Consider the following 114586-nt stretch of genomic DNA (forward strand, 5'->3'; position numbering starts at 1 on the left):
GCTGTAGATGCCGGTAAGCTGGTCGCCGCCGGAGGCTTCGAAACCGATGAAGTACGAGACAAGTATCGCGACTACGAGGACCAGGGCTGAGGGGGCGGTGCTCGTGAGGCCCGTGGAGAATCCTGACAGGAAGTTGGTGGCGGCGCCGGTCTTGCTCGACTCGGCGATCTCCCTGACCGGCGAGTACGCGTAGGAGGTGTAGTAGTTTGCCACATTCTCGATGGCGACGACCACTATGACTCCCACTCCTGCACTGGCGAACAGATAGGTACCGAGCGTGGAGTTCTGGAAGAGGGCCTGACCCAGGAAGTAGTCAAGCAGTATCGCGACGGCCGCCGCTATCAGAAGAGTGACGTTGAGGGCCCGGAGAGGGTTTGACTTGATAGACTTTCTGACGTAGAAGCTCGCCACGATGGCGCCTATGATGCCCGAAGAACCTAGGACGAGGGGGTAGAGGAGGAGAGAAGCGGAGCCACCCTTTGACAAGAGCAAGGCGCCCAGGATCATGACGGCTATGGCAGTAACGACGTAGGATTCGTAGACATCCGCGCCCATGCCCGCGCAATCGCCGACGTTGTCCCCCACGTTGTCCGCGATGACGGCCGGGTTTCGAGGGTCGTCCTCAGGGATCCCGGCCTCGACCTTGCCTACGAGGTCTGCTCCGACGTCTGCCGCCTTGGTGTAGATTCCGCCCGAGACTCTCATGAACATAGCGATGAGCGACGCTCCGAAGCCAAGACCTGCGAGGGTTGCAGGCTGCGTAACGATCGTGGAAGAGAAGAGGACATAGTATGCCGAGAGTCCTAGGAGGTCAAGGCCCACGACCGTCATCCCCATCACTCCTCCGCCCTTGAAAGACAGGGCCAGTGCGCTTCCGAGGCCCTGCTTTGCCGCTTCGGCGGTCCTTGAGCTGGTCCTTACTGTGACCGCCATCCCGACGTATCCAGCGATTGCTGAGAGGACGGCGCCCAGGGCGAACCCGGCGGCGGTCGCTCCGCCAGTGCGGGCGGGGAGGTCGATCAGACCGAAGATCAGTACGACTATGACCACAGCTATGGGCGCGATCACTTTGTACTCCCTTCCGAGGAAGGCGGCGGCACCCTGCCTGACCGCCTCTGCGATCTCGGTCATCTTGGCTGAACCCTTTGGTTGCCTTCTCAGGTACGCCCAGAGGATTCCGGCATAGAGTAGCGCGATGAATGAGACGCCTAAGGCGATGATTGCGTAGTCCAGCGCCAAACTCTGAAGGCGCCTCGGATTTCGGCTTATAAGCGATTCTGGGAGCTGGCCGGCTTTCTCTTGGCCGACCTTGTCTGGAGGTATGAGACGATCAAGGGCAGCACAAGGGTGGCTTCTGCGTACAGCGTCGCCTGGGCGGCCTTCACTTTCACCTTGCCCCACGAGACGGCCTCTCGGACCTGGGCTCCGCTCAGGGACCCGTCGTACTCCATCGCCGTGGTGACATAACAGGCATAGTCCAGGCCCCCTCTGAAGAGGTTCCACCAGATCAGGTGGTGCTTGGATATCCCCCCACCAATCACCAAGGCGCCCGTCTTCTTCGCTTCTGAGGTGATGTCTGACAGGCGGCGCTCGTCGCCCATGAGGTCCACCGCGAAGTCGCGGTGTCTCTCCGCGAAGAGCCACAGCTGGGAGCCGACTGCCCCGTCCGTGATGCCTGGCACGAATACAGGGACCTCTCTTTTCTGAGCCCAGTAGAGAAGAGAGTGCGCAGAGCCGAGCTCATGGCCGATTTCTTTGCACAAGGACTCTGTAGTAGTGGAGTGCGTCCCGTCCTTGTAGAGGCGGGAGAGGACGGGTCGCAGGAACTTCTCTATCGCGGGGCCGTAGGAGTCTAGAGGGATGAGGACATTGCCGAGCCTGTGGAACCCCTCCCTGCGGAGGCGTGCGTCGTCCAAGTCGAAGCTCCCATGATAGTAGGACCCAAGGGTCCGAGCGATGTCATGGTCTAGGGTACCGCACGTCGTAATTATCGCGTCGACGAACCCCCCTTTGACAAGGTCGATCAACAACCCCCGAGCCCCCGTGGCCACTATGTCAGCGGGAAAGGAGAGGAACCTTGTGCAACCGGTCGTCTGCATCGAATCCAGAGTCGACGCTATCTTCTCGAGATTAGGGGCCATGAAGCCGCCCATCTTGCCCATCGCTCGGACGAGGGACAACACTTCATCGGACGGGCGAGCGTGCAGGTCTTGGACCTTGGCGAGGCCCGACGTGTTCAATCGAGGGCGCAACGACCGTACTTCTGATATAACTCTTGGGAACTTCACGTTCCGAGACGGGACTCCCTCCCCACTACATGGCAGTCACGTCGGTCCGCCGTTGATAGCGGTCCCGGGTATTCGCGTGTCGCTGCTTGCAGATAATCACGAGTACCCCCTTGGCCCGCATGCAGGATTTCGACTTCGACTCCAAGTGCGTGGACTGTTCGAGGACCTTGGTGGACGCAGGAGACGAGCTTGTCTGTCCGGAGTGCGGAATAGTAACAGAGAAGGCCGTCATTGAAGTGAAGGCGACTCGACCAACGATGGGGTCGGCCCTCGCAAAGCAGGCGCTTGGGAGCTACTTGGGGCCTCTCGAGCCGCGCAGACGGGACCTTCGTTCAAAGGGAGTCTCCGGCGAGAGTTCGAAGGTCACCTATCTCAAGACGATCTCCGACCATCTCGACAGGGAAGACTCGGCTGTCTACTTCTGCGCCAAACTGGCCGAGAGGGTAAGCGAAAAGTTGTCACTGCCGGAGGTCGTGTTGGCTCAGTCGGTCTCTGTGATGAGAAAAGTCATCAATGCTAGGCAGTCGTCGACTGGGGCGCCCCTGGCTGCGGTCTCCGCGTACGCGCTGATTGCGGCTTGCAGGATCGAGGGGGTCACGTCGGTGAGCGTGAGGGAGATCGTGGATGTCTATCGGAGCTTGGGGCGCAAGGTAAAGGCATCATCGATAATCAAGCTCTCGATTGATTCGCCCGTAAGGCTGGCCCCGCGCAGACCCGAGCACTACCTTTCGAGAGTGATAGCAAAGCTCTCTCTGGACCCGAAGCTCTGCAGAGCGCTCGATGCCAAGGGCGTCAGCATAACAGGGTATCAGAATCAGCTCCGGAGCGAAGCGCTCGCCATCATCACTTCGGTGGACGAAGCCCTCATCGCCGGGCACAACCCGTGCGCGCTAGCTGCGACAGCGGTCTACGCGGCCGAAGTGGCGCTAGCGCAGAAGCAAGGGCGACAGAGGATGCTCACCCAGAGAGACTTGGCTGCAGTCGGCGATACGGCGGAGTACACGGTGCGCGAGCAGTATCGAGAGATCTTCAGCCAGGGACCGTTGAAGTCGAAGAGACCAGAACCGTACCCCGCTCCGAGGCTTCGAAGCTGAAAGGACCCGTCGGGCCCGGAACCGATTGTTGAGAGACGGAGGTCAGGTAGGAAACTAAACAGGGTTGCTGCGATAGCATCCTGAAGTGGAACGAGTACTCGAAGCCGATGGCCAAAGCCTGACTCCGGAGCACGTCAGTCTCTGGGGCCGAGGCTCGGCCAACCTCTTTGAGAGTGCAGTCAGTGACTTCGACGCCTGAGAGAAAGAGACGCATTGAGCTCACTGCTGAGAGGCAGAAGCGAATCAAGCTGGAGACCCTGACAGGAATCGAGGCGAAGTGTCGCTCCTCGTTCAGGAGATGGACTCCGACGGAGGGATAACTCCCCATGGACTTTGTGACGATTTCGATGCCGAGGTCCCCTGCGCGAGAACCATTGAACGGGCTGAGAATCCTGTCTTGGTCCTGATGAGCCCCCTCCGGGGCGACCGTGAAGTTCTCGGACACTGCAACGGCCCCCAGGGATCCCGTCGAATTCAAGCCCTTCACGGCTGCGCCTATCTGGTCCGGGGCCTCCGTACAGTCGAAACTTGAGCCTGAAAGCTTCGCTTCTAGCTCACCGAGGGCACCGAGAGCGACTCCACCCTCGAGGATCCGATTATCGTCGTGGAGCTTGCTGGCCGCGTCAGCCGCAAACGTTAGGCGTTCTCGCTCCTGCGCGGCTGCCAACATGGCGACATTCGCAACTGCGAGGGAAGAGAAGACGAACAGAGCGGTCAGCGTCGCCGCTAGGCCTTGTCTGGATCCCATCCCCTGACCTCGAGTAACTCGTGTCCGAGCTGCAACTCGACCTCCGCGAACGGCGTCCCCGGGCGTGGCGAGGGTCCGCACGTGGATGTGGCGGAGCTGACCGTCACTGCAAGCGAAGGGCTTGATAGCGCTGCCTGGACTGAGCAGAGGCCGACGAGGGCGTCTTCACTCAGCTGGAAGAGCCCTGCATCGGATATCCTGGCTGTGAGGGCGTCTCTAGCTTTCGATACCTGGAGCTCATGGGAAGAGGACCTGTCCCAAGGCGTGGGGCTCGTGGCAAGGATGAAGAGGAACGATGAAGTGGCGATCACCGCAGCTACGCCAAGGTCGAGGAATTTCACGGGGGGACCGCACCCGAAAGAACGACCGCTGAGGCCAGTAGACCCAACGGAAGGACCATCCCTATCATAAGACCGATGTCCAGGAAGCTCTCGAATTCAACCAGGCGCGATCACCACGTACCCGGCAACCAACTGCGCAACGTATGGGACCCCTGGATAGATCACAGCGTCCCTTGCAGGGACTCCCAGTTGTTCTGAAGGGCCTTGGTGCGTCGCCTCATAGAAGATCGTAGAGCCAGAGATGACGATGGCCCCAGGATCTCCGGGGGAACCATACCAAAGGTGTGCGACTACGCCTGGCGTCAGAGAACGAAGGAGGGCGCTGACGCCTTCCAGGTGTCTGACTTCGACCCCGAAGTCGCTTCCCCTCCGAACGCCATCCAGAACTGGCGTCATGACGAACAAGAGGGCCATCGCGGCCATGAAGTATGCCCCCCAGGAGGTGATAGAGGAGACCGATGTTGCGGGCAATCTACCCCACCCCGAGTTCCAGGGAAGGCGGGTTCGACACGAATCGATACGTCTTGGTCCCACCTCCCAACAGTAGGGAGAAGTTGCAGTCAGCCGGCACAGCAGACGAGAAGCTCCCAGACGCCGAGGAAAATGAGAGGTTTCCTTCCAGGCACTGTAGAGTCCCTGTAGGAAAGTAGAGGGAGGAGGTAGTAGAACCGTTGACCAGCGCCTCATCGGCGCTCGTCACCAGCGCCGCGAAAGATGCCCTGGCCTGGAGGGAAACTAGGTACTCTTGGTAGGTAGAGTACACCACAGCCGACCCCCCGACTAGGAGCATCGACGCCGTAATTACCAACGCGTACTCGACGATCTCGGCCATCTGCATCCGAGGCGCTTTCGAAATTTAACGCCCAAGGTTGGCAGTTTTATTGTGGTCAGTCCTCAACAAGCGATTCTGGTGCTAGGCAGGTTCGAAAGGCTCCTCCTGGCGATGGCGGCCAAGCCAAGGCGGTCTGCCGAGCCCCCACCGCTTCTCATAGAGCTTCTTGAACCGAGGGGGGCAGATGGCCCCGCCTACGAGGCCTATCCCTTTGCATACTTCGTGCAGTCCTCGAGGGGCCGACCAATGTACAGCATCGCCCACTCGATAAGCGACCAAGAAGTGGCGGCTCTGCGCGGGGTGGTCTCAAGGACATCAGAAGGACTGGACCCCGCTGACGTGATACCACTGACCTTCGTGCGGCTGATAGGAGTGCTCAGCCAGGCGGCGGCTACGAGTCTTGGCGGGTTCATGTCTGGTGGACACACGAAGGCGCTAGCCGAGCTGTGCGCGTACGAAGCGGTGGGCCTCTCGAGGATTCTTGCGTTGGCCAAGGACGAACACGTGACAGAGTTCTACACGGACTCGGACGCATCCCCGTTGTATCTGGACCACTCCGTCTCAGGACGACTGGAGACCTCCATCTCCCTGACGGAGAGGGAGAGGGCGGCGCTTCAGACGCATTCAGACACGTTCAGCGGCTACTCGCTCGACTTCCGGAATCCGTCAATAAAGAACGACTTCGACGTGAGCGGGGCAAAGCTCAGGGTCTCGATCGACCTCGAGCCCATCTCTGTCAACAGGTTCGCCCTTGACGTGAGAAGATTGAACCTGACTTCGATGTCCCTCGATCGCCTCGTGGAAATGGGCGCTATAGGCGCCGACTCTGCGGCAATTCTAGTCGCCTGGCTCGAAGCGGGAGGCAACGTCACAATCATCGGGGAGACCGGCACAGGGAAGACGACGCTCCTCAACGCCCTGGATGAGATGGTGAACCCCCGGCTCAGGAGGGTGTACATCGAAGACGCAGTAGAGACTCGGGACCTCCTGGCGCTCGGGTACCACCAGCTGAAGCTCAAGGTCGACCCTTTCGACAGATCGGGCGCGAGGGAGAGGACGAAGGAGCTAGAAATCGTGAAAGTGCTACACCGGTCCCCGGACATAGTCGTCCTGAGCGAGATACAGTCGGAGGAACATAGCAGGGCCTTCTTTCACTCCTTATCCGCGGGAGCGAGAGGGATGCAGACTTTTCATGCCACGACGGTCGAACAGGCCCTCAGGCGCTGGACAACCGCTCATCATGTCTCGCAGGAGAGCCTGTTGGACCTTGGGCTCCTGGTCCAGATGTCTAGGCCCGACAGATTGGGGTCGCGGAGAATGGTCCACCGCATCTGTCAGTTGGTCCAACAACAAGGGACGTTGAGGGTCAGGGACGCTTTCGTCCGGGACCGGGAGGGCTCCCTTAGAAAGATCTCCGAAGTGTCGGTTCCGGACCTCGGAATCGAATCTGCATGGAGCCGGTTTCAGGACCGGGCGCGGGAGGTAGAGCGGTCCCTCGTCCCAGCCAGGCCACTCGCCCAATGACCCAGTCAGCACTCGAACAATTCGGGTTGGACCGTGTAAGACTTGGAGTGATCGCGTCAGCGGCCTCCGCATCGGCCTCGATAGGGTTCTGGGCTCTTTCACGCCTTCCGCTTGGGGAGACGGCCTACGGCGCAGCCCTTGCCGTGGGGGCGACCGTCTTCTACATCGTGGTGACGACGCCAAGGCGCCTCCTCGAGGTCCAGGCTCTATCGCAAGCGAGGGAGGCGGTGCTTCTTACAGCATCGACAGCCTCCCTTCTCCAAGCGACTGGGTCACGCTCCAGGACGATTCTCACCGTTCACCCCCGCGACCAAGGGGTGCAATCTGCAGTCCGACATGCAGGAAGAGACATACTCCTGGGGAGGAGCCCGGTCGAGTCTGTGCGCGGCCCGGCTGCGATGTTAGCCTCCTACTCCGCGGCGAACGCACTGAGGTCCGTAGCAGAGCACTCCCTGGTCGGCACCCCTGAGGGAGGTGAAGAGGTTCAAGGATTAGAGAACATGGGCGCCCTGTCGCAGGAGACGAAGTTCCCAATACTCATGGCTGCCTGCTTCTTTACGCCGATCCTTCTGTTGCTTTTCGCACTCTTCTCTGGGGAGTGGAGCCCGCTGATTGTCAGCGCCCTAGTGGCAACAGAGGTCGTGACATTGGACCTTGCGTTGCATCTGTGCTCCACAGGGTTGCGGCGAGCCTGATGGACCCGGACCTTGAGCTGGTCAGGTCGCTCAGGAAGGTCCTGGAGATGGCCGCTTCAGGGAGGGGGATAGGGGCGTCGGTCGTAGCAGAGCTCGGCCGATCACGGAGAGGGGAGGCTGCGGCGAGGGAAGTCCTGTTGGGGCACCCATACCAGGGCGCTCTTTGGGGCGTCCTTGGGGGCGGGCATGAGGTCTCGACGATGTTGTCGCTGATCTCTACTGCCGAGGTGTCGAGCGTGCCGCTTGTAGCAGAGAGCGCGAAGGGGCTCGCCGCAACGGTGGAGAGGTGGCTCAAGGCCAAGGAGAACGCAAGACTCGAGTCCAGGGTGATGGTGTTCAGGAGCGCCATCGCGTCGGGGGTCATCGGGGCAGTGACTGCCATGATCGCCAGCCTTGGACCGGTTGTGAGCTCGCTTGACCTTCACGGACAGGCGTCTCGGCCCGACCCCGCATCGATACTCTTGGGTGCGTTCGCGCTGGCGACCATCGGTTCCGCGTTCCTCGGGGCGTTTGTTTCAGGTAAGAAGTTCATCGTCAGCGTGTGCATTACGACGGTCACGTTCGCTTCTGTAGCCCTCCTCGCGGCGCCGATTTCGACTGTGGCTCCAACAATTCCTTGGGCAGTTAAATAGGAATCAAGGCTCTTCCGTCAATGACCGGCCTACGGGGCCTCCAAAAGAGGCGCAGAGGGGCACAGCTGATCGAAGAGGCGCTCCTGCTCTCGGTGGCACTGGTGGCCCTCTCTCTCCTGGTTGGAGGGATCGAGTCGATTCTCAAGCAAGCTTCTGACTTCACAGCCAGCGTCTGGAACACCATCTCTAGTTCGCTGGGCAGCATCTTCGGTTCGGCGTTCCACTGGTGAGGCCTCTGCTTGGAAGAAGGCATGTCGCGTCGGAGCTGGCATGGGCAATAAGGCCAAGCGACAGCATAAGGATCGACGGAATCAACATCCTGGGCGGTGCGTTCGTTGCAGTGGGCCAAGGGTCGAGAATCCGGCTTAGTGCCTTCGTGAGGGTGAGGGTCCCAGAGCCTGCGGAGGACCCGAAGCTCGACTACAATTCGGCCATCAGGTCCACGGTGCAACAACAGAGAATGAGGGGCCTCTTCGAAGGCCTACATCGTGCTGGCGTCCCGTTCGTCTACAACCTGATGATGACGAAGGGGGAACAGGGGCGTGATGGCGCGCCGGTCTTAGAGTTCGACCTAGTGGTAGGGACTTGGCTTGATGGAAAGTCGAACGACTCCAAGCAGCTTCTGAGCTCGATCGAACAGAGCTCAAACATTCTGTGTGCGACGCTTGCGGTCGCCATGCCTAACTCCCAGATCGAGCGTCTGCAGAGGGCTGAGTTGGTCGGTTATGTGAGGCGTCTTCTTCTCCCCGGCACCAGGGACTTGCCGCAGTTGGGCAACACCGGGACAGGGAGCGAACTCTGCTCATTTGAAGCGCCGGGCCCCTCCATTGGCACCACCGACGCCTCGCCTTCCTTCTACGTTCCCAACCTTACCGAGTCCGGAAGGGACGGGCTCCTGTTGGGGTCGGTCAGATCGGGCGGAGCCAGGCTCCACGAGTTCAGACTCCAACTCGATGACCTAAAACGCCACACGTCGATACTCGGGATGACTGGCAGCGGGAAGTCGACCACTGCAAGCACGATCGTCAGGCAGGCAGCCCAGGCGGGCCTCCCCGTGATGGTCCTAGACTGGCACAGCGAGTACTCCCAGTCGGTTGCCGGCGTGCGCGGTAGGGTCGTCTCTCCGGGGACTGACTCGTTCTCATTGAACCCTCTGGAGCCCGGACCCCACACCGATCCGGTGGAGCACATGGCCATGGTCTCCGACATCTTTTCGGACATCTACCACTTCACCCACCCACAGGCGTACATGTTCCGCAACGCGCTCCAGAGAAGGCTGAGCGAGAGAGATGGTGAGGAGGTGCCGACGCTCTCTTCCCTCGTGCGGACGATAGAAGCCTATCCGCTGAGGTCAGCGTACGACAATGAGACCAAGGTGGCGCTCCTCCGGAGGCTCGCTCCCCTGACCCAGGGGCAGGCGGGGAGGGCCCTGGGCGGCCCTGGGATGGTGACCATAGGAGAACTAATGAGAGAGCCGGTCGTGATCGAACTGGCCCAGCTACGGGACATTCAGACGCGTGCAGTTTTCTGCGACATCGTACTCAAGATGATCTATGAGGAGCGAGTCAAAGGAAGGGACTCGCAGCAGCATCTCACTGTGGTCGAGGAGGCGAGGAACGTCGCGCCTGCAAGGAGGGCCGAGGATCCACCCAGCGTGGGCGAGAGAATGATTTCGGAGCTGAGAAAGTTCGGCGAGGACATGCTGTTTGTAGCGCAGTTCCCAACGCAGGTCGCGTCCGAGCTCATCAAGAACTCGGGCACCAAGATAGTCCACCGGGTAGACTGGCCCGACGACATATCACTGGTCGGAGACTCGATGGGCCTGGACAAGCACCAGAGGGCGCATCTTGCGAAGCTTGAGGTCGGCGAGGCTGTCGTGAGCGTTTCGAGGATCCCAAGTTCGATGCTGGTCCAGGTAAGACTTGAGCCGACATCTGGTCAGCTGAGAAGGGAGCGCAATTTCCTTGAAGAGGCGTAGGAAAGCGTCCAGTCAATGAGAGGGCCCGGCCTTGCGCGGTGAGGCTCTTCGAAGTAACGCAGAAGGGACGAAGGCTCTGACTCGGTGGTGTCCAGCTCAAGGGTCGTAGCCTTTCCAAATGCCCGCAACGAGTCGGCTGAGATGAGCCCGATCAGCTCCGCTTCGACGTTAGCTCTGACCTTCGCGGCAGGGTAGCCGCGGGCACTCAGCCTCTCTTTCAGAACTGTGGGATCGCACCTCAGGACCACCACGCTCTTGGCCACTGCCTTTGGCAAGACCTGCGGGAGCAGGTGCCCGTAAAGAACTGATGGCTCGGTCCAGGTAGCCAGCTTGACTCTGAGGGCCTTGGTGTCCACGCGCGAGTCTCGGTCAATGAGACCATGCTTCCTGGCGACCTCTTCAATCGAAACGCATCGCACTCCCAGCCTCCTCGAGACCAGAGCCGACATCGTCTTCTTCCCAGTGCCTGGCGTACCAGTGATCCCTGTTACTACGCCTTGGCGGGGCGGCACCTGTGATCAGAGCTTTGTGGCTGGTGCCTGCTTCTTCAATTTCGTCTGGAAGTGGGCCCTGAACTTGGCTAGCTTGGGCGCTATGACCACCTGGCAATAGGGCTTGCTCGAGTTCCTGCGGAAGTAGTCCTTGTGATAGTCCTCTGCGGGATAGAACGCCTCGAGCTGGACGACCTGGGTGACGATCGGGCTCCTGTAGACCTTCTCGTCCTTGAGCTCCTTGATTATCGCCTCGGCTTCCGCCTTCTGCCCCGGGCTCGAATAGAAGATGACCGACCGGTACTGGGCCCCCTCGTCCGCCCCCTGTCTGTTGAGGGTTGTGGGGTCGTGAGTGGAGAAGAAGACCTCCAGCAGCTCCCTGTAGCTGACTGCTGACGGGTCGAAGGTCACCTGGGCGACCTCAGCGTGTCCGGTAGTTTCCGTGCAAACCTGCTCATAGGTCGGGTTGGGGACCGAGCCGCCGGAGTAGCCGGGCTCGACCTTTGACACTCCTTCGAGCTCCGAGAAGACGGCTTCCGAGCACCAGAAGCAGCCGCTTCCGAAGGTCGCGACCTCAGATCCTGACACAGTTCGGCGCCGAAGGCGCCGGAATTAAAACTTGCAGGTGGCTCTTCCGGCTACGCGCAGAGCCTTGCCGTTCAAGTCAATGACAGACGCTCTCATGCCCGGCCAGGCAGGGGCCCTGAAGGGGAGTTCGGCCATGATCCCCTGATCAGCGGCAGCGACCCTTGCGGAGATCATCTTCCCGGGCAGTTGAACGTGCAGTTCTCGCCCTTCCACTTGCTGCCTGTAGAACGGCGCCGGCTCGAAGAAGAATGAGGGCGACGAACTGAGGGGTGTGGAGGAGTCGTCCAGCCAGTGGGCCCTCTCCAGCTCCTTGGGCTCCATTCCTTTCAGCGAGAGCCCGACCCGCACGCCCCTTCCGGCAGAGTCGAAGTCCTGGTCGCTGACCTGGATGCTCCTTACGTCGAGCTTCGCCCCTTCCGGCCCGGGGATCGGTCTGAGCTGGTCGTGGACTTTGACCTTGCCTGAGAGTACGAATCCTAGGGCGACAGTGCCGACGCCCTTCACCGCGAAGGCCCTGTCGATGAAGACAAGCGTGCCTCGGCTGCTTGTCTCCCTTGCGCCCACGCTTGAAAGGTCGATCGCTCCTGAGGCGGAGTCGTGCTCTAGGATCGGGTAGCTTCCCACAGCGGTTCCCCTCAGGCTGGACTTTGCAACCTCGGGGTCAGAGGAATGGTCGAGGACGACTAGAGACCCCGGCAGCCCGAAAGCCCCGAGGAGCACGGCCAACTCCCCGTCCGGGGGTGTCAGCTTGTCTCTCGGATAGAGGTAGAGCGCGTAGTCCACGATGGAAGCAATGCTGGCATATCCCTGGAGCTTTTCGGGGAAGTCGGACGAGTCCAGGAAGGAGATCTTCCGTCCAGCCTCCGACCTGACGAAGACTGAAAGGCCCTCGGCCTCGCTCTTCTTTGCTACTCCCGCGAGGAACCTCCCCTTCGCCTCTGAATCCGCGCAGAAGACGCCGACGGTGATGTCGTCCATCGGGACCTACTTTCTCTTGAGGTAGGTGTCGAACCATCGGATGTAGTGCCGCAGCCGCGAGACCCTGTGCTTGGGCTTCCCCACTCTGGAGAGGTCGTGGCTCTCGCCAGGGAATAGGACTAGCTCAGCTGTCTTTCCGTGTCTCTTGAGGGCCGTGAAGAATTCAAGCCCTTCGACCATCCAGCATCGGTAGTCCTCCATCGAGTGGACGAGGAGCACGGGGGTCTCCACGTTCGGGACGTAGCGAAGCGGTGAGTCATTGAGGAGCTTCTCCTCGGCGCTCCACGGGTCTCCTCCGACCTGGTCCTGTGTGAAGTAGGGCCCTATGTCGGAGGTCCCCCAGAAGCTGAACCAGTTTGCTATGCTCCTGTCTGCGACCGCGGCCTTGAACCGCTTCGTGTGCCCCACGGCCCAGTTCGCCATGAACCCTCCGTACGAGCCTCCTGCAATCGCCACCCTCCGGCCGTCTATCTTAGGATACTTCTTCAACACGTAGTCAAGGCCCTCCATGAGATCGTCGAAGTCGCGGGTCCCATACCTGCCCCTGATGTCCGCGAATTCCTCAGAGTACCCGTCGCTGCCCCTGGGGTTGAGGTAGACCACTGCATAACCAGCGCCTGCAAAGGCCTGGAACTCGTGCATGTACGAGTAGCCGAAGGCGGTCTTTGGCCCACCATGGACGTAAAGGACAGCGCCCATGGTCTTCTTGGACTTTGGCAGGAGCACCCAGCCCTCGATCTCGACTCCGTCGCTAGCTTTGAAGGAGACCTTGCTGGCGTGCCTGACCTCGACCTCCTTGTAGACCGCCGAGTTCAGGGACGTCAGAGCCTTCTCTTTGGCACCGAGTAAGTAGAGCTCTTCCAAGTGCTCGGCGTCCATAGAGACGAATGCGACCTTGTCGCCGGAAACGTCGAAACCCTCCACGCTCCGTTCTCCTCCTATGACCAGCTCGGGCTCTCCTCCAGGTTTGACCCTGTAGAGATGGGCTGAGCCTCCGTCCGCCTGGACATAGTAGATCCCTGTTTTCGTCCATACGAGGTTCGCAGGCCCATGCGACTTGGCCCGGGCGTCGGAGTTGAGGCCGTTCCCCTTGTTTCGGTCCGTGTCCTCGGCCTTGGACGTCTTCCTCGTGCGGGGGTCGGTCACCCAGACCCTGCTGTGGGACGCGAAGCCGGAAGGGAGGTCGCTCCCTGAAAACGCTATGCGGTCGCCCTCCGGGCTCCACTCCAGAGAGTCGATTGCCATCGTGCCCTTTGTCAGCTTCTTCCTCCGCTTTGTCTTGAGGTCCAGGACGAAGATGTCGGCGATGTAGGGCTTGACGTCATCCGAGGAGACGGCGAGGGCTGCCCGGCCGCCGGCGGAGGAGAGAGCGAAGGCGCTGATGTCGTAGGAACCCGAGGTGAGCTGCTCCGGGTCCCCGCCTTGCGACTTCACTCGGAACAGGTGCTTTCTGCGGTTGTAGGTGAAGCCGAGTCCGTTGAACCAGAAGGTGAGGCGGTTGATGACCTTGACGTCGTCTTTGGGCTTCTTGGTCACGAAGGAAAGGAAGTAGACCCACTTCGAGTCGTGAGACCATGTAGGGGCATCGATGCCCTCTTCGGACCTCCGCAGGAGTCGGGCCTCCCCCCCGGTCGATGAGATGACGTAGAGGGCGTTTCCCTTGTCATCCTTCTTCAGACCTCGCCTGGATGTGAAGAGGATTGACCTTCCGTCAGGGGACCACTTAGGGTCGGAGTCCTTTTTCCCGGTCGTGAAGGGCTGGGCGCCGCCCTTCTTCGTGTCCGCGATGTAGACGTCGGAGTCATAGGCGTCATCTTCCAGGTTGGCCCTGCGGGCCGAGAAAGCGACCTTCTTCCCGTCCGGCGAGATGCTCGGCTCGGAGAGCAGGGAGTAGAGCTTGAAGTCCGAGGGCTCGACGGCTCGCGGCACGCGGCGGCGCCGAGGACGCCAATCTTATGTCTTCCGCGCCTGCAACGGATAAATCCGGAGTCAGGCCGGGCGGCCTGATTTGGCAGACGGGGTTGTTGTCGTAGCCTCTTTCCTTCTCGCCTTCAAGGCCATCCTGATCGAAGGCACCGAGGTCGCCATCCTCGCGGTTGCGACCGTCAAGCAGCTGGGACGGGAGAACGTGCTCCTCGGGGTGCTCATGGGGGCGGGAGGGTCCGTCCTCGTCTTCCTGGGAGTCAGGGAGCTGTTCGTCCTATTGGGAGGAGCCCTGCCTTCTGGAGAGGCCTTGGTGAGCGTTGCGGCCGGCGCGGTGATACTGTACTTCTCATACAGGTTCCTCCGCGGGTTCAAGAAATACTACTTCGGGAAGAAGTCGTTCCAAGACAAGATGGCCAAGGTCGAGGAGGAGGTCGTGGAGAAAGACTTCGTGCGGTATGGGGCGGACAGACCCTCTGTGCTGCCATTCTCGTTCACAAATTCACTGCCTGTCTTCGCGATCACCCTTACTGAAGGATTCGAGGCGAGCCTGGTCCTGGGGGCAGCGGGGACCTTCGACTTCCTGTGGACAATAATCGGAGCGGCGGTGAGCATCGTGCTGATCGTGCTGCTGTCATTGGCGTTCTATCAGTCGCTGCTTCGATTTCCGAGGTCGGTGCTCGACCTCGTTGCTGGGAGCGTACTCTTGACCTTCGGTTCATACTTCGTTGTTTCAGGCGTCCTAGAACTGATCCTGAGCCCCTAGGTCGCTCGACGCTCTGGATTTGCCTGGGAACGGCTTTTAAGCGAAGAGAACCCCGCGAGACGAGGTTTGAGGCGGTCCGCGCCGTCGCGCCGCAAGTGGCTCTCGCCGAGCGTGGGTGCGCTCCTGGGGCTGCTCGGACTGCTTGTTTTCGGCGGTCTCCCCGCGTCGCACGCCTCCGTCACTCTGCCTCAGCAGACGACCCTCTTTGTCGGTGCCCCGCAGTCGGCCGTAGCCTACGACTCGACTCTTGGGAGCATTGACGTGGCATCATACTCATCGCCGTCGTCGGCAGGTACCCTGTCTTTCGTAAACGACACCGCGGGCACAGTCGCGGCTACAGCCTCAGTGGGAAAGGCCCCCTCCGCAGTTGCCGCCGACCCTTCGAACGGCCTGGTCTACGTCGCCAACTCCGGGTCCAACTCGGTTACTGTCCTGAACGGAACAACCCACTCCTGGTTGCGCACCGTGTTGGTGGGGACCGGGCCGGCTGCCCTGGCGGTCGACACCTCGAATGGATACGTCTTCGTCGCGAATTTTGGAGCCAACAGCGTCACGGTACTCAACGACACTTCAAACATGGTCAAGCACGTCACGAACGTAGGGACGAGGCCGGCGGGCGCAGACTTTGACCCTCTCAAGGGAGTCGTCTACGTAGCAAACTCAGGGTCCAACACCGTTTCCGTGATAAGCGACGTCACATTCTTGGTAGTGACGACAGTCGCAGTGGGGTCCCAGCCGGTCGCAGTGCTGGCCGACAACTCCAACGGTCTCGTCTATGTAGCCAACTCCGCCTCCAATACGGTCTCCGTGATCAACGATTCCACCAATTCTGTCGTGAAGACCATACCAGTCGGAACAGGACCCAGCGCCTTAGCCCTCGACCAAGGGAACGGGCTTGTCTACGTAACAGGCGGAACTGACAACTCAGTCACCCTGATTGACGACTCCAGCAATACGGTCGTCTCGAGCTCCGCCGCGGGCCCGAACCCATCAGGGGTTGCCTTTGACTCGTCGACAAACACGGCCTTCGTGGCGGACAGAGGCTCGACGAGCATGAAGCTCTTATTCGGCACGCGAGCCCCATCGGTCTCCGTACTCCCTGCCGTGATAGACTCGGGCCAGAACTCCACACTTTCGATTTCAGGTTCTCCCGCCGGGGGGACTCCCGCGTACTCATGTCAGTGGCTGGACTCGACCGATGGTCTGCACTTCTTCCAGTTCACTTCTTCTGACTGCTCGAGCTCGACGGACACGGGGGCCCTTTCTACCACCACCTACTTTGTCCTTCAGATCAATGACAGCGCCAGCTCTGAGCAGACGGTCTACTCCACTATAGTCCATGTGACGGTGAATCCGACCTTATCTGGGGCTGTTTCTCCAGGCTCACCTTCAATCGACTCGGGCCAGGCTCTGACTCTCTCCGCGCTCCCGTCGCACGGGACCTCTCCCTACTCCTTCCAGTGGTATTCGGGGACAGGCTGTAGCAATGGAAACGCTCTGGGCGGCCAGACCTCGTCTACCCATCCGACGGGAGCGCTGACCTCGCCCACGTCCTACTCTGTGAGAATAAACGACAGCACCACAGGGACGCCTGTCGGCAGCGTCTGCGCCTCCGACTCGGTGGCCGTAAACCCAGCCCTCAACGGGTCCGTCTCTGCCAGCGCGAGTCCCGGAGTAATCGACTCGGGGCAGGGAGCCTGGCTGAACTCGACCTCATCCGCGTCCGGCGGGACCACCCCCTACTCGTGCCAGTGGATGGCGAAGCAGCCGGGCGACATATCGTTCGCACCATTCGGGGCGCCGTACACTTCAGGTTGCGGAAGTGGTTCACTGGTCAGTTCCGCGTCCGGTCCCCTCTTCACAGTCGGGGCATGGCACTTCAAGCTCAGGCTGTCAGACGCGTCCTTCGTGGTCTCTTTCCTCGAGTCAAGTCAACTGGACGTCGCAGTCAACCCTGCCCTCAACGGCGCGGCAGTCATGGCTGACTCTGCCCACTCGAGCGCACCTAACCCTGCACACCTGTCCCGCTCCTCTCCGATCTCCGGTGGTACGGGCCCGTACTCGTGTCAGTGGCTCCAGAGGCAGCCGGGGGCCGGTTCATTCAGCAGCATGGGGGGCCCGTTTACACTGGGCTGTAACACTTCGTCGGCCCCCACGACCACTACAGGGAACCTCACCATGGTGGGCATGTGGCAATTTGCGATGTCTGTATCCGACTCCACAGGGGCCTCCGCGACATCATCGCCTGCAAGCGTTTCGGTGGACAGCCTTGTTGTGACCTGCTCCCCCTCCAACGTTGTGGTCGGGTCTAAGACGGCGTGCAAGGCCACGCTAGCCGGGATCGCGCCCAAGGGAGTAGTAACTTGGTCCAGCGACGGTCCAGGCTCCTTTTCGAGCACGACGTGCAAGGTCGGCGCGAGTGGCTGCGCGGTGAAGTACAAGTCAACGGGCGGGGGGTCTCCGGTCGCCATCACGGCGAGCTACTCCGGCGACGCGGCGAATGCTGCGGTCAGCGCATCTTTCTCGCAGCTAGTCACTCCTCATCCGACGAAGACTTCGGTAGCGTGTGCGCCCTCAGGAGCAGAGGCAGCCTCCTCTACGGTCATTACATGCACTGCTAAGGTGAAAGGATACTCCCCCGTTGGCACTGTCAACTGGTCGCAGACGGGTCTCGGTTCGGTCGACTTCGCGGACTCGTCCTGTTCCCTCTCTGGACAGCAGTGTTCCGTGACCATGACGGGCGGGAATGCGAGCAAGGTGCGCGTGGCTGCGGGCTATGCTGGGGACTCCAACAACGCTGTAAGTTCTGGAGCCTCCAAGGTCACGATAAAGCGCGCCGCTACGGGAGTAGTGGTCACATGCGCACAGCCTTCAATTGCGTCGGGAGCCTCGACACTCTGCACCGCGAGCATCTCAGGGAACTACCTATGGAAGACGGGGATGGTGAAGTGGTCCCTGGGGCCCAGCACGGGGAAGCTGGTCTTCCTGACGAAGTCGTGCACGCTCGTTTCGGGCGCTTGCTCAATCAACGTGACCGGGTCGGCCGTGGGCACCGCGACGATTAAGGCGCTCTACGTTGGCGACCTGAACGACCTCCCCAGTTTCGGGACTGTCAAGATAGACGTTTCTTGAGTGCCCCGGGCGAGATTTGAACTCGCGTCGCTACCTCGAGAGGGTAACATGCTTGACCGGGCTACACCACCGGGGCTACACCGAGCCGCCAAGTGCTTGCGGAAATAAGCTTTGGTCGAAAATCAGGAACTCTGCTTTAGCACCGACTTTGCGGCCAGCTTGATGTCTGATGGCTTTACCGTCTTCCTGCCTGCATGTGCTGCCAGCTCGACCGCCGCCTTTGAGATCTGCAGTCCCAGGGCCTCCAACTCAGTCCTAAGCTCCATGGCTGCGTCGTCCCCCACCCTGTCTGCGCCAGCCTTCTTTATCACCCTGTAGACGGCCGCTAGGCCGAACTCGGAGCCTGACATGTGTCTTTATCGGAAAGCAGGGGTGTTTTAAAAACCTTTGGCCAGTTAAGCGAGGTTTGCTCGCCCTTTTTCGACTGGAAGCGCTCAGACCTGCCCCTTATCGGGAAACAAGAGCCATTCACCTATCGGGCACCCCCTGCGTTCATCTTTGGGTCGGAAGCACGAAGAGTGGCCTGAAATACCACCTGAACGAAGGCTCAGCGTGCGATTCATCGATTCGCACGTCCACCTTTCCGACTATCCTTCCCCCGAGAGCGTGGTCGCCGCCTCCAGGAGAGCCGGGGTATCCCTCACTGCCTGCGGTATCAATGAGCCTACCTCCGCCCGGACCCTTGAGCTAGCAGCCTCGACCCCTGACTTGGTCAAGGCCTTTGTCGGGGTACATCCATCCGACGCTCCTTCCGCCGGAGGCCTGGACTGGTATGAGGGCCTCCTTCGGAGGGCGACCGGGGCAGGAGAGATAGGCCTGGACCCGAAGTATTCCCCGGTGGGAGCCGGGAGCGCCCAGCTGGCGGCGTTCGAGCGCCAGCTAGCCATCGCCGAGGACCTGGGGAAGCCGGTTCAGGTCCACTCGCGCGGGGCCGAAGCTGAGTGTCTTGGAGTCCTGTCTAAGTACGGGCTCAAGAGGGTCCTCATGCACTGGTTCGAGCGAGAGGACTTGGTGAGTACCCTGGTTGAAAGGAGGTACTTCGTGTCGATCGGGCCTGCCATCCTGTACTCGAAGAAGCTTCGAAGAGTTGCGGGGGCCCTTGAGAGAGAGCTTGTCCTGACCGAGTCTGACGGCCCGGTTGCGTTCAGGGCCCTGGAAGGGCCCGGGGGCCCCCAAATGATTCCGAGCGTGGTCTTTGCCCTCTCGGAGGTCTGGGGGTCGGGCTTCGAGGAGGCAGCCCGACAGGTGGAGTCTAACACCAACAATTTCCTGTTTCCCAAGAAAGCTTAACCGCAAGAGGGATTGGGGAGGGCTAAGTTTGGACAGGACCAGGAAGTATGCTGAGCAGATCATGCTGAGGCACCCTGAGGCCTTTGGGCCAGACTACGACAAGAACAAGAAGTCCCTTGAGGACCTTGCCCTGATCCCCTCGAAGCAACTTAGGAACCACATTGCGGGATACATCGCGAAGTCCCTGAAGGTAGAGCCGGACGAAGAAGAAGGAGACGAGGGCGAAGAGACGGCAGGGTAGCCCATGCCCCTGAAGGTCGGGGGGTTCAGGCTCGAGCTCCTTCCGCTAGAGTCGCTGCATCCTCACGAAGAGATCATCCAGAGACATGCCGACGCACTTGCGGTAGAGATGCGGAAGGAAGGGGTCCAGAGAGACCCGATGCTGATAGACACTAAGAGCAAGGTAGTCCTCGACGGTATGCACCGCCTTGCGGCACTGCCCATGATCGGGGCGAAGATGGCCGTCTGCTGCCTAGTCGACTACAGCTCGGAGTCAGTCAACCTCAGCAGGTGGGCCAGGGTGTACGGGGCCTCGGACGACGCTTCCCTCACCGAAGCTGCAGGGGTCCTGGGGGCGACCCGGGAGTGCAGCGCGAGCGAGGCCTTCGAGGCCGTCGAGTCCAAGACTGCGGCCCTCGCGGTGGTCCTGGGTTCCCGCGGGATCGTCTCTGGGAGACGGACGAATCTTCAGGACTCTTTCTCGAAGGTGAGGGCCCTTGACCAAGTGGCAGAGTCGCGAGGATGGGGCAGGGGGTTCGTCCCCGAGGAGGAGGCGATGGGCGACGAAGAGGGAGGAGCGATGTTCGTCCTCCTCCAGAGACTCGACAAGAAGAACGTCCTGGACGCAGGCAGAGCCGGAGCGCTCTTCCCATGCAAGACCTCTCTTCACTCCGTAGACCCCAGGCCGGTGGCGATCAGATTCCCGATCTCTCGCCTTGGACAAGGCAAGGCCAAGCTCGACGCAAAGGCACTGGGGAAGGGCAGGGTGGTCGGAGGCGGGACGGAGTACATGGGCCGAAGGTATAAGGAACGGCTTCTGTTCCTCGACGGCTCTTGATAAGGGTCAGGTGCCTCGGACACATCGCGACCAGCGTGGGAAGAAGAGAGGTCGTGATTTCGGAGGACAACCTGGGCGCGGAGGATCTGGTTGAGCGGGTCCGGGGCCTGTCGAAGGAGGAAGAGCCGGGGTTCACGAAGTACAACACACTGGTCATGGTCTCCGACGGAGAGGCGTTCGTGCCCGCGTCCTCCACCGTGGTAGTGGTCTCGGGAGCGGAGGTCGTCATGATCCCAGTCTCCCATGGCGGTTAGATTGCGGACCCCTCGGGTCAGCGCTTTCAGGATTGATGCCCCCACCACCCCGGAAAAGGCGAAGGAGCACTTCCCCTCTGGGGACTCTGCGGTCATTCTACAGGCTTTGAGCCTGGCGAGCGCGCAGAACCTTGGATTCGTCAGGATGATCGCGGCCCAGACTGTCAAGGCTCGGGCGCGGGGCATACTCCTTGCCAGGAAGCCCGAGGTCGACCTTCTCCTGAGGTTCGCGGGCACCACTCAGATCAAAGAGGCAATCCGGGTGGCAGGTGCCGCGACGGGGAAGCCGTTCCTTCTTGTCGTGATTGGTCAGGCGGGGGCCCTGAAGGGAGCCGGCAGCATAGGAAAGGAGCTTCCGAATCGGCCCTTGACGAAGGAGGAGCTTCTGCGAGTGGAACGCGCTGCGCTGCTCAACGCCCAGAGGAGCTAGGCAGCCCTCTTCAGTCTCTGGATGCTGACGATTTCTGCGGGCGAGAGTACGGAGATCCCTGCGTACTCGCCGAAGACCTGGAGGAAGACCACCTTATCGGGTGAGTCCAGGCTGACCTTCCTGTCCACAGTGTCGGCGATGGCGTCGATGAGCTCCCTGTCAGAGTACGGGGAGTCCCGCGCTTCGATTGTAATCCTGAACGAGTCCGAAGGCCCAATCTGATGGGCGAGGTCCTTGACCGCGGAGACTATCTCCTCTAGCCTCGTGTCCACCACTCGGTCCACCGGGATCACCCGCGTGATGAACCTTACCTTGAAGGGCTCCTGCCTGACGAAGTCGATGATGAAGGAAAGGAGGGCCTTCGGATTCTCTACCCCGACTTCGATGACCCCGTCGTAGGCAGAGCGCTCAATCGTTAGCTTCCGCGCTCCGGAGAGGAGCGCCACCTCCTTGAACTCGGCTGAGGCCTTCGCTTCGAGCCCTTTCGCGGAGGTCACGACCAGGTTCACGGCTGCTTCAACTCGTCCGAGACCCCGACCCGCCCCTGCCTTAAAACCACTATTTCGTCGCCCGACGCCTTGACCACTGTAGATTCCAACCCGAGCAGCCGCCCTCCGTCCAGGACCAAGTCGATGCTGTCCCCGAGCTGAGCGAGGACGTCTTCCGCACTCCGCGCGGAAGGCTGGCCCGAGAGATTGGCGCTCGTCCCAGTCAGGTAGCCCCCGCAAGCGGTGAGGAGCCCTCCTAGGGTCTCGCCTTTCGGGACCCTGACTCCGAGCCACCCCGTTCCTTGATGGAGGAGAGGGGGCAGTGGCGCCCTGACTGGAGCGATTATGGTGAGTTCCCCCGGCCAGTGCTTGGAAGCGAGCTTGGCTCCGGCGCCCCTCAGCGATACAAGCTTCAAGGCCTCGGCCAAACCTGCGCAGAGGACCGGGATCGGCTTTTCGTCCCTTTGCTTGGCCTCGAAGAGGGAGCCAACTGCAGCCCTGTCGAATGGGTCGCAGCCCAGGCCATAGACAGTGTCGGTCGGAAAGGCGAACAGGCCGCCTCGCTTGAAGACACCTACCGCAGTGGGAAAGCAAGACACCTCGAAAGGAAGGACCTGGGTGTTCAAGGATGCCTCCACTCACCGAGACGTTTAATAGGATAATTGAAATCGCGCTGGCCGTCAAAATGTCCGAAGAGGACCAGGAACTCGACGAGGACTCGGACGACGACTCGGACGAGGACGGCTGGGAAGAGGACTCGGACGACGACGGGTTCTAGGAAGTCGGAAACCAAATCCTCCACGTCCTCAGACCAGACTTTAAGAAACTCCCACTAGCCACTACGCCCGAATGCGCAGGACTCTGATCCTTAACTTCAAGAACTATGCCGAGATACAAGGCGAAGGGTCTGTCCGCCTGGCTGCCGCGGCCCTCAGGGTGGCGCGAAAAGTGGAAGTTGAAGTGATCGTGGCTCCTCCCATACCCCTGCTCGGTCTGGTCGTGGGCCGTGTGAGGGGCGCGACCGTCTACAGCCAGTCAGCGGACGGCATCTCTGGGGACAAGACGACCGGCTCGATACTCCCAGAGTCGATCAGGGCCGCCGGCGCGAAGGGGGCGATACTCAATCACAGCGAGTCCAGGATGTCCTATCGAGCCCTCCAAGGACTGGTGCCTAGGATGAAAGCCTCAGGAATAGGCTCCTGCGTATGCTCAAAGACCCCTGCTGAGGCTCAAAGGGTTTCGTACCTCGGCCCAAAGTTCGTGGCGGTGGAGCCGCCTGAGCTCATAGGGACGGGAGTCTCAGTCTCCAGGGCGAGGCCGGGGTTGATCAAAGAAACGGTGGAAAGGCTCAGGAGCTCCGGGTACAGGGGGAGGATTCTCTGCGGGGCGGGGATAGTGAGCGGCGAAGACGTGGCCAGGGCTGTCAACCTCGGAACGGACGGGATCCTTGTCGCGAGCAGCGTGGTCAAGGCGAAGGACTGGGCTTCGAAACTCGAGGAATTGTCGGAGCCACTTTCGCGCTGAACTCGAAACGTGTAAATAGAGTCCAAAAAAGCGCGAAATCTATGAGCGAGGCGAGGCCGAACCCGTTCTCAAACGCCCTCGAACAGCTAAGGATCGCTGCCGAGTACCTGAAGCTTGACGAAGGAATTCACGAGATGCTGATGCACCCAAAGCGCGAGCTAACCGTCTCGATTCCCACAAGGATGGACAACGGGAAGACCCACGTCTTCACCGGCTACAGGGTCCAATACAGCGACGCCAGAGGGCCGTCGAAGGGAGGCATACGGTACCACCCGAACGTTTCGCTCGACGAAGTTAAGGCCCTTGCGTGCTGGATGACATGGAAGTGCAGCATCGCCGACATACCATTCGGGGGAGCAAAAGGCGGGGTCATCTGCGACCCGAAGAAGATGTCACTGCAAGAACTCGAGAGAATGACGAGGAGATACACATTCGCCATCGCTGACTTCATCGGACCCTACAGGGACGTCCCTGCACCCGACGTCTACACGAACGCCCAGGTGATGGCGTGGATAGTCGACACTTACAGCACTTTGAAGGGCTACATGGTCCCTGAGGTAGTGACGGGGAAGCCGATCGCTCTCGGCGGGTCGCTAGGCAGAGACACCGCCACCGGCAGAGGAGCGGTCTTCTGCACGGTCGAGGCCGCGAGAGTGAAGGGGATGGACCTCAAGAAGTCGACCTTCGCCGTGGAAGGCTTTGGGAACGCGGGCGCGAACTACGCAGAGATACTGCAAGGATACGGCTCGAAGATGGTCGCGGCGAGCGACTCCAAGGGCGGAGTCATGAGCAAGGGAGGGATCGATGCTACCAAGCTTGTCGCCCACAAGGCAATTACCGGGTCGGTCATCGGGATGCCAGGGACTCAACCCGTCACAGACGACGAGCTCCTTCAGCTGGAGGTGGACATCGTGTGCCCGGCAGCACTGGAGAATGCAATCACCGTCGATATCGCGAAGGGGATGAAGGCCAAGTTAGTAGTCGAGTGCGCGAACGGGCCGACGACCCCAGCAGCGGACAAGGTCGTCGACTCAAACAAGGTCTTCCTCGTGCCCGATATCCTTGCAAACTCTGGCGGGGTGATTGTCAGCTACCTTGAATGGGTGCAGAACCTTGACAGGATCAGCTGGCCAGAGTCTGAGGTAAACTCAAAGCTCGAGTCGAAGATCACAGGGGCATTCAGGGAGGTCTATCAGACCTCGCTGAAGCACTCGACTTCTATGAGGACCGCCGCCCTCATGGTGGGGGTTGGACGGGTCGCAGACGCCATCAAGACCCTCGGCATCTTCCCCTAGCCACCTACTCAGCGGCGACCGCCCGCTCCAGCTCGCGGACGAGGTCCGAGTTCCCAATGTAGAAGGGCGAAGTCTCTTCAAGCTCTCTAGGCTCGATGTCCAGGATGTCCCCTCTGCCGTCGCTTGCGTAGCCGCCAGCCTGCTTGTTGATGAACGCCATCGGGGCCGTCTCGTAGTGAAGCCTGAGCTTGCCCATGGGCTTCGTTGCGAGTTGGGGATACGAAAAGATGCCACCGCGCGCCAGCACCTGGTTGTAGTCGCCTACGAAGGTCCCGCAGTACCTGTTCCTCATGCCCCGAGAGGGAAGCGAGTCGACGAAGATCTTCACGGGGGCTATCCAATCGCTCCGGAGCCCTCCGAACCCGTAGACCTCCGGCTTATGAGGCAGCTTCAGGTCGAGCGCGTGCAGCTGAAAGGTGAACTTGGGCCCATCGCGGACGGCCACGAACCTGTGAACCCCTTTGCCGAAGCTCAGAGTGATAGTGAGCATACCGCCATAGGTAACGTAAAGCGCCCCCACGAGGCTCCGCCCAGACGAAGGGAGGCGCCTGTCATAGAAGCCGAAAATGCTCCCGAGGGGGTTGTTCGTCTCGACGTTGGAGCTGCCGTCGAGCGGGTCCATAGCTACGCTGACCTTGCCCTTCCCGCTCATGGGCTGGGCCATCTCTTCCGACGCGACCTCCGCAGCCTGCCCTGTGGTAAGGAGCGCGTCCGTGAACAGGTCGTTCGAGAAGACGTCTATCGCCTTCTGGGTGTCCCCGGACGGGTTGACCCCAGCCAGGAGGCCTGACTTGAACGGGATGTTCCCCCATACATCGACGCACGTCGTCGATATCGAGGTGGTCAGCGAGGCCAGGTCCTCGGGCGCGTTGAGCCTCAGGAACTCTTCGAGGTTCATCTCATCTCGCCAGGGGGAGGAGGGAATTTAGGGGTGCTGGTGGAGATGTCCTCGCAAAGGCTGTTAAGCTCCGAACGAGGGGGTAAAAGTATGAAGCAAGACAGGATGAAGCCCTTCCTCGAGGGGGGGCACAGCATGTTGCTGGCATACGACCAGGGGCTCGAGCACGGTCCAACTGCGGACTTTGACGACCGGAACGTCGACCCGGCAATAATCATGGAGACGGCCGCGAAGGGGGGTTTCAATGGTGTCGTCTTCCAGAAGGGGGTGGCAGAGAGGTTCTACGATGGCAGGGTCCCGCTGATCGTGAAGCTCAACGGGAAAACCAGCCTGCCCGGCGGGGAGCCGATCTCACGGCAGGTCTGCTCGGTCGAGTACGCCGCTTCGCTCGGGGCCAAGGGGGTAGGTTACACGATCTATCTCGGAAGCGCCCACGAGCCGGAAATGTTCGCTGAGTTCGGGAGGATCCAGGAGGACGCGCACCGCAGGGGCATCGCCGCGATCGCGTGGGTTTATCCGAGGGGGGCAGCTGTGAAGAACGACACTTCCAAAGGGATCGTGGCATATGCGGCCCGGGCGGGGCTCGAGCTTGGGGCAGACGCTGTCAAGATCAAGTACACAGGAGACCCCGAGACATTCTCATGGGCTGTCAAGTCCGCCGGAGGGACCAAGGTCTTCATGAGCGGGGGGCCCAAGGCGCCTACCGAAGAAGAATTCCTCTCTCAGGTCCGGGGGATAATGAAGGCTGGAGCGACTGGCCTCGCAGTCGGGAGGAACGTCTGGCAGAGCAACGAACCGCTAGAGACAGCCCGGAAGATAAGAGAAATCATCTTCTCCGCCTAAGCAGGCAGGAACCTTCAGGGGCGGCTAGGTCCGGGCCTGGACGAGCATCACGTCGAAGAAGGAGCCTACAGACTCTGGCGTCACCAGTTTCATTCCGTACTCCTGGGCCAAAGTCGCTGCTAACGGGGTATTCTTGCCGCTGGACACTATGTTCGTCTCCAGACCCGTGTCATACTTCTTGACGTAAGTACTCAAGACATCGACGTCGCGAGCACCCTCGTAGAAGTCAAACGCGAAGCTGTGGACCCCGTCTGAAACCACGACGGCGAACCTGTGGTCAACGCCGGAGCGACCTTGTACTATTGCTCCCTTCACCACGGCAAGGCCAGCCTTTGTCGCGGCTACCTCGAGAGCGACCTTCTCGAGTTCCATACGGGTTGAATGGGCTTCCCGGGGTAAATATGCATTGCTACCAAAAGAGTTCACCTCCTGCTGTAGTATCATGTATCGGGGAGGCCTCGGGCGGGGAAATGATACGAGTCAGAATGAGTAGGCGTCCTCGCCATGTTCAGCCTGGTCTAGACCGGCTTCCTCTTCTCTCTCACTCACCCTGAGGGGGGTGAAGAGTCCTATCACCCTCAAGAGGAGAAAGGAGCCTATGAATGCGAATCCAGAGACCACAAGGATAGCGAATGCTTCCAGTCCCAGCTGGGCGAGGTTGCCGAAGAGCGCGCCGTTGGGACCTGAGGGATTGACCACGCTGGAGGCGAATATTCCCGTGGCCAGCACTCCCCACATGCTCCCAGCGCCATGGCAGGCGAAGACGTCCAGGGAGTCGTCGAAGATCATCCTGCTGGCCCTCCAATTTGCGACGAGGTTGGAGAGCAACCCTACAACTAGTCCGATTAGGATGGCAGGGGACGAGCCGACATAACCCGCGGCCGGCGTTATCGCCACCAGGCCAGCTACAGCTCCGACCGAGATACCGACGGCAGAGGGCTTCCCCTTCCTGTACCAGTCGAGGAGCATCCAACTCACCGCCCCCGCGGCGGCGGCTAGGTTGGTGTTGACGACAGCCTGGACCGCGACCTCGTTCGCAGCGAGGGCACTCCCCCCGTTAAAGCCGAACCATCCGAACCAGAGTATCGCGGCACCGAGTATGACGTATGGGATGTTGCCCGGGCGTACCTCGTCTGACTTCGTGACACCCTTCCTCCTCCCCACCACGATAGCCGCTGCGAGCGCGGAGACGCCGGCCGAGATGTGGACCACCAGCCCTCCCGCGAAGTCAACGACTCCCATGGTCCTGAGCCACCCTCCGTCGCCCCAGACCCAGTGAGCGACCGGGGCGTAGATGAGAGTCGCCCAAAGAACGGTGAAGAGCAGCAAGGCCTTGAACCTGATGCGCTCCACGAAAGCGCCTATGATCAGCGCAGGTGTTATAGCCGCGAACTTGAGCTGGAAGGCAAAGTAGAGGAGTTCGGGGATCGAGTTCGAGTAGGACGGATTGGGGGCCGCTCCGACGTTGCCGAGGCCGACCTTCGAGAGGTCGCCTATCAAGCCGCCGACAGATGGCGCGAAGGCGAGGCTGTACCCCCAGAGGGCCCACACGAGGCTGACCACGGCGAAGATCATCATCGTCTGGACGATGGTCGATACGAGGTTCTTCCGGCGCACGAGACCCCCGTAGAAGAACCCGAGGGCAGGGGTCATTATCATGACCAGCGCAGTCGCCGTCAGAACCCAGGCTATGTCGGCAGCTTCGAGCGCCAGAGGTGTGTCAGTTCGGGCCGCCGGCGGGGGAGATATTTAGAGTGATAGCCACGTCTCCTGGCAGGCTCGACGGTTCAGCTTTGATAGCCCGGTTACGATACTGAGCCCCTGGTTCGATTGTCGCGCTGAAGCCACCCGGGGTCTGTTGCCTTCGAGCAAGACTAGCCAATTACGGCCGTACCCCTGTAGGTTCCGATGTTTTTCGTCCCCGCTGAACGAGGCGAGTATCTTGACTCCCCCAGACACGGTCCCCGTCACCGTCACGGAGCAGCTCCCTGGTGACACAGTGCGAGCTCGCGCTGAAAGTTAGAGTTCAAGAACCACAGGGTCACTCTGTAGGATTCGTTCCATCACCACCCACATCCAATAGTCATGGACTACCGGAACCTCTCCTTCATCATTTGCGTGAAAGCCCGCTTGTCGTAACGGTACTCTCTGTCGGAGTCCAGCTCACGGTAGAGCTCTCCGGCTGTGGCCCTCCTGAAGAGCACCTTCGAGATCCAAAGGGATTCATCCTTAGTCTTCTTAAGTGGCGTCTTCATGAGATAGAAGGGGTAATCGGACGCTTCGGGCAGCACCCCGACGAATGGGAGGAAGAGAGTGACGATCCTGCAACCGGCCCTCACCTTTCTCTCAAGATTCGCGATGTCCTCTTCAATCTCGCCGAGCCCGGAGTACACGATTGTTGCGTCATTCAGGTCGGACTCCATGAAGTCTTCATTCCTGATTTCGATCCGATCGGCAAGGCCGAGTTCCTGGACTCGCTTCGCAGCTTTCGCAGCCCGACCCCTGTGCATCTCTATTCCCACTGCCCTCTTCACACCGAACTCGGCGACGGCAAGATCGCAGAGCTGGCCCTTCCCGCATCCCAGGTCATAGAAGACGTCTTTGGAGGATGCGCGTGCGAGTTGAAGTATCTTCCGGATGTGCCTGTTGCTCTGGTAGTCTTCTGGACCCAGGCGGTTCAATTTCTCCCCGATAGCGGAGCCAAGGGGGCCATCAGATAAACGAAGGCGTTGTCAGTCCTATATTGATGACGAAGGTTTGCTGTAATACCCCCGATACCTCATTGCGGTAAGGCCCCGATAGGACTGGATCCGTCAAAACGCTTGATCAAAGTACCGTGACTACGGCTCAGGCGAACTGACGGGAACTCGATCATAGTTTGCTTCAGATAGCCCGGCTACGCTTTCACATGTTAATGCTAATCTGTCGCAGCCCCGGTGATCGGAGCCATACCCCAAACGCCCGTTCCAGAAGCGATGGTGTTTAATTACGTCAAACGAGTAATGGCAGTCGATGGCCCAGACGCAGGTCGAAAGGGAACTAAAGTTGATTCGGCAGAGGCTGGAGTCGATTGAGGAGGCTCTGGCAGAGGATATGACCGAAGATGACAAGCGGGCATTGGTAGACGCCCTGAAGGAACACAAGTCAGGGAAGACGGTGCCTTTCAGCGGCAAGAAGCGTTGAAGGTCTTCCTGTCACACCGGGTCCAGAAGTTCCTCGATAGTGCGTCCGCGGACCTTAAGGAGAGGCTGCAGTCTAAGATTGCAGAGCTGTTGACGAGTCCTTATCCGACTGGGTGCAAAAGGCTGAAGGGAGCCCCCAATGCCTACAGGCTAAGGGTAGGCGATTATCGGATTCTCTATTCAATTGTAGAACATGACGAGATAATTGTCTTCAAGATCGGCGCGAGAGAATCGGTCTACGAATAGGACCTCGTGCTTGAACTAATTAGTCACCAAGTGAGGCGGCAGGCCCCAAGCCAGTCGACGCGAACTAGCATATACGAAAGCATGTATAGATATCACAGCCTCCAATTTTGGGCAATGAATTGGCTTGGGATTGGCCTCTTCTCCGGATTGTCAATTGTTCTTACGAATGTATTCGTTCTTGCCCTCGCAGGACTACTTTCGGGCTTCTACTCTTCATCCTACCTCTTTCTCCTTTGTTCCGTGTACGTCGTTGTTCTGGGGTTGTTAGTGGCTCTTGGGTTTCGGTATAGCCCCTGACATCGAAGAATTAACAGCCTGAATCGTGCTCTCTTTGTCAATCAGGGTCTGATTCGAGGACATTTCAAGAGTAGCCCGGCTAGGATTCGAACCTAGGTCGAAGGCTCCAGAGGCCCCCATCCTTGACCACTAGACGACCGGGCTTCAGATGAACGACTCTCTGCTTGCCGATTAAAAGTATTCGAAGGCCTAGGTCCGCTCTGCCATCTGGACTGGCTCTGCCGAGGCAAGCCCGGACACCGTCGCGTCAAGCGACGCTAGGGCCGCCTCCAAGACATCAGGTTGCAAGTTCCCAAAGTGACCTATCCGGATCATCTTGTCTTTCGCTTCGTAGATTCCTCGGGCGAGGACAACCCCGTGGTCAGACTCCATCGTTTTCTGAATGGGCCCGGCCATGCCGTCCTTGACCCAGATCGAAGTTACCGTGTCGGACCTGTAGCCCTCGTCGGCGACGAATCCGAAGCCGTGCGCTGAAACGAACTCTCTCGCAAGTTCTCCCAGCTTCCGATGCCTGGCCCACCTAGCGTCCAGTCCCTCGCTCATCACCTCGGAGAGAGCCTGGCGCAGGCCCTGGAGGACCTGTGTGGCGGGAGTAGCCAGGTACATCCTCGGGTCTTCCATCACTGGCTTCCACCTCAGCAGGCTCATGTAGTACGACTCGATCGGGCTCTCTCGCCTCTCCATCGCCTGGATGGCCCGGTCAGAGGCAGCGAGAAGTACGGCCCCTGGGGCCGCTGCAAGTGCCTTCTGTGAGGCTGTGAAGACGATGTCCGCTCCCAGCTTGTCAAACTCGAGAGGTAGTCCGCCGATGCTGCAGACGCAGTCGACGACCGAGAGAACCCCAGCTGCGTTGCACTCTGCGACCAGCTCTTTGATCGGATTGGCCACCGAAGTCGAAGTGTCCACATGGGTCATGAAGACAGCAGAGTAGTTCGAGCCCTTCAGCTTCTTCCTGAGGTCGTCCGGGTCCGCGTGGCCGCCCTCGGGATAGTCTATGGACTCCGCCACGGCGCCATGGATCTGGTTGAGCATCAGCATCCGCTTCCCGAAGTATCCTGAGCTGAGGGTGAGGGTCCTGTCGCCCCTCGAAACCAGGCTCGTGACGGAAGACTCCATCCCGATGGTGCCGGAGCCTGTAAACACGAACTGGACTCCCTTTTCATTTCTGAAAACCTGCCTTGAGAGACCAATTATTTCCTTGAAAGTGGCATAAAACTCCGCGCCTACGTGAGGAAGCTGCGGGCCTGACATTGCCTTTCTTACTACCTCCGATACGTTGGTTGGTCCCGGAATCAGAAGGAGCTTCTCAGGCAATGAGACCGTGTGCCGGACCACCATTCCGATGGATAAAAACGCTACTTACAGGTGGTCAAAGATGTCCGAGAGGCTCTCGATGTGGATTATCTTCGGGTCGTCCACCCTCGTGGAATGAGCGAGCATGAACCCGATCCTCGCAGAGCGGAGGAATGCCAGGTCGTAGACCGTATCTCCGACAGCGATCGTGTCGCTTGCCCGGATCCCGACCCGGTCCAGCATCCGCTTGTAGGCGACGTCCTTTCGTGTCGGATCGACTCGGCCGACCCCCTCCGGCAGGATCTTCCCTTGGGAATCGAACCTCAAGCCGTTGGCAATGACGTGGTCGATCTTCAGGTCGGAAGCCACCTTCTCCGCGAGTATGTCGATGCCAGAGGTCACCAGTGCCGTCTCGATTCCGCGCTTCCTGAGCCTACTGATTGTGGAGGGGGCGTCCTTTCTGACCTCGTACCCGTTGAGGATCGTCTCGATCTCGCTCCTCGTGACGCCCTTGGGCCAAGAAGAGATGTCCCTGCGCATGAACTCCTGGTAGTCGATCTTCCCCTCGGTGTACAGCTTTAGGGAAGCCGCCCCTTTGCTCTCTGTCCCGAACTTCCTGTGAATCGCGACCCAGCTGCTCTCATGCTCCAGGAGGGTCCCGTCCATGTCAAATGAGGCCAGCCGTATGCCCGCCGTCATATCTTCTGCCTGATTGGCAGGCCCATCAGGTCCATGGACTTTGCCAGCACCTTGCTCGCCGAGTCGACGAGGGCGAGGCGCGCGTTCCTCAGCACCGCATCCTCTTCCTTGTTGACCTGGACGCTCTCGTAGAATTCGTTGAAGGCGACCGCGAGCTCGTGGCCGTACTTCGCGACCTCCCTCGGAGAACGATACTCTCCGGCGGAGGCGACTGCCCTGTCGAGCATGGAGAGTTTCTTCGCCAGGGCCTTCTCCTGGGGGAGGACGAGCTTGGCAGCGGATGCTTGGTCGATTCCTGGTGACCCTGCGGTCTTGCCTAGGATCCGCCTCGCCCTGGCGTAAGTGTAGAGAAGGTAGGGCCCCGTGTCGCCCTGGAACCTCAGCGACTCCTCGAGGTCGAAGACTATCATCTTGTCAGGGTCCTGTTTCAAGAGCTCGTACCTCAGGGCCGAGACAGCGACGGCCTCCGCGACGTCGTCGACCCACTCCTTCGTCTCCGAGAGGTTCCTCCTCCTCGTCTCGGCTTGAGCCTTCTCTTTGAGAGCTGACAGCACGGCATCCGCGTTTACGAAGAGCCCCTTCCTGCCCGACATGTGGGCGAACTCGCCCACGACCTCGAACCCGAGCCGAAGGGCGGTCCGCTTCGAGATGGCGACCACCTCGTAGGACCTGTGCAGGTACCTCTTTGACGCCCCCTTGCTGAGCGACTCGAGGACCTTGGAGACAATCCGCTGGAGGTAGCTCTGGCGGGTGTCGATCACTGATATCGCAAGGTCCGCCCCGCCAAACTTCTTCTTGGCGGTGCCCTTGTCAAGTGTGGTCGTGTAGAGGTTCGGGCCCTCGGGCTGGGGCGTCGGGTACTCTCCGTATCCGAACGGATCCCCAATCAGTCCGATCTTCCATGCGGCGTAGGGGATGTCCTTCGCCACGTACACCACAGTTCCGTCGGAACGCACGACTACTTTCTGTTCCCCCGACTCGGGGTCGGGAATGACCCAGCACCCCTTGTTATCGCCCTCGGTTTCCAGCCTCACGAGGCCTGACTCTTTCATCTTGGAGAAGATGTCATCCCACATCCCTGAGTGGACTATGTGTGACTCCCAGTTGAGCAGGTCGTAGCGGGCGCCCATCCTCCAACAAGTCTGGAGCTGGGCGGCGAGGATCCTTGCCACGATCGACCTTGCGTACTCTGCGATCGGGCCGGTTCCCTTCTCGACCTCCTTGAGGACGAGCGACTGCTTCTCCTTGAGGGAGGGGTCCTTCGCGTACTCTTGGTTTACCTTGACGTAAACCTCGTCGCCGCAATAGCTGTCGTACTTCGAGCCCTCAGGAGGTTCGTCCGAGTATCCCAGGAACTTGAAGCCGACGACCACATCCGCCACCTGGGCCCCGGAGTCGTCGATGTAGTTCAAGGCCTGGACGTCGTTTCCGAGGTACCTCAGGACCCTGACCAGAGAGTCTCCGAGCACGAGGTTCCGCGCGTGCCCGATGTGGAGGGCCTTGTTTGGGTTCACGTTGGTGTGCTCGACTGCAATCGTCTGGCCGACGCCGGCCCTCTCCCCCATCTCTCCGGAGGTGATCGCTTTGATCGAGTCCGCTATGAAAGGCCCATAGTTTATGCTAAAATTGACGTAGCCTCCTCGGTGAGGGGTGACCGAACCGATGTATTTCGTTCCTGAGAGCCTGTTCATGACCTTCGATGCCAGCTCGATGGCCACTTCGCCCGGTTTCCTCGAGGCGCCCCTAGCGATCCTGATGGGCAGCGCGCAGGCGAGGTCGCCGTACTCTGGAGACGGGGGGACGACCAGGTCTATCTGGTCTTGGTGCCCGTAGGATTCCGAGGCCTCGGAAAGGACCCTCCTGACTTCATCCTCGAATTCAAGGAACTTCAAGCTGTCCGAGTCTCACGAGCGACCCGATAAAAGGTATCGCGGCCCCAACGCTTCTTAACGACTTAATCTTGGGCACCTCTGGGCCCGTAGCCTAGCACGGATCAGGGCGTCAGCCTCCGAAGCTGAAGACCGAGGGTTCGAATCCCTCCGGGCCCGCCATCAGACTCGCATCGCGACGCCGCACGGAAATTCTTGATTGCGTCATGGATATTAACGTCGAGCAATTTTCAATTTCAACCAACGATGAAATTCCTCTTTGTCACCAACGAGAGTCTCTCCGCCGACCTCGCCTGGCAGCTCAAGAAAGAGGGACACGAGGTAAAGATGTACTGCCACAGCCAGGGAGAGAAGGACGTAGGGGTCGGATTCTTCGAGAAGATCGACGATTGGGAACCGTTCAAGGACTGGGCGGACGTGATCGTCTTCGACGACGTCGGTTTCGGACCCAAGGCGGAGGCGCTGAGAAGTGAAGGAAAGTTGGTCTTCGGTGGCTCAGTCTACACAGACAAGCTGGAGTTCGACAGGGAGTTCGGACAGTCCGAGCTCAACGCGGCGGGGGTCGACGTCCTCCCGAGCTGGAACTTCACCTCTTTCGATGAGGCGATAATCTTCGTGAAGGCGAACCCGGACAGGTATGTGCTCAAGCCGAGCGGGAAGGCCCAGAGCGAGAAAGAGTTGCTCTTCATAGGCCAGGACGTAGACGGGAAGGACGTCCTGCAGATCCTCGAACACTACAAGGCGAACTGGTCAAAGAAGATCAAGGAGTTCCAGATTCAGAAGTTCGCTGAGGGCGTGGAAGTCGCTGTGGGGGCTTTCTTCAACGGCAAGGACTTCATAATGCCGATTTGTGTAAACTTCGAGCACAAGAGACTCTTCCCCCACGAGCTGGGCCCAAGTACTGGCGAGATGGGGACGACGGTCTTCTACACGAAGGACAGCCCCGTTTTCGAAAGAACCCTGCTCAAGATGAAGGAGAAGCTGGCCGAGAGCCACTATGTGGGGTACATCGACATCAACTGCATCGCCAACGCCAAGGGGACCTGGCCTCTGGAGTGGACGTCGAGGTTCGGGTACCCGACGATTAGCATCCAGATGGAGGGGATCACAAGCGACTGGGGCACCCTCGTCCACGACCTCGCTGAAGGGAAGGAGGCCGTCTTGAAGGCGAAGAAAGGGTATCAGGTCGGAGTGGTCGTCACCATTCCTCCCTGGCCCTTCGAAGACGAAAAGGCGTTCAAGAAGTATTCCGAGGGGGCGACCATACTCTTCAGGCGCCAGAGCCTCGACGGCATCCACATCGGAGAGGTTAAGCTTGAGGAGGGAGACTGGCACATCGCAGGGCAGTCGGGCTACGCGCTCGTAGTGACCGGGTCGGGGGCTACGATGGCTGATGCGATAGAGAAGGCCTACGCGAACGTGAAGAACGTGATGATTCCCAACATGTTCTACAGGACTGACATCGGCCACAAGTGGACCCACGACAGCGACATGCTGTTGAGCTGGGGCTATCTCTAGCCCGGGCTCAAGTCAGTCCCCGCGGCCTCTCACGTCTTTCGGAGGCCATGCGAGGAAGGTGGAAGGTTTTTCTGGCGACCTCTGGGCGTCGGCGACATGGAAGGGGCGTACAAGTCGTTCCGCCTGCCCGAGTCGACCCTACACTACCCGGCTTCAAGGGAGTTCAGGACAGAGCACGTCAAGATTGAACTAGACGTGGACTTCAAGGGAAAGAAGATCTCCGGCTCCTGCTCTTTGACAGTCTCGCCGATCGCGGAAGAGCTGCGGACAGTCAAGCTCGACGCCCGCTCGATGACGATAACCGGGGTGACCCTCGGAGACAGCGACCTGAAATTCGAGCACAACGGCGAGGTCCTCGCGGTCCACCTTCCAAGTCCAGTGACAAGTCGTACGACCATCAAGGTGGACTACTGGGCCATTCCTTCCGAGGGAGTCTACTTCACTGGGCCAGACGTGGAACACCCGGAGAAGGAAGTCCAGGCTTGGACGCACAACGAGTCCGAATTTGCGAGGTACTGGTTCCCCTGCTTCGACCATCCTAACGAAAGGTCGAGCAGCGAGATCGTAGTGAGGGTCCCGAGAGGATTCAGGGTCGTCTCCAACGGGCGCCTCGTCTCGATGACTGAGGACGGGGAGAGTTCGACTTTCCACTGGTTGGAGGAGACGCCTCACCCGACCTACCTCACCTCTTTCGTGGCCGGGAGGCTCGGGGAGATTACGGACGAGGTGGATGGGATAAAGCTCGGGTACTACTTCCCAGAGTCGAAAAGGGCCGACGCCCTCAGGTACTTCGGCGAGACGCCTGCGATGATGGAGGCCTTCAAGGCCTTGACCGGCATGAAGTACCCGTACCCCAAGTACTCCCAGACCGTCGTTGAGGACTTCATCTACGGAGGGATGGAGAACTTCAACGCCACCACGCTCGCGATGAACTACTTCCCCGAAGCCGACTCGGAGGAAGACTTCTCGACCTCCTATGGGGCGCCCCAGACAAACGCGGTCAACCTGGTGGCGCACGAGCTCGCCCACCAGTGGTTCGGGGACTACGTAACTTGCGTCGACTGGTCGCACGCATGGCTCAACGAGGGCTTCGCGACATACTTCCAGGGCCTCTATCTTGAGAAGACAAGAGGGGTGGATGCCTTCAGATGGGACCTCTGGGCGAGGGCCGAGGAGTACTTCGAAGAGGACGAGAAAAGATACAGGAGGCCCATAGTTGACAGAGAGTATGTCTATCATGACGACGTCTTCGACCACACCACCTACCAGAAAGGCGAGTGGATGCTGCACGAGCTCAGGTACCTGATAGGCGACAGGGCTTTCTTCGCAGGCATTACCGAGCATCTGAGAAGTAACGCACTGGGCAACGTCGACACGCACGACTTGAGGAAGGCCATGGAGAAGACCAGCGGGGTATCCCTCGAGGAATTCTTTGAGCAGGCCTTCTTCAGCCCGGGCTTTCCCGAGCTGGAGGTAGCCTACGACTGGGACGAAGGCTCAAAGGTTGCGACCGTTACTATGAAGCAGGTCCAGAAGTTGGAGATGGGGACCCCCCGCTTCAAGCTTCCACTCGAGGTAGTCTTCTACGTCGGCGGGAAGAGGGCGAGCACCAGGGTCTGGCTCAGAACCGAGGAACAGTCATTCTCTTTCGGCTTGGCTTCGCGGCCGAACATCGTCGAGGTGGACCCGCAACGATGGATACTGAAGAAGGTCGCATTCAAGAAGGGCATCGACCTGTTGGTTGCTCAGCTCAGAGGGAGCGAGGACGCCTCGAGCAGGGAGGACGCGGCGGGGTCTATAGGAGCGGTGAAGGCTGACTCAGCGATTCCCGCCCTTATCGAGGCTGCCACGAAGGAACAGTTCTGGGCTGTAAGGAGCGCCTCGATTAGAGCCCTCGGCGTGATCGGCTCCGAGTCGGCCCTGGTGGCCCTTCTCGGTCTTGGCCTTCCGCAGCACCGCAGGGTCAGGCGGGCGGTAGCGGAGGCCCTCGGCCACTTCACGGCAGACAAGGCCAAGGAGACCTTGTCAGGACTTCTGAAGGGCGACCCGAGCCCGTACGTGAGGTGCGAAGCTGCTCTCTCGCTATCCAAGGTATGGAAGGATGGTGCCCTGCCGATCCTCAAGGAGGCGATGAAGGTTCACACGACCAACCTAGTCCTCTCCGAGGCGTGCCTGCACGCAATCGGAGGGGTCGAAGGAAGAGAAGCTTCAGAGACGATCTTGGAGAACCTGAGGTACGGGAAGCCGACGAGGGCAAGAATCGGGGCACTGAAGGGGATCAAGAGTAGAGGTGTGGCTCTCCAGGAGGAGGTCAAAGTGCTGAAGGAGGTACTTCTCCGCGACAAGGAGTTCCGGGTCAGGCAGTATCTGTCGAGCGAAGTGATGCCCGCGCTGGCGGACCGAAGGTTCCTAGGGGCGCTGAAAGAGTCTTCCGAAGGAGACAAAGACCCGAGGATCCGCAGGACCTCGCTTGAGGCCTACTATCAGATCTTGAACTAGGCCTGGCCAGACGGGCCTACTCTTCGAGCTTCTTCCTCAGCGACTCGCCGTGGGTCGCGGTCACCCTCGACTGCTTGGACGATAGTAGCCTCTTCATCTTGGGGCCCATCGAATCGAACACAGCCGCGAGGTTGTAGCCGGTCTCCGAGAAGGCACGCCTGTCTCGAGGCGTGAAGACCTCGACTGAGACCTCGTATCGCGCGTGGGTCTTGGAGGCCTTCTTCGTCTTCACTACGGCCCGGACTTCCTCGATGAATGGGAAGACCTTGTAGAGCTCGGAGGAGAGCCGCTCGAATTTGACCTTCGCCTCTGCGGCCTCTATCGGCTCTTCTGGAAGGCCCACGATATAGAAGGGCGGCGTCGAAGAGCGTGGCATATGAAAACAACCCGGGTGTGAAGGGTCCCGGCTTTATGGATTCTGCCGGATGCTGGGCGGTCAGACCTCCAGGACCCCAAGAATCTCAGGGAGGCTGGAGACGACCATGGGAGCCCCTGCTGACCTCAGGGCAACCTCGGTGTACGACCCGGTCGCGACAGAGACGATGCGCAGGCCTGCTTCTCGAGCCGCGGTGACGTCCTGCACGCTGTCTCCGACATAACACGCGGAGAGAGGAGTGGAGGCAAGGCCCGCGACCGCCCTGAGCAGCCCCTCCGGGTGAGGCTTCATTTGGAAAACGTCGTCTCTCGTGAGCACGAGTTCGAATTTCGAGACCAGGCCGTTCCTCTCAAGGATTCTCCTAGCTGCTTTCTTCCCGCTGTTGGTGACGATGCCCAGCCTCACTCCCTTGGCCGAGAGCGCGTCCAGGGTCTCGTGCGTACCTGGGAAGACGGTCGCGCTGCTTGCGTTCCCCTCTTCGACAGCGTCGAGAATGGAATAGAGTTCCGGCCTAAGGGAAGAGTATGACTCCCCCGACTGGCTCTTGGCCGCGTCCAGTATCTTCTGGATGGGGGTTTCGGGGCCAAGCCCGGTCACGTCGTAGCTGCGGTCTTCTAGGGCGCGGACCATGGCCGTCCTCGCTCCGAAGACGTCGAACTTGTACCGGACGAGGGTGCCGTCTACGTCAAAGATCACCGCGGCCAGCATCGTTCTAGATCTTCTTCTTTGAGAAGAGGAGGAGGATGGCCAAGCCAGCGAGCCCTATGGCTATGGCCAGGATGGCGAATGCTGAGATGAGGTCGGAGCCGGCCTGAAGGACCAACGACGGCAGGAACAACGCGAATTCTTGGTCCACATTTGTATTTATCCGTTGTTGAGAGACCGCGAAGGCCGGACCCGTTAAAGGATTAAGTAACTTGGAAGGTTCCTAGGGCCAGATGGGTCCCCGCCTCACTTGCTTCGGGGGGGTCGGCGAGATTGGGGGCAACAAGTTCCTGCTTGAAGATTCTGGGTCCAAGGTACTGCTCGACTTTGGGACAGGGTTCGTCGAGGGAGCCGACTACTTTGATTCGTTCATCGCCCCCAGAGGGGTGAATGGGGCGGGGGACCTCTTCGAGTTCGGGCTCCTGCCGCAGATCGAAGGCCTCTACTCCGAGGAATCGCTTCAGAACACAAAGATGCGATACACCGACCCCGAAGTCGACGGAGTCGTCCTCAGCCACTACCACAGCGACCACATGGGGCGGATTTCGTACATCGACCCCAAGATCCCAGTCTACTGCGGGGAGACGACAGCTCTCATCCATGATGCCTACAGCGAGGCCTCCGGGTCGCCGCTCGACGGGCGGGAGCTCAGGAAATTCAGGACGGGAGACAGTTTCAAGGTCGGCGCGTTCGAGTTCGTCCCCGTCCACGTGGACCATTCGATACCGGGGGCCTACGGATTTGTGATACACCACAGCGAGGGGACTATGGCCTACACGGGGGACTTCAGGTTTCATGGACCTGCGGGCAGGATGACTCAGGACTTCCTCGACGCGGCGCAGCAAGCCAAGCCGGACGTCCTTCTCACCGAAGGGACCAGGGTCAGAGAGGGAGACGGAAAGTCGGACTCGAGCGAGGAGGAAGTCCTCCAGGAAGCTACATCAATTGTGGCCGGGACTCAGAACCTAGCTTTCTCCACCTTCAGGGGGAACGATGTCGACAGGATCAACACATTTGACGCAGCGGCGAAGAAGACGGGGAGGACCCTTGTAGTCTCCATGAAGACTGCGGTCCTCCTTGAGAAGCTGGCTGCCGACAAGAAGCTCAAGGTCCCGAGGGTTGGCGATGAGGTTCGGGTCTACGTGAAGAGGAAGAGGTCGGGGACCTTCGAAGACTCCGACTATCGGCCCTGGGAACGCAGGTTCCTCGACCATGGCATCACGGCGACAGAAGTGAGCGAGAAGCAGGGGAGCGTCTTCCTCCACCTAGAGGCCTGGAACTTCCCGGAGCTCGTGGACATCAAGCCCAGGCCGGGCGGGGTCTACATCCATGCCGCCACGGAGGCGTTCAACGAGGAGGGAGAGCGCGAGGAAGGGGTGATACGCAACTGGATAGACCACCTGGGGTTCGACTACCGGCAGCTTCACGCGTCTGGGCATGCGCCGATGCGAGGGGTGGAGGACGCGGTGGCGAAGGTGGGGGCGAAGGTCGTGATACCCATCCACACTGAGCGACCTGACCTGTTTGCCACATTCAAGGGGAAGGAAGCCTGGACGTTGAGGCCCCCGGCAAAGGGGGTCCCGCTCTCTCTGTCAGACCGGTGACAGCTTATTATGAGCTGGACTCGGCGGTGAGGCCGTTGCAGAGGCTGAAACTGGAGCCAGGAAACTGGGACCTAGACGACGCCCTTCCAGGAGCCGAGTCCGGAGGCTTCGAGCGGACTGTCGCCGGGCTGAGGGCAAAGGCCGGTACGTTCGAGGGGATGAGGAAGAACCTCGCGAACTTCGGTCCGGGCGAGGTAGCGGATGCCTTGAAGCTCTATGAGAGCATGTACGAGGACGTCGCAAGGCTCGGGTCACATGCCTACATGCGCTATTCGACGGACACGGGCGACCAGAAGGCGAAGGCTGCCCTGGACACCGCAGAAGAAATCAAGGCGGAGGTGGACAACAGGGCCATCTTCTTCAGACTCTGGTGGACGGGCCTGAAGGGTCAAGACGTTGCGAAGCTCCTTCCGTCGGACCCAGACTACCGGCACTTCCTCGGGCTTTGGCGCGACCTGAAGCCGTTCACCCTCGATGAGAAAGTGGAGCAGGCGGTCAATCTGAAGAACGTGACTGGCTTCGCGGGATGGACCCATCACTACGACAAGGTCGTCTCCGGGTTCACCTTCACCGTGAAGGTGAAGGGAAGGGCGCTCAAGGACGCGTCCGGAAAGCCAAGGCAGATGGTCGTCGACGAGGTAACGCGCCTCTTCACCTCTGCTGACGCCCCGACGAGGGAGGCCGCGTACCAGGCCCTGCTTGGCAGGTATGCGAAGGAGGGCGAAATCCTCGGTGAAGTCTACAGGACGATCGTGAGGGACTGGGGAAACGAGAACATCAAAATGAGGAAGTACGCCTCGCCGATCTCAGCCCGGAACCTAGAGAACGACGTGAGCGACGAGGCGGTCGCCACCCTCCTGAAGTCCTGCAGGGCCAACGCCCCAGTCTTCCAGGAGTTCTTCAGGCTGAAGGGAAAGATGCTTGGACTGCCTAAGATGTCGAGGTATCACATCTACGCGCCGCTGGCGAAGAAGGAGAGGAAATTCGAGTACGCGACTGCCGTGCAGATGGTCTCGGACGCCTACAAGGAGTTCGACCCAAGAATCGCCGGCTTGATGATCAAGGTGTTCGAGAGGGGCCACGTGGACGCCAGCCCAAGGAAGGGGAAGACCAACGGCGCCTACTGCGCGAGCATAACGCCGGACGTGGTTCCGTACATGTTCCTCAACTACTCGGGGGCCACGAGAGACGTCTACACCATCGCCCACGAGTCTGGCCATGCGGTCCACAGCCAGCTGGCCTCCTCGCACTCGGTGCTCACGTTCCAGCCGCCGCTGGTCCTAGCCGAGACGGCCTCGGTTTTTGGAGAGATGATCCTGTTCGACAAGTACATGCGCGAGGAGAAGGACCCGGAGCTCAGGAGGGCCGTGCTGCTGGAGAAGATCTCTTCGATGTACGCGACCATTGGGAGGCAGGCTTACTTCGTGGTCTTCGAGAACGAGGCGCACTCGAAGGTGGTAGAAGGCGCAACAGTCTCCGACCTCTGTGGAGTCTACTCAAGGATCCTGGCCGAGCAGTTCGGCGCCGCAGTCGCTGTCCCCGACGAGTTCAAGTGGGAATGGACGTACATCCCTCACATCTTCCGCACTCCCTTCTACTGCTATGCCTATGCTTTCGGGAACCTGCTCAGCCTTGCGCTCTATGACTCCTACACAAAGGAAGGGAAGGAGTTCGTCCCGAAGTACAGGAAGATCCTAGCCTACGGAGGCTCGGCGAGCCCGGCGAAGATCCTGGACGAGGTCGGGGTGGACGTAGCTTCCGCGGCTTTCTGGCAGGGCGGCTTCGACGTCATCAAGAGGATGACCTCCGAGCTGCGCAAGCTGTAGACGAAGGAGGGGGCCCCAGAGACGAACCGAAGACAGGCGGTCGTGTTCTACGGAGGCCTCGGTTTTCTCATCCTGATTGTGATTGTCTTCTACTACTTCCTCTCCTCGGGTGGGACGTACGTGACGATAGGCGAGCTCTTCCTGGTCTGGGTCTTCGCGTATCTTGTGCTGTCGCTCCTGGGGCCGCGCCTCAGACGCTGGTCTAGAGAGGGGGGCGCCGCAAGACAAGGGAGCGTTGAGCCGCCAAAGGCACAAATAACGAGTGACAGGCCGGAGTGACCATGAAGCGCGAAGAGGCCAAGGACCTCGCCGAGGCCGCGGTCTCGAAGGCAAGGGCTTCCGGCGCTTCTTACGCTGAGGCGAGAGTTCAGAGCACGAGGGCGCGGCAGTACGTCCTCAAGAACGGCGAAGCCCAGCCCTCGTTCTTCGGCGAAGGGTACGGCATCGGGATCAGGGTCATCGCAAGGGGAGCCCTGGGGTTCGGGGCCACGAACGACATGAAGCGTGAGGCGGTCTCTGACATCGCGGCGAGGGCGGTCAGGCTTGCGAAGGCTTCGTCGTCGCTTTTGGCAAAGCCGATTTCATTCGACGATTCGAAGGCTTCCAGGCGCAAGTGGGCGGCGCCAGAGAGCAAGAAGGTCGAGAACGCAGACGCGGGATGGCTCAGGAAGGTGCTGGTAGAGATCGAGAAGCGGATAGCTGATGGGAGGGCTGGGGTAAAGATACCGGGAAGGCTTCTGTTCCTTGCTGCAGAGCTCGAAGAGAAGTACTTCATCAACAGCGACGGGGCCCAGGTCGAGGCGAGGCTCCCGAGGGTAGGCTTCTTCGGCTCCCTGACGGCGATGGAGGGAGGCTCGGCGGTCCAGAGGTTCATCCAGCAGGGAGAGACCGGAGGCCTGGAGGTCGTTGACAGGGTCAATCTGGTGGAGAAGATCGAGGAGGAGGCCAGGACCCTCGGGCGCGTCCTCAAGACCGCGGGCAAGCCTCCTACGGACACCCTGGACGTGGTGCTAAGTCCGGAGCTCTCGGGCATCGCGGCCCACGAGTCCGTCGGGCATCCTCAGGAGGCAGACAGGGTCCTCGGGAGGGAGGGCGCTCAGGCCGGAGAGTCGTACCTCAAAGCCGACAGCCTGGGGAGGAAGATCGGCAGCACGGAAGCCAACATAAGCGACGACCCGACTCTGCTTCACTCCAACGGGTACACCCCAGTCGACGAGGAAGGAGTCCAGGCGAAGAAGAGGAGGCTGATCAAGGACGGCATAATCAACGAGTTCCTCCAGAACAGGAACACCGCGACCCAGTTCGGGCTGAGGAGCAACGGGGCGTCCAGGTCGGTGTCCTTCGACAGGGAGCCCATCATCAGGATGTCAAACACCTTCGTGGAGCCCGGCGACTATTCGACGGAGGAACTGATCAAGGAGGTGAAGCACGGAGTATTCTTCAAGACCTTCACGGAGTGGAACATCGACGACAAGAGGCTCAACCAGAGGTACGTTGCCCTCGAGGCCTATCTGATCGAGAAGGGTGAGACGAAGGGTCTCGTGAAGGCGCCGGTACTTGAGATAACGACGCCCCGGCTCTGGGGAAGCGTCAAAGCCAGGAGCAAGCACATGGAGTTCGAGGCCGCGGTCTGCGGGAAGGGCGACCCGTCCCAGGGGGCCCCGGTCTGGACGGGCGGTCCCGAGACCCTCCTGCAGGGGATAAAGCTGGGAGCAAGGTGAGAAGGTAGTTGGACCTTCAGGGCCTCAACGAAGAGGCGGTCTCGACGGCTGGGAAGCTGGGCGCGGACGACGCGGTCTCGCTGGGAGTAAGGAGCGCCGACAGGATGATCAGGTTCGCCAACAGCAGCGTCACGGTAGTCAACCAGGTCGAGGAAGCCGAACTGACGGTGTACCTCGCGAAGAACAAGCGCAGGGCGATCGCTTCCACGTCGAACCTCGACTCGTCGAGCGTGAAGAAGTTCGTCCGGGACCTGTTCGGTTCCCTCAAGGGGCTCCCCGTGTCGGAGTACGTCCCCCTGCCCGAGAAGGCGACCAAGTTCTCCGCGAGCAGGGTCAGCTATGACAAGAGGCTGGTCGACATGGGCGAGGCTCTTCCGGGCCTTGCGAAGAGCGCGATCGAGGCTTCGCACGAGGCCGGCGGCAAGAGGTCTGCAGGCGTCATCGACGCGGGTGTGGTGACCTACTCGATCCTCACATCGGCAGGGGCCAGGGGGACCGACTCGAGGACCGCCATCACTCTGAACATCCGCTCCTTCGCCCAGAAGGACGCCAGCGGGCACGGGCTCTCCTGCTCTTCGTCGCTGGCAGGCTTCCAGCCGGCCGAGGCCGGGAGGAGGGCGGGCCACGACGCGAAGAAGATGGTCGAGTCGTCCGAGCCTGAGGCGGGAACCTACGAAGTGCTCCTCAGCCCCACCGTCGCCTCGAACATCGTAGAGACGGTCGCAGGTGCCGCATCGGCCTTCGCAGTGGATGCTGGGACCTCCTACCTCGCCGAGAAGCTGGGTAAGAAGGTCGCTTCACGGGCGTTCAGCCTGACCGACCATGGGATCACTCAGGGAGGCCTCGGCGGGCGAGTCTTTGACGACGAAGGAAGCCCAACCGGTACGACCAAGGTGATCGAGAGAGGGACACTGAAAGGTTACTTCCACAACCTCACCACCGCGAAGAAGTGGAAGACGAAGACGACGGGGAGCGCGGGCCTTGTGACGCCGCACCCATGGAACATCGAGGTCGGCCAGGGGGACTCCAACTACGACGAGATGCTCAAGGAGATGAAGAGGGGGATAATTCTGACGAGCAACTGGTACACCAGGTTCAAGAATTATCGGACGGGCGAGTTCTCGACGGTTCCCAGGGACGGCGCATACTTGGTGGAGAACGGGAAGGTCGTGAAGTCGCTGAAGGGGATGCGCGCCGGGGGGGACCTGCTTCGTTTCTTCTCCTCGGTCAGGCTGCTTTCAAAGTCCAGGGAGTGGATCGAGTGGTGGGAGGTGGACACGCCCACGCTGTGTCCGTGGATGCTGGTCGACGGCGTCAAGGTCACAAGGGCCTACGAATAGGGCCTGGCTCACCAAAGCCTCAAAAGCCGCTGGGCGCGGAGCGGCCAACGTGTGGCCCAACATCCGGAAGCAGTTCGCAAGACAGGTCGTCAGGCCCGACGTAGTAAGGAAGATGATAGAGTGCGGGATGAGGGTCACTGAGGAGCTGAAGATCTACGTGGGCGACGTCGAGCTGGACTACTCCTCGGTCGCGAGAGCGGTGGGAGTCGACAGGAGGGTCGTCAAGCAGACGGTGGACCAGATCTGCAAGAACAGGTACCTTTACTCAATCTTCTCAAGGACGAGGCCCCTCGGCACCAGCCTGGTCGACCTCGTGTCTCAGCTGGGATACACGGCGCTGGTGGTCGAGGCTGACCCCAGGTCTCCGGGCGTGATGGCCGGGGTGGCAGCGATCCTCGCCAGGCATGGGATGGTCGTCAGGCAGGCCCTTGCTGATGACCCGGACATGGTCCAGGACGCCAAGATGACGCTGGTCGTCGAGGGCCAGCTTTCGGGGGAGACCATCGAAGAGGTCAGCTCCTTGAAGGCGGTAAAGAGCATCAAGATCCTGAAGTAGAATGGCGCGAGCCCACGACGTCGCGGTCATGCACGACTTCTATGTCGACAGGCTCGTGTTCACGTCCGACCTTGGAGACCTTACGGGAGCCATCGGCGCAAAGTCCAGGGAGGGGGGCGGAGGGATACATGGGGTCAAGCAGGCGGAGGTCAGGGGCGGGAACGCCGTCAACCTCGCACATGCGCTCGCACGCCTGGGACTGAAGACTCTGCTGATCACCCACTGCGATCCGCCCCACGTGGGCATGCTCGAGGCTGCATTCGAGGGCCTCGACGCCGAGTTGAGGATCAAGGACGGTGAGCCGGGCCTGACGGTGGCGCTGGAGGGGAGGACGAACGTGATGCTCTCCGACCCCGGCCTCGCGGGCGAGTTCGGGCCCGAGATCCTTGGGCCGGAAGACTGGAAGGGCTTGAAGTCGGCGAAGGTGGTCTGCTCCGTCAACTGGGCCGCGAACAGCAAGGGGACCCAGCTCCTCAGAGGGCTGAGAAAGAGGCTGGGGCCCGATGCGCGGATCTTTGTCGACCCAGCGGACTTCCGGGACAGGGGTGGAGACGTTCGCGAGCTCTTCGATTCTATCAGGCGCGGGGGGACGGCAGACTGGGTGAGCATGAACGAGCAGGAGGCAGTCTTTGCTGCAGGGACACTGGGTATTGGGAGTGCTTCGCGGAGGGAGCTCTGCAGCGGCCTCGCGAGGTGGTTGGGCGTGTCGTTCGACCTGCACTGCGAGGATGCCTCCTACACAAGCAGCGGGAGCAAGGTCTTCGAGGCGAAGACTCCCCGAGCGAACCCTCTTCGCCTCACCGGCGCGGGCGATGTCTGGGACGCAGGCACGATCTTCTGCAGGCTAAGAGATGAAGCGGACGAGGCGAGACTGAGGTTCGCCAACAGGGCGGCGCGGCTGTACCTGGCATCGAAGGAGGGCCTTCCTCCGACCGAGTCCGAGGTGAGGAAGGCTCGGTGACTACTTCTCGAGCATGCGCGAGAAGGTCCAGGACACCGTGCTCAGGATCTCGCTGAGCCTGGCCTTGTCCCTATAGTTCTCGACGGTAAGGCGTCCCACGAGTCCGTTCTTCTCCTCCACGTCGAAGCGCAGCTCGAGGCCCTTCGAGAGCTTCCCCGCCCTGACGAGCTCCTCGTCCTTCGTCTTCATTCCCTGCAGGATCTTGGTGACGAGGAATGACTTGAACGGCGGGGTGGCCGCCTTCAGGCCGACGCCGCCGACCGGCTCTACAGAGACGCTGTCGGGAGTCACCGCAGCAGTCGCGATGACCTCTCCGCCCTTGTCGCGCTTGATCTCTCGGACTTCAGGTGCCTCCCTCGGCTCTGCCATCATCTCGATGGCAGGGCGGAAAGTGGATGCCCTCAGTGTAGCGTCGACATACCCAAGCGTCTCCCTGAGCCTCCCGATCTCCTCCTCGTGCTCTGCTATCCTCTCCTCGAGCCAGAGCTTCAGTTCGGCGGCTTTCTTCAGTTCCACGTCCCCGGAAGCCATGGTTGCGCGGTCCTGAGCTGCGCACTAAAAAGATTAGCAGCGAGAGGGCCCATGATGGGAGGCGTGGGTGAAAGTGTTAAGACTCCAGGGCGGGCCGCCCGTGTCCCTTGCTGAGGCCGAAGCGTAGGACTGCGCTCGTCGCGGCCGCCTCATCTTTCGCGGCGGTCTACGCGGTACTCGGCCTTGTCCCGCTCTCCAAGCTGGTAGTAGGCGCCGGGTTCCTGTCGGCGAGCAAGGTCGTGGCCCCGATTGGAGGGATGGTCTTCGGGCCGGCCGTCGGAGGGCTCGCGGCCGTCGTCGGCGACTTCATCGACGTCGCGCTGGGGAGGATTGTCCTCGACGCGTTCGGGATTCCCATACTGGCCGCGGACGTGGCCATTGCCCTTACCGCTGGGCTTGCGTTCTCAGGAAGGAGGGTCGCCGCGGTGGTTGTGCCCGTCGCGGCCCTTGCCGTCTACGTCCTCGACCCCGTCTCGGTGCTGCTTGTCGCTGGGTTCCCGTTCGTTTGGTTCCACTCAGTCGGCTTCGTGCTGCTGGGCTTCGCCCTCCTCCTCGAGAAGAGGGGTGCGCTGTCGAGGCTGAGCCCGTTCTTCATAGGCGCGGTCGCGTTGTCTTCGGAGCTCTGCGGGCAACTTGTCGGCACTCTGGTCGGCCAGACCCTACAGGTTCAGGTCTACTCTCTGTTGAGCCCTGATGCCTGGGCTGCGAGGACTTCGATCGTCTTCTGGCTCTATCCTCCCGAGAGGTCGGTCTTCGCCGCCTTGTCGCTGCTGGTGGCGTACCCCGTGTTGAAGGCCCTGTCCAGGAAGGCCCCGGCGGATCCTAGAGTTTCCTGATGATCGCCCTGGCCATCTCTCTGGTGCCCGATTTGCCGCCGAGGTCGTAGGTGAGATGGGTCCCCTCCTTCATCACCGCATGGGTCGCGCCAAAGATGGCCTTCGCTGCCCTCTTCTCTCCGAGGTAGTCCAGCATCCACGCGCCCGAGAGGATCGTGGCCGTAGGATTCACCTTGTCCTTGCCTGCGTACTTGGGAGTGCTGCCGTGCGCGGGCTCGAACATGGCGTAGCCGTCACCGAAGTTCCCAGAGTAGACGACGCCGATGCTCCCGACGAGCCCCGAGGCCTCTTCTGACATGATGTCCATGAACAGGTTGGTCCCGACGATGACGGACCGATTGAACCTCTGGGGATTCTTCACCAGCTGCTGAGCGAAGTTGTCGATGAAGAGGTCCTCGAGCTCGACCCCTTTGTGGGCCTTGGCTACGCCCCTGACGGAGTCAAGGAACATGGTGTCGGTGACCTTCAGGATGTTGGCTTTCGAGATGGCAAAGACCTTCTTCCACCCCCTCCTGTCAGCCTCCTCGAATGCGAACTTGGCGACCTTCGTGGACTTGTCTTTCGTGATCAGCCTGATGGCAATCGAGACGTCGTCCGAGAGCTTGTGCTCTATCCCGGCATACAGGCCTTCGGTCGCCTCCCTGACAAGCACGAAGTCTACGTCGCCGAGGGGCCCTTTCTGTCCGGGGAAGGTCTTGACCGGTCTGACGTTCGCATAGAGATTGAAACGCTGGCGGATGCTGACAGCGACGCTCCGAGGCGTGCCTGGAATCGGGAGAGTCGTGGTCGGGCCCTTGAGGCAGCAGTCAGCCGACTCGAGGACCTTCCATGAGGCGTCTGGGACGAAGGTCGGGCCCTTGCTCTTTTCCCACCATTCAGACCCGGCTTCGCAGGTAAGAAATTCCGCGGATGTCCCCGCAGCTTTCAGGACTTCAAGGGTCGCTCCGACCAGCTCGGGGCCGGTCCCGTCCCCCTTGATCACTGCGACCTTCTTCAAGCGGAGGCCGCGGGGCTCAGGACGGGCTTAAACGCTTCGATGGAGCTAGCCTTCAATCTTGAAATCGTGATGCCTCCGCACAGCCGCCTCCCGCACTATGACCGAGTCGACCCGTGCGCGCGGGGGCCCCCTCCTCGCCCACTCCACCAGAAGAGCCACGTCGTATGGTTCCCCCTCCAGGTGCGCCTGTACGGAACCGTCGGCCAGGTTCTTGACCCATCCCCTCACCCCGTGCTGGGAGGCGAGGCGGGCCATCGAGGCCCTGAAGAGGACGCCGTGCACAAGGCCGTCGATGATCAGCATCTTTGCCACCTTCATCCAGGCCACCGGCCGGGACGAGGCGCGTGTTTCAAGCTGACGGGGGGCCGGGCCACGTGGAGGCGTAGGTCAACCGATAAATATGGAGAGCGGGCTCGAAGGGGCATGTCCGAAGTCAAGGTGGAAGCGACTGCCATCGAGGCTGAGATGTCTAAGATCATCGACCCGGAGCTCGGAAGGCCCATCACGGATCTGAAACTCATCGACAAGGTGCAGGTGGACGGCGGGCACGTGGACCTCGAGTTTCACCTGACAGCCCAATACTGTCCTCCCGTCTTCGCCTTGAAGATCGCCAGCGACATAAAGAAAGGGCTCCTCGCAGTGAATGGTGTGAAGGACGCGAAGGTCACCCTCAGGGGGCACTACCTCGCCGATGCGGTCAACAAGCAGGTCAACAAGCCTGCTCCAGTCCCACAGTAGCCCCTGAAGATCAGTCAAAGCATATAGAGAACTCGGACTTCTATAGAGTGTGAACGCCCGCAAGGTGCTGGAGATGGGGGGAGGGACGTATCTCGTCTCGATTCCAAAGGCGTGGGCGAAGAAGAACGGGATCACGAAGGGCGCCACGGTCTCGGTGGAAGAGCTCTCGGGCAGGAAGCTGCTCCTGAGACCCATCGAAGATGTCCAGGAGAAGCCAAAGGAGGTCGTGATCGAGTACCCCGGAGAAGACCTCGCCCAGGTGAGGAACGACCTCACTGGAGCATACCTGTTGGGTTACGACGTGATAAGGATCCAGGGGCGGAACGTGATCTCGAGAGAAGACAGGGCGGGGATCAAAGCCACGATGGGGAGGCTCGTGGGATTGGAGATCATGGACGAGGACTCGAAGAGGATGACCGTTCAGTTCCTCCTGGAGTCCTCGGCGATCGTGCCCGAGAGGATCGTGAGGAGGATGTCGGGCCTCCTCGAGGGGATGCTCAGGGACACGCTGGAGGGCCTCGCAAAGGGGGACAGGAAGCTACTGGCGATCGTCGGAGAGAGGGACGACGAGGTCGACAGATTGTACTTCCTCCTGGTGAGGGCGACGAGGGACGCGATAATCAGACCGGGGGTAGCAGAGAGCTACGGCCTGACGCCCGTCGACGTGCTTGACTACAGGGTGGTCGCCAGCTTCCTCGAGAGCGTGGGCGACGCGGTTACGGAGCTCTCCAAGAGGCTCAACGCGTCCCCCACTTCGAAGCAGGCCTCCAGGGCATATGGTTCGTGCGTCTCTCGATTGATTGAGATGAACGAGCTGGCCACCAAGGCTTTCATCTCGAGGCGCGCCGGGAGGCTCGGATCGCCGAACCTGAAGGTTCAGAGCCTTGCTGGAGAAGTGAACGCGCTGATAGCGGAGGCCTCCTCAAGGCAGGGCGGAGAAGGGAGCGGAGTCGCGGAGATCCTGGGCTCGCTGGACAGGGTCAGCAAACTTCTGGTGGACGTCTCCGACCTGGCAGTTATCACACACGCCACAGCGCAGTAGGTTCGGTGCCCGATGAAGAAGGCGATTCCTGCCAGCAACGCTTAATTATAGAAATCGTTCGGCTGCAATATGCCGAGATATCTCTTCGTGACTGGAGGGGTGATGTCAGGCCTCGGCAAGGGCATTACAACCTCCTCGGTTGCGAAGCTTCTCCAGCTCTCTGGCTTGAAGGTAAGTTGCCTCAAGATCGACCCCTACTTGAACTTCGATGCCGGTACGATGAACCCGTACACCCACGGGGAGGTCTTCGTGACGGACGATGGAGGCGAGACCGACATGGACCTCGGCAACTACGAGCGCTTCCTGAACGTCAACATGACAAGGTCCAACAACATCACGACAGGCCAGATCTACAAGAAGGTGATCGACGAAGAGAGGAAGGGCCGGTTCCTCGGGAAGTCTGTGCAGATCATCCCGCACATAACTGATGAAATTAAGCGCAGGATTCGCGAGCTGGCCGCTGCAGAGAGGGTCGACATCCTAGTCGTCGAGTGCGGGGGCACCGTGGGCGACATTGAGAGCCTGCCCTTCCTGGAGGCTTTCAGGCAGATGAGGATGGAGGAGGGCTGGGGACGCACTCTGTTCATGCACGTCAGCCTCGCCCCAGAGCTCTCGGTCGTAGGGGAGATGAAGACCAAGCCGACCCAGCACAGCGTTCAGGAGATGAGGAGGATTGGCATCCAGCCGGACGTCGCCGTGATTCGCGGCACCAGGCCCCTGCCCAAGGAGGCCAAAGAGAAGATCTCCCTCTTCACCAGCGTCCCGCTCGGGAGCGTGATATCAGACCCCGACGTGGCCTCGATCTACGAGGTTCCCAGGCTACTCGCGAAGGAGGGCATACTGAAGCCCGTCCTGAAGCAGCTGGGCACGAAGTCGAGGCCTAAGATGTCGAAGTGGAACGGCGTCGCCAGGAGGTTCGTCGGAAAGAGGAGGGAAGTAGACATAGCCCTCATCGGGAAGTACGCCAGCCTCTCCGACAGCTACGTGAGCGTCAACCAGGCTCTCGCCCACGCGGCGGCCGCGAAGGGGGTCAGGGCGAAGATTTCGTGGATCGAGTCGGAAGAGCTCGAGTCAGACCCGTCAAAACTGAAGCTCGTCGAAGCTCAGGACGGGATCGTCCTTCCTCAAGGTTTCGGGAGCCGGGGGATCGAAGGAAAGATTGCCGCCGCCAACCACGCAAGAGTGAAACAGATACCGTTCCTTGGGCTCTGCTTCGGGTTTCAGCTGGCGACGGTCGCTTTCGCAAGGAACGTCCTCGGATTCGAGGACGCCAACACGACTGAGGTGGCGCCGGAGACGAGGCATCCTGTGATTGACCTCCTCCCCGAACAGAAGAATGTCTCGGACCTCGGAGGAACGATGAGGCTGGGCGGGCACGATGTCTTCCTGGAAAGGCCAAGCCGGGCCTATGAGATCTATCGGAGCGCGAAGATCCGTGAGAGGCACAGGCACAGGTTCGAAGTCAATCAGAAGTACCTGAAGGCGATGGGCGAAAGGGGCCTGAAGTACTCGGCGTTCAGCGACGGCGGGAAACGGGCCGAGATCCTCGAGCTCGAAGGCCATCCGTTCTACATGGGGACGCAGTTCCATCCGGAGTACGTCAGCAGGCCCGAGCGCCCGGAGCCGATCTACTTGGCCTTCTTGGAGGCGTGCGCATCGGCCCCTCGTCGAAAGAGATCCTCGTAGGCATCAGAGACCCTGACCGCCAGCGTCGCTACCTCTCTCGCGCTCCTTCCGAAGAGGTAGGTGCTGGGCTCAATCCCCTCGCCGCCGCGGTCTACCACTGCCCAGAAGTCCGTCGCAGGGGCCTTGAGCCTCCGCTCGAGCGCAGCGGTGGCTGGGTCCCCTTCACCCCTCACGGACCGGCTCGAGACCTCGATGCTCTGCACGCGGGTTGTCGAGAGCGCACTCTTCATCTCGTTGTCGTAGAGCAGGTTGATGCAGGCTCTGAACTCCGGCCGCCTTCTCCTGGCAGTGAGCAAGAACTTCGACAAGTGGCTCGACGCACCTGCGGCGGGCGGAAGCACGCTCATGGCCCGGCCCTTGACGCGGACGATCCGCCCGGGGACAGCCACCACATCGTCTGGCGAGTCCGAGTCGAAGGCCAGGGAGGCCAGGTTCGCAGAGACCTGCGGGACTACCAGCGGGAAGGTGGCCGATGATTCGAGAATGCGGACGGCAGCCGAGACCTCAGCTACGCCGAGGGACCTCTTCTTCTCTACAGCCCCGTAAAGCTCGATGCAGACCTCGCAGTCGGCGAGGCCCGGATGGTCTGCCCTGTGCGGTCCGCACACGGACCCTGCCCCTAACAGTCCGGTCCAGATCGAGGTGAGGGCCTCGACGCCCTGTACCGGGCCGGCCAGGACCCCTTCCGAGATCCGTCCCACGTTCTCGTCAGCCTCCTTTCGGGACACCGAGAAACGCTCGAGGGTCGCGTAAGGCTTCTCTCCTTTTGATGAGAGGTAGTTGCTCACGGATGCCTGGGTGACACCGAGCAGGCTGGATATCCTGCTCTGCGACAGTCCCATGGACCGCAGGCGTCTCGCCACGAGAATCCTCATTGCGGGAAGATAAGACTCGACCATTAGTTCGTCCGGGGGCTGCAATCCTATAATCGACTTATTCACCAGTTTATAAGGGTGGTCGGACAGGCGAGCAGAGTGGGTTCAGGCCAGGATCCCCCCGGCGGAAAGAGGCACCCCGGCCCCGCAGTAGCCCTCTCTGTGGTAACAGTCTTCTCGTCTCTCATCGCGCTGGCGACCTTCCTTTCGATCAAACTGCCCGAGCCGCTCGGAGAGATTACCTGGGCCCCGCCGATCTATCTAGCCCTGGCCGTCCTCGCAGGGGCCAGGCCCGGATTCGCCGCGACAGCGATAGGGTCATTCGTCGGCGAGTCGCTGAACATCACCTACCTAGGGTGGCCCGCCATCTATGCGCCGGGCATCGTGTGGGCAAGAGCCCCGGAGGCGCTCATCGTAGCCTGGGCGAGCAAGAGGGGCACCAAGACCCTTGTAGCTGCGATGGTCGGAGCGACGGTCTTTGAGACGCTGGCCTTCTTCCTCCCCGATTGGGCCTTCTACACCTACGGCCTCTTCGGGTACGGATCGCCGACGGACGTGACTTCAGGTTTCTACGCTGCGAGCATAGACTTTCTGACCCTCCTCGACTTGGCATTCATTCCGGTCGCCCTGATCCTCGTCAAGGCAGCCGGGCCAGCCTTCAAGAGGCTCGGGTTCGACTAGGTCTCCGTCGTTGCGCCCAATGGGCAAGGCCGGGGTCTCGTTCATGAGAGACGCGATCTTCCCCAACCTGGGCTCGAGAAGCCCCCGCGTACTTGTGGGGCCGGGGAGAGGGCTCGACAACGCCGTCGTGGCCCTGAGGGGAAGGGACGTGATGATAGCGACCGTGGACCCCATTTCGATGGTCCCTTCGCTCGGGCCCGAACTCTCGGCGTGGCTCAGCGTCCACCTGATTGCCTCTGACTACTTCGCCTCTGGGACGAGCCCGACCTTCGCCACTTTCAGCTACAACTTTCCGCGCGCGATGGCGGGATCGGAGAGGGGCGGCTATCTGCGCGCGGTCGGCCGAGAGTGCGGCAAGCTCGGAGTTTCGATAATAGGCGGGCACACGGGCAGTTATCCAGGGGCTGCGTTCACCGTCGTGGGCGCAGGCTCGATGCTGGGCTTCGCCAGGCGAGGGGGGTTCGTCACACCTGCGATGGCAAGGGCAGGGGATGCGGTCCTGATGACAAAGCATGCGGCAATCGAGGGTGCCGCCACGCTCGCGCTCTCCTTCCCGGAGAGGGCCAGAGAACGAGTGGGCAAAGGCCTGGCCGTAAAGGCGGAGAGGATGATACGACTCTGTTCGACGGTCAGGGACTCCGTCGTGGCCGCTAGGGAGGGGCTCGGGGAGGGGGCTGTCACTTCGATGCACGACGCGACCGAGGGCGGGGTGATCGGGGGCCTGGAGGAGATGGCGGCTGCATCAAAGAAGGCGTTCGTGGTAGAAGAAGAGGCCATACCAGTATCGCCGGCCGCGAAGGCGGTGTGCGCCGAGTTCGGCCTCGACCCGTTGAGGACCCTCGGGGAAGGGGCGCTGCTCATCACTTGCTCGCCGGATAGCGTTGGTGGCCTCAAGGCAAGGATGGCCAGGGCCCGAATCGCGGTGGCGGAGTTGGGGGCCGTGAGGGCCGGGCGGGGGCTACTTCTCAGGCGGAAGGGAGGAGGCGAGAGCCTGGAGGGCCCGGTGGACGACCGCTATTGGGAGGCCTACGCTAGAGCCTCAAAGGGCCGCAACTAACGAGATTCTTTCAAATAACAACGCCTGAGGGGACCCACAGTAAGTTTGTCGTCGATTGAGCGCGCGGCCAGGATCCTGAAGACCGTCAAGGACGAAGAGTGGAGGACCCTTGCGGCCCTCGAGAGGATCGCCACGAGCTATGGCTCCGCCGACCGCGGGCGCCTGTCACGCTCGGCGAGGCTCCCCCAGGAGAGAGTCAGCTTCGCGGTGCAGGAGCTGGTGAAGAAGGGGCTCGCCCAACGGCGCGGGGAGGGGTTCGCACTGAGACAGGAGGGGGTCGAGGTGATGGCCCTGAGGGACTATGTGAAGAAGGACCTGATCTTCGCACTGGGGCCGGCAATCGCCAAGGGAAAGGAGTCTGACGTCTACGAAGCAGTGACCGAGGAGGGGACGAGATATGCGCTCAAGTTCTACAAGATAGGTCGGACCAGCTTCAAGCAGGTCAGGAGGAGGCGACAGCAGGAAGGCGGGGAGATCAAGAACTGGGTGACCGCCAACTATGAGGCGGCCAGGAAGGAGTACGAGGCCCTCAAAGACCTGGGCGGGCTGTCGCCTTCGTTCCCTGAGGTCATTTCCTACAGCAGGAGCACAGTCCTCTCGGAGCAGCTCACGGGGGTGAGGCTGTCGCAGCGCCCGGACCTGGTAGATGCCCGGTCCTCGGAGGCCTCTGTATTCGAGGCGATGAGGAAGGCCTACTTGGTCGCGGAGCTGATCAACGCGGACCTCAGCGAGTACAACATACTCACGGACGGGGAGAGGGTTTGGCTCATCGACTGGCCCCAGGCGGTCAGGGCGAACCATCCCAACGCCTCCGAGTATCTCAAGCACGACGTCGAAGCAGTAGCCACGTTCTTCAGGAGGGCGTTCGACGTGGAGATGGAACCCGCGAAGGCGCTGGCATACGTCCGGGGCGAAGCTTCTGCCCTAGAATAGCGGGATCTTCTTCTGAAGGATCATCTTCGTGACCTTCCGGATGTCCCTCAGGGACTCGTCCAGGATCGACAGGATGTCCGAGCGGACGGCCCCCATCCTTGTCCCCTTCTCCAGGACGACGGCGGCGCTCGCGATCAGGGGCTGGTCGATCGGCTTCCCGATCCTGCTGAGGACCCTTACGTAGGCCTCCCTGATTCCCCCGACCTCGTCGACGATCTCTCTTGCCGAGAGGATTGCGAGTGCGTTTAGGATCTTTCCGGTGTGGTTCACTGGGTTCTTCCCTGCCGTTGCCTCCATGGAGTACTGGCGCATCGGGGAGATGAGCCCATTGACCCTGTTGCCGCGCCCGGTGTTCCCGTCGTCGCCCTGCTCCGCCGAGGTCCCTGTGACCGTGAGATAGTAGTCGCCCCGCTTCAGGTCGTCGGCCGCGTTGAGCTTGTACCTTACGTCGAGGTCCACGCCTTCGGCCAGCTTGTCGATCTCCTTCCCCACGTCGCCGAGGACGCTGACGTAGTGGCTCGCGTTGGGGATCAGGGGAGAGACCATCGCGGCGGCTACGGTGAGCTCGAGCCTCTTCCCCTTCCTCATCCCCATGACCTTGACGTCCTCGCCGACCTCCGGGTACTTCTTCTTGAACGCCGCAGAGTTGAGCCTGTTCTCTATTCCAAGGACGAGGCCCTCGGTGGGGGTAAGGGGTGCGAATCCCACGCCGATGGAGGTGTCGTTGGAGACGGGCATCACCCCCTTCCTCATGAAGACGGAGACGAGGTCGGGCGAGCCCTGCTTGATCTTGGTGTCGATGACTACGTGCCTGTCGGGGTCGAGGAACCGCATGGTCTCCTTGACGAAGGAGCGGATCGACTCTCTTGCTATCTCCTCCACTGGGATGAGGACGTTCTTACCTTTGAATGGGACTGTCTCGGTCGCCCTTCCCGCGACCATCAGGTAGATCGGGGTGCTCACCCTTCCGCCCCCGAACTTGGCAAGGGACTTTCCGCCGACCAGGATACCCTTGTCGACGTTGTGGTGGAGTATCGAGCCGAATTCGCCGAGGTAGTGAGAACTCAGACCCAGCGAGACGGCTTCGCAGGCGCCGTCGATTAAGCTGTCCGGGTGTCCCTTCCCCTTTCTCTCTACTATCTCTACTTCGAAGTCTCTGACGCTGTGGCCCTTGATTTCCTCAGCGTGGAGGGACCTTTGCGCCAAAGGTAGGCCTCCCTAGAGTCTGTCCTCTATCCTGATGTAGAGGACGTTGTTGCCCCTTATGACGACCTTCCCATAAGTTGCGATTTTCGCCCCGTTCTCCGTCTCCTCTGCGTCGACGAGGATGACGTTCATGTACGGGTCGACGTTGGACATCTTCCCTCTGTACTCTATCTCGCTCTTTAGGCGGACGGCGACCTGCTTGCTCGTTGCTTTTTGGAGGACGCTTAGAGGACGCTTTGCTTGGGGCTGGGCCTGCGGTTGAGGATTCACGTCGTGCTTTTTCGCAGGGCGAAAATCACAGTTAAAAAGCAATCGGTGCGATTCGCGACATGAAAGAGGGACTTGGAGGGCTGAAAGATTGGGTGGAGATGGACGGGGCCGAGACGGCCGAAAGGGCCTCCTCCCTCTGGTTCAGCCCGAGCGGGTCAAGGAGCCTGGACGAACTGCTCGGGGGAGGATACCGGGCAGGGCGGGTCGTCGAGGTCTTTGGTAAGAGCAACAGTGGCAAGACCCAGATCGCCATGCAAGCGGCACTGTACTCCTCGATCAAAGGCAGGAGGACTCTGTTCATAGACACGGAGGGCTCGTTCAGGCCAGAGAGGATCGCAGAGATCGCTGCAGCCAGAGGCCTGACGAAGAGCGTTGTCCTTGAGAGCATAGTCTATCTTCGGGCGACGACCATGGCCGAGCAGGAGGAGGCGGTCATGCGGGCCGCTGAGAGAGAGCTGACGTCGGAGTGCGAGTTGGTGATAGTCGACAGCCTCACCAAGAACTTCACCCTCGAGCTCCCAGGAAACGCAAACCTCGCGAACAGGCAGGGAGCCCTGGGAGTCCATCTCAGCAGGATGGCCAGGGACGCCATAGTCAACGAGAGGGCCTATCTTGTCACGAACAGGGTCACCTTCGGGTCGCGAAGCGAGGTCGAGATAGGGGGAAAGACCGTGGACCAGCTGGTCCATGGGTCGCTCTGGCTTGAAAGGTCGGGCGGCTCGCTAAGGGCAACAGACACGCGCACCGGGAAGATAGCTTCGCTCTCGCTGGGAATCGCGGGAGTAGAGTAACGCCCTTAGGACGTGCAGAGCCCGGCGGGCGAGGACCCACCGAGGGTGTTGTTGTCGCACTTGTCGTTGGAGTAGGTGTTGGCGGTGCCGGCGGTCCCTGTCCCGACCGAGTCGTCAGCATAGCCATACCCGGAGTTCTTGTTTGCCTTGTCGTCGCCAAGGGTCGAGGTCACCGAACTGACCAAGTGGAAACCGCTCCCGGTGTTGCTGTTCGCCTGGTCCTTCATCAGCGAGTTCGAGGACGACCTCTCTACCAGGAACCCGCCGCCCGTGTTGGCGTTCGCGTTGCTCTTGCTGATGGAGTTGGAGTTGGACGAGTTGAGCAGGTGGAAGCCTACTCCGACGTTCCTGTTCGCGCGGGCCTTCTCGATGAGGTTCGTGGAGGAGTTGAAGACCCTGAATCCGTCGCCGCCGTTCCTGTCGGCGCTGGCGTCCCTTACCGCGTTCGACCCGGATGAGAGGATGGAGAACCCGCCGACGGTGTTCCTGTTGGCGTGGTCCCCTTGCAGCGTGTTGGAGTTAGAGCCCGCAGCGAGAGTGAAACCGATCCCGTTGTGATCCGCGTCGTTGTTCTTGAGGGTGTTCGATGAAGAGGTCTCGAACCTGAAGCCGCCGGTGTTGAACTTTGCGTGGTTGTTCCTCAGAGTGTTGTGAGATGAACTCTGAAGGAGGATGCCGTACCCGGTGTTGTTCCTGACCGCGTTCTCGCGGAGCACGTTGGTGTCGGAGCCGGAGGCCAGGTGGATTCCGGAGCCGCCGTTGTGTATCGCCTTCCCCTCTCCCAGGGTGTTGGAGGTCGAGGACTGCAGGAGGAAGCCGTCTCCGCCGTTGGAGGAGCCCCTGTCGGCCTTCAGGACGTTGGTAGCCGCGCTGAGGAGCTTGAAGCCGTTGGCGACATTGTCCGTCGCGATGTTGCCCTTCAGGGTGTCCATGCTGGAGGCCGACACCACGAAGCCGTCGGCCTTGTTGTTCGTCGCCGAGTTCTTCTCAAGCTTGTCGTTGTTCGAAGAGTTCGTCACCAGGAAGCCGATCGAGTTGTTGGTCGCCGTATTGTGGCGTATCCTGTCCTTTGTTGATCCTACCAGCTCGACACCGTTCACGAAACCATTCACTGTGCAATTGCCGACGGTCACGTTCTTGAATCCAGAAATGGAGATGCCTGCACCGACCCCGTTACCTTTCACCAGGTGCCCGGCGCAGTCGAGAGAGATGTTGTCCGCGCCGATGATGAGACCGTCCCCTGGGCAGGGGCCGACGTCTGCCGCGAGCGCGACTGACAGGGTAAGAGTAGAACCGCAAGCAGGAGGGACGGCATGGACCGACACGGGCACGATCGATAGTGCGGAAATCAGGAAGAGCCCGACAATCGCGGCAGGAGTAAGCCTACCGAATCTCCCGGCAGACATGGAGACTCGTTAGAGGTTTACAGATATATAACAAATGTGGAACAGTGTTCTTACTGGCTCGCACGACGAGCCTCTCCATTGATGCGCGGGATTTGACAATCGATACAACAGATTTTGTCGTCTGGTCTTATTGAAGGTTAAATACGCTACAAGGCTCGTGCTCTCGAGCAAGGTCTTGTACGAAGGCGTTTCTTCAGTGCTCCAGTCCCTTAGGGACTCGGAGGTGGACGATGCGAAGAGCAAGCTCGCCGCTCTCATCCCCGCGGCGCGAAACGAGCGAGAGAGAGGGAGCCTTCTCGCAGCGAGCGGGATCCTCGCGAGCATCACGAAGGCCAAGGACGGGACCCTACAGACGTGGTCTCCGGAGAGAGTTTCGAGGGCCGCCAGTTCCATTAGCGGGAGCCAGATGTCAGACGAGTTCGACCAGGGGTACGCAGAGACCCTAGTCAGCTACTCGAAGCTCACGCCGACGCAAGCGTAAAGAGCAGTATCCACGTAAACAGGAAGAGCATGAAGTATCCTAGCAGCCCGGTCGTGTACATCTTGCTCGTGCTCTGCTTGTCCAGGTTTCTGAACCAGAAGAACCTGGCCACGTAGTAAGAAGCAAGGTATCCGATCAGCCCGACCGTCAGGCCGCTAGTGGGGTCGACCCCGAAGATGAAGTGGGCCCCGGCCCCAGCCAACACCCCCAGTAGAATCCGCGTCCAATAGAGCTTATCAAACTGGGATGAAGGCACAGCGTTCGTGGCAGAACTATCAGGCTTCGAAGTCTTGGCGCTCGTCAGAGAAATCGATTTGGCGCTTCGAGGTTCGTACATTAATAACATTTATTCGCTCGGCGAGTCGCAAGTCCTCAGGCTGAGGCGCCCCGAGGAGGGAGACCGCTGGCTGGTCGCGTCGCCCCGGCGCGGCGTCTGGGTCTCGACCAAGGTCTCAGAAAGGTCAGAGACCTCGCCTTTCACTTCGAAGCTGAGGGGCGAGCTCGAGAGGGCCAAGTTTCTCAGCGCCTCGCAAGCGGACCTCGACAGGGTCTTCGTGCTGGAGTTCGAGGTCGGAGAGGGGAGTAAGAAGCTCGTTGTGGAGATGATGCCCCCAGGGAACGTAGTCCTCGTCGACGACGATGGGAGGATAGGCCAGGTCTTGAGGGAGGTCCGCTCCCCTTCGAGGAGGTTGGTCAAGGGAGGCGCTTACTCACAGCCCTCGCAGAGGAGGCTGAGCCCAATTCAGGCCAGCCCAGCCGAGGTCGCGGCTGCGCTCGGGAAGGAGAGTACGGTCGGAAAGGCATTTGGGAGGAACTTCTCGATACCGAAGAAGTACGTCGCCGAGACACTGGCGAGGCTGGGTCTCAAGGACGAAGACCCGTCGAGCCTCCTCGCGGGCAGGGAGCAGGAGGCCGCGGAGGTCCTGGCGAGGATCGTCTCGGCCGCAAGGAAGTCTCCCAGCCCTTGCGTCTGCTCTGTCCAGGACGGCGAGGACATCTTTGCTGTCGAGCCGCGAGCGTTCCCGCTAGTCAGGAAGGGTGCGTCGTTGTCGGAGTTGTGCGACGACCTCCTCCTTGCCGATGTGGAGTCAGACGGCGTGGAGCCCGAAGCCCAGGTGGACGAGAGGAGGCGCCAGGCCGAGCTGACGGTCATGAAGCTTGAAGCCGACGCGAAGAGACTGGAGGAAGAGGCCAGGGGGACAAAGGCCAGAGCTGTGGAGGCTGCGAAGTCAGAGTCTCTTGCTGAGGCCCTGAAGTTGATGGAGGCCGCCGGGCTTCGCCCCAGGCGCGCCCCCTCCACAGCTGCGGCTGCGGCTTCGCTGCTCTACGATGAGGCGAAGAGGCTCGAGGAGGGAGCGCGAGACTCGCTCGCGGCCGCGAAGAGGATAGGAAAGAAAGCAGGCGCCATCCCTGAGAAGGTCCCCTCTAGAAGGAAGGTGCTGCCTAGGAGGCACTCCGAGTGGTTCGAGAAGTTCAGGTGGTTCCGGACAAGTGGGGGCAAGCTTGCCCTCGGGGGGAGAGACGCGGGCTCCAACTCACTTCTCGTGAAGAGGCACATGGCGGAAGGGGACACCGTCTTTCATGCCGACCTCTTCGGCTCGCCCTTCTTCGTCCTGAAGGAAGGAAAGAACCAGAACGACGCGGAGGTCCGCGAGGTCGCGCAGGCGACGGCCGCCTTCAGTAGCGCCTGGAAGACAGGGCTCGGGGCGGCGGACGCGTACTGGGTCGGCCCTGACCAGGTGTCGACCGCTGCGCCGAGCGGGGAGTTCCTCTCGAGGGGGAGCTTTGCGATCAAGGGGAAGAAGAACTACGTGACCCGCAACATCCTGGAAGTGGCCGTGGGCCTCGACGAGCGCGGCAGGGTCGTAGCAGGGCCCGAGTCGGCCCTAGCTCCAGGGCTGAAGGGATACGTCATCCTGAGGCCGCACAAGGAGAAAGGCTCGGATACTGCGAAGAAGGTGCTCAAGGAGCTCCAAGCCTTGGCCGGTGAGGAACCTGTTGAGGCCACGCTGGACGAAGTCGCGAGAGCCCTGCCCACTGGTGGAGGCAAGGTCGTCAGGAAGGGCACCGAGAGCAGGGCCCCAGGCAGAAGGCCCCAGTCTGACACCTAGACGAGGGAGTCAGCGACGATCTCGGCCACGTCCCTGACGTCCATTCCCGTGTTCATCACCTTGGTCGTGTCCTCGAACATCGACATGCAGAAAGGACACTCGGTGGCAATCTCCTTCGCGCCCGTCGAGGCAGCCTCCTCAGTCCTGATACCGGCGATCGAACGCTGCTGAGGCACCTTGAACCAATAGTTGGAACCCCCCGCCCCGCAGCAGAACGTCTTCTCCTTGCGCCTCCCCATTTCCCTCAGGTCCGACACGGCAGCCCCCAGGACGGCCCGCGGCTCGTCGAAGACGTTGTTGTACCTGGCCGCGTAGCATGCGTCGTGGAGAGTCACGGAGATCTTCTGGACCTTGTCCGGGGGGAGGCTGATCCTTCCGTCGCGGATCAGGTCCGAGATGAGCTGAGTGTGATATACGACTTCGAACTTCCCGCCGAACGCCGGATACTCGTTCTTGAGGGAGTTAAAGCAGTGCGGGCACGAAGCGATCACCTTCTTGACCCCGTAGGAGTTCATCTTCTCTACGTTCTGGATCGCGAGCTCCTGGAACCTGCCCTCCTCTCCCAGGCGACGCGCGGGGTCCCCAGTGCACATCTCTTCGGGACCCAGGATCGCGAACGAGAGCCCCGCCGACTTCAGTATCTTGCCAAGGGCCTTGGCTATCCCCTGCGCGCGGGTGTCGAAGGATGAAACGCACCCGACCCAGAAGAGGTACTCCGCGTCCCTGTTGGCGGCCAGGGTGGGGACTCCGAGGCCTGAAGCCCAGTCGGCCCTGGCGGACTGCCTGAATCCGTACGGGTTCTGGCTCTGGGCCAGGTTCGAGAGAAGCGAGGTCTTCTCCTTGTCGAGCTTGGTCCTGCTCACGAGCTCGCGCCTAAGGTCGTAGACCACGTCCAGGTGCTGAACCCCGACCGGACAGCTGCTCACGCAGGCGCCGCAGGAGGTGCACGACCAGAGCTCGTCATCGCTCGCGAGGGAGAAGGGGTCTGTCTCCGGGCCCGACTCCGCGAGCAAGCTCATCTTGCGGACGAGGAGCCTGGGCGAGAGTGGGCGGCCGGCCTCGGTCGCCGGGCAGGCGGCTTCGCAGGCTCCGATTTCTACGCACGAGTCAAAGGACAGGCGGTCGGACGTCCGAAAGTCAGAGTAGGTCCTGACCCCGGCCCTGATCTCTGAGGCGTCTGTCTTCCCGGAGATGACGTCGGCCAGGTTGAACGGAATGGTCATCGTGGATAGGGGCCTGTCGTAGGTCGACAGCAGGTTGACAGTGGGGCGAGCATAGTAGTAAGCTACGAGCAGGTTCCGGACTGAGCCAAGGATGGCTCCCGTCGCCCACAGCTGAGGGATCCAGAGGACTGCAAGCTCGGAGGCGGTCAGGGCGATGGCGGCCATGAGGACCAGCTGGAGGGCCGTGGAAGAAGACGAAAGTCGGGCGTCCGTGCGGACGAGGTCTCTCTCGACCCGCTTGCTCCTGCCGAACCTCTCAATCCGCCAGGCGAAGGCGGCCACCAGCCCCACGAGGATCGGGAGCGACGCAATCAGGATCAGGAGCCGCAACGCCGGGGCGAGACCAAGGACGGGGTCGAGCGCGAAGGCCCCTATCGAGAGGCCGACTCCCGCCGCTATCGAGAGGTGCATCAGGAAGACGGGCTCCCCCGTGGAGAGGCGGCCCAGCTCGTCCTTGGTGAGCCCGAGGAGACGGCCCGGCCTCAGGCTGGAGGGGGACTTCGCAGACTCCCGGAGGACGGCGAAGATGGCGACAGCGACGCTGGCGAGGAAGCCGGCGTAGACCGCCGCGTATGCGAGGTCGGGAGGAGCCACTCGCAGAGGCCGAGCGGTACTCGGCTTATAGGCTTGCCAGAGGCGAGCATCAGGTCCGCGACGAAAGCGCCGCGGCCAGGGCAGGCACCACCTGATAGAGGTCTCCGACGATCCCGTAGTCAGACGCCTGGAAGATGGGCGCTTCCTTGTCGGTGTTGATCGCGACCACCACCTTGGAGTCCTTCATCCCTGCGATGTGCTGGAGCTGCCCCGAGATCCCGACCGCGATGTAGAGCTCGGGCCTGACCGTGACCCCCGTCAGGCCGATGTGGTGCTCCTCCGGGAGCCATCCTAGGTCGGACGACAGCGGCCTCGAGCACCCGAGCGCCCCTCCGAGGAGGCGCGCCAGCTCTTCGAGAATGGGCAGGTCTTCTTTCTTCTTGACCCCTCGTCCCGCCGATACTATCACCCTCGCCCTCTTCAGGTCCACGGAGCCGGAGGCCTTCGGGGCCCTCTGGACCGTCCTGGTGAGCCGCCTGACTTCCCCTACGTCCAGTTCCACGGTCCCCCCCTCCTTGGTCGAAGCTCTGGCAAAGGACCCGGACTTGACCGTAGCGACGCATGGGAGGGTGGCGCGGACCCTCGCGACGACCCTTCCTCCGAAGGCCCCCCGCTCGCCTGTGAGGGACTTCCCGTCGGTGGCGAGTGAAGTGGCATCGGAGATGCACCCAAGGCCGAGCTTCGCGGCGAGGCGGGCCGCTACCTCCCTTCCGTCTCTGGTGGCTCCGACCAAGACCGCGACAGGTCTCGCACTCTCGAAGGCCCGGTTCATCGCCTCGGCGGCCACCTCGGGGCTTGTGGCGTCTCCCCCGCCTACGGTGAGGACCAGCCTCTCGCCTGGGCTCGCCGAGCCCCGCGGGCGTCCTACTTCCACCAAGACCGGGGTCGCGCCCAGTTCCTTCCCCAGAGACTCGGCTGCGGTGTAGAGCTCGCTGGAGAGATCCGGGGACTCCGAGTACGCCCAGATTGAGGGACCCTTCACTGCAGGACTCCGTCCTTCCTCAGGGCCTCGAGGAGCTTCTTCGCAGCCTCCTCGGGGGCGCCCTCGAAGATGACGTGCTTGCGACTGACCTGCTGGACGCGCATTCCGGTGACCTGCGCCGCTCGCTCGGCCGCGGGCATGGCCGGCGACGACTCCTCAATCGGCTTCTTCGCGGCCTGCATTATCTGGATCAGGGTGGGGTACCTCGGCTCGTTGATCTCGCTGACCACCGAGACCACCGCCGGCATGGGCGCCTCGACGGTCTCCACAGCCTCCTCGAGAGCCCTCTCTGCCACTACCTTTCCTTCGCCAGCTTCGATCTTTCGGGAGTAGCCGACGTAGGGGAGGCCCAGCAGCTCGGCCAGCATGGGAGGGACCTGTCCCGTGTATGCGTCAGAGGAGCCTTCGGAGCAGACGACAAGGTCGAAGGGGCCGGCCCTGGCTATCGCGTCGGACAGCAGCCTCGCCGTGCCCAGGGTGTCGAGCGCGAAGGGCTGGGAGACGACCAGCGTCCCTCTGTCAGCGCCCATCGCGAGGGCCTCCTTCAGGGACTTCTTCGCATCCGGACCCCCGACAGTGAAGACCACTACCTCTCCACCCAGCGCGGCGCGGACCCTGAGAGCTTCTTCGACCGCGTTCTTGTCGAAGGTGCTCATCTTTGTCGCTGCCCCTTCCAGCTGGGGTCTGCCCGAGGGGTCGACCCTCAGCTCCGCCTCGTCGAGCGCCTGCTTCACGCAGACTGCTATCTTCATCCGGAGCGCGCCAGTTCCCTGCCGGCGATGAGCAACCTCAATACATCGGAGGTCCCCTCGCCTATTGTAAGGAGCCTGGCGTCCCTCCAGTGCCTGTGGACGTCGTCGGTGGTGTACCCGTGCCCTCCGAAGAGCTGGATGGCAAGGTCGCAGACCCTGACGGACATCTCGGTAGCGAAGACCTTGGCCTGGGCAGCCTCAGACGAGTACTCGGCCCCCGACTCCCTTGCCCTGGCCGCGTGCATGCACAGCAGCCTCCCGGCGGTTATCCCTGTCCTCATGTCGGCTATCTTCTCCCTCGTCAGCTGGAAGTCGGAGATGGGGGAGCCGAAGGCCTTCCTTTGCTTCGTGTAAACCAGGGCCTTTTCGAGGGCGACCCTTGCGATCCCCACGCAGAGTGACCCCATCACGATTCTGCTGCCGCTGAGCATCTTCTTGGCGTACTCGAAACCCTGGCCCTCGGTGCCCACCAGCGCGCTTTCCCCGACCTCGCAGTCGGAGAAGCGGACCTCGGACGTCCTCGACCCGCGCATCCCGAGCTTGGGGAGGTCGGCTCCGAAGCTGATGCCCGGGTTGGACTTCTCGACTATGAAGCTAGAGGGCCCCTTGTCGGTTGCCGCGAAAACGAAGTAGACGTCCGCCTCGCCCGCGTTCGTTATGAACGACTTCGACCCGTTGAGGACCCACCCTTTGCCAGACCTCTTCGCCCGGGTCGCCATGGACTTGGCGTCGGACCCCGAGGTTGGCTCCGTGAGGCTGAACGATGCGACCTTCTTCCCCGAGATGATGTCCGGCACGTACTTCCGCTTCTGCTCCTCGGTCCCGAACTGAAAGATCCCTTCGGCCGCGGTGTTGTGGATCGCGACGCTCAATGCGAGGCCCGCGTCCGAGTAGCCCGCGAACTCGGCCGCCAGCACGTAGATTCCGAAGGGGAGCCCGAGGCCCCCGTACTCCTTCGGGAAGGGAATCTGGCAGAACCCCTGCGCGAGCAGGCCCTCCCTGCTGGGGGCCATCTTCAACGAGCCGTCGTCGATCCCCTTCGAGCGCGGAAGGACTTTACCCTCCATGTAGCCTCCGAGCGCTTCGAGGATCGAGGCGTACTCCTCGTGTTCTGGATAGTTGGACTTCAGCAGGAGCCTGTGCTCAGGGCTCAGGAGGGGCACTGAACTTCAGGCGCGCCCCCGGTCGGAGTCATTTAATCGTTCTTGTGAGACGATGAGAAATTCTAAAAGAAGTCGGGGCGCGGGGCGCCGCGTGGCGCTCGCAGACAGGCTCGCAGGATACGCTCTTTCCGTAGACTTCAGGTCCCTCGACTCCAGGACCGTCAAGGAGACGAAGGCGCGCATGGTCGATGCGCTCGGGTGCGCGATCGGCGCATACGGGGAGGCGCCTGCGAGGGCTGCCCGGAGGGCCGTCTCGAAGCTCTCCTCTCGCGGGCCCTCGACCGTCTTGGGGTCCGGAGCGGGGGCGCCTCCTGACCTTGCCGCCTTCGCCAACGGCCTGATGGTCAGGTACTTCGACTTCAACGACACCTATCTTTCGAAGGAGCCCGCCCACCCGAGCGACAACATCCCGCCGGTGTTCGCGGTGGCCGAGGCCGAGGACCTCGGGGGCAGGGAAGCGATCGCAGCCGCGGTCGTGGCCTACGAGGTCCAGTGCAGGCTCTGCGATGCGGCGGACATCAGGCACCGCGGATGGGACCACGTGAACTACGGCCTGGTCTCCACGTCCCTTGCGGCAGCGAAGCTGATGGGCCTGGAGGCGGGCAGGGCCGCGCAGGCCGTCAACATTTCCTTGAACTCGCACATCGCGATGCGGCAGGTGAGGGCGGGGGAGCTCTCCATGTGGAAGGGGGCCTCCTTCGCGAACGCAGCCAGGAACGGGGTCTTCTCGGCCTATCTCGCGAGGGAGGGGGTCACGGGCCCGACTCCGGTCTTCGAAGGGGAGATGGGCTTCTTCAAGCAGGTCTCAGGGCCCTTCAGGCTGGACGTCGACAAGTTCGGAGGGCGGCTTGGGAGGTTCAAGGTCAACGAGACCTACATCAAGTTCTGGCCGGCGGAGTACCATGCCCAGACCGCGGTCTGGGCCGCGATCGAAGTCATGAAGAAGGCGGGGCGCGCAGGCCAGATCAAGGAGGTGCTCGTCGAGACGCACGAGGCCGGGTACACCATCCTTGCGAAGGACAGGGAGAAGTGGCGGCCTGCTACAAAGGAGACCGCGGACCACAGCCTGCCGTACATGGTCGCCATGGCCCTCCTGAAGGGAAGGGTAGACAACGAGACCTACTCGGAGGAGAACATCCATGACGAGAAGAACCTCGACATGGTGCGAAGGGTGAAGGTAGTCGAGGACAAGAGGCTCACACAGATGTACCCCGCCGGTGGGATGCCCAACAGGGTGACTGTGACCATGGCAGACGGGCGGAAGGTCTCCTCCCAGGTCGATTTCCCACGGGGGCACCCGCTCAACCCCATGACGAAGCTGGAAGTAGAGGCAAAGTTCCTGAACCTGACGAGGAAGCACCTGGGGGCGAAGAGGGCGAGGAAGGCGCTCGATGAGCTCTGGCGCCTCGAGACGGCCAGGGACCTCGAGCACGTGCTGGGGCTCCTGAAGGTCGCCGGGCGCGGTTCAAAGGCTTAAAGCTCAAATTCCTGCGGGTTTCATCGTGAAGCTCGCGCTCGGCTTCAACCCCGTGATGAGCGCCGCCGAACTGTCCAGGGTCGCGTCCAAGGCCGAGGAGTTGGGATACGACTCGGTCTGGGTGCACGAGAGCCTCTTCCAGAGGGACGTAGTCACGTACCTGTCGTCGATGGCCCTCGCGACGAGGAGCCTGCGGGTCGGTTCGGGGATAATCAACACCTACACAAGGCACCCTGTCGCGGCTGCGTCTACGTTCGCGACCCTCTCCGAGCTGGCAGGGGGGAGGGTCATCTTCGGCCTGGGGCTCGGGAGCTTCCCTACGATACCGCTCATCGGCCATCAGATCTTCCCAGTGGACAAGTCGAAGCCTCTGAAGAGGGTTCAGGAATACCTGGAGGTCGTCAGGAGAGTCTGGGGAGGGCAGAAGGTCGACTTCGAGGGCGAGTTCTTCAAGGTCCACAACCTCACCATGGGCTTCAAGGTGGAGCAGAAGATCCCGATCTTCGTAGCCTCGCTGTCGCCGATGATCCAGTCATACGCCGGCGCGAACGCGGACGGGGCGATCCTCTCTCCCGCGCTCAGCACCGTCAAGGCGACCGAGGCGATGGTTGCCAACGTGGCCCGCGGCGAAGGGCGGAAGGGGAGGAAGGTTGAGAGGGCCTCTTACATGATGACGTCCCTCGACCCTGACCCGAAGAAAGCGGTCGAGGCGGTGCGCGATTACTACTTCTTCGTCTATCAGCTCTCCGAGGTCGTAAGGCCCGAAGCCCTGTCCCCCTACGGCGTGACCCCGGAGAGGCTGGCGCCTATGAAAGAGGCCTGGAAGAGGGGCGACCTGCCCGAGGCCAAGCGCCTCGTCCCCGAGGAGGCGATCGAGGCATTGACCTTGTCGGGCGGAGTGGACCATGCCAAGGACCGGCTTGCAGAGTACGTCAAGACCGGGGTGACCCTGCCCATCCTGATGCCGATAGGGAACGTCGAGTTCGCGATGAGGGCCATGTCCGGGGGCCCTGCGTAGTTGCAGTTCGCGCTGTTCACGAGGCTCGTCAGGGCCCAGTTCGCCCCCATAATGGTGGGGCCAGTCCTGCTGGGGGCGGCTCTCGCCTGGCACCTCGAAGGCGCGTTTTCCCCTTGGCTCTTTCTGTTTGCGCTCCTGGGCTCCGTGTGCCTGCTCCTCGCGGCGAATGCCATCGACGATGTCTACGACTACCAGAGCGGCACAGACGCTGTCGCCGAGAAAGCCTTCCCCCCTGACGCTCCCGGCTGGAAGCCAATCCCGAGGGGAGTCGTCACGGTCAGGTCGGCGTACCAGGTCTCCTTCGCTCTTTACGCCCTCTCTATCTCGATAGGGGTCGGGCTCTCCCTGGTCGTCGGCTGGTACGCGCTGGGGATCGCGATTCCCGGGATACTCCTCAGCTACTTCTACACTGCGCCTCCCCTGCGCCTCGACTACAGGGGCCTGGGGCTCGGGGAGCTTTCGATACTCTTCAGCTTCGGCCCCATCCCTGCCCTGGGTGCCTACTACGTGATGTCCGGACACTTCTCCCTCCTTCCACTCCTTGTGGCCCTTCCGTCAGGGCTGCTGACCGTCGCCTTGCTGGTGTCCCACGACCAGATCTTCTACGACGTGTACAAGGAGTCGGGCAAGAGGTCGCTCGCCGTGGTGATCGGGAGGAAGAGCGCTTCAGTCTTGGTCACCTCCCTCGCCGTTGGAGCATTCGTGCTGCTCCTGGCGCTGGTCGCCGCTGCCGTCGTCCCGGTCATGGGGCTCCTCGCGCTCGGGGCGCTCCCCCTGCTGGTCGCAGTCTTTGATGTAAAGGGCGAGGAGAGGACCGTCCCCGAGTACGGGCGGAGGACGACCAGGGCATTCGTCTTGTCGACTGTATTCACGCTCCTCCTGTCCGCAGGGCTCGTCCTCGCCTGAGAGGGTGGCTCTGACTGACAAGGTCACTGACCTACGTCGGCGTAGCCGCCGTCTTCGCTTCGATGCTCGCGCTCTTCCTCCTCCCGCGGGGCCTGTTCATCCCGATCACCTTCGTGGCGACCTCCCTGATGGTGGCGACCGCCTATGCCTCGGGGGCGCCGAAGCGACCCGCAGGCCTCGGGAGGAACCTCCTCGTGGGCGTCGCCTCCGCTCTCCTCCTCTACCTCGTGTTCTACCTGGGGAACGCAGGGCTCTGGGTCCTGAAGCCTCTCGGGCTCGACCCCTCGTACCAGTCCTCGATCTACTCCCTGATCGCGTCGCCCTCGAACCCGCTCTCTCTGCAGCTGGCCGTCCTGCTCTTCGACGCGGCCGGGTACGAGGCCTTCTTCAGGGGCTTCATGCAGAAGCGCCTCGAGGCAAGACTGGGGACTGCGGCCGCCCCTGCCGTCGCGCTCGTGGACGCCGGACTCCATCTCGCTACCTTCAACCCGCTCTGGGTCGCCACCACCTTCGTCGCCGACCTCTTCTGGGGCCTGACCTTCAAGTATGGCCGGGGAGCCACGGCCAGCTTCACTTCGCACCTGCTATGGGACGTCGCGATCTTCGTCATCAGACCCATAGTGTAAATCGCGAAAGCCAATAATATCAAGGAGAGACGGGGCCGAGGCGTGGCAGAGCGGGTCGAGATCATCGGGGTGGGGTCCGAGGGATTCAGGCCTGCGATAACCGACCTTTCTACTCGAGAGCTGATGTACGAGGCGGCGGCCAAGGCGTACGACGACGCCGGGGTCGACCCCCGGAAGGACGTAGGCTCTTTCATCACCTGCACCGAGGACTTCTGGGAGGGATGGAGCATCACCGACGAGATGGTCCCAGACCAGGTCGGAGGCGCGGGAAGGCCGGTCTGCACGGTCCCGGCCGACGGGATCATCGGGCTGGGGCAAGCCCTCATGCACATCAGGTCGGGCGTCGCCGACGTGGTCGCAGTAGAAGCCCACAGCAAGGTCGCGGACGTCCTTGACAAGCAGGCGGTAGAGAACCTGGCGCTCGACCCCACGTACCAGAGGGTGACGGGGGCCAACTCCGACGTCCTGGCCGGCCTTGAGATGAGCGCGTTCATGAAGTCCACCGGTACAACCAGAGATGAGCTCAGCAGGGCGGTCAGCTCCTCGAAGAAGCGGGCCATGTCCAACTCGCGCGCGAGCTACGGAGCGGACATGAAGCCCCGGGACGTAAGCGAGGCCGAACCCCTGTCGCTCCCGCTGAGGAGATACGACAAGCCGGACTTCGCCGAAGCTGCTGTGGTGCTGGTGCTCGCCTCGGAGCGCTGGGCGAAGAAGAACAAGAAGGAAGGGGTCTCAGTGGACGGGCTCGCTTGGATGTCTGCGACCCCGTGGTTCGAGGGTGGGGACGTACAGGGAGCCTCTTACCTTTCGCGGGCCTGGAAGGCGGTGATGAAGCAGACGGGGCTGAGCAGCACCTCAGGTTTCGACATCCTCGAGGTCGACGACACTTACTCCTACAAGCTCTTCCAACACCTCGGGGCCTTGGGGCTCAACCTTACGGACGCATCGAAGCTGGCCCAGGACGGCGGCAGGAGGCTGAATCCGAGCGGCGGCTCGCTCGGGACCGGGTACCTGATCGAGGCGTCGGGCTCGCACAGGGTCCTCGAGTGCGTGCTGCAACTGACCGGGCGCGCCGGAGGGAACCAGGTCAAGGCCGCAAAGAGGGCCCTGGCGACGTCGTGGAGGGGGAATCCGACCGGGACCGGGGCTGCGGTGGCCCTGTCGGTGGGAAGCTGAGATGAAGAGGGTCGCGGTCATCGGCGCCGGGATGACGAAGTTCCGCAGGCGGATGCTCGAGACCGGGAGGGAGCTCTCGTTCGAGGCCTCGAGGATGGCCCTCGACTCGGCCGGGATGGAGATCAAGGACGTCGAGTCCGTTGTCATGGGGACCGCCCCGGACGCATTCGACGGGGTCCACATGAAGGGGGAGTACCTCATGGACGGGGCCGGCGGGACCAACAAGCCCTACAGCAGGGTCTACGTGGGCGGGGGGACGGGCGTCTTCGTCCCGGTCGCAGGATGGTGGCACGTTGCCTCGGGGCAGTTCGACACGTGCCTGGTGGTAGGGGAGGAGAAGATGTCGCCGCTCCATCCTCACCCGCAGTACGCGTTCTGGAGCATCTTCGACCACACGCTCGAGAGGCCGCTCGGGGTCACGCTGCTCTGGATCTTCTCGCTCGAGATGCGCAGGTACATGCACGTCCACGGGATCAAGGAGGAGGACATCGCCCTGGTCTCGGTGAAGAACAAGGGGAACGCGATGGACCATCCGTGCGCCCAGCTCCCGGCCAGGATCACAGTCGACGACGTGATGAAGAGCGAGCCGATCTGCCTGCCTGTCAAGAGGCTGGACGTTTCGCCCACCTCCGACGGGGCGGCGGCGGTGATGCTCGCGTCCGAGGACGTGGCGAGGAAGTACACCGACGACCCGATCTGGATCGACGGCGTCGGCTGGAACGTGGACACCCAATACTGGACCAACAGGGACCTCTACTACCCGAGGTACGTCGAGAAGGCCGCAAGGATGGCCTACAAGATGGCGAAGATAGACGAGCCCAAGAAGCAGATCGACTTCGCGGAGGTATACGACCCGTTCGACTACAAGGAGCTGCACCACCTCGAGGGGGTCCTCCTCGCGGACAAGGGCCAGGCGCCCAGGATGACCCGCGAGGGAATCACTCAGAGGGACGGGGACCTCCCGGTCAACCCTTCAGGCGGGCTCCTAGGGGTAGGGAACCCAATCGCGGCTGCCGGGACGATGAAGGTCTGCGAGCTCTTCTGGCAGCTGAGGGGAGAGGCGGGCAAGAGACAGGTGAAGAAGGAAGTCAACAGGGGCCTCGCCCAGGCCTGGGGAGACCTCTTGCAGGTGGGTACCGTAATCACGATGAGAAGGTAGCGTTGTCCGTGGCCTCCGGCGAGGTGCTGTGGGAGCCGGGCGAGTCCCAGAGGAGGGGCTCGAACATAGCGAAGTTCGCGGAGGAGCTCGGCAGGGAGTGCACCAGCGAGGAGACCTACCGGAAGCTCTGGCAGTGGTCGGTGGAGGACCTGGAAGGATTCTGGGGAGCGGTCTGGGAGTCCATGAAAGTCGAAGGCGGCGCGCCATACACCCGGGTCCTCGCGGAGAGGAAGATGCCGGGCGCCAGGTGGTTCCCAGGTGCGAGGCTCAACTACGCCCAGAGGGCACTGTCGGTCGGAGGCCCGGGGCCCGCGCTCGTGTGCGTCGACGAGGAAGGCGAAGCGGAGGAGGTGAGCTGGAGCCAGCTGAAGGCTGAGGTCGGAGCCGCCGCGGCGTGGCTCCGCGGAGCCGGGGTCGTCAAGGGCGACAGGGTGGCGGCATACCTTCCGAACGTCAAGGAGTCGGTGGTGGGCCTCCTCGCGACCGCAAGCCTAGGAGCTGTCTGGTCCAGCTGCTCTCCGGAGTTCGGGGCCCAGAGCGCAGGAGACAGGTTCAGGCAGATCGGACCCAGGGTGCTGCTCGCAGGGACCCAGTACTCTTACGGCGGTAAGCGCTTCGACAGGAGGGAGGCGGTCGAGGAGATCGCCGCTTCACTGCCGACCTTGGAGAGGACGGTCATCCTCCCTGGAGGGGAGGTCCCCGCGGGCCTCAGGGGAGGGACTGAGTGGGCGGAGCTTTCGGAGGCGCGGGGTACCCTCGAGTTCGAGCAGGTCCCCTTCGACCACCCTCTCTGGGTCCTCTACTCCTCCGGGACGACGGGCCTCCCGAAGGCCATCGTTCAGGGGCACGGGGGCATAGTGCTGGAGCACCTCAAGGCCCTCTCCCTCCACGTGGATGTGAGACCGACGGACCGATTCTTCTGGTTCACCACGACCGGTTGGATGATGTGGAACTTCCTGGCGGGGGGCCTTCTCTTGGGAGCGACGGTCGTTCTGTACGACGGGAGCCCGACCTACCCTGACCACGGAGCCCTGTGGACTCTGGCGGAGAAGCATGAGGTCACGATCCTTGGGACGAGCGCTGCGCTCGTCGGCGCATGCATGAAGGCAGGAATCTCTCCTCGCTCGACGCACAGGCTCGGCGCGCTGAGGGAGGTAGGGTCCACAGGCTCGCCCCTCTCGCCCGAAGGCTTTCGCTGGGTCTACGAGGAAGTGAAGCGGGAGGTCTGGCTCGCCTCCATAAGCGGAGGGACGGACCTCTGCACTGAGTTCGTCGGCGGGTCGCCGGTCCTTCCGGTGAGGGCCGGGGAGCTGCAGTGCAGGTGCCTGGGGGCTAAGGTCGAGGCCTATGACGAAGGGGGGAGGCCGATCCTCGGCGGGACTGGCGAGCTGGTCATCTCGGAACCTATGCCGAGCATGCCGCTGTACTTCTGGGGGGACGAGGACGGGTCCAGGTACCGGGAGAGCTACTTCGCGGACTTCCCGGGGGTCTGGAGGCACGGCGACTGGATAGAGGTCCTCCCGAGCGGCTCCTGCAGGATACTGGGACGGTCCGACGCGACCATCAAGAGGATGGGCGTCAGGATCGGCACGAGCGAGCTCTACAGGGTGGTCGAAGCGCTCCCGGAGGTCTATGATTCGCTGGCCGTGGACTTCGAACGAGGAGGGAAGGAGGAGATCCTGCTCTTCGTGGCCCTGAGGCCGGGGTCGAACCTGGACGCAGGGCTCGTCGAAAGGATCAAGGGTGCGGTCAGGAAGGACCTCTCCCCGAGGCACGTCCCCGACTGGGTCATCGAGGTCCCTTCGGTTCCCAGAACGATCAACGGGAAGAAGCTCGAAGTCCCGGTGAAGAAGATCATGATGGGGCAAGACGTTTCTGGGTCTCTGAGCCGGGGGTCCCTGGCAGACCCGGGGTCCGTCGACTTCTTCGTGGCTCTCGCGAGGAGGCTGGAGAGCGGCGGAAAACTTTGAAATGCGATGGCTGGGCAGGAGTGAAGCGCGGATGAGCTCCAAGATCGCAAAGTACCCGGGGAAGGAGATGAGGATGGACGAGATCAAGGCAGGCAAGTTCCTGATGACCGGGTACGAGACGACCCTCAAGTATTCGTTCACCTCCGGGGTCGCGATAAGCAGGTTCCTGGACGGGCTCAAGGAAGGCCAGCTGTGGGCCAGGAAGTGCAACGTGTGCGGGAGGACGATGATCCCTCCAAGGATGTACTGCGAGGAGGACTTCCGGCCGACCGACGAGTGGGTCCGCGTGAAGGACACTGGCAAGGTCAGCACCTTCTCGATCAGTTTCGTCAACAACGACGCCAGCAGGAGGAAGAAGCCGATCGTGGTCGCTGTCATAGAGATTGACGGAGCCTCGCCCGAGATGGGCATCCTGCACCTCATGGGAGAGATAAAGCCCGACAAGGTGCAGGTCGGGATGAAGGTGGAGGCGGTCTGGCTTCCCAAGGCTGAGAGGAAGGGGGCGATAACCGACATCGCCTACTTCAGGCCGAGGCGCTGAAGTTGCCGCTCCGCGAGAGGATAGCGAGCGTCGACCGCCTGCGGGCATGGACTGACCAGATACCCCTGCACTACGAGTACTCGGCGGGCGTGGCGGGAGAGAAGTTCCTCCGCGCGCTCATCAAGGGCCGGATCCTTTCGTCGAAGTGCGCCAGGTGCGGGCGGTCTTACCTGCCGCCCAAGGCGTACTGCACCAACTGCTACCTCGAGATCAGAGACTACGTCGAAGTGGGGCCAGCAGGAACGGTCTCGGCTGTGACCCAGAGTCACGTCGACTTCAGCGGCAGACCCTCGAAGCCGAGGACCTTCGTCTTCGTGACATTCGCGGGAGTCCAGGGCGGGATCGTCCACTACGCGGCGGTGGAGGGGCTCAGGATAGGGTCGAGGGTGAGGGCGAGGTTCAAGGCTGAGTCGAAGAGGAAGGGGACGCTGCTGGACCTCGAAGGGTTCGAGAAGGCCTAGGCCTTCACAGGCGTCAGCCACTGGGAGTACCGCTTCACCTTCCCGTGGACGACCGAGTCGTAGAGCTTCTGTATCTTGTCAGTGATCGGAAAGCCGTTGTAGCCCACCTTCCTGCCGTCTACTTCTCTGATCTTTGCGATCCCGACCGCCGTGCCGCTGAAGAAGAGCTCGTCCGACGTGTAGAGCTCCTCCTTGGTGGAATCGTTCCTGTAGAACTTGACCTTGAGGTCGCGGGCGACCTGGATGACGGTGTCCCTCGTGATGCCTCTGAGGATCCCGGAGCTGGCTGGCGGCGTGCTCAGGATCTCGTCCTTGACGCGGAAGATGTTCTCCCCCGGTCCTTCGGCGACCATGCCATGGCTGTTGAGCATGATGGCTTCGTCGTATCCGGCCGCGATTGCCTCCATCTTCGCAAGAGCCGAGTTCGCGTAGTTGGCCGCACACTTCGCCTGTATGGGTAGCGCCCTGGAGTCTATCCTCACCCAGCTAGAGATCGTGGCCCTTACGCCCCTGTCTAGGGCCTGCTGCCCGAGGTAGGGGCCCCACTCCCACGGGGCTATCGCGACCGAAATCTTGTTCTTGAGAGGGTTGAGCCCCATCTCGCCGTATCCGGTGTAGGCGATCGGCCTCAGGTAGCAGTCGCTGACTTTGTTCCGGGCGACCAGCTCGACACACGCCTCCTTGAGCTCCTTTGCCGAGAAACCAACGTCCATCCGGTAGATCTTGGCGCTGTTGAGAAATCTCTCCAGGTGGTCACCAAGCCGGAAGACCGCAGGGCCCGAAGGGGTCGAGAAGCATCGTATGCCTTCGAAGACTGCGTACCCGTAGTGGAGAGCGTGGGTCAGGATGTGGATCTTGGCGTCGGCCCAATCGACGAACTTGCCGTCCATCCATATCTCGCTGAGGGCCTTCATCGGCATGTGGCCGCCGAGGTCCACGGTATTTAGGGATGCCTTTGCTCGGTTCTGGGTAGTAGTCCTCGGTTGCTCGACAAAAATCGTCTCGGTGTGTAATGTCGGTTGCTGGCGATATGTCTATTTCATTCCCTTTGGTCGGGATGGAAAGTTGAGAGGGCCAAGAATCGTCGGAGTCGTGGTCATCCTCTGCCTGCTCACCATCGCGAATCTTCCCCAGACTGTGAACGGCCAAACTACCCCTTGGATTGACAAGAATGCGGCTACAGAGTATGCGACCAATCTCATCGATAACCTCAACACTCTTGTTGTTGAGAAATACGGGCAGTATCCCAACTCGACCGTAGCAAAAGCGTTTCCCCTCTTCCACGAATCCCACGATTCCTTCAACGTGACTGTGGTAAGGTGGAGTCTGATTCACCCTGACCTTGCGACTTTTCTCTTCACCCACATCGCTTCCGATACACCGCAGGTCTACATCAAAAACACCACTTTCCTCGACATGCTCCTCCCAGGAAAAGGGGCAAACTCGACATTCGTCGTTAACTGCCCAACTTGCCAGTATGGGTTCGATTCTTACTTCAGCAAGGATGACTTCCGCTCCAAGGTCACTTTCATCCCACTCGTCTGGGTTGCCTACACTTCCTCTGGCGAGATGAATAATCCATTGGAGGTCTCTGCCTCGGTCGCCCACTTCCTCTTCGACAAAGAACAGACAGCCCTGTTGAACACGACCTCGACCGCTCAAAGAGGCCCTTCTGACATCTTTACCCCACTGAATGACCTCGTGACCATCATAGTCCTCGTTACTGTCATCGGGGGGGCTATCGGGGCGTATCGAAACAAGAGCGTGAGACAGAAGGTCGAGAAGTGGTGGCATGGCGGTTAGGGCGACCTCAACAGAATCAGCATGACCACCGCTAACACTAAGACTACCAATAGAGTGGTTCGGAGGACCAGTCGCTCTTCCTTCAGTTCCCTGATTTCGTCCTGAAGTATTCGCTCACGATTATCCTGACCACTTCGGGAACCGTCGCTATCCTCCTGACCTTCCGCTCCTCCTCCAGCCCTTTCATCATCTCGTGGGTCATGGCGACGGTTATCTTCGGGGTCGCTTGCTTGGGCGTTCCTATCACCTCCTATGCGGGCATTAGGTGGCATAGGAAGGCTTATAATGGTATTGGTGGTATAGGACGGTGTTAGGTGGCATAAGATGGCAAGCCTCGAACAAATGCGGGAAGAAATGGGAGCGGACGAATTTGCCGAGTTTCTTGAGGCAGAGGAGTCCCGAAGGGAACTGATGTCGGAGTCGTGGGACTGAGATGAGCGACCCCCACGACCAGAACAGGATAAGCGAAGAGAGGCGAGACCGTGGCCTCCTAATCGCCCGAGCAGAGGGCCAAGTCCGAAGAATCTGGGACGGGCTTTACTTCGTCCGGTCGCAATCAGGTCAAGGGGAGTATCAGGTCTCGCAGAAGGGCGGGAGGTGGGTCTGCTCATGCCCCGACTTCGCCAACCGATACACGCGCTGTAAGCACATCTGGGCCGTTGAGATTAGCATGAGGATACGAAAAACGGTGGACGGGCAGAGGACAATCGCCGAGGTATCGGTCTCCGAGTGTTTCTTCTGCCACTCGCAGACTCTCAAAAAGTCTGGAATCCGAAGGAACAGGAGCGGGGACATCCAGAGGTTCGCGTGCCTCGTCTGTCACCGAACCTTCTCGGTGAATGTGGGCTTTGAACGCATGAAACACAATCCGAAGGCGATAACGATGGCCCTCCAACTCTACTTTAGCGGGGAAAGCCTTCGAAATACTCAGAAGGCCCTCAGACTCCTCGGCGTGGAAATCACGCACAAGACAGTCCTGAATTGGATTCGGAAGTATGTGGCCCTGATGGGAAGGTATCTCGACCAGATTACGCCTGATGTGGGAGAGAAGTGGAGAGCGGATGAGGTCTATGTCAAGTTCCGAGGCGATATGAAATACCTCTACGCGATGATGGACGACGAGACCCGCTTCTGGATAGCGCAACAGGTCGCGGACACGAAATACACGGCAGACATCAGGCCCCTCTTCGCTCAAGCCAAGGAGCGAGCGGGGAAGGTTCCCCTCGTCCTGATAACGGATGGAGGCCGACACTTCAACAAGCCGTTCAAGCGGGAGTTTCAGTCCACCGACCGCTACTCCCAGCACGTCGCGGACATCACCCTCAGAGGCAAAGTCCACAACAACAAGATGGAGAGGATGAACGGTGAGGTTCGAGACCGAGAAAAGACCATGCGGGGCCTCAAGAGGACGGACACTCCGATACTCAAGGGCCTCCAAATCTACCACAACTTCGTAAGACCCCACGAGTCCTTGAACGGAGAGACTCCTGCCGACCGAGCGGGAATCAGAGTCGAAGGGAGAGATAAGTTCCTGACCCTGATTCAGAACGCGAGCAGGGCCAGAGCAACCGAGATTACACAGAAGCAGGGGACACTTTGAGCAACAGTCAATTTCCCAGAACCCTTTGCTCATCGCAACGAGCGATTTATTATCGCCAGTTGACGACGCCGCGCCGATGTCGGATCCTGTCATCATCTCGGCCTGCAGGACCCCGATCGGCAAGTTCGGTAAGAGCCTGTTGGGCGTTGGAGCTCCCAAGCTCGGCTCGCTCGTGGTCCAGGAGGCGATGCGCAGGGCAAAGGTCCGCCCGGCCGACGTGGACGAGGTCCTCTTCGGGAACGTTGTCTCCGCGGGTCTTGGTCAGAACCCCGCCAGGCAGGTCGCGATCGGGGCAGGCATCCCCTTCGCGGTGGGGTCGGTTACGATCAACAAGGTCTGCGGCTCGGGCCTGAAGGCTGCGATGCTCGCGGCCCAGTCGATCAAGGCGGGAGACAACGAGGTCGTGGTCGCCGGAGGGATGGAGAGCATGAGCAACGCGCCCTACCTCATGAGGGGCGCCAGGTGGGGGGTCAAGTTTGGGGAGGCGAGGCTTCTCGACGCAATGATCGCCGACGGCCTCTGGGACGCCTATCACGGATACCACATGGGGATCACTGGAGAGATGGTCGCCAAGAAGTTCGGGATTTCGAGGAAGGACGCGGACGAGTTCGCGTACGGGAGCCACAGGAAGGCAGCGAGGGCAACCGAGGATGGGACCTTCTCCGAGGAGATAGTCAAAGTGGAGGTGCAGAGAGAGGGGGGCGAGACTATCCAGTTCGCAGCCGACGAGTGCGTCAGGGGGGACACCACAATGGAGAAGCTCGGGAGGTTGAAGCCGGTCTTCAAGGAGGGCGGGGTCTTGACGGCTGGCAACTCGTCCCAGCTCAGCGACGGGGCCGCCGCAGTGGTCGTCGCGTCAGAGGAGGCTGCGGATAGGCTGGGCGCGAAGCCCCTGGCGAGGATCAGGGCCTACGGGACTGGCGGGCTCGAGCCGGCAAGGGTGATGGAAGCCCCCATCCCGACCACGAAGGCGCTCTTGAAGAAGGAGAAGATGAGCATCGGGGACATCGACCTCGTAGAGCACAACGAAGCCTACTCCACGGCGTCGATAGCGGTCCGGAGGGCGCTGGGGGTGGAGGAGGAGAAGTTCAACATCAGCGGGGGAGCGGTAGCCCTCGGGCACCCCATCGGCTGCAGCGGGGCGAGGGTCTTGACGACTCTGCTCTACGGGCTGAAGAAGACGGGCGGGAAGACGGGCCTCGCGACGCTCTGCCTCGGCGGGGGCAACGCGGTCTCGATGATCATCGAGAGGTAGCCTCCTCCCTCAGCTTTCGGCGGAAGACCTTCCCGACCAGGGTCTTGGGCAGTTCGGGGACGAACGCGTAGTGCCTGGGGACCTTGTAACTGGCCAGCTTCTCCTTGCAGAGCGAGCCCAGCGACTCTTCTGCTCCTGCCTCCGCGACGCCCGGCTTGAGGACTACGAATGCCTTCACCGACTCGCCCATGTACGCGTCCGCCACCCCGAGGACCGAGGCCTCCTTGACGAGCGGAGACTCGTAGAGGACCTCTTCGACCTCCCTCGGATAGACCTTGAGGCCCCCCACTGATATCATGTCCTTCTTCCTGTCGACGATGTAGAGGTAGCCGTCCTGGTCCATCTTCGCGATGTCTCCGGTCAGGAGCCAGCCGTCCCTGAGCGCGAGCCCCGACTCCACTTCCTTCTGCCAGTACCCCTTCATGACCTGGGGACCCTTCAGCTCCAGCTCCCCGACCTCGCCTACCTCCACGACCTTGTTCGGGTCGTCGATGTCCACGAGCCTGACGTCGGTGGAGGGAAATGGTATCCCGATGGATCCGTCCTTCGGGAGGCCTTCCTTGAATGGGTTCGTCGAGCCCACCGCAGCCGACTCGGTCAGGCCATATCCTTCGACCAGGTTGCCCCCCGTCAGGTCGTTGAACTTCTTCCTGACGGCGACTGGGAGGGGAGCACCGCCCGAGAAGGAGACCCTGACCGTGCCCAGGTCGAAGCTCGCGACCTTGGGGTGGTTGATGACTGCGACGTACATCGTGGGGACTCCGCAGAAGCACGTCACCTTCTCTCTCTGGATTGTCCGCATCACATCTTCGACATCGAACCTCGGGAGGAGAACGACCGACCCGCCTGAAAGCAGCGGCGCGTTCATGCAGGCGGTCATCCCGAAGATGTGGAAGAGCGGAAGGACGGCGAGGGAGACGTCAGTCCGGGCGAGCGGGAGGGACATGGCGCCCATAGCAGCCGCTGCGAGGAGGTTGTAGTGGGTCAGCATGGCGCCCTTGGAGGTGCCGGTGGTGCCTCCAGTGTACTGGATGACTGCAAGGTCTTCCTTGGGCCTGACCTCGGCGAGTGAGGTCGAGGGCTGCGATGCGCCTACAAGGTCTACGAAGCGCAGGGCGTTCTCCCTCCCCTTGTCCTTCACCTTGGCAAGACCGGCGAGGCGCCTCTTGACCCCCGGGAGGTAGTCGGTGACGCTCGCGGTGATGACGTGCCTGAGGGGAAGCCTGCTCCTGCACTTCTCCAGGGCTTCGAAGAGGTCGTTCCCCCTCACGACGTCGTTGGCCGCCACCACGATGGTGCTGCCGGAGTCTCTCAGCTGGAGCTCCAGCTCCCTCTCCTTGTAGCGAGGGCTGCAGGGCACAACGACCCCTCCGGCCTTCAGTATGCCGAAGAACGCGATCACGAACTGAGGAGTGTTGGGCGAAAAGATGGCGACCCTCTCCCCCTTGTGCAACCCCAGGCCCTCGAGCGCGGCGGCGAAGCGGGACGACAGCTTGTCCACCTCGGAGTACGTGAGCGTCCTTCCTTGGTACCTGAGGCAGGTGCTGCTCCCCCAGGCCGCGGCCGGCTTCGAGATGACGGAGTAGAGCGGCTCTTCGGGGACCTCGGCCTCCTTTGCGAGGTACCTGGGCCAGGACTTGAGCCACGGCCGCTCGGCTTGCAACGCGTCGGCGAAGAGAGGGCGACCGGCCTTAAGGATTCCGAGGAGAAATTCGTTCCTCGGCCCGCTTAGGCTTAAGTATGCAGGGAGGCGGTTGCGAGTTGAGAGGGATGGTCGAGGAGAAGGAGAAGTACCTGGTCCTCTGCGTGGACAGAGACGACGACCTGGGCACCAAGACCAAGATCGAGACCCCGGTCGTGGGGAGGGAGGCTGTTCTCGCTGCAGCTACTGCGCTCGCCCTCGCGGACCCCGAGGAGGCGGACGCCAACGCGATCTTCTCCTCGGTAAGGAAGTACGACGAGCTGGTCAGGGCGGGGACTCCCTGCGAAGTCGCGGTGGTCTGCGGGGAGACGAACCGGGGCTTCGAGGCCGACCGGAGGGTGGCGAAGGAGCTGAACAGGGTCCTGATCGGGGCCGATTACACGGGAGTGGTGCTCATCTCGGACGGGGGGGAGGACGAACAGGTCATACCGATAATCCAGAGCATCAGGCCCATTGTCTCGGTGCAGCGGGTGACGGTCAAGCACAGCCAGACGGTCGAGGAGACCTACCAGGTGCTCGGGAGGTACCTGAGGATGCTCGTCTTCGACCCGCACTACTCGAAGTGGAGCCTGGGAGTCCCAGGGCTGATCTTCATCCTGGCGACGATTCTGATCGTGTCCCAGCACGCCTTTGAGGCGGAACTGACCGCGCTCCTCGTGCTGGGCGGGGCCTTCTTCATCAGGGGGTTCAGCATCGACAGGACTGTCGCAGGCCTGCTCCAGCGGGGCCCGACGGGGTACATCAGGCTCTTCACGATGGTCGCGAGCGTCCTGATCGTGGTGGTGGGGCTGATCACCGGGTACGGGAACATGCTGAGCCAGTCCCCATCCGGATATGTGGCGGCGGTCGTCGCAGACCCCGGACTCATCTTCGTCTACGGGGCCACCCTCACAGGATACCTGATCAACGGGAGCCTCGCGCTGGTCTGGGCAGGAATCGCGATCTATGCCACGGGCGCGCTCCTCTCTCACCTTGCCAGGGACAGCGTCCTGTGGAAGAGAGACGGGTTCGTCCTCGCCATGCTCGCGATACTCTACCTCCCGGTGAGGACCTTCTCGGAGTTCTTGATCAGGGGGACGACAGAGTCGACCTTCCTCCTGGTCTCCTACGTGCTGATAGGGCTGGCCGCCCTCTTCGCCCTGACCACCACGATCTACCCGAGAGTCAGGACAAGGGCGGGACCGGAAGCTGAATAGCGGATGCTCGATGGGGCGCTGCGGCTGCTGGGAGCCTACAAGCTCTACGAAAGGCGACTGAGGTCCCAGATAGAGCAGGAAGGGAAGCCGACACACATAGGGATCATCCTCGACGGCAACAGGAGGTGGGCAGCCAGCCAGGGCGTCCAGGACGGCCTGGGTCATCAGGAAGGCGCGAACAGGGCCGAGGAGCTCCTGGACTGGTGCCACGAGCTCAGGATCAAGACCGTGACCCTCTACGTCCTCTCCACCGAGAACCTCGACCGGGGCGCGGAAGAGCTCAAGGACCTCTTCGTCCTGATCGAGGGGAGGCTCGCCCGGCTCTTGACCGACGAGAGGATAACGAGATACAGGGTCAGGGTGAGGGCGATCGGGCAGTTAGGGCTCCTGCCCCAGTCGATACGAGACCTCCTACAGGCGATCGAGGAGAAGACCGCCTCCTTCGACGAGCACTACCTGAACATCGCGGTCGCGTACGGAGGGAGGGCGGAGATCACCGACATGGTGAGGTCTGTCGCCCAGGACGTGAAGGCGGGGACGCTCGCCCCCGAACAGATCACCGAAGAGACGATCTCGAAGCGCCTCTACACCTCGTACCTGCCCAACCAGGAGCCTGACCTCATAATCAGGACGTCGGGCGAGGAGAGGATGAGCGGCTTCCTGCTGTGGCAGGGGGCCTACTCAGAGCTGGTCTTCATGGACGTCTTCTGGCCCGCCTTTCGGTTCATCGACCTGCTCAGGGCCGTCAGGACCTACCAGAAGCGGCGCAGGCGGCACGGCAAGTAGCGCAAATCGTTATAACCGCTGAACGGAGTGGGCTCTCGACTTGAAGGTAAGCCTCGGGACGCTCAAGTACAAGGGAGAGGAGCTAGTCACGTTCCTAGAGCCTAGAGTAGGCGTCAAGCCCTCACTCTCCGGTGACACTCTCGAGATGGAAGACTCTGGGCTGAGGCAGGGGGTCAGGCCGAGGCAGGTCAAGACATACCTGAAGAGGTTCCTCTACATGAACGGGGTCAGGAAGAACTACAGGGTCTTCGTGACAGGGACCGAGCTTAAGATACAGGAGATCGAACTTGGCGAGAAGGAAGAGGAAGGCAAGAAGGAGGAGAAGGAAGCGAAGAAGGAAGAGCCCGAGGCCCCGGGGAAGGAAGATTCTCCTGCCGAGGATGCGCCGGCGGAGCCCGAGGCGAAGGAGCCGAAGTCAGAAAAGCCCAAGAAGGCGGCCCCCAAGAAGCCGAAGGCGAAGAAGAAGGCAGAAGAAGAGGCTTAGGCGCCCGGCCTTGCCCGCCGAACCCGCTCTTTGCGAAGTGCCAGCTCTCTGAGCAGCGCCCGCAGATAGTTCCTAGATTCCCTGAGCTCCCTGAGGGCCTGCTTGAAGTCTCCCACCCTGAAGCTGGCCGAGCCCTTTTTCAGGTTCCTCAGTGCGAACTGGAGGGCCTGCCTCTCGTCAGGGACCGAGTAGGCCCTGACTTTGATGAACCTTCCCGGGTTCTCCTCCCTCGTATCCACCTTGATGAAGGCGATGCTCTTCTCGACCCTCAGGTACGAGAGCCAGATGTCGCGCTCCTGCTCCTCGGTCGGCTCTCCGCGGATCTCCGGGACGAGACCCTCGAGGCCCTCCTCCGCGCGCGCCAGGTCGGAGGCGGTCTCCTCTCTCCAGTTGCCCACGCCGAGACAAGAGTCCGGGGGTTTTTAGACGGAGACCAGCTTTTGGCCCGTTCATACTTATAACGGGCTGGAAGTCGGCACGCAAACGATTGCCGAAGAAGGCTGAGCCGAAGATTGGCGGCGCGTGTTTCGTAAAGCTCAACTCGCTGGTGGAACTCGGGAGGCTTTCATGCGCCCTCGAACGCGCCCCCTTCCCGCTCTTCGCGTTCAAGCACGACGACTTGACCAGGATCGCGGCGCAGGCGGACCTCTACATGGGGACCCCGATCTTCTACTTCTTTGACGCGCCGAGCCCCGGAGAGTTCCTCGCCTACAGGAACTCGGGAGACGGCGAGGAGGTCCAGCTAGTCCCCGCAGCGAACAACGCCACCTACCTCTACGCCCCCGTGATCAGGGTCAACAAGATGCCGGAGTCCCTCTCCCCGAAGGAGGAGTTCGGAGACAAGTACATGTCGGTCGAGGTCCTCGACCTGCCGAGCCTCGTCAAGGTCGGGACGTACAAGATGCTCTTCGAGGAGCCGCCGCTCCCGCTCTTCTCGTTCAAGAACGGGGCGGGGTGGGTCATCGGCACGTTCGCGAGGATTGACGACTACGAAGAAGCGTCGATATTCTTCTACACTAAGGCGAAGGAGGCGCCGACCTCGGGGTTCGTAAGGTACTCCCCGGACAAGATTGCGGAGACCTCATTCGTGACGAGGACGGACGAGCACGGCTACTACTACATCAAGGTCGTCAAATTGGACGCGCCGCATCCGATGGTCCAGTTCTGACCTTCGTCGGTCTCCCGGCTTCTGCGACCAGGAACTTCTCTGCCCCCGCCAGAATCGACTTCGAGTTGTCGTAGGAGGCCCGGTCGAGGGCTTGGGGGTAGTGATACCAGCCGAAGCCGTGGTGTTCGAAGGAGATCTTGACGTTGTCGTCCTGGGTCCTCCCCAGCATATACGTCACTTTCTTGTGAACGTTCTTGCCATCGCGCCTGTAGTAGTACTCGATGACCTTCCTGAAGCCCGGGACGAGCTCGATCTCCTTGAGGCCCGTCTCCTCGCCCACCTCCCGAAGAACGGTCTGCAGCTCGGACTCGCCCTTCTCCATGTTGCCCTTGGGGAAGTCCCACCTTCCTCCGTTCTCGAGGAGGAGATACCTGCGCCCCTCGGGCCTCTCCGTGTAGACCACGGCCCCGGCTGAATGTTCCTCCATGGGCCGTTTGCCAGGGAGGACCAATTATTAGGACTCTGCGGCGGTTCCTTCTTGTCTTGCCCGCTCGGATCGGTCGGCTCCAGAGCGGCACCGAGGAACTGTTAACCCTCCAAGAGATGGGAAATCCGACTTCTCTCATCTCCAGCCAGTTAACGCTCGTTGGGAAAGTGTCGGCTGAGTGTTCTCCCCACCCTACGCAGGGTTAAGTAACCAAGAGGGGAATCCCCTTCGTCTTGAAAGTCCCTACGCTTCCCGATTGGGTCTTTTTGGGTTCGCTCGTAGTTGGCCCCGTGATACTGACGGTAGAGTTCGCTTTGCTCTACAAACTGAATCTCGCGGATTCGCTACTGACGATTCTGATTCTCGCAACGGTGTTTACAGGAGCCTCATCTTTTTTATTGACTGGCTCCATCGGCCGAAGCTGGAATATGTTGACAACTTTACCGGCGAAGTAGAAGTTACCTTCAAAGTAGGAAAAGAAAAGGTCAAGAAGAAAGTCTGGATGATGTTCGTGCGCATAGGCAACGGAGGCACGACCCCTGCGCAACAACCGAGGCTTTTGTTCCAACTTTGGAAGAAAGATGAACCCAAGGACAAGTGGAGGCCTGTCTTCGTCCTTCACAGGGAACTCGGCGATGCGGAGGCCATCCCCATACAGACCTTCGAAGAAGACAGGATGGAAGGCCAATTAGCACTAACTCTCTGTCGAAGGGGGCTGAGGCCAATCGATAGCATCGAACCAAGGGCGGGTGATAAATTCGTCTTCGGGTTTGCGTTCGAAGACGGCAAGAATTTCTATCTTGCGATTGACCATTCCCCAATACCGATTCCGCTCGGAGCAGGGTCGCGCATCGTCAAACTCTCGGCGCGTTCAATCAACCGCTTTCAGAGCCCGTATTACGAGGAGGAGTTCCTTCTATGGGTAGGCAAGTGGAACGATGTTTCATTGACGAGAATTGAAGGGGACACTATGAAGTTCTTGAAAGGTTTTGTGGAACGAGACTCATGACTTCGCCAGCGCCTCGCTTACGATCGTGCGGATTGTCTCTGGAATCGAATCAAAAGCGCGTCTCTTGCGCTCGGCCTCCAGCCTCCGCTCCAATTCCTCAGTCATGGCTACTGTGTATTTCTTCATCATCGGCATTCTCCCCGTCCGCTTTCGTATTTAACCATACGCCCATAGACGGCTATGGGGGTAAGGGTTATATGGCTGGCGATAGACACCTATGGAAGCATGACTACCGAACAAGCGCGACTCGAAATGGACTCGGACGACTTCGAGGCGTGGGCGCAATTCCAAGAGAGCAAGAGGGAGCAGGCTTAGACATGGCCTCTCCCGTTTTTGATTATCGAAAGGCAAGGGGCGAGGCAATCGCCAAGGTCGAGACCAATGTAAGGCGCATAGACCAGAGCGAGTATCGCGTGAGGTCTCAGTCGGGCCAAGGGGAATACGCCGTCCTCTCGACCGAGGCGGGCTGGAATTGCTCCTGCCCCGACTTCGCCTTCCGAGGTCTGAAGTGCAAACACGCCTTCGCGGTAGAACTCTCTCTAAAGATTCGTCAGAGAATAGAGAACGCGAGGCGTCTCGTGCCTCTCGACTTCCAATCGTGCCTCTACTGCGGGTCTGAGCAACTCGTGAAGGACGGCCTCCTTCACAACAAGGGAGGGGATATCCAGAGGATATCATGCAAGATTTGCGGTAAGAGGTTCACCCGAAACATCGGGTTCGAGCGAATGAAGGCAAGCCCAGAGGCGATTACGCAAGCCATGCAACTCTACTTCTCGGGCGTGAGCCTGAGAGGGACTCAGAGGGCCTTGGCCCTCCAAGGAGTGAGGGTCTCTCATGTCGCGGTTTACAAGTGGATTCGCAAGTATGTCCGAATCATGCACAAGTATCTCCAAACCGTTAGGCCGAATGTCTCGGACACATGGAGGGCCGACGAGTTGTGGGTGAAGGTCAAGGGCGACATGAAGTATCTTTTCGCCGTCATGGACGACGAGACCCGATTCTGGATAGCCCAAGAGGTCGCGGACACGAAGGACAAGTATGACGCTACGAGCCTGTTCTTCAAGGCCAACATAGAAGCGGGGAAAGTTCCAGCGACGCTGATAACCGACGGCCTCTACACTTACCGAACCGCGTTCAAGAGACAGATAGCGGGGAGGAGGCACGATGTAGCCCAAGTCCACATCAGGGAGATAGCGATCGCGGGCAAGGTTCACAATAACAAGATGGAGAGGATGAACGGAGAAGTCCGCGACAGAGAGAAGGTCATGCGGGGCCTCAAGAAGAAGGACACGCCGATAGTCGAGGGCCTCCGCATCTACCACAACTTCATCCGACCGCACGAGGCCTCAACGGAGACACGCCAGCCGACCGCGCGGGAATCAAGGTCGAAGGCCCTAACAAATGGCTTACCCTGATACAGAACGCCAAGCACAAGGAGACATGGGAGTCATGAGCATCTCCAGACAGTTAACAGGAAGAACTCCCCCGCAAGGCCATCTCCAGAAGAGTTACCAGAACCGGCACCGAAGGTTTATTATCCAATTTTATGGCGATATAAATTCGAGACTTGGGCAAGATCAAGGTCGCGATTGCAGGGGTCGGGAACTGCGCGTCCGCGCTCATCCAGGGGATCAACTACTATACCGAAAAGGGGCCCGACGAAGGGCTCACCTACTGGAAGGTCGGCCGGTACACCCCTGAAGACCTCGAGTTCGTGGCGGCCTTCGATGTATCGGCCAAGAAGGTGGGGAAGGACCTTTCACAGGCGATCTTCAGCGCGCCAAACAACACCGAGAAGATCAGCGAGGTGGCGAAGATGGGTGTCACGGTCAAGAAGGGGCCGGTCCTCGACGGGATCGGGAAGTACCTGAAGGAGGTCGTCCCGCTCTCAGGGAAGAAAGACGAGTCAGTGCCAGATGAGCTCGAGAGGTCCGGCGCGGAGATTCTGGTCAACTACCTCCCGGTGGGGAGCACCAAAGCCTCGCACATGTACGCGGAGGCGGCACTCGAAGCCGGCGTCGGTTTCATCAACGCCATACCTGTCTTCATCGCCTCTGACGAGGCTTGGGCCTCGAGGTTCGCGAAGGCGAACCTGCCGGTCGCCGGGGACGACGTCATGAGCCAAATAGGCGCCACGGTGCTGCACAAGACGCTCGTGAAGATGGCCATAGACAGGGGCGTCAAGGTGGACGAGACCTACCAGCTCAACATAGGAGGCGACACCGACTTCCTGAACATGCTCGAGGAGAGCCGGCTCAAGGACAAGAGGGAGAGCAAGACGAGCGCCGTGAGGGCGATGTCTCCCTACGAGGTCCCGACCAGGATAGGGCCCAGCGACTACGTGCCGTTCCTCGACAACGACAAGGTCTGCTACATCTGGCTAAAGGGCAGGTACTTCGGAGGGACCACCGTCAAGATGGACGTCAAGCTCCACGTGGTAGACGCCTACGACAGCGGCGGGGTAATGGTGGACGCGATCCGGGGGACCCGCCTGGCGCTGGACAGGGGGGTCGGGGGCCAGCTCACGAGCCTCTCCGCGTTCTGCTTCAAGCATCCGCCAGTCCAGATGCCTTACCCGGCGGCAAAGTCCGCCTTCGAAGAGTTCAGCTCTGGGAAACTGGAACGCTGACGCCCGCCTTCCTTCTGAGGTAGAAGGCAGCAGCCAGGACCAGGACCAGGACGACCCCGGTGGGGATGTAGTACCTGGTCAGGGCGTTTTCGCCTATAGTGAAGCCGTTGGTCGGAACCTTCCCGACGACAGTGGTACCAGAGTAGTCGAAGGTCAGCTTGGCTCCCTTGTAGGGGACTGCGATGCCCGATCCTGCGACCGCGGTGGCCGACGCGGTGTTGGAGCCTCCGGCCCTGAGGATGTCGATGTTCATGCTGAGGACGCCCGATGAGATCGACGAGTTCTGGAGGCCCGAAAGCGAGAGCCCAGACGGGATGGGCATCGTGAAGTGGACGGTCGAGACATCCACGCCCGAGGTATTGTTGATCGTCAGGACCAACTGGAAGGGCTTCCCTTCTGTGGGGTTGGAAGGCGAAGTCTTGATGGATACGGCGAAGGGCTGGTAGGCGTAGACGCCCGGGCCGGGCCTCCTGATTGAGAAGGATGTCGAACCAAAGTAGAAGTTTGAGAAGATGTCAGCACTCGAGAGGTTTCCGGAGGCGGTCGACGAGGCGACCACCTTGTACTGGAAGCCGAGGCTGCCGCCCGCCGCCACGAGCGGGGTCGTGCTGGAGGGTGCCGCAGTCCCGGTCAGTGTGTCGAACCCGTCAATCACGGCTGAGATGCTCGCGTTTCGGACATCGAAGGGCCCTGCGTTGGTGGCGTTGACAGACACCTGCGAAGTCATGCCCGCGAAGAACTTGGACGGGTTGTAGGCCTTGGTGTAGACGAAGCCTGCAGGGATTGGGACGGAATTCGACTGCCCGGAGAAGACATAGGGCGAGGAGTCGCTGGTGTACGAGAATGGGGCCAGGACGTAGTTCCTTGGAGTCGTCGTGTTGATCTTCAGGTAGGCGACCTTTGAAGCGGAGAGCGGTAAGGTCGTGTAGTTCAGGACGAATGCTCCGATGCTTCCGTTGCTGCAGGCTATCCCTGCCCCCTTAGCAGCCCCGCACCCAAGGGAGGTCGGGAGGTGTCCTCCGGCAAAGAACGACTTCGCGGTCGCAAGGCCCAAGTTGGAAGTCGTGAAAGTAAGCGTCACGTTGGATCCTCCCCCTTTGAGGGCCGAGATAGTGGCTCCGACCGTGAGCGTGACGAAGGAGATCCTCATCGAGACATGCGAGAACACCTCCGAATAGGAGTTGGTCGTCGCGTTGTAGAGGACGCTGTTCGGGTTCCGGTAGGAGACCGCGTACGTCTTCGAGACGTTTACGCCGGTCAGGCCCTGGGCAGATTCCACGACATCGACCGAGGCAGAGCCTCCGTTGGCTGCTATGCCGCTAATCGAAGTGTTCCCTGCGATCGTCACGGACGAAGCGGCAAGTGTTCCTATGTTGGTCGCCACGACCTTGACCTTTTGTTCCAAACCCACCACCCTGCCGTAGCCGCCCGACGGGATGGCCCTGGCATAGACGAGTGCATCATCTATTCCCAGCGAGAGGGGAATCGCGTTCAACGTGGCCTGGCCGCGTCTCGTCTGCAAGCCTGCCGTGTAAGTAAAGTCCACTTTGAGGGCGGGTATCTCGACCTTCTCCTGCGCGGTCCCATTGACCTGGAGGGTGTAGACTGGGGTCGTCCTGGACCCCGGCGCAAGGGTCGAGGCCGTCCATGTCGAATTTCCGGTTACCAGCTTGAACTGGTGAGTTGCCTTCCACCAGTCGTCCTTGATGGTCAGCTTCGTGATTGAGGTGTCGTTTGACAAATTGGAGATCGACAGCGTAACCGAGAGATTGTCGCCCGTGTGGAGGACTCCCACGCTCACTGTCCTGGACGCTAGGAGCAAAGCTGGCTGTTCGAGGTCGGTCACGTTCAGGCGATAGATCTTCTTCCCAGGCGCCACGTTGAGGACGTAGGAGCTCGCGAAGTGAGGCAGGTCGTTTGAAACATTGGCCGTGTCAGTGGAATTGACTATGCCGTCCAGGAACCTCACGGAGATGACCGAGGAAGTGCTCTTGTTGGACGCCACGATCGAGCTGAGGGTCGTCCCGAAGTAGGTCTTGATGTCCGGGCGCTTACTTGAGTCTAGCGCGCTTCCCGACATCGAGCCGATGATAAGCGAGTGGTTGAAGGAGGAACCTGACTTCACGCCCGAGAGGATCACTATCGGGGACGGGGTGGCGATGAAGGTCGACGAGGTCACGCCGCTAGCGAAACCGCCGAACCCGGTGGGAAGCGAAGAGAGCAGGGTCCTCGGGACTGTCGCGTCGAAGGAGACGGGACTGTAGAAGGTGTAGACTTCGGACCCGTTGGAATAAGAAACGAAGGCAGACAGGAGGTAAGAGTCAAGACCTTTGGCGGCCGCCTGAGCATGGTCGAACGAATCTGCACCGACTGTCAGGAAGAGACCCTGAGAGGGCACGAACGGGGCCGGGTAGAGACCGTAACCCGCGGCTCCGAAGACCTGGAAGTCTGACTTCCACGCGGTGGTCTTGACTGCCGTCACGTTGTACCAGGTCACCCCCGAAGTCGACTCGAGGGCGGAGAGCTTCGAGGACGCGTTGACGTGCGAGAACGAGAGGTACCACAGGGCGCTCGACCCTGCCACTGAGACGCTCAGCTTCTCCGTGTAGGGGACGGCGGCTCCAGCCTTCAGTACCGGCAGCGCCGAGACGAGCATCAGAGAGATTACTAGGATTGCGAGTGCCTGAGAACGCTTCAAGCGAGACGCCGAAGGCCGACCGTTTTGCCTATAAAACCGTTGAATCGCTTTTCTTACTTCTTTCTCGGCGAGTCTTCCGCCGGGTCGTCGACTCCCTTGTCGTCGAGGAGGAAGACAGCGTCCCTCTCGGGGTGGTACGGGCTGTCGACCATCCTGGCTATGCGGTTCTTGGCAGCCTTCCTCAGGTAGATCCTGTAGGTGCTGGTGTGGGCGACGACGTGCCCGCCCGTGGGCCTCGTCGGGTCGCCGAAGAACGAATCGGGAGCCGCCTGGACCTGGTTGGTGACCACCACTGCGACGTTGTAGATCTCCGCGGTCCTCAGGAGCTGGTGCATGAACCTGTTCAGGCGCTGCTGCCTCTCGGAGAGGGTGCCCCTGCCCACGAACTCGGCCCTGTAGTGCGCGACCGCGCTGTCCAGCACTACGAGCTTCACCTTGTTCGCCTCGATGTACCTGCCGAGATCCTTGACAATCAGCTCCTGGTGGGCGCTGTTGTAGGCCCTGGCGACAGTGATCCGCGAGAGTATCTTGTCGGAGTCGAAGCCGCGCGCCTCTGCGATCTCCGCGATGCGCTCCGGCCTGAAGGTCCCCTCAGTGTCGATGTAGATCGCGCCAGCTCCGAGGCCCCCCTGGTCCTTGTCCGCCTGGACCAACACGCAGAGCGTGTGGCAGATCTGGCTCTTCCCGCTCCCGAACTCGCCGTAGAACTCTGTCATGGCCCACGTCTCTATCCCACCGCCGAGGAGGTCGTCCAGGTTCTTGGAGCCGGTCGAGACTCTGTCGATCGCCTTCCGCTTCACGAGCAGGTCGGCCGCGTTCATGAAGTCCGGCTCGAGCCTCTTCAGCTCCACGAGCTTCTTCCTCGCCTTGTTGTTCAGCTCCACCGCCTTTGAGACGTCGATGTCGACTGCATCCGCGATGTCCATCGGGCCTGCGGTCGCGAGGTCGAGGATTGTCTCAATCCCGGCGTCGTTGAGCTTCTGTTTCGTGGCCGGACCCACGCCCGGAAGGGTGTCCAACTCCAGCTCTTCGTTAGTTTCAGACAACTGAATCGGACGGCCCTTCTGGGCTAATTAAGCGTAGCCTAGGGAGAGATCCGTGAAACTGTCCGGGGGAAGAGGCTCGCTGACCTGATGTGCTTGAGCCCGGCGATCCACCTTGTCGAGCGCTCGACCCCGATCCCGAACCCGGAGTGAGGCGGCATGCCGAACTTGCGCAGCTCCAGGTACCAGGAGAAGGAATCCACGGGGAGGTCCTGCCCGGAGATCCGCTGCATCAGCTCCTTGTGGTCGTGGATCCTCTGCCCTCCAGTAGCCAGCTCCCCGAACCCTTCGGGCGCTATGAGGTCGGCTGACTTGGTCACCTTGGGCCTGTCCGGGTAGGTCATGTGGTAGAAGCTCCTCGCGCTCAGGGGATAGTCGGTGACGAAGAAGGGGGACTCCATCGTCATGCTGATCGCCCTCTCGGCCTCGGTGGGTAGGTCGTCTCCCCACTCGAACCCCAGGCCCTTCTTCTCAGCTATCCCTCGCGCCTCGTCGTAGCTCATCCTAGGGAACGGGACCTCGGGGCGCTTCAGGGTCCTGCCGAGGACCGCGAGCTCCGCCTTCCTCCTGTCGAGGACCCGCCCCGCCATCGAGGAGAGGAGCCCCTCCTGGACCTTCATGTTCTCAGGCTGCTCAGTGAAGGCCTGCTCCGCTTCTATCATCCAGAACTCGGTCAGGTGCTTTGACGTCTTCGACTTCTCGGCCCTGAAGGCGGGCTGAAAGATCCAGACCTTCTGGAGCGCAGGGAGCGCGGCCTCCTCGTAGAACTGTGCGCTCTGCGAGAGGTTGACCTTCTTGCCGAAGTAGTCCACGGAGAAGAGAGTGGAACCGCCCTCGACTGCGGCCTGCACGAAGGTCGGGGCCGAGATCAGCTGGAATCCGTTCTCGCGGAAGTAGTCGAAAGCGGCGCCTATCACCTCGGCCCTGATCCTCATCGCCGCTATCGCCTTCGGGCCTCTGATGCTCAGGTGCCTCTTGTCGAACAGGAAAGACCGAGACTTGACAGCCGTCTTCGTGATGGGCCAGCTCTCGGCGGCGGAGACAACCTGGAACTCGCTGGCGGATATCTCCTTTCCGCCGGGGGCCCTCTTGTCGTCCTTCACCTCTCCTCTTACGATAACCGCAGACTCTCTTGTGACAGACTTTGCTGCGTTGAAGGCCTCGTCGCTGGCAAGGCCCTTCTTCGCAGAGACCTGCACATAGCCGGAACCGTCTCTCACTACGGCGAAGACCAGCCCCCCCACCGCGTGCTTCCTCGCCACCCAGCCCTTTACCTCGACTTGTGTCCCCGGCTCGGACGAGACGACCTCGGCTGCTGACCTGACTCTAGAGTCCTCGTCTTTCAACGCGAGATGGCTCGTCCTAGGGGCTAAAAGTGTGACGCGGGAGCCAACGGTTAAAGAAGCGACAAAGGCTCGCGGCCTCATTGCCCAGGAGGGCCGCCATCCTGCGGTGGACGGGGAGGGGGAGCATAGAGGACCTGAGGAGTTCTGTCGTCTCGACCCTGAAGGACGAGAAGCTGGATGGTCGCGTGCGGGTGGTGGGTCAATCCATAGTCGTAGGCGGAGCGGAGCCAGTCGCTGTAGCCGCTCTGTTCAGGTTCACGCCAGGGATCTCTTGGGTCGCAGTTGGCGACTCGGGGAGCTCCTTCAAGGTCATCGTAGAGGCCGGCCGGGACCTCGGACGACGGTACCTGAAGCCTGGGAGAGGGTTTGTGGTCAAGGCAGACGCGACGGCCGGAAAGCTGTCCTCCGACTTGGTCGGCGCCCTGACATCTGCACTGGTCGAAGCGGTCAAGGGGGCGAGGGTCAGGGAGGAGAGCCCGGAAGTCGTCTTCAGGGCAGCGATCGACGAGCGAGGCGGGGCCGTGGGTGCCGAGATAGCGGAGGGCCCAGGCGGGTCCCCGACGGGCCGCGAAGAGGCAACGTGCCTGGTATCTGGGGGCAAGCACAGTTCAGTTGTCGCATGGATGGCGCTCCTGGCAGGGTACAGGGTCACCCTGGTCCATGCGAGAGTAAACGAGTCCAGCATGTTGGCAGTCTCCCGCCTATATTCAGAGCTCTCCCATCGCGTGGCCCCCAGGGCGCTGAGGCTGAGCGTGCTTTACTCGAAGTCCCCTTCAGCTGCACTGTCAGGCTGGGCCCGGAAAAATGGCGGCGAAGTATTCGGCGGATTCCATCATGGATGTAGCGATGTCCCTCTCGCGCTTGCTGCAACTGCCAAGGCGCCGCTCTGGATACTCCCGGAGGAGTCATTCGAGTCCGCGTTCACGGGCCTCTCGACGGTCGATCAGAGTGCCAGGGCTGACTGGGTCGAGGGGACAGCAAGGTGGCGGGAGCGCTCGTATGCCGGGGGCAGGGCCGATGTCAGCGATGTGCTTGACGGCCTCGACTGACCGCTGAGTCGAGGGTCCTCACGACCTCCTCCTTGGCGTTGAAGCTCGCAGCCCAGTAGCCTAATCTCTTCGCCTTGTCTGCGAACCCTCCTCCGGTCATCGCTCGGAGAGAGTCGCGAAGCCCTTCCGCGTCGAGCTCGTCCTGCTGGAGCACGATGGAGACCCCGAGGCGCGAAGCCTTCTCAGCGTTGCCCTCTTGTTCGGGCTGCCTGGGAATGGGTATCAAGAGTGACGGCTTCTGCGAGAGTATCGTCTGGCCGATCGTGCCGTGGCCCGCCCTTGAGACCACTACGTCGCATGCGTGGAAATAGAACTCTGCTATGGAGCACCAGCCGTAGTACCACCCACCGCCCGTCCTCAGGGGGTCGGGACCCGAGGAAGGGTCCCCCCCCGAGACTACGAAGACGAACTCGTCCGACAGCTCCTTCGAGAGGACAAGGGCCTTGTTGACCATCGCCGACCTTGTCCTCGGCGGGCCCGAGACCTGCCAGAAGACCTTCGGACGGGGGTCAGCGGCGAACTCGCGCCCGGCACCGTCCGGAGTCCCCCTGCCTGATGGGATGAGGAAGCCCACATATCGGGTCTTCTCGACGTTGCTCCCCCAGAGGTTCTTCTCGCTAATCGTGTAGGGCGGGGGGAGGTCGGGCAGGAGCACCTCGTCGCTGAACTCCCACAGCTTCCCCATCCCGGAGGAAGTGCCGACGGAGAGCAGCCTTGTCGCCGCCCCTTGATGCCCGTGGGTGCTCGTCAGGTTCAGCTGGTTGAGCACAGTGAACGTCGGCAGCCTGTGGACCCGCGCCGCGAGGACGGTCGAGAGCGCTGAGTCGCTGAGGACAACGTCAGGGGCGAAGCGGCCGATGTTCTCGACTTCGTGGGCCACCTGCTGGTAGGTCCTCAGGAGGATCGCGGGGGAGGCGGTGATAGTCTCTCGCATCGCGAACTCCCCGGTCGGGGCGTACTTCACGTCGGCCAGGGGAAGCAGGTTGCACGCGAACCCCTTCTTCTCGATCATGGAAGCCACCTCGCCGGAGGAGGACATCCTCACCTCCCAGCCGAGCTCTCTGAGCGCGCCTGCAACCTCCAGCATCCTGCTTGCGTGACCGAGGCCCGAGCCGAAGCAGCCCACGTAGACCCTTGGCATCTTAGGATGCTCTCTGTTTGACTTCGCGAACAGGGCCACCCGGGGTCGCCTCTGCGAAGATCTGGGCCTGGAAAATTTGAACCTCGGTCTCCGGGTCGAGCCACGAATCTGGAGGGAGCCCTGCCTTCGTGCAGGCCTGGGAGAGGAACTCGGTCGCATCCATGCCGAACTCCGTTGCGACCTGGGGCAGGAGGAGGCCGCTGTAGTGACCTCTGCTCACCATCAAGCCGTCGACCCCGACCCTGACCTTAGATGGGAAGTCGGTCCTCTTGGCTGAGGCCAGCTTCGCAGGGGGCGACAGGACGCTGACCTCGAAGAGCACCGAACCAAGCTCTCTGGTAGACACCGGTCGGAACCTCGGGTCCTCGGTCGCAGCCGAGACAGAGGCGGAGGTGATCGCCTCACCGAGTCTCATGACGGGGTACGGGTACCCGATGCACCCTCTCAGTTTCTCCGGCCCGTCCGAAGCGCTGTTTATGGTAACGAAGACGCCGGTCTCCTTCAAGAAAGCCCCCTCCCAGCCCCGATTGAAGGGCGCTTGGCCCGCGAGCAGCCCGGACACCGAGGCCCTAGCGAGGCGGACCGCTTCTTCTCCCTCTTCTGGCGACAGAGGCAATCGATTTCTCCCTGAGGCGCCTCTCAAGCGACCTTAACTTTTTCCAGTGGCTGCCCTTCCAGTAGACCTTCCCGCACTCAGAACAGGCGTAGAAGAGCCTGTGCCGCTCTTCCGACGCCCGAGGGACGCGTCCCCTGAGGTCTCGCTTCGCAATCGCTTGCAGGGTGCCGTTGCAGACCGAACACCTTGGAGCACCAAGGCGCAGTGGGTTCTCGGCCTCTTCGAATTCCTTGGCCATGGACGCGATCCGGCCCGAGTCACTGATGCCGATGACCAGCACGGCTCTTACCCCTTTGGACCTAGCTCGCGCCGCGAGTGCCCTGTCCGCAGTGACTACGACCCTGCCCTGTTCCCTGGCGATTTGGATGAGGCCTTCGTCGTTCCCATGCTTGTAGTACAACGAGTCGACGCCGAAGGCGCGGAGCTTCCTGGCAAGGGAGCCGAGCATTGCGTCCACGATGACGCCTTCTGGGGCTCTTCGGTGCGGAGACATCTCCGCCTCCTTTGCTTACCTCGTCGTCTCTGCAGACTTGACCGCCATGTAGAGGCGCCTGGCGGCAGGGTCTTTCTCGAAGTGCTCCCTGATCGGAGAGATTATCCTGTCCAGAGACTCCCCTACACCCCTCTTCAGGTCCGCCGGGTGCAGCTTGCCAGCGAGGAAGGCTGTTTCCAGCTCCTCATAGGAGGCGAACTCCTCGTTGCCGCCGAACTTCTCAGGCCGCTCGACCTTGAGGGTCTTCTGTTTCCTGAAGATGATGTACTTCGAGTACTCCATTGGAGCGTTCCCTTCGAGGACCTTCGCAGGGCAGTAGGCAGAGTTGAGCTTCTTCAGTATCACTTCTTTGCCGTCGTGCACGAAGATCGATGTCTCAGGCTTGCTCTTGCTCATCTTGCTGGTGATCTCCGAGTCCACCGCCGCGCTCTCGTCGAAGCCCTCCGCCTCCTTCTTCCCCTGCAGCCCTATCAGCATGTGATGATGTATTGCCACTGGCTTCTTCCACTTCATCTTCTCCGCGATCTCTCGAGCGAGTATGTTGGCCCTGCGCTGGTCGAGGCCGAGCTGGCATATGTCCACGTCCAGCCAGAAGATGTCGGCGACCTGCATCATCGGGTAGAAGAGCTGGGCCGTATGGACGGCCTCCTTGGTCGTCCGGCCTGCGATGGTAAGCGCCCTCTGAGTCCGTGCCAGGGTAGTCTCCTGTGCGACCGTGACCACACGCTTCCAATAGTCCTCTTGCCTGGCGGCCTCGCTCGTCCAGAGGACCTCGACCTTTGACATGTCGACGCCGGCCGCGCGCCACACCTCCACGAAGTACTTCCCGACCTCCTGGATCTTGTCCAGGTCGCCGCCCATCTTGTTGTTGACCCAGGCGAACCAGTCCGCTATCCAAAGCTTCATCTTGACCCCGGCCTTGACCATGTCCTCGACGAGGATCGGCCTCAAGACTCCGAAGGGGAGGTGGGCGAGCCCGCTGGGCTCGAAGCCGTCGTATGCGGTCGGATGGTCGTTGGTCTCCAAGAGGGTCCGGAGCTCCCTCTCAGTGATGATCTCCTCGCCGACACCCTTGAGGAGGCTCATCCTGGACTCGAGGTCCATCTAGCGCTGCCTCCCTGAAGGCGCGGTGCTAAGGTAATGAGACTGAAGCTCTTGGAGCAATGGGCCCATTCGGGGTCGGACCTTCCTAGACCTTTGGCACGTCCCTTCCGTTTTTCCTCGAGAGCAGGAAGGAACCCACGATAAGGATTGTGACCAGGACGGCCGCCGGCGCCTGGGCCGGGAATTCGGGGATGCCGCCCGACGACAGGGTCGTTGTGGACTGGGTGCTCGATGTGGCGACGGAGGCAGTCGTCTGGGTCGAGACCGTGGTCGGAGACCAAGTGGTCTGGCTGAGGGTCGAAGTGGTCGCTGTCGTTGCGGCGCTGGACTGGCTGGTCGTCGCCGCCTCGGGGGTCGCGAAGTAGGCCGAGTCTATGTACGGCGAGGCGTTCTGCCCTCCTACGCAGAAGACCGAGCCCGCTCCGGAGACACACGAGAGGCCTGTCACCTTCAGAGGATAGTCGGGGCCCTTCGTCCATGCTCCAAGCGCGGAGCCGCTGACCATCGAGTAGTAGGTCGAGTTCACGTAGGCTCCGTGGTATCCGGCCGCGCAGTACACGTAGCTTTGGACCAGCGCGCAGGCAAGCCCGTATGTTGCCATCGGATAGCCGGCTGTCGTCGTCCACTGGGCAAGGCCGCCCGAGTTCATCGTTGAGTGGTAGACCGAGCTCGTGGAGCCCGCGATGCAGAAGACGTCGTCGGAGGACACGACGCAGCTCTGGTCGTAGACTTTCTGAGGCAGGCTATGAGTGGTGGACCAGGAGCCGATCCCGGACGAGGACACGGGAGCGAAGAAAGCCCCTGACACAGACCCGTTGTCGGAGAGGCCGCCGGCGCAGTAGAGGTATCCCGAGTGAGCGAAGCATCCCCCTTCGGCTATGGGTATCGGGTAGTCCGCAGTGTTAGTCCATGCCCCGACCCCCTGCGCTGACACCTGAGCGAAGTAGGTCTCGTTGGTAGGGCTTGGGGCGTAGCCACCGACGCAGTAGACGTAGCCCCCAGACAGTGCGCAGTCCTCCACGCTGACATGGAGCGGGTAATCCGTGGTCTTGTTCCAGGCGCCGACTCCGTCGGATGAGAGCACTGCGAAGTAGACCGAATTTGAAGGCCCTGGGCTGCCTCCGCCGACGCAGTAGACATAGCTCTGACCTTGGGAATCCTCGACGCAGCTACCTCCCGAGATGGGCTGTGGATAGGAAGTGGTGGGGTTCCACCCTGTCAGGACTTGGCCATGGGCAAGCGGAACCGTCCCTGAAATCAGTAGTAGGACTGTGAAGAACCCGAATACTGCTGAGCAGGAGGGCAGACGGACCCCGGACTTCGTGTGCAGGAGCGGACGAAGGCCCGGGTAATTATTTAAGAACGATGAACCGCGAATCGTCCAACACCCTCGGGCCGAGCCCTAGGTTGATCCCTGTTGCTTTGGCCTACTCTTGGCCAACGCAGCGACCACCAGCCCGAATATCACCACTGCCACACCCTGATGCAGCGCGACCAGGGACGGCTGCAGCTCTCGGGACACTACAAGGCCCCCTAGGAGGATCTCACCAAAGATCAGGGCTATCGACGCGAGCAGAAGTTTCCTCGCGGGGTCCCCGCCGAAACTCCCGCGCCAATAGATCGCGGCAGAGGCGAGGAGAAGGAACGTGGACAGGAGCGCCAGGATCCTGTGTGTGTACTCGGCCACCGGGCCGAGCTGTGCAGGCGGTAGGAGCCCCCCGAGACACGTGGGCCAGTCCCTTGGGAGGTCGGTGCCGCATGCACCACCGAAGCCCGCCGCTGTGACGTAGGCGCCGACCATTAGCTGGAGAAGCAGGGCCACGACTGACGCGAACAGAGCGATTCGCTTGAAGTCCAAGCCTTCGGTGCCGGCCCGCGTTGTCGTCTTAAGGGTTCTAGGCCTTCGTGAGGAGTTCGTCGACCTTAGTCTTGAGGACCGCCGCGGGGACCGCGCCGATCACGATATCCTCGACCTTGCCCTTTGCGAAGAACATGACCGTAGGTATGCTCATGATACCGAAATGCATCGCGAGCTCCTGGTTCTGGTCGGTGTCGATCTTGACGAACTTCACTTTCCCTTCGTACTCCTTGGAGAGGCGCTCCAGGATCGGCTCCACGACCTTGCAGGGGCCGCACCAGTCCGCGTAGAAGTCCACCAGCACGGGCTGGGAGGACCGGATGACCTCGTCCTGGAACCTGCTTCCTTCGATGTGCATCACTTTCTCACTCAATGTTGTTCTTGGTGTTCTCCCCGCGCCCTTGCTTATAATTTTGCCTCGGCCTTAAGCTCTTCTGCGGGCAGGTGCAGGCCTTCCCTTAGGGGGCCGGACTTCCAGGCCCTGGTCGTCTGGTTGTAGGTTGCCAGGGTGCCCTTTCCAATCGAGTCCCAGACCAGCTGCTTGAAGGAGTAGCCGCCCGCATACTCTGAGACCAGTTGGGCCTTGACCCTGGTGCGCGGATGCCTGGACACGATCGCGCAGCAGTCCTTGTATTCCTCGAGGGAAGTCTCGTACGTGCCGATTCTTCTCGCGAGCGCGATCACTTCCTCCTTGTCATAGGAGAGGAGCGGCCTCAGTATCGGGAGGGTCGAGCCCTCGTCGAAGGCCTTCAGATTCCAGAGCGTCTGCGAAGCAGCCTGCGAGAGAGCGTCGCCCGTGGAGATCCCCGAGGCTCCGAGTGCGGGCGCGACCGCCTCCGCGGTCATGCGCATGAACCTGCGGAACAAGGAGGGCTCCAGCTCCCCCGGGACCCCGAAAGTAGAAATCTGATAGTCGGCAAAAGGCACGAGGATCAGTGTGTTCTTGCCAGAGTAGGCAGACAGCATCTCGACGAGCCTCGCGACTTTGCTCGTCAACGGAACCTCGGGCGTCGGTGCCAGGTAGAAGTGGAGGTAGACCGGCCTGCATCCGCGCTTCATCATCAGCCATGCCGAGACCGGGGAGTCGATCCCCCCGGAGAAGAGGTGGACGACCCTTCCAGCAGTACCCACTGGGAGCCCCCCCGGGCCCTTGGACCTGTCCGAGTATACCAGAGCCCTCTCCCGCAGAACGTCCACGTGGATCGTCAGCTCCGGCCCGTCTAGGCGGACCTTCTTGCCGGTCTTTGAGACGACCTCGGCGCCTAGTCTTCTCTCGAGCTCCGTGGACGAGAGGGGAAACGACTTGTCCGACCTCCTTGCCGCGATTTTGAAAGTAGCCTCGTTGCCGGATGCATGCAGCATGACCTCTTCACGGATCTTGCCGTAGTCTCTCTCCGAGATCGTAGCACGGGCGAACCATGAGAGGCCGAAGACGGTGGAGAGGGCGGGAGCGACCTCCTCTGCGCTGCCCTTAGCCCTAATCAGGAACCTCCCATCCTCGAAGGAGATGCTCGCCTCGAGGCCTGAGAGGGCCTTGCCAAGGTTCCTGCGCAAGAGCCTGACGAACTCCGGCCTGTTCTTGCCCTTCAGCGCGATCTCAGAGTAGTGGGCTACGAAGGTCTCCATGGCAAGGCCCTCAGAGGACCGCGGCCGCCATCGCCGCCAGGAAGATGACCGCGAGGTAGGGGCTGGAGAACTTGAACGCGAGCCAGGCGTTCTCCTTCGTCGGCGAGCGGAGCACCTTGATGTTGGTCCCGAGCAGCAAGGCGTCGAAAACGACTGTAACCACGAGGTAAACGGCGAGGCCTAGCCCGCTGAGATAGAAGGCCAGCAGGAGGCTGACGGGTATCAGGAGGAGCGTGTTGGCCACTATGTACTTCGACGCCCGGGCGGGACCGAGGACCGAGGGCAGCATGGGAATTCCGACTGAGCTGTAGTCCTGTTCGGTGATCACCGCCAAGCTCCAGAAGTGGCTAGGGGTCCAGACGAAGACCAGCGCCCCGAGGACCCACCCGTACTCAGCGAAGGCAGAAGTCACCGCATACCAGCCTGCCAGCGCGGCGCAGCTCCCCGCGAACCCCCCTAGGACGATGTTCCAAGTCGTCCTTGGCTTCAGGAACATGGTGTAGACCGGGACGTATACGAAGGCGCCGAGGGCGATGAAGATGGTGGCCAGGTAGTTGAGGGTCAGGAGCGCGACTGCGAGCCCGGCAATGATCAGTCCAAACCCGAGAAGGAGCGCATGCGTGGCCGGGACGATCTTCTTTGCGGGAAGTGGCCTGTTCATCGTCCTCTTCATCTTCGCGTCGATCCCCATCTCGAGGTAGCTGTTCAGGGCGAGCGCCCCGGCTGAGGTGGCCGCTCCTCCCACGAGGAGGCCAATGATAATCAGTAGCGACGGGATCGTGCGAGCGGCAACGACAGCCGACCCCACCGCGACCATGAGGAGCAGGGGGACGATCTTCGGCTTTGTCAGCGCGACGTAATCAGATAGTGTCATGCAACGGCACCGGTAGAAACCCGCGCCGACCCGAGCGCGTATTATTGCTTTGCTCGAATCTCGGAAACCCTTAAGAAATCTTTGACGCTCGCCCGTCTCGTCCCGCGGTAGCTCAGCCTGGTAGACCTCTCAAGAGGACCAAAAGCTTCCGGCTGTAGTGGTCGGCCATCGGCTGACCCGTTCAGCCTACTCAGGCCACAGTCACCGGAGTGTCGTCGGCTCAAAAGGACCGCAAGGTCCTCAGGATCCGACCCGCGGGATTTCCCTTTCTCGGGCTTATTTCGTCAATCCGAGGGCGTTTCCAGCCTTCTTTTCCATAGGGAGGGTGTCAGGAATGGGCAGGGCGTATGGGGTCTTGTAGGTGCGCATCGAACTTCATCCTCGGAAGATAGCCTCCCCCTACTTTCCTATCCAGGCAACGCTTATGGAGCCGAGCCGAAGGGCGCCCAACAATGAAGGTCTGGATACCCGTGGCGCTGGGCGCAGTCATAACGTTCGCGTATGTCTTCTTCTACTTCCTGAGCACCGTCGGTGGCGCAACCTCCTTCGGCCTCGTCAACTCCGTGGGCCTCGCGGCCGTATTCATCGGGCTAGTCGCGGCGGGTCTCCTGCTCAGGCGAGCGACCCCGCCCAAATAGTCGCGTCTCATCTCGAAACGCTTAAGAACGCTGAGACGCTCGATTGGTTTTGAGCTTTGGACAACGAGTTCCTGGCCCTTTCCGCGGCTTTCATGATCCTCGGCATCACAGGTATCATCCTCTTCAACGGGCCTCCGACTCCGGCCGGCGACTCTTGCTACTGCCTGATTCCCAGCCCCGAGCCGGGCGCCGCGCAAGGAACTTCCAGCATCCTCCTTGCGCTCGGGGTCATGTTCTTCCCGATGGGCCTGATGAAGGGAGGCCTCCCCACGTTCCGCAGAGCTCCGGCTGCTCCGCAGATGATCAAGTCCCCCGCAGGGACAGTCATCTCTCCAGTGCATGTCATCAGCGGGAACGCGTTCACTTTCGGAGTCGTCGTGCTCCTCATTGGGGTAGACGCTGTCTTGATACCCGGGTACCTGGTCTACAGGAACGTCTGGTACGAGCTGGCGGGCGCTCTGCTGGCAGCGGCTGGCGGAATCTCCGCCTTATGGAGCCTCAGGAAGCCTTCGGGCGCTTCATAATCGCGAGGAACCGTTTTATCCGGTCGCGAGAGGGGTCGGAAAAGCATGAGCGCGAAGCCCTCAAAGACCAAGGCCACCAAGAAATCGAAGGCCGAGCCCAAAGCAGCCAAGGTAGCCAAGGTCGTATCAATCCGTCCGTCTGGGACTCCTCCCCGGCCGATGGTCCTGAGCAGGCACGTCGACACTATGATCACGAGGGAGGGCAGAGGATTCTCGATGGTGGAGCTGGCCGGGGCGAGCGTCTCTCAGAAGGACGCCTGGAAGTGGGGGGTGAAGCTGGACTCGAAGAGAAGGAGCTTGTTAGACCACAACGTGGAGTCGCTGCGGAAGTGGGCCTCTACGGCCCAGAAGCCGAAAGTGGCCGAGCCCAAGCCTGAACCAGTCGTCGAGGCTGAGCCTGAGCCCAAGCCGAAGCCGGCCGCGGCCAAGAAGGCGACGAAGAAGCCAGCCGCAAAGAAGAAGAAAGCCTAGTCAGTCTTCCGATGCTCTTGCTGCCATGTACAGGTACTGCTGCGCGTATCCTGCGTGGGGCCCGAAGTACCGCCTGGCGGACCTCGATATCGCCTCGTAGTCCCCCTTCCCAATCTTCGCCTTGCCCTCGCGAGCAAGCTTCTTGCGCACTTCAGGCGCAATGAGGCGCGGATAGGAGCTGGCAAGGACCTTGGCGATCCACACGTCGATGGGGAAGGACTCGTCCTTGTCGCAGGAATAGAGTAGGACGCAGTCCGCGACTTTCGGGCCGACCCCGAGCAGGAGCTTTTCCCCGAAGAGCTTCTCGAGCATCGAGCTCCTGGCGTCCTCGTAGTCCCTCATGGCCAGCTCGCTGAAGTCCACCTTCCCGAGCTCCACCGAGGTGGCCACGTGCTTCAGGAACGGGGCCCTGTAGCCGAGGCCGCAGGCCCTGAGGTCTTCGACCTTCGCTGAGGCAAGGGCCTCCGGCTTGGGGAAGGAATGGTGCTCCACGCCCTCGAACTCAAAGCTCTGCCCGTACTTCGCGCAGACGGCAGAGACCATCTTCTTGATCCTGGGTATGTTGGCGTTGGTCGCGAGGAGGAAGGACGCGAGGCACTCCCACCTCTCCTGTCTGACAAGGCGCGTCCCGTAGAACTTCTGGACCGCCTCCCGGATGACCTTGTCCTTCGCGATCGAGGAGATTATCGGGTCCAGGTCCTCGTCCAGTCGGAAGTATCGCCTGACGAACTCGCTGGAGATCAGGTCGGAGGACGCGTCGAGCCTGAGGGCCGAGCCCTCCTGCCTAGCCTTGAGGACCTCGCCAGAGACGACTCCGTACCACCACTCTCCCCTGCGCTCCCACCGGAAGACCTGCCCGCTCTCCAGGGTGTAGTCGAGGTTGAAGGGTGACTCAAGGCCGACCGTGAACTCCAAGTCTGCGAAGGTCATGGGAGCGGTCGGTAAAAGACTCTTTTCGCCCTTGGGCACATTTCAAATAGGCTGGGAGGGCGCGAAGCCCTTCTTGTCCAGCGAGTACCGGGCCTCGACGAGGAAGTCCCGGGCCCTCTTCGAGCGTGCCAAGAAGGTCTTCGCAGGAGGGGTCAACCACAACGCGAGGTTCTACGAGCCCTACCCGATCTTCGTCAAGAAGGCGAAGGGCCAGCACATCTGGGACGAGGACGGGAGGAGGTACACCGACTACTGGATGGGGCACTTGGCCCTGATACTTGGCCACTCGCCGGACGTGGTGGTGAAGGCGCTCGCGGAGCAGATTCCTGAGGGGACGCACTTTGGCATGAGCAGCCGACTGTCCGTGGAGCTGGGTGAGGAGGTCCAGAGGGCGGTAAGGTGCGCAGAGATGCTGCGGTTCTGCAACACCGGGGCCGAGGCGACGATGTACCTGGTGAGGCTCGCGCGGGGGTCCACACGGAAGAGGGTCATAGTGAAGATGGCGGGGGGCTGGCACGGGTACAACACGGAGCTCAACAAAGGGGTCCAGAGGCCGTTCGGCAAGCCCGAGAGCGCCGGGATACTGCCGGAGGAGCAAGAGTTCGTGGTCACTGCTAAGTTCAACGACCTCGAGGACGCCCGAAGGGTCCTGAAGCGAGCCAGAGGCGACGTGGCCGCGATACTCCTCGAGCCGGTCCTCGGGGCGGGCGGGTGCATCCCAGCCGAGAGGGACTACCTAAAGGGCCTGAGGGAGCTGGCGGATGAAACGGGTGCGCTCCTCGCCTTCGACGAGATAATCACAGGCTTCAGGGTCGCCTACGGCGGCGCGCAGGAGTGGTATGGGGTGACCCCGGACCTGGCGGCGTTCGGGAAGGTCGTTGGAGGGGGCCTGCCGATAGGGCTCGTCTGCGGGCGGAAGGAGATCATTTCCCTTGCGGACCCGACGAGGAGGGCGGGATTCGTCTCGATTGGGGGCGGGACATTCTCGGAGAACCCCCTTACGATGGTGGCTGGGCTCGCGACGCTCAGACTACTTCGCAAGGACAGGACCTCGATCTATCCCCGGCTTGAAGTAATTGGGAACTCTCTTAGAAAGAGGGTAGACGAATCCTTCGCAGAGTCTGGCAAGAAGACACTTACGACTGGGCTCGGTTCTCTGTTCATGACCCACTTCGTGAGGGGGTCCGACAGGTCTGTGAAGACTCGGAGGGAAGAAGAGGAAGCCTACCGAAAGTACGCCCTTTACCTGATGACCAAAGGAGTGTTTCTTCTTCCGGGACACCCTGCCGGCATTTCGCTCTCACACACGAACTCGAACATCGCAGCCTTCGTTCGGGAGAGCCAGAACTTCTCGGCAGAAGCAGTTGCCTGACTGCAATCCTAGACTAGCAAGTTTCACTTTCACCCGACTCTGTCACGGCTAGTGATACTTTGGGCCGTGGTGCCTAAAATCGAGTTTGACCCCCTCAGGTCCGGTGGCGCAAGGGAAGATTCCTGCCCTAGAGTCGAGGTTGAAGGCATACGATGAATTTTCGTCGATTAGACACCACAGAGCACGGGTCCATGTGGTGGCGGACATCACTTCCAAGTATGGCATTTCAAGCACAACAATATACTCGTGGTACAGGGGAAAGACCCCTTGGGGTAAGAGAGCGGGGAGGGTGTCCATTGTCCCTGAGCTCTTGTATGTCCTCGGCGCTCTGTTAGGTGATGGATGCATATACCACTGGAGGGGAGTCTTCCAGGTCTGGCTGGTAGGAGATAGGAAGTTCGTTCAGAAGTACGCCATGAAGCTCGGGCGCTGCCTTGATAGAAACGTTCCCTATTACAAATATGGTTCTAAGAATGCGTGGTTCGTAAGGGTCAATAACTCCGAGCGTTACTTCCTTCTAAGGGACATTCGCAAGAATCACGGCTTGCTTCAGGATCTGGTCAACAGGGTGGGCCGCAACCGAGGATTGCTCGAACTTGTGGAGGGGTTCTTCGACGCAGAGGGGTGCGTGAAAGCCATCAAGGAGCGTCAAAGGAAGACCGCAAAGATCTGTCTTGACGTCTGCAACACCAATCTTGGTCTGATCAAGGTCATGCAACTCTCCATTGCTGAATCGTTGCACATCCCTTCGAAGATTTCGATTCAAAGACCCAAGCCACCTCGAGTTACCGCCTATCACCTCAGAATTTACAAGAAAACAGACGTGAAGCGGTTCTTGTCAATCGTACCTACGACCAAGCTCAGGGAGAGCAGGCGGCGTTTAGCAGAAGTCTGGTTTGCGAAAAAAGGGCGATGGGGAAAGTCTACTTTGCAACTTTCCCGAGTCTAGCGTCCACATCCACCCAGTTGACGACGTTCCACCAGTTGTCTATGTACTTTGGTCGGTCTGGCCCAACGTCATACAGGTAACTATGTTCCCACATGTCACACCCGAGGAGTATCGTGGCTCCGCTCAGGTTCATTATGTTTTGTTTCTCGATCTGGGTCAGGACCAGGGAGTCTGTCAGGGGGTCGTGTAGCAGCAGGGCCCAGCCCGAACCCTCTACGGTCTTGGCCGCATCGGTGAATTGGGTCTTGAATTTGTCGAACCCGCCGAAGTCCCTGTTGATCCAATCTGCGAGCTTCCCTCCCGCCGATCCCCCGCCTTTCCCAGCCGGCGCTAGGTTGGGCCAGAAGATCGAGTGAAGGACGTGTCCGTCGTAGTTGAAAGAGAAGTCTCTGAGGACTGCACGAGTGTCGATTTGCATCTGGCCGCCTCTGGCCTTCTCAAGCTTCTCGAGGGCCGCATTCGCTCCGTTTACGTAGGCCTGGTGATGCTTTGTGTGATGGAGGGTCATCGTCTTCTCGGAAATGTGCGGTTCTAGCGCGTTGTATGCGTATGGAAGTTGTGGAAGTGTGTATGTCTTAGCCATGGGACGAGGCGATTCCGACCTCGTAATAATCTTGTTCCTTCAGACGGTGATGGAAGGCTTCGCCTTCTTCGCCTTCTGCCAGTCGTCGAGGAACCTCTTGAGCCCGGAGTCGGTCAGCGGGTGCTGCATCATCTTCTCCATTATTTCAGGAGGCATTGTGGCGATGTCCGCGCCGATCTTGGCCGCCTCGAGGACGTGCTGCGGGTGCCGTATGCTGCCGACGAGCACCTCGGTGTTCAGCCGATAGTTGTCCCTGATCTTTACTAGATCTTCGACCACTTCCATGCCTCTCTGTCCGATGTCGTCGAGCCTTCCGATGAAGGGGCTGATGAAGGAGGCGCCGGCTTTCGCCGCCAGGAGGCCCTGGTTTGCCGAGAAGACGAGCGTGACGTTGACCCTGATCCCCATCCCTGAGATGGTCTTCGTGGCCCTGAGGCCTTCGGGGATGACCGGGACCTTGACCACGACGTTCGGCGCAAGCGAGGAGAGGTGCTTCGCCTCCGCGACCATGGCGTCGTGCTCTGTAGCGACCACCTCTGCGCTCACGTCGCCCTTTACCTCCTTGCAGATCCTCACTACTATCTCCTCGAATTCTCCCTGCTCCTTGGCCACCAGGCTGGGGTTGGTGGTAATCCCGTCAACGACTCCCATTTGGTTGAGCTTCCTGATCCACTCGAAGTTGGCTGTATCGAGGAAGAGTTTCATGCTCTGCTACAAACCTCCGAGTTGGGTTTTAAACGTTGACGGAAGTTGAACCCTCGACCGCGATTCAAAGTGGTAGCGCAGAACACATTGTGGCGAGCAGAGCCGGTAGAGCCTGCTTAGCCCCTCTGTCTGGGTGACTCGATGGACTGTTGGCCTAAGCACGCCTGCATCATAAATGGAGGCGGCGCGCTCCTTAAATAGCACACATAGTATAATTTTACAGCTCGTCAGACATGAGGGTAAACGCGAGGGTCAGAAGGTTCGGTAATTCGCTGGGAGTCGTAGTCCCTTTTGAAGAAGCGGAGCGGATGGGGCTCTCGCCAGGCGACTCGGTGGAATTAGAGGTGGTTAGGAAGGCCAACCTCAAGGACTTGTTCGGGACCATCAAATTCGCCAATAGCGCGCAAGAGATCAAGGACGAGGACAGGCAGGGTTGGCACGACTAGCAGCAGAGCGGGGTTACTTCCTGGACACGTATGCAATGATCGAGTACCTTTCAGGGAACAGGTCCTACGCAGCTTACTTCGAGTCGGGCCGCCTCGCGACCTCTCTTCTCAACCTCGCCGAACTCTACTACCGCGTGCTCTTCGAGCGAGGGAAGGACGAAGCAGAGTCGACCTACACGGCCTTCAGGGCGTACCAAGGAGAGATTACGCACGAGGACATAACGCTTGGCATGCAGTTGAGGTTGAGGAGGAGGGCAGGGGGATCTAACCTATCTTACACCGACGCGATCGGCTACGCGATGTCGGAGAGAATGGGCCTTAGATTCCTTACCGGTGACAAGGCCTTCAAAGCAATGGGGAACGTTGAGTTCGTGAAGTAGACCTGAGCGCCGGGGTTCTCTAGTCGGGGCGCCTCAGGAGTAACTCGGAGGCCCGCTCGATTTCACTCGAAGTGAGGCCGTACTTTGCCAGAAGCTCCGGGGCCTCCCCACTCTCGCCGAACGTGTCCATCACCCCGACGCGCTTCATGGGCACAGGGGCCTGCTCGCCGAGGACCTCGGCAACCGCGGAGCCCATCCCGCCCATGATGTTGTGCTCCTCCGCCGTAACTACGCGCCCGCACCTCCTCGCGTACTTCGTGATTGTATCAGAGTCTATGGGCTTTATCGTGTGGAGGTCTATCACGGCCGCGGAGGTTCCCCGGACTTTGAGGGACTCGGCAGCCTTGACCGCCTCCGGGACCATGATCCCGCATGCGACGATTGCCACGTCCGACCCGTCGATGACGACCTTGGCCTCCCCCTTCCCATACTCAAACCCCGAGTCGTACACGACCTTCGTCGTTGGCCTCGTCAGGCGGACATAGAACGGCCCTGGGATTGACGCGACCGCCAAGACAGTCGCTTTCGTCGAGACCGCATCCGCGGGGACAACCACGCTCATCCGGGGGATCGCCCTCATTATGGCGATGTCCTCGACCTGCTGGTGGGAGGCCCCGTCAGGGCCGACGGAGATCCCCCCATGGGAACAGACGATCTTGACGTTCAGGTTGGGGTACGCGATGTTGTTCCTGATCTGGTCTACGCACTTCCCAGGGACGAAGATAGCGTAGGTTCCCGCGTATGCGACCTTGCCGGCGAGCGCCATCCCGGCCGCCACCGAGATCAGGTTCTGTTCCGCGATCCCGATGTTGAAGAACCGGTTCGGATACTTGGTGGAGAAGACCCCCGACTTCAGGGAGCCTGTTGTGTCGGCCCCTAAGACCACGACCTCCGGATTGCTGGCCCCCAGTTCTAGCAGGGCCTCCCCGTAGGCGTCCCGCATGGCGCCCTGTTTCGAGAGCATCAGGCACCACCGCCCTTGGACGCGGCTTCCCTCAGCTTTCCGATGGCCTTCACCGGGTCTGGCTTGTTGAACACGCCCGCTCCGGCCACGAGCACGTTCCCACCCCTCTTTACGACTTCCCGGGCGTTCTCTGGCTCGACCCCTCCGTCCACTTCCAGGTCGGTGCCGAGCCCCTTCTCCTCGATGTGCCTTGCTAGCCTCTGCAGCTTGGGGAGGACTGACACGTCCATCGACTGGCCGCTGAACCCGGGGTTGACTGTCATCACGACCAGGGCAGAGATCTTGTCCAACCTTTCGGCCGCCCACTGGGGGAGCTCCGTCCCAGGCTTGAGGGCCAGCCCCACTTCCTTCCCCCGTCCCCTGACAGTCGAAGCGAGCCTGTCAAACTTCGGGCCGTCGAGGATCTCCGCATGGAAAGAGAGCAGGTCGGAGCCTGCCTCCAGGAACTTCTCGACGTAGAGCTCGGGCTTCTCGATCATCAGGTGGGTGTCGAACATCAGGTCGGTGTGCTTCCTCAGGGCCTTGACCATGCCAGGGCCGAACGTGATGTTGGGAGCGAAGTGCCCGTCTATGACGTCGAGGTGTACCTGGTCGGCCCCGCCGCGGGAGCAGATCTCCGCGGCCTTTCCTAGTTCCCCGAGGTCCCACGCGAGGATCGACGGCGCGATTCGCACTCGCTTCAAGAGATCACTTCAGTTCGCTGAGGGCGTCCGAGAGGTTGTCCTTGGACGGGGGCGTGCCGTGGTACGCGGGGGACCACTCCATGAAGGAGATCCCCTTGCCCTTTACCGTGTGGGCTATCACCACTGTCGGCCTGTTCCTCGTCGAGGCGGCAAGCTCGAAGCCGTCGAGGAGTTGGAGAAAATCGTATCCGTCGACCTCTATCACGTTCCAGTTGAAGGCCCTCCACTTCGCAGCCAGTGGTTCGATCGGCATGATCTGCTCGGTGAGGCCGTCCTGCTGGATCCCGTTCCTGTCGATGATCGCAGTGAGGTTGTCGAGCTTGTACTTTGACGCCGCCATCGCCGCCTCCCAGACCTGCCCCTCCTGCTGCTCGCCGTCTCCCATCAGCACATAGGTCCTGTAGGCCTTCCGGTCGAGCTTTGCTGCGAGCGAGGTCCCGACCCCGAGGGAGAGTCCGATCCCCTCCGAGCCCGCTGGCGCCTCGATCCCCGGGATGCCCATGGAGGGGTGCCCCTGGAGCCTGGAGCCCATCTTGCGAAGGGTCATCAGCTCCTCGACGGGGAAGAAGCCCGCCTGGGCGAGGATGGAGTAAAGGAGAGGGGCGGCGTGGCCCTTGCTTAGGAAGAAGCGGTCCCGCTCCGGCCAGGAGGGGTTCTTCGCGTCGAACCTCATCTGATGGAAGAAGAGAGTGACGAGGAGCTCCACCGCCGAGAGCGAGCCTCCGGGGTGCCCCGAGCCTGCCTCCGCGAGGCTCCTGAGTATCAGCCTTCGGGTGTCGCGCGCGAGCTCCTTGAGCCTGAGGACCTCCTGCGCGGTCTCCATCAGCGCCTCACCGGTACCTGGACAATGCGCTGGACGAGGTCGTCTGTGCCCTGGACCTTGCCCTCGAGGTCGTGGAGGGTCAGAGAGGTGGTCCTCTGCAGCTCGCTCCTAGCCTCCCCTGCTCCGTTGCTGAGCACGGCTGCCTGGTAGGCACTGCCGCCTGACGCGACCGCAAGGGCGAAGACGCCGGTCATCGCGTCCCTGACCCCGACCTTGCTGAAGAGGTTCTTCTTCCCTCTGATCGGCGGGAAGAGGGTCACGTTGTCCTTGTCGAAGAGCGTCACGCCCTGGTCGCCCCTGGTGATCAGGATCGACTTGCAGTCCAGGCGGCTGAGGAGGTTGACCCCCATGTTCCTCAGGCTCGTCTCGTTGACTATGGTCATCCCGGTCGCGTGGGCAGCCTCCTCGAGGTTGGACTTCACGTACGTCACACCGGAGAAGTCGAGGTAGTGGTGCATCTTGGGCTGAGCGACCACTATCTTCCCGGCGTCGTGCGCTGCGCCCACCACCCCGCTGATCAGGAAGCTGGTGATGGCCCCCCGGTCGTAGTCCGAGAGGACGACGCAGTCGATGTCCTTGATGAGCGGCTCGGCCTCGGCGAGGAGCTTCTTTGCCATCGCCAGGGGCACGTCGCGCCTATCCTCCCTGTCGATCCTAAGCATGTGGAAGGTGTTCACCATGATCCACGTCCTCAGCGAGGTGGGCCTGGATGGGTCGGTGA

120 protein-coding genes, 4 tRNA genes and 2 pseudogenes (2 of these 126 running past the window's edge) are annotated in these 114586 nt (G+C 61.1%); 66 read left to right on the plus strand and 60 right to left on the minus strand.

From position 1 onward, the window contains the following. Together HY247_02190 and HY247_02195 are read right to left on the minus strand one after the other, a co-directional pair. A protein-coding gene (locus tag HY247_02190) for a sodium-translocating pyrophosphatase (protein QQG49144.1) crosses the window boundary here: on the minus strand, positions 1-1239 show its 5' portion. 891 nt of this gene lie to the left of the window's left edge; only the first 1239 of its 2130 coding nucleotides appear in the window; the start codon lies at positions 1237-1239; its stop codon lies beyond the left edge, outside the window. Between the two features lie 26 nt (positions 1240-1265). Beyond that, positions 1266-2207, minus strand: a complete 942-nt coding sequence (locus HY247_02195) for a deoxyhypusine synthase (GenBank protein ID QQG49527.1) — start codon at positions 2205-2207, stop codon at positions 1266-1268. 200 nt (positions 2208-2407) lie between these two features. On the opposite strand from HY247_02195, the gene HY247_02200 reads away from it, so the two are divergent. Then, positions 2408-3382: a hypothetical protein gene (locus HY247_02200; GenBank protein ID QQG49145.1), complete on the plus strand. Its 975-nt coding sequence runs from the start codon at positions 2408-2410 to the stop codon at positions 3380-3382. Here the strand turns inward: HY247_02200 and HY247_02205 are convergent. The 4 genes from HY247_02205 to HY247_02220 all read right to left on the minus strand — a co-directional run bounded on the left by HY247_02205 (position 3318) and on the right by HY247_02220 (position 5303). Then, a complete protein-coding gene (locus tag HY247_02205; GenBank protein ID QQG49146.1) occupies positions 3318-4130 on the minus strand; it encodes a hypothetical protein in 813 nt (270 codons plus the stop codon). The two genes, HY247_02200 and HY247_02205, sit on opposite strands and share 65 nt — an antisense overlap. Next, positions 4109-4471 (minus strand): hypothetical protein, encoded by a 363-nt coding sequence (locus HY247_02210; GenBank protein QQG49147.1) that lies wholly within the window; start codon positions 4469-4471, stop codon positions 4109-4111. The genes HY247_02205 and HY247_02210 overlap by 22 nt, the downstream gene beginning before the upstream one ends. A gap of 96 nt (positions 4472-4567) precedes the next feature. Continuing rightward, positions 4568-4942, minus strand: coding sequence for a hypothetical protein (locus tag HY247_02215; protein ID QQG49148.1), 375 nt, complete (start codon positions 4940-4942; stop codon positions 4568-4570). Between the two features lies 1 nt (position 4943). Further along, positions 4944-5303 carry a hypothetical protein gene (locus tag HY247_02220; protein QQG49149.1) on the minus strand — a complete coding sequence of 120 codons (360 nt, stop codon included), beginning with the start codon at positions 5301-5303 and terminating at the stop codon, positions 4944-4946. 51 nt (positions 5304-5354) lie between these two features. Here HY247_02220 and HY247_02225 point away from each other — a divergent pair, with 51 nt between their 5' ends. Genes HY247_02225 through HY247_02245 form a run of 5 tightly spaced genes read left to right on the plus strand, consistent with a single transcriptional unit; the run spans position 5355 to position 10132 of the window. Next, entirely contained in the window at positions 5355-6827 is a 1473-nt protein-coding gene (locus tag HY247_02225) for a type II/IV secretion system ATPase subunit (protein ID QQG49150.1), read from the plus strand. 47 nt (positions 6828-6874) lie between these two features. Further along, on the plus strand, positions 6875-7522 hold the full coding sequence (locus HY247_02230) for a hypothetical protein (GenBank protein QQG49151.1): 648 nt from the start codon (positions 6875-6877) through the stop codon (positions 7520-7522). Continuing rightward, positions 7522-8154 carry a hypothetical protein gene (locus HY247_02235; GenBank protein QQG49152.1) on the plus strand — a complete coding sequence of 211 codons (633 nt, stop codon included), beginning with the start codon at positions 7522-7524 and terminating at the stop codon, positions 8152-8154. The genes HY247_02230 and HY247_02235 overlap by 1 nt, the downstream gene beginning before the upstream one ends. 20 nt (positions 8155-8174) lie before the next feature. Next, the gene (locus HY247_02240; GenBank protein QQG49153.1) at positions 8175-8384 is read left to right on the plus strand and encodes a hypothetical protein; all 210 of its coding nucleotides are present in this window, start codon (positions 8175-8177) and stop codon (positions 8382-8384) included. Continuing rightward, positions 8381-10132 (plus strand): ATP-binding protein, encoded by a 1752-nt coding sequence (locus tag HY247_02245; protein ID QQG49154.1) that lies wholly within the window; start codon positions 8381-8383, stop codon positions 10130-10132. The genes HY247_02240 and HY247_02245 overlap by 4 nt, the downstream gene beginning before the upstream one ends. Here HY247_02245 and HY247_02250 read toward each other — a convergent pair. From HY247_02250 to HY247_02265, 4 genes are read right to left on the minus strand one after another with little or no spacing between them, the layout of a single operon-like run. Continuing rightward, positions 10093-10644: an AAA family ATPase gene (locus tag HY247_02250; protein QQG49155.1), complete on the minus strand. Its 552-nt coding sequence runs from the start codon at positions 10642-10644 to the stop codon at positions 10093-10095. The two genes, HY247_02245 and HY247_02250, sit on opposite strands and share 40 nt — an antisense overlap. A gap of 6 nt (positions 10645-10650) precedes the next feature. Further along, on the minus strand, positions 10651-11211 hold the full coding sequence (gene msrA, locus HY247_02255; GenBank protein ID QQG49156.1) for a peptide-methionine (S)-S-oxide reductase MsrA: 561 nt from the start codon (positions 11209-11211) through the stop codon (positions 10651-10653). A gap of 24 nt (positions 11212-11235) precedes the next feature. Then, positions 11236-12189 carry a hypothetical protein gene (locus tag HY247_02260; protein QQG49157.1) on the minus strand — a complete coding sequence of 318 codons (954 nt, stop codon included), beginning with the start codon at positions 12187-12189 and terminating at the stop codon, positions 11236-11238. Between the two features lie 6 nt (positions 12190-12195). Continuing rightward, complete coding sequence (locus HY247_02265; protein QQG49158.1) at positions 12196-14118, minus strand: S9 family peptidase; 1923 nt, start codon at positions 14116-14118, stop codon at positions 12196-12198. A 79-nt stretch (positions 14119-14197) separates the two neighbouring features. On the opposite strand from HY247_02265, the gene HY247_02270 reads away from it, so the two are divergent. Together HY247_02270 and HY247_02275 are read left to right on the plus strand one after the other, a co-directional pair. After that, positions 14198-14878 (plus strand): hypothetical protein, encoded by a 681-nt coding sequence (locus HY247_02270; GenBank protein QQG49159.1) that lies wholly within the window; start codon positions 14198-14200, stop codon positions 14876-14878. 66 nt (positions 14879-14944) lie between these two features. Next, entirely contained in the window at positions 14945-18010 is a 3066-nt protein-coding gene (locus tag HY247_02275; protein ID QQG49160.1) for a YncE family protein, read from the plus strand. Position 18011: 1 nt separating this feature from the next. Here the strand turns inward: HY247_02275 and HY247_02280 are convergent. Then, positions 18012-18086: transfer RNA gene (locus tag HY247_02280), tRNA-Glu, on the minus strand. Positions 18087-18132: 46 nt separating this feature from the next. Then, positions 18133-18360 carry a histone family protein gene (locus HY247_02285; GenBank protein QQG49161.1) on the minus strand — a complete coding sequence of 76 codons (228 nt, stop codon included), beginning with the start codon at positions 18358-18360 and terminating at the stop codon, positions 18133-18135. Between the two features lie 202 nt (positions 18361-18562). On the opposite strand from HY247_02285, the gene HY247_02290 reads away from it, so the two are divergent. The 5 genes from HY247_02290 (at position 18563) to HY247_02310 (ending at position 21041) form a co-directional block, all read left to right on the plus strand. Then, on the plus strand, positions 18563-19300 hold the full coding sequence (locus tag HY247_02290) for a TatD family hydrolase (protein ID QQG49162.1): 738 nt from the start codon (positions 18563-18565) through the stop codon (positions 19298-19300). 61 nt (positions 19301-19361) lie between these two features. Then, positions 19362-19541, plus strand: a complete 180-nt coding sequence (locus HY247_02295; GenBank protein ID QQG49528.1) for a 30S ribosomal protein S17e — start codon at positions 19362-19364, stop codon at positions 19539-19541. A 3-nt stretch (positions 19542-19544) separates the two neighbouring features. Continuing rightward, on the plus strand, positions 19545-20357 hold the full coding sequence (locus tag HY247_02300; GenBank protein QQG49163.1) for a hypothetical protein: 813 nt from the start codon (positions 19545-19547) through the stop codon (positions 20355-20357). Continuing rightward, positions 20354-20611 (plus strand): hypothetical protein, encoded by a 258-nt coding sequence (locus tag HY247_02305; protein ID QQG49164.1) that lies wholly within the window; start codon positions 20354-20356, stop codon positions 20609-20611. Before HY247_02300 ends, HY247_02305 begins: the two co-directional genes overlap by 4 nt. Position 20612: 1 nt before the next feature. Next, positions 20613-21041, plus strand: coding sequence for a hypothetical protein (locus tag HY247_02310; protein QQG49165.1), 429 nt, complete (start codon positions 20613-20615; stop codon positions 21039-21041). On the opposite strand, the gene HY247_02315 is transcribed toward HY247_02310, so the two are convergent. After that, positions 21038-21550, minus strand: coding sequence for a THUMP domain-containing protein (locus tag HY247_02315; GenBank protein QQG49166.1), 513 nt, complete (start codon positions 21548-21550; stop codon positions 21038-21040). The two genes, HY247_02310 and HY247_02315, sit on opposite strands and share 4 nt — an antisense overlap. Then, positions 21547-22155, minus strand: coding sequence for a threonylcarbamoyl-AMP synthase (locus tag HY247_02320; protein ID QQG49167.1), 609 nt, complete (start codon positions 22153-22155; stop codon positions 21547-21549). The genes HY247_02315 and HY247_02320 overlap by 4 nt, the downstream gene beginning before the upstream one ends. 223 nt (positions 22156-22378) lie before the next feature. Between HY247_02320 and HY247_02325 the strand changes: the two genes are divergently transcribed. Both HY247_02325 and HY247_02330 read left to right on the plus strand, forming a co-directional pair. Beyond that, positions 22379-23053, plus strand: a complete 675-nt coding sequence (locus tag HY247_02325) for a triose-phosphate isomerase (protein QQG49168.1) — start codon at positions 22379-22381, stop codon at positions 23051-23053. Between the two features lie 41 nt (positions 23054-23094). Continuing rightward, positions 23095-24348 carry a Glu/Leu/Phe/Val dehydrogenase gene (locus HY247_02330; protein QQG49169.1) on the plus strand — a complete coding sequence of 418 codons (1254 nt, stop codon included), beginning with the start codon at positions 23095-23097 and terminating at the stop codon, positions 24346-24348. Positions 24349-24352: 4 nt separating this feature from the next. Here the strand turns inward: HY247_02330 and HY247_02335 are convergent, their stop codons facing one another. Beyond that, on the minus strand, positions 24353-25246 hold the full coding sequence (locus HY247_02335; GenBank protein ID QQG49170.1) for a fructose-1,6-bisphosphatase: 894 nt from the start codon (positions 25244-25246) through the stop codon (positions 24353-24355). A gap of 90 nt (positions 25247-25336) precedes the next feature. Between HY247_02335 and HY247_02340 the strand changes: the two genes are divergently transcribed. Then, positions 25337-26089, plus strand: coding sequence for an aldolase (locus tag HY247_02340; protein ID QQG49171.1), 753 nt, complete (start codon positions 25337-25339; stop codon positions 26087-26089). 24 nt (positions 26090-26113) lie between these two features. Here the strand turns inward: HY247_02340 and HY247_02345 are convergent, their stop codons facing one another. From HY247_02345 to HY247_02355, 3 genes are all read right to left on the minus strand, one after another. Continuing rightward, complete coding sequence (locus HY247_02345) at positions 26114-26461, minus strand: hypothetical protein (protein QQG49172.1); 348 nt, start codon at positions 26459-26461, stop codon at positions 26114-26116. A 108-nt stretch (positions 26462-26569) separates the two neighbouring features. Beyond that, positions 26570-27748 carry an ammonium transporter gene (locus HY247_02350; protein QQG49173.1) on the minus strand — a complete coding sequence of 393 codons (1179 nt, stop codon included), beginning with the start codon at positions 27746-27748 and terminating at the stop codon, positions 26570-26572. A 431-nt stretch (positions 27749-28179) separates the two neighbouring features. Then, complete coding sequence (locus tag HY247_02355; GenBank protein ID QQG49174.1) at positions 28180-28770, minus strand: class I SAM-dependent methyltransferase; 591 nt, start codon at positions 28768-28770, stop codon at positions 28180-28182. 331 nt (positions 28771-29101) lie between these two features. Here HY247_02355 and HY247_02360 point away from each other — a divergent pair, with 331 nt between their 5' ends. Next, positions 29102-29272 carry a hypothetical protein gene (locus HY247_02360; GenBank protein QQG49175.1) on the plus strand — a complete coding sequence of 57 codons (171 nt, stop codon included), beginning with the start codon at positions 29102-29104 and terminating at the stop codon, positions 29270-29272. Beyond that, positions 29269-29517 (plus strand): type II toxin-antitoxin system RelE/ParE family toxin, encoded by a 249-nt coding sequence (locus tag HY247_02365; GenBank protein ID QQG49176.1) that lies wholly within the window; start codon positions 29269-29271, stop codon positions 29515-29517. The genes HY247_02360 and HY247_02365 overlap by 4 nt, the downstream gene beginning before the upstream one ends. A 368-nt stretch (positions 29518-29885) precedes the next feature. Here HY247_02365 and HY247_02370 read toward each other — a convergent pair. From HY247_02370 to argS, 4 genes are all read right to left on the minus strand, one after another. Continuing rightward, a tRNA-Gln gene (locus tag HY247_02370) sits at positions 29886-29958 on the minus strand. 45 nt (positions 29959-30003) lie between these two features. Beyond that, a complete protein-coding gene (locus tag HY247_02375) occupies positions 30004-31128 on the minus strand; it encodes an alanine--glyoxylate aminotransferase family protein (GenBank protein QQG49177.1) in 1125 nt (374 codons plus the stop codon). Positions 31129-31173: 45 nt separating this feature from the next. Beyond that, positions 31174-31806, minus strand: coding sequence for an HAD-IB family phosphatase (locus tag HY247_02380; GenBank protein ID QQG49178.1), 633 nt, complete (start codon positions 31804-31806; stop codon positions 31174-31176). After that, a complete protein-coding gene (gene argS / locus HY247_02385; protein ID QQG49179.1) occupies positions 31803-33698 on the minus strand; it encodes an arginine--tRNA ligase in 1896 nt (631 codons plus the stop codon). Before argS ends, HY247_02380 begins: the two co-directional genes overlap by 4 nt. An 80-nt stretch (positions 33699-33778) precedes the next feature. Here argS and HY247_02390 point away from each other — a divergent pair. The 3 genes from HY247_02390 (at position 33779) to HY247_02400 (ending at position 37712) form a co-directional block, all read left to right on the plus strand. Then, positions 33779-33857, plus strand: a tRNA-Arg gene (locus HY247_02390). An 84-nt stretch (positions 33858-33941) separates the two neighbouring features. Further along, complete coding sequence (locus HY247_02395) at positions 33942-35213, plus strand: phosphoribosylamine--glycine ligase (protein QQG49180.1); 1272 nt, start codon at positions 33942-33944, stop codon at positions 35211-35213. Positions 35214-35309: 96 nt separating this feature from the next. Then, positions 35310-37712 (plus strand): M1 family metallopeptidase, encoded by a 2403-nt coding sequence (locus HY247_02400; GenBank protein ID QQG49181.1) that lies wholly within the window; start codon positions 35310-35312, stop codon positions 37710-37712. A gap of 16 nt (positions 37713-37728) precedes the next feature. Here HY247_02400 and HY247_02405 read toward each other — a convergent pair whose 3' ends face one another. Together HY247_02405 and HY247_02410 are read right to left on the minus strand one after the other, a co-directional pair. Further along, positions 37729-38088, minus strand: coding sequence for a hypothetical protein (locus HY247_02405; GenBank protein QQG49182.1), 360 nt, complete (start codon positions 38086-38088; stop codon positions 37729-37731). 60 nt (positions 38089-38148) lie between these two features. Further along, entirely contained in the window at positions 38149-38796 is a 648-nt protein-coding gene (locus HY247_02410; GenBank protein ID QQG49183.1) for an HAD family hydrolase, read from the minus strand. 230 nt (positions 38797-39026) lie between these two features. Here HY247_02410 and HY247_02415 point away from each other — a divergent pair, with 230 nt between their 5' ends. From HY247_02415 to HY247_02445, 7 genes are read left to right on the plus strand one after another with little or no spacing between them, the layout of a single operon-like run. Continuing rightward, complete coding sequence (locus HY247_02415) at positions 39027-40397, plus strand: MBL fold metallo-hydrolase (GenBank protein ID QQG49184.1); 1371 nt, start codon at positions 39027-39029, stop codon at positions 40395-40397. A 35-nt stretch (positions 40398-40432) separates the two neighbouring features. After that, the gene (locus HY247_02420; GenBank protein QQG49185.1) at positions 40433-42223 is read left to right on the plus strand and encodes a M3 family oligoendopeptidase; all 1791 of its coding nucleotides are present in this window, start codon (positions 40433-40435) and stop codon (positions 42221-42223) included. Between the two features lie 42 nt (positions 42224-42265). Next, a complete protein-coding gene (locus tag HY247_02425) occupies positions 42266-42502 on the plus strand; it encodes a hypothetical protein (protein ID QQG49186.1) in 237 nt (78 codons plus the stop codon). Positions 42503-42504: 2 nt separating this feature from the next. After that, on the plus strand, positions 42505-43944 hold the full coding sequence (locus HY247_02430) for a TldD/PmbA family protein (GenBank protein ID QQG49187.1): 1440 nt from the start codon (positions 42505-42507) through the stop codon (positions 43942-43944). Between the two features lie 8 nt (positions 43945-43952). Further along, on the plus strand, positions 43953-45284 hold the full coding sequence (locus tag HY247_02435) for a TldD/PmbA family protein (GenBank protein QQG49188.1): 1332 nt from the start codon (positions 43953-43955) through the stop codon (positions 45282-45284). A gap of 49 nt (positions 45285-45333) precedes the next feature. Further along, positions 45334-45840 (plus strand): hypothetical protein, encoded by a 507-nt coding sequence (locus HY247_02440; protein QQG49189.1) that lies wholly within the window; start codon positions 45334-45336, stop codon positions 45838-45840. A 1-nt stretch (position 45841) separates the two neighbouring features. Then, positions 45842-46801 (plus strand): carbohydrate kinase family protein, encoded by a 960-nt coding sequence (locus tag HY247_02445; GenBank protein QQG49190.1) that lies wholly within the window; start codon positions 45842-45844, stop codon positions 46799-46801. On the opposite strand, the gene HY247_02450 is transcribed toward HY247_02445, so the two are convergent. Then, positions 46802-47332, minus strand: coding sequence for a hypothetical protein (locus HY247_02450; protein QQG49191.1), 531 nt, complete (start codon positions 47330-47332; stop codon positions 46802-46804). A gap of 107 nt (positions 47333-47439) precedes the next feature. Between HY247_02450 and HY247_02455 the strand changes: the two genes are divergently transcribed. Then, positions 47440-48168, plus strand: coding sequence for a hypothetical protein (locus tag HY247_02455; protein QQG49192.1), 729 nt, complete (start codon positions 47440-47442; stop codon positions 48166-48168). On the opposite strand, the gene HY247_02460 is transcribed toward HY247_02455, so the two are convergent. Then, complete coding sequence (locus HY247_02460; GenBank protein ID QQG49193.1) at positions 48155-49165, minus strand: isocitrate/isopropylmalate dehydrogenase family protein; 1011 nt, start codon at positions 49163-49165, stop codon at positions 48155-48157. The genes HY247_02455 and HY247_02460 overlap by 14 nt on opposite strands. A gap of 45 nt (positions 49166-49210) precedes the next feature. Next, the gene (locus HY247_02465) at positions 49211-49483 is read right to left on the minus strand and encodes an acylphosphatase (GenBank protein QQG49194.1); all 273 of its coding nucleotides are present in this window, start codon (positions 49481-49483) and stop codon (positions 49211-49213) included. 105 nt (positions 49484-49588) lie between these two features. On the opposite strand from HY247_02465, the gene HY247_02470 reads away from it, so the two are divergent. The 3 genes from HY247_02470 (at position 49589) to HY247_02480 (ending at position 52631) form a co-directional block, all read left to right on the plus strand. Next, positions 49589-49903 (plus strand): DUF59 domain-containing protein, encoded by a 315-nt coding sequence (locus tag HY247_02470; GenBank protein ID QQG49195.1) that lies wholly within the window; start codon positions 49589-49591, stop codon positions 49901-49903. 49 nt (positions 49904-49952) lie between these two features. Further along, positions 49953-50945, plus strand: a complete 993-nt coding sequence (locus tag HY247_02475) for a phosphate uptake regulator PhoU (protein QQG49196.1) — start codon at positions 49953-49955, stop codon at positions 50943-50945. A 69-nt stretch (positions 50946-51014) separates the two neighbouring features. Beyond that, positions 51015-52631: a CTP synthase gene (locus tag HY247_02480; GenBank protein ID QQG49197.1), complete on the plus strand. Its 1617-nt coding sequence runs from the start codon at positions 51015-51017 to the stop codon at positions 52629-52631. Here the strand turns inward: HY247_02480 and HY247_02485 are convergent. Continuing rightward, a complete protein-coding gene (locus tag HY247_02485; protein QQG49198.1) occupies positions 52574-53551 on the minus strand; it encodes a hypothetical protein in 978 nt (325 codons plus the stop codon). The two genes, HY247_02480 and HY247_02485, sit on opposite strands and share 58 nt — an antisense overlap. Positions 53552-53605: 54 nt before the next feature. On the opposite strand from HY247_02485, the gene HY247_02490 reads away from it, so the two are divergent. From HY247_02490 to HY247_02500, 3 genes are read left to right on the plus strand one after another with little or no spacing between them, the layout of a single operon-like run. Next, the gene (locus HY247_02490) at positions 53606-54187 is read left to right on the plus strand and encodes a hypothetical protein (protein ID QQG49199.1); all 582 of its coding nucleotides are present in this window, start codon (positions 53606-53608) and stop codon (positions 54185-54187) included. Between the two features lie 10 nt (positions 54188-54197). Further along, positions 54198-55244 (plus strand): AIR synthase, encoded by a 1047-nt coding sequence (locus HY247_02495; GenBank protein ID QQG49200.1) that lies wholly within the window; start codon positions 54198-54200, stop codon positions 55242-55244. 45 nt (positions 55245-55289) lie between these two features. After that, positions 55290-56177: a hypothetical protein gene (locus HY247_02500; protein ID QQG49201.1), complete on the plus strand. Its 888-nt coding sequence runs from the start codon at positions 55290-55292 to the stop codon at positions 56175-56177. On the opposite strand, the gene HY247_02505 is transcribed toward HY247_02500, so the two are convergent. Together HY247_02505 and HY247_02510 are read right to left on the minus strand one after the other, a co-directional pair. Beyond that, a complete protein-coding gene (locus tag HY247_02505) occupies positions 56169-57383 on the minus strand; it encodes a methionine adenosyltransferase (protein QQG49202.1) in 1215 nt (404 codons plus the stop codon). The genes HY247_02500 and HY247_02505 overlap by 9 nt on opposite strands. Positions 57384-57395: 12 nt before the next feature. Then, entirely contained in the window at positions 57396-57653 is a 258-nt protein-coding gene (locus tag HY247_02510; GenBank protein QQG49203.1) for a ribonucleoprotein, read from the minus strand. A 59-nt stretch (positions 57654-57712) separates the two neighbouring features. On the opposite strand from HY247_02510, the gene HY247_02515 reads away from it, so the two are divergent. Then, positions 57713-58444: an AAA family ATPase gene (locus HY247_02515; GenBank protein ID QQG49204.1), complete on the plus strand. Its 732-nt coding sequence runs from the start codon at positions 57713-57715 to the stop codon at positions 58442-58444. 5 nt (positions 58445-58449) lie between these two features. Here the strand turns inward: HY247_02515 and HY247_02520 are convergent, their stop codons facing one another. Continuing rightward, entirely contained in the window at positions 58450-59850 is a 1401-nt protein-coding gene (locus tag HY247_02520; GenBank protein QQG49205.1) for a right-handed parallel beta-helix repeat-containing protein, read from the minus strand. A 130-nt stretch (positions 59851-59980) separates the two neighbouring features. Here HY247_02520 and HY247_02525 point away from each other — a divergent pair, with 130 nt between their 5' ends. Continuing rightward, entirely contained in the window at positions 59981-60331 is a 351-nt protein-coding gene (locus HY247_02525) for a hypothetical protein (protein ID QQG49206.1), read from the plus strand. On the opposite strand, the gene HY247_02530 is transcribed toward HY247_02525, so the two are convergent. Further along, positions 60312-60536, minus strand: a complete 225-nt coding sequence (locus tag HY247_02530) for a hypothetical protein (GenBank protein QQG49207.1) — start codon at positions 60534-60536, stop codon at positions 60312-60314. The two genes, HY247_02525 and HY247_02530, sit on opposite strands and share 20 nt — an antisense overlap. A gap of 58 nt (positions 60537-60594) precedes the next feature. On the opposite strand from HY247_02530, the gene HY247_02535 reads away from it, so the two are divergent. Further along, on the plus strand, positions 60595-62442 hold the full coding sequence (locus HY247_02535; protein QQG49208.1) for an NFACT family protein: 1848 nt from the start codon (positions 60595-60597) through the stop codon (positions 62440-62442). Here HY247_02535 and HY247_02540 read toward each other — a convergent pair. From HY247_02540 to HY247_02555, 4 genes are read right to left on the minus strand one after another with little or no spacing between them, the layout of a single operon-like run. Beyond that, positions 62439-64259 (minus strand): (Fe-S)-binding protein, encoded by a 1821-nt coding sequence (locus HY247_02540; protein QQG49209.1) that lies wholly within the window; start codon positions 64257-64259, stop codon positions 62439-62441. The genes HY247_02535 and HY247_02540 overlap by 4 nt on opposite strands. Positions 64260-64308: 49 nt before the next feature. Continuing rightward, positions 64309-65241 (minus strand): electron transfer flavoprotein subunit alpha/FixB family protein, encoded by a 933-nt coding sequence (locus HY247_02545; GenBank protein ID QQG49210.1) that lies wholly within the window; start codon positions 65239-65241, stop codon positions 64309-64311. Continuing rightward, a complete protein-coding gene (locus tag HY247_02550) occupies positions 65238-65993 on the minus strand; it encodes an electron transfer flavoprotein subunit beta/FixA family protein (GenBank protein ID QQG49211.1) in 756 nt (251 codons plus the stop codon). The genes HY247_02545 and HY247_02550 overlap by 4 nt, the downstream gene beginning before the upstream one ends. After that, positions 65990-67156, minus strand: a complete 1167-nt coding sequence (locus HY247_02555; protein ID QQG49212.1) for an acyl-CoA dehydrogenase family protein — start codon at positions 67154-67156, stop codon at positions 65990-65992. The genes HY247_02550 and HY247_02555 overlap by 4 nt, the downstream gene beginning before the upstream one ends. 91 nt (positions 67157-67247) lie before the next feature. On the opposite strand from HY247_02555, the gene HY247_02560 reads away from it, so the two are divergent. The 9 genes from HY247_02560 to HY247_02600 all read left to right on the plus strand — a co-directional run bounded on the left by HY247_02560 (position 67248) and on the right by HY247_02600 (position 76490). After that, entirely contained in the window at positions 67248-68633 is a 1386-nt protein-coding gene (locus HY247_02560; GenBank protein QQG49213.1) for an MmgE/PrpD family protein, read from the plus strand. Positions 68634-68658: 25 nt separating this feature from the next. Beyond that, positions 68659-69651 (plus strand): LLM class flavin-dependent oxidoreductase, encoded by a 993-nt coding sequence (locus HY247_02565; GenBank protein ID QQG49214.1) that lies wholly within the window; start codon positions 68659-68661, stop codon positions 69649-69651. Then, the gene (locus tag HY247_02570) at positions 69652-70557 is read left to right on the plus strand and encodes a prenyltransferase (protein ID QQG49215.1); all 906 of its coding nucleotides are present in this window, start codon (positions 69652-69654) and stop codon (positions 70555-70557) included. A 62-nt stretch (positions 70558-70619) separates the two neighbouring features. Beyond that, a complete protein-coding gene (locus HY247_02575; protein ID QQG49216.1) occupies positions 70620-71183 on the plus strand; it encodes a CPBP family intramembrane metalloprotease in 564 nt (187 codons plus the stop codon). 42 nt (positions 71184-71225) lie between these two features. Next, positions 71226-72359: a hypothetical protein gene (locus HY247_02580; protein ID QQG49217.1), complete on the plus strand. Its 1134-nt coding sequence runs from the start codon at positions 71226-71228 to the stop codon at positions 72357-72359. A 1-nt stretch (position 72360) separates the two neighbouring features. Continuing rightward, complete coding sequence (locus HY247_02585) at positions 72361-73518, plus strand: thiolase domain-containing protein (protein QQG49218.1); 1158 nt, start codon at positions 72361-72363, stop codon at positions 73516-73518. A gap of 2 nt (positions 73519-73520) precedes the next feature. After that, positions 73521-75488: an acetoacetate--CoA ligase gene (locus HY247_02590; protein QQG49219.1), complete on the plus strand. Its 1968-nt coding sequence runs from the start codon at positions 73521-73523 to the stop codon at positions 75486-75488. 31 nt (positions 75489-75519) lie between these two features. Further along, a complete protein-coding gene (locus HY247_02595; protein QQG49220.1) occupies positions 75520-76029 on the plus strand; it encodes a Zn-ribbon domain-containing OB-fold protein in 510 nt (169 codons plus the stop codon). A 2-nt stretch (positions 76030-76031) separates the two neighbouring features. Beyond that, positions 76032-76490, plus strand: coding sequence for an OB-fold domain-containing protein (locus HY247_02600; protein ID QQG49221.1), 459 nt, complete (start codon positions 76032-76034; stop codon positions 76488-76490). Here HY247_02600 and HY247_02605 read toward each other — a convergent pair. Further along, positions 76487-77404 (minus strand): branched-chain amino acid transaminase, encoded by a 918-nt coding sequence (locus HY247_02605; GenBank protein ID QQG49222.1) that lies wholly within the window; start codon positions 77402-77404, stop codon positions 76487-76489. The genes HY247_02600 and HY247_02605 overlap by 4 nt on opposite strands. Before the next feature lie 151 nt (positions 77405-77555). On the opposite strand from HY247_02605, the gene HY247_02610 reads away from it, so the two are divergent. Continuing rightward, entirely contained in the window at positions 77556-78293 is a 738-nt protein-coding gene (locus HY247_02610) for a hypothetical protein (GenBank protein ID QQG49223.1), read from the plus strand. 82 nt (positions 78294-78375) lie between these two features. Here HY247_02610 and HY247_02615 read toward each other — a convergent pair whose 3' ends face one another. Beyond that, the gene (locus tag HY247_02615) at positions 78376-78540 is read right to left on the minus strand and encodes a hypothetical protein (protein QQG49599.1); all 165 of its coding nucleotides are present in this window, start codon (positions 78538-78540) and stop codon (positions 78376-78378) included. Positions 78541-78879: 339 nt separating this feature from the next. Between HY247_02615 and HY247_02620 the strand changes: the two are divergent. Together HY247_02620 and HY247_02625 are read left to right on the plus strand one after the other, a co-directional pair. After that, positions 78880-79893 (plus strand): annotated as a pseudogene (locus HY247_02620) (DDE-type integrase/transposase/recombinase). A gap of 76 nt (positions 79894-79969) precedes the next feature. Next, on the plus strand, positions 79970-81148 hold the full coding sequence (locus tag HY247_02625) for an acetyl-CoA C-acetyltransferase (GenBank protein ID QQG49224.1): 1179 nt from the start codon (positions 79970-79972) through the stop codon (positions 81146-81148). Here HY247_02625 and HY247_02630 read toward each other — a convergent pair. Beyond that, positions 81135-82811, minus strand: coding sequence for a long-chain fatty acid--CoA ligase (locus HY247_02630; protein QQG49225.1), 1677 nt, complete (start codon positions 82809-82811; stop codon positions 81135-81137). The genes HY247_02625 and HY247_02630 overlap by 14 nt on opposite strands. A 98-nt stretch (positions 82812-82909) precedes the next feature. Here HY247_02630 and HY247_02635 point away from each other — a divergent pair, with 98 nt between their 5' ends. From HY247_02635 to HY247_02645, 3 genes are read left to right on the plus strand one after another with little or no spacing between them, the layout of a single operon-like run. Further along, entirely contained in the window at positions 82910-84046 is a 1137-nt protein-coding gene (locus HY247_02635) for a DUF373 family protein (GenBank protein QQG49226.1), read from the plus strand. Between the two features lie 3 nt (positions 84047-84049). Beyond that, positions 84050-84832: a di-trans,poly-cis-decaprenylcistransferase gene (gene uppS, locus HY247_02640; GenBank protein QQG49227.1), complete on the plus strand. Its 783-nt coding sequence runs from the start codon at positions 84050-84052 to the stop codon at positions 84830-84832. 40 nt (positions 84833-84872) lie between these two features. Continuing rightward, positions 84873-85316, plus strand: a complete 444-nt coding sequence (locus HY247_02645) for a hypothetical protein (protein ID QQG49228.1) — start codon at positions 84873-84875, stop codon at positions 85314-85316. On the opposite strand, the gene HY247_02650 is transcribed toward HY247_02645, so the two are convergent. After that, a complete protein-coding gene (locus HY247_02650; protein ID QQG49229.1) occupies positions 85313-85714 on the minus strand; it encodes a hypothetical protein in 402 nt (133 codons plus the stop codon). The genes HY247_02645 and HY247_02650 overlap by 4 nt on opposite strands. A gap of 89 nt (positions 85715-85803) precedes the next feature. Here HY247_02650 and HY247_02655 point away from each other — a divergent pair, with 89 nt between their 5' ends. Then, positions 85804-86484: a hypothetical protein gene (locus HY247_02655; protein ID QQG49230.1), complete on the plus strand. Its 681-nt coding sequence runs from the start codon at positions 85804-85806 to the stop codon at positions 86482-86484. Here the strand turns inward: HY247_02655 and HY247_02660 are convergent. Beyond that, positions 86447-86911, minus strand: a complete 465-nt coding sequence (locus HY247_02660) for an NUDIX domain-containing protein (GenBank protein ID QQG49231.1) — start codon at positions 86909-86911, stop codon at positions 86447-86449. The two genes, HY247_02655 and HY247_02660, sit on opposite strands and share 38 nt — an antisense overlap. Before the next feature lie 178 nt (positions 86912-87089). Here HY247_02660 and HY247_02665 point away from each other — a divergent pair, with 178 nt between their 5' ends. From HY247_02665 to HY247_02675, 3 genes and pseudogenes are all read left to right on the plus strand, one after another. Next, entirely contained in the window at positions 87090-87920 is an 831-nt protein-coding gene (locus HY247_02665; protein QQG49232.1) for a hypothetical protein, read from the plus strand. Positions 87921-88333: 413 nt separating this feature from the next. Continuing rightward, a pseudogene (locus tag HY247_02670) lies at positions 88334-89373 on the plus strand (DDE-type integrase/transposase/recombinase). 114 nt (positions 89374-89487) lie between these two features. After that, the gene (locus HY247_02675) at positions 89488-90549 is read left to right on the plus strand and encodes an inositol-3-phosphate synthase (GenBank protein QQG49233.1); all 1062 of its coding nucleotides are present in this window, start codon (positions 89488-89490) and stop codon (positions 90547-90549) included. Here HY247_02675 and HY247_02680 read toward each other — a convergent pair. Genes HY247_02680 through aspS form a run of 3 tightly spaced genes read right to left on the minus strand, consistent with a single transcriptional unit; the run spans position 90524 to position 95636 of the window. Next, positions 90524-93247 (minus strand): hypothetical protein, encoded by a 2724-nt coding sequence (locus HY247_02680; protein QQG49234.1) that lies wholly within the window; start codon positions 93245-93247, stop codon positions 90524-90526. The genes HY247_02675 and HY247_02680 overlap by 26 nt on opposite strands. 53 nt (positions 93248-93300) lie before the next feature. Further along, positions 93301-94293 carry a DNA repair and recombination protein RadA gene (gene radA / locus HY247_02685; GenBank protein ID QQG49235.1) on the minus strand — a complete coding sequence of 331 codons (993 nt, stop codon included), beginning with the start codon at positions 94291-94293 and terminating at the stop codon, positions 93301-93303. A gap of 38 nt (positions 94294-94331) precedes the next feature. Continuing rightward, positions 94332-95636 carry an aspartate--tRNA(Asn) ligase gene (gene aspS / locus HY247_02690; GenBank protein QQG49236.1) on the minus strand — a complete coding sequence of 435 codons (1305 nt, stop codon included), beginning with the start codon at positions 95634-95636 and terminating at the stop codon, positions 94332-94334. Between the two features lie 80 nt (positions 95637-95716). On the opposite strand from aspS, the gene HY247_02695 reads away from it, so the two are divergent. Then, positions 95717-96685 carry a hypothetical protein gene (locus HY247_02695; protein QQG49237.1) on the plus strand — a complete coding sequence of 323 codons (969 nt, stop codon included), beginning with the start codon at positions 95717-95719 and terminating at the stop codon, positions 96683-96685. Here HY247_02695 and HY247_02700 read toward each other — a convergent pair. The 9 genes from HY247_02700 to HY247_02740 form a co-directional block, all read right to left on the minus strand. Next, positions 96657-97826, minus strand: coding sequence for a hypothetical protein (locus HY247_02700; protein ID QQG49238.1), 1170 nt, complete (start codon positions 97824-97826; stop codon positions 96657-96659). The genes HY247_02695 and HY247_02700 overlap by 29 nt on opposite strands. Before the next feature lies 1 nt (position 97827). Continuing rightward, entirely contained in the window at positions 97828-98469 is a 642-nt protein-coding gene (locus HY247_02705) for a TIGR00296 family protein (protein QQG49239.1), read from the minus strand. After that, complete coding sequence (locus tag HY247_02710; protein QQG49240.1) at positions 98396-98899, minus strand: hypothetical protein; 504 nt, start codon at positions 98897-98899, stop codon at positions 98396-98398. Before HY247_02710 ends, HY247_02705 begins: the two co-directional genes overlap by 74 nt. Positions 98900-98950: 51 nt before the next feature. Further along, on the minus strand, positions 98951-100039 hold the full coding sequence (locus HY247_02715; protein QQG49241.1) for a tyrosine--tRNA ligase: 1089 nt from the start codon (positions 100037-100039) through the stop codon (positions 98951-98953). Positions 100040-100124: 85 nt separating this feature from the next. Then, positions 100125-101123, minus strand: a complete 999-nt coding sequence (locus HY247_02720) for a hypothetical protein (protein ID QQG49242.1) — start codon at positions 101121-101123, stop codon at positions 100125-100127. Positions 101124-101441: 318 nt separating this feature from the next. Then, entirely contained in the window at positions 101442-101897 is a 456-nt protein-coding gene (locus HY247_02725; protein QQG49243.1) for a COX15/CtaA family protein, read from the minus strand. Between the two features lie 37 nt (positions 101898-101934). Further along, the gene (gene trxA / locus HY247_02730) at positions 101935-102255 is read right to left on the minus strand and encodes a thioredoxin (protein QQG49529.1); all 321 of its coding nucleotides are present in this window, start codon (positions 102253-102255) and stop codon (positions 101935-101937) included. 47 nt (positions 102256-102302) lie between these two features. Further along, a complete protein-coding gene (gene thiI / locus HY247_02735; protein QQG49244.1) occupies positions 102303-103523 on the minus strand; it encodes a tRNA 4-thiouridine(8) synthase ThiI in 1221 nt (406 codons plus the stop codon). A gap of 10 nt (positions 103524-103533) precedes the next feature. Further along, complete coding sequence (locus HY247_02740) at positions 103534-104397, minus strand: protoheme IX farnesyltransferase (GenBank protein ID QQG49245.1); 864 nt, start codon at positions 104395-104397, stop codon at positions 103534-103536. A 101-nt stretch (positions 104398-104498) separates the two neighbouring features. On the opposite strand from HY247_02740, the gene HY247_02745 reads away from it, so the two are divergent. From HY247_02745 to HY247_02760, 4 genes are all read left to right on the plus strand, one after another. Continuing rightward, positions 104499-104657, plus strand: a tRNA-Tyr gene (locus HY247_02745). 192 nt (positions 104658-104849) lie between these two features. Next, on the plus strand, positions 104850-105035 hold the full coding sequence (locus HY247_02750; GenBank protein ID QQG49246.1) for a hypothetical protein: 186 nt from the start codon (positions 104850-104852) through the stop codon (positions 105033-105035). A gap of 56 nt (positions 105036-105091) precedes the next feature. Further along, entirely contained in the window at positions 105092-105559 is a 468-nt protein-coding gene (locus HY247_02755; GenBank protein ID QQG49247.1) for a hypothetical protein, read from the plus strand. 45 nt (positions 105560-105604) lie between these two features. Then, on the plus strand, positions 105605-106030 hold the full coding sequence (locus HY247_02760) for a ribosomal protein L13e (GenBank protein QQG49248.1): 426 nt from the start codon (positions 105605-105607) through the stop codon (positions 106028-106030). Here the strand turns inward: HY247_02760 and HY247_02765 are convergent, their stop codons facing one another. Beyond that, positions 106031-106960: a hypothetical protein gene (locus tag HY247_02765; protein ID QQG49249.1), complete on the minus strand. Its 930-nt coding sequence runs from the start codon at positions 106958-106960 to the stop codon at positions 106031-106033. A 73-nt stretch (positions 106961-107033) separates the two neighbouring features. Between HY247_02765 and HY247_02770 the strand changes: the two genes are divergently transcribed. Together HY247_02770 and HY247_02775 are read left to right on the plus strand one after the other, a co-directional pair. Further along, positions 107034-108332, plus strand: a complete 1299-nt coding sequence (locus tag HY247_02770; GenBank protein QQG49250.1) for an aspartate aminotransferase family protein — start codon at positions 107034-107036, stop codon at positions 108330-108332. Positions 108333-108435: 103 nt separating this feature from the next. Continuing rightward, the gene (locus HY247_02775) at positions 108436-109281 is read left to right on the plus strand and encodes a hypothetical protein (protein ID QQG49251.1); all 846 of its coding nucleotides are present in this window, start codon (positions 108436-108438) and stop codon (positions 109279-109281) included. Here HY247_02775 and HY247_02780 read toward each other — a convergent pair. Beyond that, complete coding sequence (locus HY247_02780) at positions 109256-109864, minus strand: superoxide dismutase (GenBank protein ID QQG49252.1); 609 nt, start codon at positions 109862-109864, stop codon at positions 109256-109258. The two genes, HY247_02775 and HY247_02780, sit on opposite strands and share 26 nt — an antisense overlap. A 39-nt stretch (positions 109865-109903) precedes the next feature. Then, positions 109904-110569 carry a fructose-6-phosphate aldolase gene (gene fsa / locus HY247_02785; GenBank protein QQG49253.1) on the minus strand — a complete coding sequence of 222 codons (666 nt, stop codon included), beginning with the start codon at positions 110567-110569 and terminating at the stop codon, positions 109904-109906. A 233-nt stretch (positions 110570-110802) separates the two neighbouring features. Here fsa and HY247_02790 point away from each other — a divergent pair, with 233 nt between their 5' ends. Both HY247_02790 and HY247_02795 read left to right on the plus strand, forming a co-directional pair. Beyond that, positions 110803-111015 carry a hypothetical protein gene (locus HY247_02790; protein ID QQG49254.1) on the plus strand — a complete coding sequence of 71 codons (213 nt, stop codon included), beginning with the start codon at positions 110803-110805 and terminating at the stop codon, positions 111013-111015. After that, positions 111003-111395, plus strand: coding sequence for a PIN domain-containing protein (locus HY247_02795; GenBank protein QQG49255.1), 393 nt, complete (start codon positions 111003-111005; stop codon positions 111393-111395). The genes HY247_02790 and HY247_02795 overlap by 13 nt, the downstream gene beginning before the upstream one ends. Before the next feature lie 19 nt (positions 111396-111414). Here the strand turns inward: HY247_02795 and HY247_02800 are convergent, their stop codons facing one another. The 4 genes in view from HY247_02800 to HY247_02815 are tightly spaced (at most 4 nt apart) and all read right to left on the minus strand, a layout consistent with a single transcriptional unit that may run on beyond the window. Then, positions 111415-112359, minus strand: coding sequence for a transketolase family protein (locus tag HY247_02800; GenBank protein ID QQG49256.1), 945 nt, complete (start codon positions 112357-112359; stop codon positions 111415-111417). Beyond that, complete coding sequence (locus tag HY247_02805; GenBank protein ID QQG49257.1) at positions 112359-113042, minus strand: ribulose-phosphate 3-epimerase; 684 nt, start codon at positions 113040-113042, stop codon at positions 112359-112361. Before HY247_02805 ends, HY247_02800 begins: the two co-directional genes overlap by 1 nt. Before the next feature lie 4 nt (positions 113043-113046). After that, positions 113047-113865: a transketolase gene (locus tag HY247_02810; protein ID QQG49258.1), complete on the minus strand. Its 819-nt coding sequence runs from the start codon at positions 113863-113865 to the stop codon at positions 113047-113049. Next, positions 113865-114586, minus strand: partial view of a hypothetical protein gene (locus HY247_02815; protein QQG49259.1) — the 3' portion only. 319 nt of this gene lie beyond the right edge of the window; the window shows 722 of its 1041 coding nt (coding positions 320-1041); the start codon falls outside the window, past its right edge; it ends in the stop codon at positions 113865-113867. Before HY247_02815 ends, HY247_02810 begins: the two co-directional genes overlap by 1 nt.

The organism is archaeon, from assembly GCA_016432545.1.
Classification (GTDB): Archaea; Thermoproteota; Nitrososphaeria; order Nitrososphaerales; family Gagatemarchaeaceae; genus UBA183.

Bases quoted from the DNA above. Each gene is read 5' to 3' on its own strand.
- HY247_02200 (QQG49145.1), top strand. From the start codon at position 2,408: ATGCAGGATTTCGACTTCGACTCCAAGTGCGTGGACTGTTCGAGGACC.
- HY247_02205 (QQG49146.1), bottom strand. From the start codon at position 4,130: ATGGGATCCAGACAAGGCCTAGCGGCGACGCTGACCGCTCTGTTCGTC.
- HY247_02220 (QQG49149.1), bottom strand. From the start codon at position 5,303: ATGGCCGAGATCGTCGAGTACGCGTTGGTAATTACGGCGTCGATGCTC.
- HY247_02235 (QQG49152.1), top strand. From the start codon at position 7,522: ATGGACCCGGACCTTGAGCTGGTCAGGTCGCTCAGGAAGGTCCTGGAG.
- HY247_02240 (QQG49153.1), top strand. From the start codon at position 8,175: ATGACCGGCCTACGGGGCCTCCAAAAGAGGCGCAGAGGGGCACAGCTG.
- HY247_02260 (QQG49157.1), bottom strand. From the start codon at position 12,189: ATGGACGACATCACCGTCGGCGTCTTCTGCGCGGATTCAGAGGCGAAG.
- HY247_02285 (QQG49161.1), bottom strand. From the start codon at position 18,360: ATGTCAGGCTCCGAGTTCGGCCTAGCGGCCGTCTACAGGGTGATAAAG.
- HY247_02295 (QQG49528.1), top strand. From the start codon at position 19,362: ATGCTGAGGCACCCTGAGGCCTTTGGGCCAGACTACGACAAGAACAAG.
- HY247_02300 (QQG49163.1), top strand. From the start codon at position 19,545: ATGCCCCTGAAGGTCGGGGGGTTCAGGCTCGAGCTCCTTCCGCTAGAG.
- HY247_02325 (QQG49168.1), top strand. From the start codon at position 22,379: ATGCGCAGGACTCTGATCCTTAACTTCAAGAACTATGCCGAGATACAA.
- HY247_02330 (QQG49169.1), top strand. From the start codon at position 23,095: ATGAGCGAGGCGAGGCCGAACCCGTTCTCAAACGCCCTCGAACAGCTA.
- HY247_02335 (QQG49170.1), bottom strand. From the start codon at position 25,246: ATGAACCTCGAAGAGTTCCTGAGGCTCAACGCGCCCGAGGACCTGGCC.
- HY247_02340 (QQG49171.1), top strand. From the start codon at position 25,337: ATGAAGCAAGACAGGATGAAGCCCTTCCTCGAGGGGGGGCACAGCATG.
- HY247_02345 (QQG49172.1), bottom strand. From the start codon at position 26,461: ATGGAACTCGAGAAGGTCGCTCTCGAGGTAGCCGCGACAAAGGCTGGC.
- HY247_02350 (QQG49173.1), bottom strand. From the start codon at position 27,748: ATGATAATGACCCCTGCCCTCGGGTTCTTCTACGGGGGTCTCGTGCGC.
- HY247_02360 (QQG49175.1), top strand. From the start codon at position 29,102: ATGGCCCAGACGCAGGTCGAAAGGGAACTAAAGTTGATTCGGCAGAGG.
- HY247_02380 (QQG49178.1), bottom strand. From the start codon at position 31,806: ATGACGGCGGGCATACGGCTGGCCTCATTTGACATGGACGGGACCCTC.
- HY247_02395 (QQG49180.1), top strand. From the start codon at position 33,942: ATGAAATTCCTCTTTGTCACCAACGAGAGTCTCTCCGCCGACCTCGCC.
- HY247_02400 (QQG49181.1), top strand. From the start codon at position 35,310: ATGGAAGGGGCGTACAAGTCGTTCCGCCTGCCCGAGTCGACCCTACAC.
- HY247_02405 (QQG49182.1), bottom strand. From the start codon at position 38,088: ATGCCACGCTCTTCGACGCCGCCCTTCTATATCGTGGGCCTTCCAGAA.
- HY247_02410 (QQG49183.1), bottom strand. From the start codon at position 38,796: ATGCTGGCCGCGGTGATCTTTGACGTAGACGGCACCCTCGTCCGGTAC.
- HY247_02415 (QQG49184.1), top strand. From the start codon at position 39,027: ATGGGTCCCCGCCTCACTTGCTTCGGGGGGGTCGGCGAGATTGGGGGC.
- HY247_02430 (QQG49187.1), top strand. From the start codon at position 42,505: ATGAAGCGCGAAGAGGCCAAGGACCTCGCCGAGGCCGCGGTCTCGAAG.
- HY247_02445 (QQG49190.1), top strand. From the start codon at position 45,842: ATGGCGCGAGCCCACGACGTCGCGGTCATGCACGACTTCTATGTCGAC.
- HY247_02450 (QQG49191.1), bottom strand. From the start codon at position 47,332: ATGGCTTCCGGGGACGTGGAACTGAAGAAAGCCGCCGAACTGAAGCTC.
- HY247_02465 (QQG49194.1), bottom strand. From the start codon at position 49,483: ATGAAGGTGGCAAAGATGCTGATCATCGACGGCCTTGTGCACGGCGTC.
- HY247_02470 (QQG49195.1), top strand. From the start codon at position 49,589: ATGTCCGAAGTCAAGGTGGAAGCGACTGCCATCGAGGCTGAGATGTCT.
- HY247_02480 (QQG49197.1), top strand. From the start codon at position 51,015: ATGCCGAGATATCTCTTCGTGACTGGAGGGGTGATGTCAGGCCTCGGC.
- HY247_02515 (QQG49204.1), top strand. From the start codon at position 57,713: ATGAAAGAGGGACTTGGAGGGCTGAAAGATTGGGTGGAGATGGACGGG.
- HY247_02520 (QQG49205.1), bottom strand. From the start codon at position 59,850: ATGTCTGCCGGGAGATTCGGTAGGCTTACTCCTGCCGCGATTGTCGGG.
- HY247_02550 (QQG49211.1), bottom strand. From the start codon at position 65,993: ATGAAGATAGCAGTCTGCGTGAAGCAGGCGCTCGACGAGGCGGAGCTG.
- HY247_02575 (QQG49216.1), top strand. From the start codon at position 70,620: ATGCTCGCGCTCTTCCTCCTCCCGCGGGGCCTGTTCATCCCGATCACC.
- HY247_02585 (QQG49218.1), top strand. From the start codon at position 72,361: ATGAAGAGGGTCGCGGTCATCGGCGCCGGGATGACGAAGTTCCGCAGG.
- HY247_02595 (QQG49220.1), top strand. From the start codon at position 75,520: ATGAGCTCCAAGATCGCAAAGTACCCGGGGAAGGAGATGAGGATGGAC.
- HY247_02605 (QQG49222.1), bottom strand. From the start codon at position 77,404: ATGAAGGCCCTCAGCGAGATATGGATGGACGGCAAGTTCGTCGATTGG.
- HY247_02625 (QQG49224.1), top strand. From the start codon at position 79,970: ATGTCGGATCCTGTCATCATCTCGGCCTGCAGGACCCCGATCGGCAAG.
- uppS (QQG49227.1), top strand. From the start codon at position 84,050: ATGCTCGATGGGGCGCTGCGGCTGCTGGGAGCCTACAAGCTCTACGAA.
- HY247_02660 (QQG49231.1), bottom strand. From the start codon at position 86,911: ATGGAGGAACATTCAGCCGGGGCCGTGGTCTACACGGAGAGGCCCGAG.
- HY247_02700 (QQG49238.1), bottom strand. From the start codon at position 97,826: ATGCCAAGGGTCTACGTGGGCTGCTTCGGCTCGGGCCTCGGTCACGCA.
- HY247_02715 (QQG49241.1), bottom strand. From the start codon at position 100,039: ATGGACCTCGAGTCCAGGATGAGCCTCCTCAAGGGTGTCGGCGAGGAG.
- trxA (QQG49529.1), bottom strand. From the start codon at position 102,255: ATGCACATCGAAGGAAGCAGGTTCCAGGACGAGGTCATCCGGTCCTCC.
- thiI (QQG49244.1), bottom strand. From the start codon at position 103,523: ATGGAGACCTTCGTAGCCCACTACTCTGAGATCGCGCTGAAGGGCAAG.
- HY247_02740 (QQG49245.1), bottom strand. From the start codon at position 104,397: ATGACACTATCTGATTACGTCGCGCTGACAAAGCCGAAGATCGTCCCC.
- HY247_02750 (QQG49246.1), top strand. From the start codon at position 104,850: ATGAAGGTCTGGATACCCGTGGCGCTGGGCGCAGTCATAACGTTCGCG.
- HY247_02760 (QQG49248.1), top strand. From the start codon at position 105,605: ATGAGCGCGAAGCCCTCAAAGACCAAGGCCACCAAGAAATCGAAGGCC.
- HY247_02765 (QQG49249.1), bottom strand. From the start codon at position 106,960: ATGACCTTCGCAGACTTGGAGTTCACGGTCGGCCTTGAGTCACCCTTC.
- HY247_02780 (QQG49252.1), bottom strand. From the start codon at position 109,864: ATGGCTAAGACATACACACTTCCACAACTTCCATACGCATACAACGCG.
- fsa (QQG49253.1), bottom strand. From the start codon at position 110,569: ATGAAACTCTTCCTCGATACAGCCAACTTCGAGTGGATCAGGAAGCTC.
- HY247_02790 (QQG49254.1), top strand. From the start codon at position 110,803: ATGAGGGTAAACGCGAGGGTCAGAAGGTTCGGTAATTCGCTGGGAGTC.
- HY247_02800 (QQG49256.1), bottom strand. From the start codon at position 112,359: ATGCTCTCGAAACAGGGCGCCATGCGGGACGCCTACGGGGAGGCCCTG.
- HY247_02810 (QQG49258.1), bottom strand. From the start codon at position 113,865: ATGGAGACCGCGCAGGAGGTCCTCAGGCTCAAGGAGCTCGCGCGCGAC.